The sequence below is a fragment of the Flavobacterium caseinilyticum genome (genome assembly GCF_004349085.1).
Lineage (GTDB): Bacteria > Bacteroidota > Bacteroidia > Flavobacteriales > Flavobacteriaceae > Flavobacterium > Flavobacterium caseinilyticum.
This window is the reverse complement of sequence record NZ_SMFM01000002.1, coordinates 458,404-573,746: the sequence shown is the minus strand read 5'-3', so window position 1 is coordinate 573,746 and position 115,343 is coordinate 458,404. Positions and strand designations below refer to the sequence as shown.

At 34.4% G+C, this 115,343-nt stretch carries 101 protein-coding genes and 2 pseudogenes (2 of these 103 only partly in view); 36 read left to right on the top strand and 67 right to left on the bottom strand.

Features of this window, described 5'->3' with window-relative positions; translation table 11 throughout:
- Window positions 1-1,555, top strand: partial view of a M1 family metallopeptidase gene (locus E0F89_RS07150; RefSeq protein WP_131909123.1) — the 3' portion only. It extends 713 nt beyond the left edge of the window; 1,555 of the gene's 2,268 nt are visible here — the last part of the coding sequence; its start codon lies off the left edge, out of view; the stop codon is at window positions 1,553-1,555.
- 85 nt (window positions 1,556-1,640) lie between these two features.
- Here the strand turns inward: E0F89_RS07150 and E0F89_RS07145 are convergent, their stop codons facing one another.
- Window positions 1,641-2,681, bottom strand: coding sequence for an agmatine deiminase family protein (locus tag E0F89_RS07145; RefSeq protein WP_131909122.1), 1,041 nt, complete (start codon window positions 2,679-2,681; stop codon window positions 1,641-1,643).
- Window positions 2,682-2,683: 2 nt separating this feature from the next.
- Window positions 2,684-3,571 (bottom strand): carbon-nitrogen hydrolase, encoded by an 888-nt coding sequence (locus E0F89_RS07140; protein ID WP_131909121.1) that lies wholly within the window; start codon window positions 3,569-3,571, stop codon window positions 2,684-2,686.
- Between the two features lie 296 nt (window positions 3,572-3,867).
- Here E0F89_RS07140 and E0F89_RS07135 point away from each other — a divergent pair, with 296 nt between their 5' ends.
- Both E0F89_RS07135 and dnaK read left to right on the top strand, forming a co-directional pair.
- Window positions 3,868-4,149, top strand: a complete 282-nt coding sequence (locus E0F89_RS07135; RefSeq protein ID WP_131909120.1) for a hypothetical protein — start codon at window positions 3,868-3,870, stop codon at window positions 4,147-4,149.
- Between the two features lie 1,320 nt (window positions 4,150-5,469).
- Window positions 5,470-7,356 carry a molecular chaperone DnaK gene (gene dnaK / locus E0F89_RS07130; protein ID WP_131909119.1) on the top strand — a complete coding sequence of 629 codons (1,887 nt, stop codon included), beginning with the start codon at window positions 5,470-5,472 and terminating at the stop codon, window positions 7,354-7,356.
- Window positions 7,357-7,443: 87 nt separating this feature from the next.
- Here dnaK and E0F89_RS07125 read toward each other — a convergent pair whose 3' ends face one another.
- On the bottom strand, window positions 7,444-8,343 hold the full coding sequence (locus E0F89_RS07125; RefSeq protein ID WP_131909118.1) for a Brp/Blh family beta-carotene 15,15'-dioxygenase: 900 nt from the start codon (window positions 8,341-8,343) through the stop codon (window positions 7,444-7,446).
- Between the two features lie 111 nt (window positions 8,344-8,454).
- Between E0F89_RS07125 and E0F89_RS07120 the strand changes: the two genes are divergently transcribed.
- From E0F89_RS07120 to E0F89_RS17535, 3 genes and pseudogenes are all read left to right on the top strand, one after another.
- Window positions 8,455-9,180 (top strand): bacteriorhodopsin-like, encoded by a 726-nt coding sequence (locus tag E0F89_RS07120; RefSeq protein WP_131909117.1) that lies wholly within the window; start codon window positions 8,455-8,457, stop codon window positions 9,178-9,180.
- A gap of 63 nt (window positions 9,181-9,243) precedes the next feature.
- Window positions 9,244-9,453, top strand: a pseudogene (locus E0F89_RS17540) (pentapeptide repeat-containing protein); the annotation flags it as partial.
- Window positions 9,374-9,580 (top strand): annotated as a pseudogene (locus E0F89_RS17535) (pentapeptide repeat-containing protein); the annotation flags it as partial. The pseudogenes E0F89_RS17540 and E0F89_RS17535, both read left to right, overlap by 80 nt.
- A gap of 65 nt (window positions 9,581-9,645) precedes the next feature.
- Here E0F89_RS17535 and E0F89_RS07110 read toward each other — a convergent pair.
- The gene (locus E0F89_RS07110) at window positions 9,646-12,186 is read right to left on the bottom strand and encodes a zinc-dependent metalloprotease (RefSeq protein WP_131909115.1); all 2,541 of its coding nucleotides are present in this window, start codon (window positions 12,184-12,186) and stop codon (window positions 9,646-9,648) included.
- A gap of 342 nt (window positions 12,187-12,528) precedes the next feature.
- On the opposite strand from E0F89_RS07110, the gene corA reads away from it, so the two are divergent.
- The 12 genes from corA to E0F89_RS07050 all read left to right on the top strand — a co-directional run bounded on the left by corA (window position 12,529) and on the right by E0F89_RS07050 (window position 33,826).
- Window positions 12,529-13,599 (top strand): magnesium/cobalt transporter CorA, encoded by a 1,071-nt coding sequence (gene corA / locus E0F89_RS07105; protein ID WP_131909114.1) that lies wholly within the window; start codon window positions 12,529-12,531, stop codon window positions 13,597-13,599.
- Window positions 13,600-13,653: 54 nt separating this feature from the next.
- On the top strand, window positions 13,654-15,747 hold the full coding sequence (pta, locus tag E0F89_RS07100) for a phosphate acetyltransferase (protein ID WP_131909113.1): 2,094 nt from the start codon (window positions 13,654-13,656) through the stop codon (window positions 15,745-15,747).
- Window position 15,748: 1 nt separating this feature from the next.
- On the top strand, window positions 15,749-16,948 hold the full coding sequence (locus tag E0F89_RS07095; RefSeq protein ID WP_131909112.1) for an acetate/propionate family kinase: 1,200 nt from the start codon (window positions 15,749-15,751) through the stop codon (window positions 16,946-16,948).
- Between the two features lie 97 nt (window positions 16,949-17,045).
- Window positions 17,046-19,790: a helix-turn-helix and ligand-binding sensor domain-containing protein gene (locus E0F89_RS07090; protein ID WP_131909111.1), complete on the top strand. Its 2,745-nt coding sequence runs from the start codon at window positions 17,046-17,048 to the stop codon at window positions 19,788-19,790.
- Between the two features lie 241 nt (window positions 19,791-20,031).
- Window positions 20,032-23,013: a SusC/RagA family TonB-linked outer membrane protein gene (locus E0F89_RS07085; RefSeq protein ID WP_131909110.1), complete on the top strand. Its 2,982-nt coding sequence runs from the start codon at window positions 20,032-20,034 to the stop codon at window positions 23,011-23,013.
- Between the two features lie 4 nt (window positions 23,014-23,017).
- Complete coding sequence (locus E0F89_RS07080) at window positions 23,018-24,487, top strand: RagB/SusD family nutrient uptake outer membrane protein (RefSeq protein ID WP_131909109.1); 1,470 nt, start codon at window positions 23,018-23,020, stop codon at window positions 24,485-24,487.
- An 86-nt stretch (window positions 24,488-24,573) separates the two neighbouring features.
- Complete coding sequence (locus E0F89_RS07075) at window positions 24,574-25,953, top strand: glucoamylase family protein (protein ID WP_131909108.1); 1,380 nt, start codon at window positions 24,574-24,576, stop codon at window positions 25,951-25,953.
- Between the two features lie 54 nt (window positions 25,954-26,007).
- Complete coding sequence (locus tag E0F89_RS07070; protein ID WP_131909107.1) at window positions 26,008-26,994, top strand: LamG domain-containing protein; 987 nt, start codon at window positions 26,008-26,010, stop codon at window positions 26,992-26,994.
- A 67-nt stretch (window positions 26,995-27,061) separates the two neighbouring features.
- A complete protein-coding gene (locus E0F89_RS07065; RefSeq protein WP_131909106.1) occupies window positions 27,062-27,775 on the top strand; it encodes a carboxylesterase family protein in 714 nt (237 codons plus the stop codon).
- Entirely contained in the window at window positions 27,765-30,065 is a 2,301-nt protein-coding gene (gene bglX, locus E0F89_RS07060; RefSeq protein WP_131909105.1) for a beta-glucosidase BglX, read from the top strand. Before E0F89_RS07065 ends, bglX begins: the two co-directional genes overlap by 11 nt.
- Window positions 30,066-30,208: 143 nt before the next feature.
- Window positions 30,209-32,305: a glycoside hydrolase family 97 protein gene (locus E0F89_RS07055; protein WP_131909104.1), complete on the top strand. Its 2,097-nt coding sequence runs from the start codon at window positions 30,209-30,211 to the stop codon at window positions 32,303-32,305.
- 141 nt (window positions 32,306-32,446) lie between these two features.
- Entirely contained in the window at window positions 32,447-33,826 is a 1,380-nt protein-coding gene (locus E0F89_RS07050) for a M28 family peptidase (RefSeq protein ID WP_131909103.1), read from the top strand.
- Between the two features lie 39 nt (window positions 33,827-33,865).
- On the opposite strand, the gene E0F89_RS07045 is transcribed toward E0F89_RS07050, so the two are convergent.
- The 3 genes from E0F89_RS07045 to E0F89_RS07035 form a co-directional block, all read right to left on the bottom strand.
- Window positions 33,866-34,957 (bottom strand): PAS domain-containing sensor histidine kinase, encoded by a 1,092-nt coding sequence (locus E0F89_RS07045; RefSeq protein ID WP_131909102.1) that lies wholly within the window; start codon window positions 34,955-34,957, stop codon window positions 33,866-33,868.
- Window positions 34,958-35,221: 264 nt separating this feature from the next.
- A complete protein-coding gene (gene kdsA / locus E0F89_RS07040; protein WP_131909101.1) occupies window positions 35,222-36,040 on the bottom strand; it encodes a 3-deoxy-8-phosphooctulonate synthase in 819 nt (272 codons plus the stop codon).
- 196 nt (window positions 36,041-36,236) lie between these two features.
- Entirely contained in the window at window positions 36,237-36,692 is a 456-nt protein-coding gene (locus tag E0F89_RS07035; RefSeq protein ID WP_131909100.1) for a 2-dehydro-3-deoxyphosphooctonate aldolase, read from the bottom strand.
- A gap of 195 nt (window positions 36,693-36,887) precedes the next feature.
- Here E0F89_RS07035 and E0F89_RS07030 point away from each other — a divergent pair, with 195 nt between their 5' ends.
- Window positions 36,888-37,448 carry a YeeE/YedE family protein gene (locus E0F89_RS07030; RefSeq protein WP_131909099.1) on the top strand — a complete coding sequence of 187 codons (561 nt, stop codon included), beginning with the start codon at window positions 36,888-36,890 and terminating at the stop codon, window positions 37,446-37,448.
- A gap of 43 nt (window positions 37,449-37,491) precedes the next feature.
- Window positions 37,492-37,908 (top strand): DUF6691 family protein, encoded by a 417-nt coding sequence (locus E0F89_RS07025; protein ID WP_131909098.1) that lies wholly within the window; start codon window positions 37,492-37,494, stop codon window positions 37,906-37,908.
- 44 nt (window positions 37,909-37,952) lie between these two features.
- On the opposite strand, the gene E0F89_RS07020 is transcribed toward E0F89_RS07025, so the two are convergent.
- The 3 genes from E0F89_RS07020 to prmA form a co-directional block, all read right to left on the bottom strand.
- Complete coding sequence (locus tag E0F89_RS07020; protein ID WP_131909097.1) at window positions 37,953-38,624, bottom strand: lysoplasmalogenase; 672 nt, start codon at window positions 38,622-38,624, stop codon at window positions 37,953-37,955.
- A gap of 210 nt (window positions 38,625-38,834) precedes the next feature.
- A complete protein-coding gene (locus E0F89_RS07015; protein ID WP_131909096.1) occupies window positions 38,835-39,110 on the bottom strand; it encodes an ATP-dependent Clp protease adaptor ClpS in 276 nt (91 codons plus the stop codon).
- Window positions 39,111-39,155: 45 nt separating this feature from the next.
- Window positions 39,156-40,016: a 50S ribosomal protein L11 methyltransferase gene (prmA, locus tag E0F89_RS07010; RefSeq protein ID WP_131909095.1), complete on the bottom strand. Its 861-nt coding sequence runs from the start codon at window positions 40,014-40,016 to the stop codon at window positions 39,156-39,158.
- 349 nt (window positions 40,017-40,365) lie between these two features.
- On the opposite strand from prmA, the gene E0F89_RS17530 reads away from it, so the two are divergent.
- Window positions 40,366-40,674 (top strand): hypothetical protein, encoded by a 309-nt coding sequence (locus tag E0F89_RS17530; RefSeq protein ID WP_131909094.1) that lies wholly within the window; start codon window positions 40,366-40,368, stop codon window positions 40,672-40,674.
- 54 nt (window positions 40,675-40,728) lie between these two features.
- Here E0F89_RS17530 and tpiA read toward each other — a convergent pair whose 3' ends face one another.
- The 5 genes from tpiA to E0F89_RS06980 form a co-directional block, all read right to left on the bottom strand.
- Complete coding sequence (tpiA, locus tag E0F89_RS07000) at window positions 40,729-41,481, bottom strand: triose-phosphate isomerase (RefSeq protein ID WP_131909093.1); 753 nt, start codon at window positions 41,479-41,481, stop codon at window positions 40,729-40,731.
- 86 nt (window positions 41,482-41,567) lie between these two features.
- The gene (locus E0F89_RS06995) at window positions 41,568-42,062 is read right to left on the bottom strand and encodes a TlpA family protein disulfide reductase (RefSeq protein WP_131909092.1); all 495 of its coding nucleotides are present in this window, start codon (window positions 42,060-42,062) and stop codon (window positions 41,568-41,570) included.
- A 175-nt stretch (window positions 42,063-42,237) separates the two neighbouring features.
- Window positions 42,238-43,314, bottom strand: coding sequence for an ABC transporter permease (locus tag E0F89_RS06990; protein WP_131909091.1), 1,077 nt, complete (start codon window positions 43,312-43,314; stop codon window positions 42,238-42,240).
- Between the two features lie 54 nt (window positions 43,315-43,368).
- Window positions 43,369-44,469: a BT_3928 family protein gene (locus E0F89_RS06985; protein ID WP_131909090.1), complete on the bottom strand. Its 1,101-nt coding sequence runs from the start codon at window positions 44,467-44,469 to the stop codon at window positions 43,369-43,371.
- Between the two features lie 19 nt (window positions 44,470-44,488).
- Entirely contained in the window at window positions 44,489-45,034 is a 546-nt protein-coding gene (locus E0F89_RS06980) for a DUF1599 domain-containing protein (RefSeq protein WP_131909362.1), read from the bottom strand.
- An 88-nt stretch (window positions 45,035-45,122) separates the two neighbouring features.
- Here E0F89_RS06980 and folP point away from each other — a divergent pair, with 88 nt between their 5' ends.
- Together folP and E0F89_RS06970 are read left to right on the top strand one after the other, a co-directional pair.
- Window positions 45,123-45,947: a dihydropteroate synthase gene (folP, locus tag E0F89_RS06975; RefSeq protein WP_131909089.1), complete on the top strand. Its 825-nt coding sequence runs from the start codon at window positions 45,123-45,125 to the stop codon at window positions 45,945-45,947.
- Window positions 45,948-45,949: 2 nt separating this feature from the next.
- On the top strand, window positions 45,950-46,582 hold the full coding sequence (locus E0F89_RS06970) for a hypothetical protein (protein ID WP_131909088.1): 633 nt from the start codon (window positions 45,950-45,952) through the stop codon (window positions 46,580-46,582).
- 42 nt (window positions 46,583-46,624) lie between these two features.
- Here the strand turns inward: E0F89_RS06970 and rlmH are convergent, their stop codons facing one another.
- From rlmH to E0F89_RS06950, 4 genes are all read right to left on the bottom strand, one after another.
- Window positions 46,625-47,098 carry a 23S rRNA (pseudouridine(1915)-N(3))-methyltransferase RlmH gene (gene rlmH / locus E0F89_RS06965; protein WP_131909087.1) on the bottom strand — a complete coding sequence of 158 codons (474 nt, stop codon included), beginning with the start codon at window positions 47,096-47,098 and terminating at the stop codon, window positions 46,625-46,627.
- A 379-nt stretch (window positions 47,099-47,477) separates the two neighbouring features.
- Window positions 47,478-48,569, bottom strand: coding sequence for an efflux RND transporter periplasmic adaptor subunit (locus tag E0F89_RS06960; RefSeq protein WP_131909086.1), 1,092 nt, complete (start codon window positions 48,567-48,569; stop codon window positions 47,478-47,480).
- Window positions 48,559-51,801 (bottom strand): efflux RND transporter permease subunit, encoded by a 3,243-nt coding sequence (locus tag E0F89_RS06955; protein WP_449404025.1) that lies wholly within the window; start codon window positions 51,799-51,801, stop codon window positions 48,559-48,561. Before E0F89_RS06955 ends, E0F89_RS06960 begins: the two co-directional genes overlap by 11 nt.
- 54 nt (window positions 51,802-51,855) lie before the next feature.
- A complete protein-coding gene (locus E0F89_RS06950; RefSeq protein ID WP_131909084.1) occupies window positions 51,856-53,241 on the bottom strand; it encodes a TolC family protein in 1,386 nt (461 codons plus the stop codon).
- 163 nt (window positions 53,242-53,404) lie between these two features.
- Here E0F89_RS06950 and E0F89_RS06945 point away from each other — a divergent pair, with 163 nt between their 5' ends.
- Both E0F89_RS06945 and E0F89_RS06940 read left to right on the top strand, forming a co-directional pair.
- On the top strand, window positions 53,405-54,436 hold the full coding sequence (locus E0F89_RS06945) for a sensor histidine kinase (RefSeq protein ID WP_131909083.1): 1,032 nt from the start codon (window positions 53,405-53,407) through the stop codon (window positions 54,434-54,436).
- Window positions 54,433-55,125: a LytR/AlgR family response regulator transcription factor gene (locus tag E0F89_RS06940; RefSeq protein ID WP_131909082.1), complete on the top strand. Its 693-nt coding sequence runs from the start codon at window positions 54,433-54,435 to the stop codon at window positions 55,123-55,125. Before E0F89_RS06945 ends, E0F89_RS06940 begins: the two co-directional genes overlap by 4 nt.
- Window positions 55,126-55,133: 8 nt before the next feature.
- Here E0F89_RS06940 and E0F89_RS06935 read toward each other — a convergent pair whose 3' ends face one another.
- The 22 genes from E0F89_RS06935 to E0F89_RS06830 form a co-directional block, all read right to left on the bottom strand.
- On the bottom strand, window positions 55,134-56,564 hold the full coding sequence (locus tag E0F89_RS06935) for an OprD family outer membrane porin (RefSeq protein WP_131909081.1): 1,431 nt from the start codon (window positions 56,562-56,564) through the stop codon (window positions 55,134-55,136).
- Window positions 56,565-56,702: 138 nt separating this feature from the next.
- Window positions 56,703-58,403 (bottom strand): bifunctional metallophosphatase/5'-nucleotidase, encoded by a 1,701-nt coding sequence (locus E0F89_RS06930; protein ID WP_131909080.1) that lies wholly within the window; start codon window positions 58,401-58,403, stop codon window positions 56,703-56,705.
- A gap of 31 nt (window positions 58,404-58,434) precedes the next feature.
- Window positions 58,435-59,715 (bottom strand): OmpP1/FadL family transporter, encoded by a 1,281-nt coding sequence (locus tag E0F89_RS06925; protein WP_131909079.1) that lies wholly within the window; start codon window positions 59,713-59,715, stop codon window positions 58,435-58,437.
- A 520-nt stretch (window positions 59,716-60,235) separates the two neighbouring features.
- Window positions 60,236-60,661: a DsrE family protein gene (locus E0F89_RS06920; protein WP_131909078.1), complete on the bottom strand. Its 426-nt coding sequence runs from the start codon at window positions 60,659-60,661 to the stop codon at window positions 60,236-60,238.
- A gap of 15 nt (window positions 60,662-60,676) precedes the next feature.
- Window positions 60,677-61,750 (bottom strand): c-type cytochrome, encoded by a 1,074-nt coding sequence (locus E0F89_RS06915; protein WP_131909077.1) that lies wholly within the window; start codon window positions 61,748-61,750, stop codon window positions 60,677-60,679.
- A 6-nt stretch (window positions 61,751-61,756) separates the two neighbouring features.
- Window positions 61,757-62,254: a DUF6691 family protein gene (locus tag E0F89_RS06910; RefSeq protein ID WP_131909076.1), complete on the bottom strand. Its 498-nt coding sequence runs from the start codon at window positions 62,252-62,254 to the stop codon at window positions 61,757-61,759.
- 12 nt (window positions 62,255-62,266) lie between these two features.
- Window positions 62,267-62,836 (bottom strand): YeeE/YedE family protein, encoded by a 570-nt coding sequence (locus tag E0F89_RS06905; protein ID WP_394345964.1) that lies wholly within the window; start codon window positions 62,834-62,836, stop codon window positions 62,267-62,269.
- A gap of 286 nt (window positions 62,837-63,122) precedes the next feature.
- The gene (locus tag E0F89_RS06900; RefSeq protein ID WP_131909075.1) at window positions 63,123-63,692 is read right to left on the bottom strand and encodes a TlpA family protein disulfide reductase; all 570 of its coding nucleotides are present in this window, start codon (window positions 63,690-63,692) and stop codon (window positions 63,123-63,125) included.
- Window positions 63,693-63,738: 46 nt separating this feature from the next.
- Window positions 63,739-64,968: an MFS transporter gene (locus E0F89_RS06895; protein WP_131909074.1), complete on the bottom strand. Its 1,230-nt coding sequence runs from the start codon at window positions 64,966-64,968 to the stop codon at window positions 63,739-63,741.
- A gap of 67 nt (window positions 64,969-65,035) precedes the next feature.
- On the bottom strand, window positions 65,036-65,344 hold the full coding sequence (locus tag E0F89_RS06890) for a DUF202 domain-containing protein (protein WP_131909073.1): 309 nt from the start codon (window positions 65,342-65,344) through the stop codon (window positions 65,036-65,038).
- 122 nt (window positions 65,345-65,466) lie between these two features.
- Window positions 65,467-65,661: a DUF6132 family protein gene (locus E0F89_RS06885; protein WP_131909072.1), complete on the bottom strand. Its 195-nt coding sequence runs from the start codon at window positions 65,659-65,661 to the stop codon at window positions 65,467-65,469.
- Between the two features lie 5 nt (window positions 65,662-65,666).
- Window positions 65,667-65,882, bottom strand: coding sequence for a hypothetical protein (locus E0F89_RS06880; RefSeq protein ID WP_131909071.1), 216 nt, complete (start codon window positions 65,880-65,882; stop codon window positions 65,667-65,669).
- An 83-nt stretch (window positions 65,883-65,965) separates the two neighbouring features.
- Complete coding sequence (locus E0F89_RS06875) at window positions 65,966-66,235, bottom strand: rhodanese-like domain-containing protein (RefSeq protein ID WP_317126085.1); 270 nt, start codon at window positions 66,233-66,235, stop codon at window positions 65,966-65,968.
- Between the two features lie 59 nt (window positions 66,236-66,294).
- Window positions 66,295-67,695: an MBL fold metallo-hydrolase gene (locus E0F89_RS06870; protein WP_131909069.1), complete on the bottom strand. Its 1,401-nt coding sequence runs from the start codon at window positions 67,693-67,695 to the stop codon at window positions 66,295-66,297.
- 86 nt (window positions 67,696-67,781) lie between these two features.
- Window positions 67,782-68,450 carry a carbonic anhydrase gene (locus E0F89_RS06865; RefSeq protein WP_131909068.1) on the bottom strand — a complete coding sequence of 223 codons (669 nt, stop codon included), beginning with the start codon at window positions 68,448-68,450 and terminating at the stop codon, window positions 67,782-67,784.
- A 135-nt stretch (window positions 68,451-68,585) separates the two neighbouring features.
- Window positions 68,586-70,001, bottom strand: coding sequence for an MBL fold metallo-hydrolase (locus tag E0F89_RS06860; protein WP_131909067.1), 1,416 nt, complete (start codon window positions 69,999-70,001; stop codon window positions 68,586-68,588).
- A gap of 227 nt (window positions 70,002-70,228) precedes the next feature.
- Window positions 70,229-70,873 carry a peroxiredoxin gene (locus E0F89_RS06855; RefSeq protein WP_131909066.1) on the bottom strand — a complete coding sequence of 215 codons (645 nt, stop codon included), beginning with the start codon at window positions 70,871-70,873 and terminating at the stop codon, window positions 70,229-70,231.
- 342 nt (window positions 70,874-71,215) lie between these two features.
- Window positions 71,216-71,599 carry a hypothetical protein gene (locus E0F89_RS06850; protein ID WP_131909065.1) on the bottom strand — a complete coding sequence of 128 codons (384 nt, stop codon included), beginning with the start codon at window positions 71,597-71,599 and terminating at the stop codon, window positions 71,216-71,218.
- A 615-nt stretch (window positions 71,600-72,214) separates the two neighbouring features.
- Complete coding sequence (locus tag E0F89_RS06845; protein ID WP_131909064.1) at window positions 72,215-73,489, bottom strand: NAD(P)/FAD-dependent oxidoreductase; 1,275 nt, start codon at window positions 73,487-73,489, stop codon at window positions 72,215-72,217.
- A gap of 82 nt (window positions 73,490-73,571) precedes the next feature.
- Window positions 73,572-74,369, bottom strand: coding sequence for a sulfite exporter TauE/SafE family protein (locus E0F89_RS06840; RefSeq protein ID WP_131909063.1), 798 nt, complete (start codon window positions 74,367-74,369; stop codon window positions 73,572-73,574).
- Window positions 74,370-75,226: 857 nt separating this feature from the next.
- The gene (locus E0F89_RS06835) at window positions 75,227-75,931 is read right to left on the bottom strand and encodes a LytR/AlgR family response regulator transcription factor (RefSeq protein WP_131909062.1); all 705 of its coding nucleotides are present in this window, start codon (window positions 75,929-75,931) and stop codon (window positions 75,227-75,229) included.
- Window positions 75,916-77,052 carry a sensor histidine kinase gene (locus tag E0F89_RS06830; protein WP_131909061.1) on the bottom strand — a complete coding sequence of 379 codons (1,137 nt, stop codon included), beginning with the start codon at window positions 77,050-77,052 and terminating at the stop codon, window positions 75,916-75,918. Before E0F89_RS06830 ends, E0F89_RS06835 begins: the two co-directional genes overlap by 16 nt.
- Window positions 77,053-77,266: 214 nt before the next feature.
- Here E0F89_RS06830 and E0F89_RS06825 point away from each other — a divergent pair, with 214 nt between their 5' ends.
- From E0F89_RS06825 to E0F89_RS06800, 6 genes are all read left to right on the top strand, one after another.
- On the top strand, window positions 77,267-78,520 hold the full coding sequence (locus E0F89_RS06825) for a S41 family peptidase (RefSeq protein ID WP_131909060.1): 1,254 nt from the start codon (window positions 77,267-77,269) through the stop codon (window positions 78,518-78,520).
- Between the two features lie 39 nt (window positions 78,521-78,559).
- Complete coding sequence (locus E0F89_RS06820) at window positions 78,560-79,453, top strand: PD40 domain-containing protein (RefSeq protein WP_099715199.1); 894 nt, start codon at window positions 78,560-78,562, stop codon at window positions 79,451-79,453.
- Window positions 79,454-80,230: 777 nt separating this feature from the next.
- Window positions 80,231-83,965 carry a YecA family protein gene (locus E0F89_RS06815; protein ID WP_131909059.1) on the top strand — a complete coding sequence of 1,245 codons (3,735 nt, stop codon included), beginning with the start codon at window positions 80,231-80,233 and terminating at the stop codon, window positions 83,963-83,965.
- A 54-nt stretch (window positions 83,966-84,019) separates the two neighbouring features.
- Window positions 84,020-84,373 carry a hypothetical protein gene (locus E0F89_RS06810; RefSeq protein ID WP_131909058.1) on the top strand — a complete coding sequence of 118 codons (354 nt, stop codon included), beginning with the start codon at window positions 84,020-84,022 and terminating at the stop codon, window positions 84,371-84,373.
- A 114-nt stretch (window positions 84,374-84,487) separates the two neighbouring features.
- Window positions 84,488-84,943, top strand: a complete 456-nt coding sequence (locus tag E0F89_RS06805; RefSeq protein WP_243699493.1) for a recombinase family protein — start codon at window positions 84,488-84,490, stop codon at window positions 84,941-84,943.
- Window positions 84,944-85,697: 754 nt separating this feature from the next.
- A complete protein-coding gene (locus E0F89_RS06800; protein WP_262709521.1) occupies window positions 85,698-85,925 on the top strand; it encodes a LytTR family DNA-binding domain-containing protein in 228 nt (75 codons plus the stop codon).
- Window positions 85,926-85,934: 9 nt separating this feature from the next.
- On the opposite strand, the gene E0F89_RS06795 is transcribed toward E0F89_RS06800, so the two are convergent.
- The 26 genes from E0F89_RS06795 to E0F89_RS06670 form a co-directional block, all read right to left on the bottom strand.
- The gene (locus tag E0F89_RS06795) at window positions 85,935-87,365 is read right to left on the bottom strand and encodes an OprD family outer membrane porin (protein ID WP_131909056.1); all 1,431 of its coding nucleotides are present in this window, start codon (window positions 87,363-87,365) and stop codon (window positions 85,935-85,937) included.
- A gap of 104 nt (window positions 87,366-87,469) precedes the next feature.
- Window positions 87,470-89,170: a bifunctional metallophosphatase/5'-nucleotidase gene (locus E0F89_RS06790; protein ID WP_131909055.1), complete on the bottom strand. Its 1,701-nt coding sequence runs from the start codon at window positions 89,168-89,170 to the stop codon at window positions 87,470-87,472.
- A 31-nt stretch (window positions 89,171-89,201) separates the two neighbouring features.
- Window positions 89,202-90,482 (bottom strand): OmpP1/FadL family transporter, encoded by a 1,281-nt coding sequence (locus E0F89_RS06785; protein WP_131909054.1) that lies wholly within the window; start codon window positions 90,480-90,482, stop codon window positions 89,202-89,204.
- Between the two features lie 522 nt (window positions 90,483-91,004).
- A complete protein-coding gene (locus E0F89_RS06780) occupies window positions 91,005-91,430 on the bottom strand; it encodes a DsrE family protein (RefSeq protein WP_131909053.1) in 426 nt (141 codons plus the stop codon).
- 5 nt (window positions 91,431-91,435) lie between these two features.
- A complete protein-coding gene (locus E0F89_RS06775) occupies window positions 91,436-92,533 on the bottom strand; it encodes a c-type cytochrome (protein ID WP_207915786.1) in 1,098 nt (365 codons plus the stop codon).
- A 7-nt stretch (window positions 92,534-92,540) separates the two neighbouring features.
- Window positions 92,541-93,038 (bottom strand): DUF6691 family protein, encoded by a 498-nt coding sequence (locus tag E0F89_RS06770; RefSeq protein WP_072944174.1) that lies wholly within the window; start codon window positions 93,036-93,038, stop codon window positions 92,541-92,543.
- Between the two features lie 11 nt (window positions 93,039-93,049).
- The gene (locus E0F89_RS06765) at window positions 93,050-93,619 is read right to left on the bottom strand and encodes a YeeE/YedE family protein (protein WP_394345963.1); all 570 of its coding nucleotides are present in this window, start codon (window positions 93,617-93,619) and stop codon (window positions 93,050-93,052) included.
- A 238-nt stretch (window positions 93,620-93,857) separates the two neighbouring features.
- Complete coding sequence (locus E0F89_RS06760) at window positions 93,858-94,073, bottom strand: hypothetical protein (RefSeq protein WP_072944172.1); 216 nt, start codon at window positions 94,071-94,073, stop codon at window positions 93,858-93,860.
- A 477-nt stretch (window positions 94,074-94,550) separates the two neighbouring features.
- Entirely contained in the window at window positions 94,551-95,159 is a 609-nt protein-coding gene (locus E0F89_RS06755) for a DUF2202 domain-containing protein (protein WP_131909052.1), read from the bottom strand.
- 252 nt (window positions 95,160-95,411) lie between these two features.
- The gene (locus tag E0F89_RS06750) at window positions 95,412-95,834 is read right to left on the bottom strand and encodes a c-type cytochrome (protein WP_131909051.1); all 423 of its coding nucleotides are present in this window, start codon (window positions 95,832-95,834) and stop codon (window positions 95,412-95,414) included.
- Window positions 95,835-95,860: 26 nt separating this feature from the next.
- Window positions 95,861-97,462: a hypothetical protein gene (locus E0F89_RS06745; RefSeq protein WP_131909050.1), complete on the bottom strand. Its 1,602-nt coding sequence runs from the start codon at window positions 97,460-97,462 to the stop codon at window positions 95,861-95,863.
- Entirely contained in the window at window positions 97,459-97,824 is a 366-nt protein-coding gene (locus tag E0F89_RS06740) for a hypothetical protein (protein WP_131909049.1), read from the bottom strand. The genes E0F89_RS06745 and E0F89_RS06740 overlap by 4 nt, the downstream gene beginning before the upstream one ends.
- A 464-nt stretch (window positions 97,825-98,288) precedes the next feature.
- The gene (locus E0F89_RS06735; RefSeq protein WP_131909048.1) at window positions 98,289-99,014 is read right to left on the bottom strand and encodes a heavy-metal-associated domain-containing protein; all 726 of its coding nucleotides are present in this window, start codon (window positions 99,012-99,014) and stop codon (window positions 98,289-98,291) included.
- A gap of 99 nt (window positions 99,015-99,113) precedes the next feature.
- Window positions 99,114-99,686 carry a TlpA family protein disulfide reductase gene (locus tag E0F89_RS06730; protein WP_131909047.1) on the bottom strand — a complete coding sequence of 191 codons (573 nt, stop codon included), beginning with the start codon at window positions 99,684-99,686 and terminating at the stop codon, window positions 99,114-99,116.
- Between the two features lie 188 nt (window positions 99,687-99,874).
- Complete coding sequence (locus E0F89_RS06725) at window positions 99,875-100,180, bottom strand: DUF202 domain-containing protein (RefSeq protein ID WP_131909046.1); 306 nt, start codon at window positions 100,178-100,180, stop codon at window positions 99,875-99,877.
- A complete protein-coding gene (locus E0F89_RS06720; RefSeq protein WP_131909045.1) occupies window positions 100,177-100,365 on the bottom strand; it encodes a YgaP family membrane protein in 189 nt (62 codons plus the stop codon). The genes E0F89_RS06725 and E0F89_RS06720 overlap by 4 nt, the downstream gene beginning before the upstream one ends.
- 452 nt (window positions 100,366-100,817) lie before the next feature.
- Window positions 100,818-101,123, bottom strand: coding sequence for a thioredoxin (gene trxA / locus E0F89_RS06715; RefSeq protein ID WP_131909044.1), 306 nt, complete (start codon window positions 101,121-101,123; stop codon window positions 100,818-100,820).
- Window positions 101,110-101,325, bottom strand: a complete 216-nt coding sequence (locus E0F89_RS06710) for a hypothetical protein (protein ID WP_072944145.1) — start codon at window positions 101,323-101,325, stop codon at window positions 101,110-101,112. The genes trxA and E0F89_RS06710 overlap by 14 nt, the downstream gene beginning before the upstream one ends.
- 9 nt (window positions 101,326-101,334) lie before the next feature.
- Window positions 101,335-101,790: a DinB family protein gene (locus E0F89_RS06705; RefSeq protein ID WP_131909043.1), complete on the bottom strand. Its 456-nt coding sequence runs from the start codon at window positions 101,788-101,790 to the stop codon at window positions 101,335-101,337.
- Window positions 101,791-101,950: 160 nt separating this feature from the next.
- Window positions 101,951-102,121 carry a rhodanese-like domain-containing protein gene (locus E0F89_RS06700; RefSeq protein WP_243699492.1) on the bottom strand — a complete coding sequence of 57 codons (171 nt, stop codon included), beginning with the start codon at window positions 102,119-102,121 and terminating at the stop codon, window positions 101,951-101,953.
- A gap of 132 nt (window positions 102,122-102,253) precedes the next feature.
- Complete coding sequence (locus tag E0F89_RS06695) at window positions 102,254-102,646, bottom strand: rhodanese-like domain-containing protein (protein ID WP_243699491.1); 393 nt, start codon at window positions 102,644-102,646, stop codon at window positions 102,254-102,256.
- A complete protein-coding gene (locus tag E0F89_RS06690) occupies window positions 102,606-104,015 on the bottom strand; it encodes an MBL fold metallo-hydrolase (RefSeq protein ID WP_131909042.1) in 1,410 nt (469 codons plus the stop codon). Before E0F89_RS06690 ends, E0F89_RS06695 begins: the two co-directional genes overlap by 41 nt.
- A gap of 31 nt (window positions 104,016-104,046) precedes the next feature.
- Window positions 104,047-105,438, bottom strand: a complete 1,392-nt coding sequence (locus tag E0F89_RS06685; RefSeq protein WP_131909041.1) for an MBL fold metallo-hydrolase — start codon at window positions 105,436-105,438, stop codon at window positions 104,047-104,049.
- Window positions 105,439-105,532: 94 nt separating this feature from the next.
- Complete coding sequence (locus E0F89_RS06680) at window positions 105,533-106,195, bottom strand: carbonic anhydrase (protein ID WP_131909040.1); 663 nt, start codon at window positions 106,193-106,195, stop codon at window positions 105,533-105,535.
- 126 nt (window positions 106,196-106,321) lie between these two features.
- Window positions 106,322-107,737, bottom strand: coding sequence for an MBL fold metallo-hydrolase (locus tag E0F89_RS06675; RefSeq protein WP_131909039.1), 1,416 nt, complete (start codon window positions 107,735-107,737; stop codon window positions 106,322-106,324).
- A 229-nt stretch (window positions 107,738-107,966) separates the two neighbouring features.
- A complete protein-coding gene (locus E0F89_RS06670; RefSeq protein ID WP_131909038.1) occupies window positions 107,967-108,611 on the bottom strand; it encodes a peroxiredoxin in 645 nt (214 codons plus the stop codon).
- Between the two features lie 361 nt (window positions 108,612-108,972).
- Between E0F89_RS06670 and E0F89_RS06665 the strand changes: the two genes are divergently transcribed.
- From E0F89_RS06665 to E0F89_RS06645, 5 genes are all read left to right on the top strand, one after another.
- On the top strand, window positions 108,973-109,716 hold the full coding sequence (locus E0F89_RS06665) for a substrate-binding domain-containing protein (protein ID WP_131909037.1): 744 nt from the start codon (window positions 108,973-108,975) through the stop codon (window positions 109,714-109,716).
- 640 nt (window positions 109,717-110,356) lie between these two features.
- Window positions 110,357-111,334, top strand: coding sequence for a c-type heme family protein (locus tag E0F89_RS06660; RefSeq protein WP_131909036.1), 978 nt, complete (start codon window positions 110,357-110,359; stop codon window positions 111,332-111,334).
- A 30-nt stretch (window positions 111,335-111,364) separates the two neighbouring features.
- Complete coding sequence (locus tag E0F89_RS06655) at window positions 111,365-112,945, top strand: NADP-dependent glyceraldehyde-3-phosphate dehydrogenase (RefSeq protein ID WP_131909035.1); 1,581 nt, start codon at window positions 111,365-111,367, stop codon at window positions 112,943-112,945.
- A 10-nt stretch (window positions 112,946-112,955) separates the two neighbouring features.
- Window positions 112,956-113,408, top strand: coding sequence for a methyltransferase family protein (locus E0F89_RS06650; RefSeq protein WP_131909034.1), 453 nt, complete (start codon window positions 112,956-112,958; stop codon window positions 113,406-113,408).
- A 416-nt stretch (window positions 113,409-113,824) separates the two neighbouring features.
- A protein-coding gene (locus tag E0F89_RS06645; RefSeq protein ID WP_165929994.1) for a TonB-dependent receptor crosses the window boundary here: on the top strand, window positions 113,825-115,343 show its 5' portion. Its footprint extends 722 nt past the window's final position; the window shows 1,519 of its 2,241 coding nt (coding positions 1-1,519); it begins with the start codon at window positions 113,825-113,827; its stop codon lies off the right edge, out of view.

Genomic DNA, 115,343 nt, shown 5'->3' with positions numbered 1-115,343 from the left:
ATACCTAGGAGCTTCGGAATTTTACTTAGAATATGGTGATTTTGATGTGAGTATAACAGCGCCATCCAATCATATTGTGGTTGCTTCAGGCGAATTACTAAATCCTACAGCGGTTTATTCTACTTTAGAACAAAGTAGATTGGCACAAGCAAAACAAAGTGATAAAACTGTTTTTATCCGTACCGCTGCCGAAGTTGAAAATTCATCTAAAATAGTTTCAGTAGCTACTAAAACATGGAATTATAAAATCAAAAATTCCCGTGATTTTTCTTGGTCATCATCAGCGGCATTTATTTTAGACGCAGCAAAAATCAATTTGCCAAGCGGAAAGAAATCATTGGCTGTTTCAGTTTATCCGGTGGAAAGTGCGGGAGATGCAGCTTGGGGACGTTCAACAGAATATACAAAAGCTTCTATTGAGCATTATTCAAAAAAGTGGTTAGAATATCCGTATCCAGCTGCTACAAATGTCGCAGGAAATGAAGGCGGAATGGAATATCCTGGAATTGTTTTCTGTAGCTGGGAGTCAAAAGGTGCGGATTTATGGGGCGTTACAGATCATGAATTTGGACATATCTGGTTTCCTATGATTGTTGGGTCAAACGAAAGATTGTTTGCTTGGATGGATGAAGGCTTTAATACTTTTATCAATTCATTGAGTTCTGTCGAATTTAATAATGGCGAATACAAAGAAAAGCCAGTTGATATGCATCAAAGAGCGGAAGTGTATACAAGTCCGAATCTTGAAACAATCATGAGTTCTCCGGATAACATGAAAGAAGCTAATATTGGTCTTTTGGCGTATTCAAAACCAAGTTCTGGATTAATTATTTTACGTGAACAAGTTCTCGGACCGGAACGTTTTGATTTGGCTTTGAAAACCTATATCGAGCGTTGGGCATACAAACATCCACAACCGGACGATTTCTTTAGAACAATTGAAAATGTTGCTGGTGAAGATTTGAGTTGGTTTTGGAGAGGTTGGTTCCAATACAATTGGCGTTTAGACCAAGGAATTAATTCGATAAAATACGTGAAAAACGACCCGAGACAAGGAGTTGTAATTTCTATTGAAAACTTCGAAAAAATGGCAATGCCAGTAAGTTTAGACATAAAAACGAAAAGCGGAAAAATAACGCGTGTTAAATTACCGGTTGAAGTTTGGCAAAGAAACAAAGCTTGGTCTTTCAAACACAATACGACTGAAGAAATTGAAAGTATTACATTAGACCCGGATTATGTTTTACCAGACAGTAATCCAGCAAATAACAGTTGGACTGCAGATAAAGGTTTGATTGAAAAAGATGTAATTCTGGATGGTTATTTAGGAACTTTTTCCACAAAAATGGCGCCACTAAAAATTACTTTTTCAGAGAAAAATGGTGCGCTAAATGTTTTGATAACCAATTATCCAAGTTTTACGGTGGAACCAACAGGAAAAAACAGTTTCGAGTCGAAACAAGCGGGACTTAAATTCCAATTTAATGACAATTTAGACGGATTTGACATGACAGTTCCCGAAGGACAAAAGATACCGTTTACGAGAGATAAATAGTATTTAGACATCTATTAAAAAGAAAAAGACTTGTAGATTTAAATCTGCAAGTCTTTTTTTATGTTCTAATAATTCTATTCTAAATCTACTCTGGAATTTGCTGACTTAAGCAATGCAACGTTCCAAAACCCCAAATAAAGTCAGTCGCGCTAATCCCGATGATTTCTCTATCAGGAAAACATTCTGCCAGGATGTTCAACGCTTTTCGGTCATTACTGTCATTAAAAGTTGGAACTAAAACACAATTGTTCAGAATCAAAAAATTAGCGTAACTCGCTGGCAATCGCAAGCCGTCAAATTCCAAACGTTTTGGCATTGGTAAAACCACAATTATAGGTGATTTTCCGTTTTCCAGTTTGGCGTTTTGCAAACGTTTTAAGTTGTCTTGCAATGGTTTGTAGTTATTATCCGTCGGATCTGTTTCTACAATTGTCACAATCGTATCTTCATTTACAAATCGGCATAAATCATCGATATGACCGTGCGTATCGTCACCTTCAATTCCGTTGCCTAACCAAATCACATTCGTAATTCCAAGGTATTCCTTGAAAACTGCTTCATAATCAGCATTAGTAAAATTTGGATTCCGAACCTGAATATCCGGATGCATCAAACATTCTTCCGAAGTCAATAAAGTTCCTCTTCCATTAGTATCAATCGCACCGCCTTCTACAATTACCGGTTTTCCTTTGTATATGACTTGAGTCACAGGAATATTTAAAAATTCACCTACTTTCGCAGGGACGAATTTGTCCAATTGAATGTTTTTATACTTTGCCCAACCATTAAAATTAAAGTTCAGAGCTTCTCTTTCGGTGCCGTTTTTTACGATTATCGGACCCGAATCACGCATCCAACTTCTATTGGTTTTATGAATGATATAGGAAACGTTAGTTATTTCAACATGAGCTGTTTCCAGCATTGTATTGACTTTTTCTTTTTGGTTTTCATCGGCAACCACTAAAAAAACAGTTTCGAAAGTGGCAACTTTTTTAATGAACTCTACAAAAGCCCATTGAACCGCTTCATATTTTCCTGGCCAGTCTTTTCCATTGTGCGGAAAGCACAGTAAAATCCCTTGTTGTTTTTCCCATTCGGCAGGAAATCTTCTATTATTTGTAGTCATAATTAGTCGATTGCTCTTTTTGTAATATCACCAAAAGCATCAATTCTTCTGTCTCTAAAAAATGGCCAGTTCTGACGCACATTTTCTTGTAGGTCTAAATCTACTTCGGCAATGAGGATTTCCTCTTTGTCGTGTGAGGCTTGCGCCAAAATTTCGCCTTGTGGTCCCGCAATAAACGAAGATCCCCAAAACTGAATTCCTGCCGTATCAGGCAAGTATTGCTCTAAACCAATTCTGTTTGCTGCTGCTACATATACGCCATTTGCAACTGCGTGACCTTTCATAACACTCATCCAAGCGCCATGTTGATTTTCGCCGTATTGCTCTTTTTCTTGTGGATGCCATCCAATTGCTGTTGGGTAAAACAGTACTTCAGCACCTTGTAAAGCTGTCAAACGAGCCGCTTCGGGATACCACTGATCCCAACAAATTAGAGTTCCTAATTTTCCTTTTTTGGTTGGAATAGTTTTGAAACCCAAATCACCTGGCGTGAAATAGAATTTTTCATAAAAATGAGGGTCGTCTGGAATGTGCATTTTACGATACAGTCCTGCTTCTGAACCATCTGTGTCAATGATGTAGGCGCTATTGTGGTAAATTCCAGCCATTCTTTTTTCGAAGAAAGGAACAATAATCACCACGCCTAACTCTTTTGCCAAAGCGCTAAAAGCAATAAACGAAGTACTGTACAATGGTTCTGCCAAAGCAAAATTATCTACATCTTCACTTTGACAAAAATAGTGACTGCTGTATAATTCCGGTAACGAAATCACTTCGGCACCAAGGTTTGCGGCATCACGAACCCAACTGATGCATTTTTTCAAGTTGTTTTCGGCAATATCATTAAGATTCAATTGTATAACCGCTATTTTATATTTTTTTTTTGGCATTACTAAAATTTTAGAATGCAAAAATAGTGAATTTTATAAAGAGTAGAAAATCGGGGTACTGTGTTTTTTAGATTATAAAATTATCTGTCGGTTTACTGTATTGGATTTTTTTTTTTCATAACGACTCCAAAGTTGGGAGAAGCGGTAGAGCAAGAGCAGTGAAAAAATTAATATAAAATTGGCAGTTACAAACTAAGGAGGTTTTATTTTTGTATATAGTATTATGGCTAATAAAATTGCTTAACTTTTGCGTTGCTAAACTACTATATTTTATAATTAATTAAATTTTTACAATTATGACAGACGAATTCAAAAGCATTGATAAAGAAGACATCGCTCTTCTTAAATTTCCAACGACAGATGTTCTTGACGATGTTGACGAAATAAAAACCAGAACAAGTGAAATCAATAGAGCGTTATCGCTGGGGAATTTAGAGCATTCTAAAATTAAAATTTTCTTTGAAGATATTGAATCCAAAATGGTAGTAGATACGACAGTTTGGGGCGTTACAGACAAAAATGTGATGTTAAAACAAGGTGTGATGATTCCAATTCACAGAATATATAAGTTGTTTTAGTTTTTAATTACCCTCTTTTTGTGCAAACTTTGGGTCACAATATTATATTGTAAATTAATTGTTGTTTTGTTTTTTAGTATTTATCAGCTGGATGCTCGCCCTAGATTGTGGAATATTTTTTTGATTTTCATTTTTTATAACGTTGATTTCTTTTAAATTTTCAGTAGGTAAGATTCTTGATGCTTTTTTTTTCTATATCACAAATGAAAATGTATTTTTCGGATTTCCCAATGTATTTGATATTATCAGTTGTTTGAATTATTTTATCATCATAGAAAATTACGTAGTTAATTTTGTCGTTGCTTTCAATTAAATTATAAGCATCAAATAAACCATCTTTAATTACATAATTAGTATTGCTACCATTAAAAAGAAAGGATAAGTAAAATTAAATTTAATTGTTGAACAAAAAACGTAAGCCAAGCACAGCAAAAAATTAATACAGAATGAAGTTATTGTTTCAATTTCACTATTTGAATTACTATGCACAAGGGTAAAGACTAGGCAAATAAAACAATTATGGCTAAAATAATAGTAATAATTTTTTTAAGGTTCTGCTACTCTATTTTTTGTGTTCCGACTCTATGATCATTCTCAAAATTTGAATCAACAAGATATAAAATTATTGCTATTCCAAAATACATTTAATAAGAAAGCATATCGTCGATAAATAATATAAGAAATTCTGAAAACTGTATAAAGTCAACGATTTGAATATTGAACATTTTATAGCAAATTACCAATTTAATAGAACTAAATAATATTAATATTATACTTCTGAAAGGTAATAATTTAATGATGAATTCTAATTTCTTCACAATCTTTTGTCAATTCAAACGCGCTCACTCGTTAATAATAGAATTAATATAGCTTAAACATACCACAATATTACTCATTTTTGCAAATAAGTAACTTTTAGTAGTTTTGCTAAGATATAATCAATATAATACAAATTATTAAATCAATTTCTTTGTTCGGAAATAGTTAAAAATATTTTAATTGGTTAAGAACTTTTTTTTATCAAAATTTTATTCTGAAAAAGGTCGTTACAGATAGGTCCGTTGGTAACGAGTATCCTTTTTTATAAATGAAATCCAACAGCATAAGTTTATATAAACATCCAGCGGATAGCGGGAGTAAGCTCCAGATTGCAATTCCGCCAGAATGACAAACCCTCTGAAATGTCATCTTGTCAGATTTTTTCACGCCAATTTTCAGGTAAACTGACAATTTAAGGAAGGGTTTTGCATTGGCACAAAGATTGACTTATCGACTTCGAGTCATTAAAACAAGTATACAATAAAATTAAATATATTAAAAATGGGTAAAATAATCGGAATTGATTTAGGTACGACCAACTCTTGTGTTTCTGTAATGGAAGGTAATGAAGCAGTTGTTATTCCTAACGCAGAAGGAAAAAGAACGACACCATCTATCATCGCTTTTGTTGAAGGTGGAGAAATTAAAGTAGGAGATCCTGCTAAGAGACAAGCGGTAACTAATCCAACTAAGACTATTGCTTCTATCAAACGTTTTATGGGTCATTCTTTTTCTGAAGTTTCGGCTGAAGCAAAAAGAGTTTCTTACAAAATCGTAAAAGGGGACAACAATACACCACGCGTGGATATTGATGGACGTTTATACTCAGCACAAGAATTGTCAGCTATGACACTTCAAAAAATGAAAAAAACTGCTGAAGACTATTTAGGTCAAACAGTTACTGAAGCAGTTATCACTGTTCCTGCTTACTTTAATGATGCACAACGTCAGGCTACAAAAGAAGCTGGTGAAATTGCAGGTCTTAAAGTAATGCGTATTATCAACGAACCAACAGCTGCAGCTTTGGCTTACGGTTTGGATAAAAAAGGTAAAGATCAAAAAATTGCTGTTTACGATTTAGGTGGAGGTACATTTGATATTTCTGTTCTTGAATTAGGAGACGGAGTTTTTGAAGTATTGTCTACAAACGGTGACACTCACTTAGGTGGAGATGATTTTGACCACGAAATTATTGACTGGTTGGCTGACGAATTCAAAACTGAAGAAGGTATTGATTTACGTCTTGATCCAATGTCATTGCAACGTTTGAAAGAAGCTGCTGAGAAAGCAAAAATTGAATTGTCTTCTTCTGCTGAAACTGAAATAAACTTGCCATACGTAACTGCTACAGCTTCAGGACCAAAACACTTGGTTAAAAAATTAACTAGAGCTAAATTTGAACAATTAACTGACTCTTTAGTAAAACGTTCTATGGCACCAGTTGCTAAAGCGTTGAAAGATGCAGGTTTATCTGTTTCTGATATTGACGAAGTTATTCTTGTAGGAGGTTCTACTCGTATGCCTAGAATTGCTGAAGAAGTTGAAAAATTCTTTGGTAAAAAAGCGTCTAAAGGAGTAAATCCTGATGAAGTTGTTGCTATTGGTGCAGCTATTCAAGGTGGAGTTCTTTCTGGAGATGTAAAAGATGTATTGTTGTTAGACGTTACACCTTTATCTTTAGGTATCGAAACTATGGGTGGTGTGATGACAACTCTTATTGAGTCTAATACAACTATTCCAACTAAAAAATCTCAAGTTTTTTCTACAGCGGCAGATTCTCAACCAACAGTTGAAATTCACGTACTGCAGGGAGCTAGAGCAATGGCTGCAGATAACAAAACGATCGGTCGTTTCCATTTAGATGGTATTCCACCAGCACCAAGAGGTGTTCCGCAAATTGAGGTAACTTTTGATATTGATGCCAATGGTATCATCAAAGTTTCTGCAACTGATAAAGGAACTGGTAAATCTCACGATATTCGTATCGAAGCTTCTTCTGGATTAACAGCTGAAGAAATCGAAAGAATGAAAAAAGATGCAGAAGCTAATGCTGATGCTGACAAAATTGCAAGAGAAAGAGCTGAAAAATTGAATGAAGCTGATGGAATGATCTTCCAGACTGAAACTCAATTGAAAGAATTAGGTTCTAAATTATCTGATGAAAATAAAGTTGCTGTAGAATACGCATTAACTGAATTGAGAATGGCACACCAATCTCAAGACATTCCTGCAATTCAAACGGCTCTTGACAACATCAACGCTGCTTGGAAAAAAGCAACTGAAGCGATGTATGCTCAAGGTGAACAAGGTCAAGGAGAAGCGCAACCTCAAGGGGATGCTGCTCAAGGAGACAATGTTGAAGACGTTGAATTCGAAGAAGTAAAATAATAATTTCCCGTAGAGATGCACTGCGGTGCATCTTTACTGTTGATTTAGAAAACCGTTCGCCTTTGGTGAACGGTTTTTTTATGCATTTTATTTATTAGTTTGTTTTTTACCACGAAACATTTCGGTTATGACTGCTGCATGAGGAAATGTTATAGCGGCTAAAAAAGAGAAAAACAAAGCATTAAAAAGCCTTTCTCCTCTACACAGATAATAGATAAATATAATTCCTACTATTGAAATGAACCAATAAACTGCTGCCGCTCTACAATATTCAATAAAATATTTCATCGAAAAAGAACCATTCAAAAATTTAATTTGGTCAATTATAGAAGGAATACTGTGCCACAAGATAAAATAAATAGCGAATCCCCATATCAGACTAGAGGATTTGAAAAGGATTGCAAAGAGGACTAAATAAAAGAATTCCAACAGCAATTTATTTCTGATTATTTCTGATTTCCAAAATAAATAGGCACTTAAGCTAATAAAGGTAACACTTGAAGCTTGTAGCAATAAACTAAAATAAGCAAGAGGAATACTGATATTTGCGATGTTCAAAATGATATTTTGTACTTCATCGGAGTGAAAATTAAACAGTAATAATAGAATAACCAATCCGTAAAAAAACTGTAACAATGCTAAGAGCCATTTTGGAAAATCATGCTGAATGTTTTGCCATTGCTGTTCTCCAAAATGATACGCACTCACTATAATAAATAAGAGGAGTGCTATTTGAGGTATTGTATAAAACAAGAGTATACCTGTTAAAACCACCAAGACATAATACCCAAGTACTTTTAGTCCTGAATTGGATTGTTGTGTGGTCTTGATATTTTCAATCAAAAGTAGATCATTTGCGCCATGTAAAATCCCAAACGTAAAAATAAGGAGGAAACCCAATATTATCTGAAGCTCTTCGGTAAGAAATGAGTCCATCCATAATCCGAAAAAGCTAGAGATGATTGCGATTTTTGAATAATTTCTCATAATTTTAAATATTGTTTAAAAATAGCAAAAAAATAGTAAACAAAAAATTTTTTTAATCGTTTAACTATTTGTAAATTTGATTGAACAAAAAACCATTAAAATTATTTATTTATGACAAACTTTATGTTTATTTCAGGATTAGTTGGGAAAATGTTGCCAACAGATTATGTCGGATTTACTTTCTTTGTAGGCTGTATGGCGATGATGGCAGCATCAGCTTTTTTCTTTTTATCCTTAAGCCAGTTTGATAAAAAGTGGCGTACCTCGGTATTGGTATCAGGATTAATCACTTTTATCGCTGCAGTACATTATTTTTACATGAGAGATTATTGGGCTACTTTCGGTGAGTCGCCAACTTTCTTTCGTTACGTTGACTGGGTATTAACTGTTCCGTTAATGTGTTTAGAATTTTATCTTATACTAAAGGTAGCAGGAGCAAAACAATCTTTACTATGGAAGATGATTATTTATTCAGTAATCATGTTAGTAACAGGTTACATTGGTGAAGTAATATCACCAGAAAATGCAGCTTTATGGGGATTCATTTCCGGATTAGCTTACTTTTTAATTGTATATGAAATTTGGTTAGGTGAAGCTGCGAAATTGGCTGCATCAGCAGGAGGAGAAGTACAAAAAGCGCATAAAATTTTATGCTGGTTCGTACTTGTTGGATGGTCCATTTATCCGTTAGGATATATGATGGGTACATCTGGATGGTACAACGGATTTATACCAGCAGGTAATATTGATGTGGCCTACAACATTGCAGATGCGATTAATAAAATCGGGTTTGGATTAGTAATCTACAGTTTAGCTGTAAAATCATCAAAGGATTAATTACTTTCTTTACATTTAAAATTTATTTTGTAGAAACCGAGCTAGCGATAGTTCGGTTTTTTTATGGAATTACAGGAAACAAAAATACCCGATCTGTTTTTGAAACAAATCGGGTATTTTAATTTTGTTATTATTGTTATTATTTTTTACGTAGAGACGCACTGCAGTGCGTCTCTACAACGCGCGTCTCTACAACGCGCGTCTCTACAACGCGCGTCTCTACAACGCGCGTCTCTACAACGCGCGTCTCTACAACGCGCGTCTCTACAACGCGCGTCTCTACAACGTGCGTCTCTACAATAAGGTAGGTTTCTGCAACGTTGGGTTTGTACAATGTGCGTTTAAAAAGATCTTAATAACCACAAAATACATTTGCACATTTCACACAATCGAACGATGAAATAATATGTCTTACACCACAAAAAAAAGGGAAAATGTTGTTGAACATTTTCCCTTTTTAAAATATTATTTAGGATCTAAAGCTGCACCAATTCTGGAAATCAAATCGAGTACATGATATTTACTCATTCGATCTGTCATTCTTGTAGAAGACATTTTTAAATCATTTTTTAAATTTAATAACTGTCCTCTGGCAATTGAAGGTAAATCAGTTTGCGCTAAATTAACTCTTCTCGAGGCAGAAGCACTTCTGACAGTAGTTGTTCCAGGTTTAAGTAACTCAATCATCTTATCTACATATAATTTTTGTATGTTTCTTCGGTACATGTCAATAGAGCTGTTACTTTTCAATTCTGAGAAAATTCCTTTATTCAAGTCACTCATTAATTCATCAACGGAGTAGTTATTTTTACTTGCTGCTGAAGTTTCCAAAAGACGCACTATTCTGTCGCCAGCCATAAGGCTTGTCAACGTTGCATCTTGCATTCCTTTGATAGATTCAACACCATTTTCCGGGTTGATTTTCGAAAGAACATCTTGGTTTAATAACCATTTTGGAGTGGTAAACAACTGAGTGTTCAGGAATGTTACGGCATCTTTTTGTATACTTTTAGGAACTACCTCATATTGATTTCCAGTCATGTCATACGTTTTTGGATTATCATAAATTCCACCAACATTTTTAGTAACATGTCCCATGTATCTTCTGAACTGGCCAGTAAGAGCACCGTAAAGGTTGTCAAGTTCGGCATAACTTTCACCATCTTCTTTAGACCATTCTAATAAATTTGGTAAAATTCTTTTCAGATTTTTGATACCATATTCAGATGCTCTCATCGCGTTGTCACCTATGTCTTCTGTCTGATATCGTGGATCATAAGGACTGGTTTCTGTTCCAAACCATAAACGACGGTTTTTGTACGCTTCTTTGGTCATTTCATTCAGGAAGGCTTTCTCTTCTGCTGCATTTTTGGTGTCTTCAAAATAAGAATATCCCCATTTGATAGCCCATTTGTCATAATCTCCAATTCTAGGAAATAAGTTCTTCACGCCGTCTTCTGGTTGTGCAACATAATTGAAACGCGCATAATCCATAATAGATGATGTATGACCATTCTTCTCTTGGAAATCTTTATCTCTTAATTTCTCAACTGGAGTTGCAGAGCTGGCGCCCATGTTATGACGTAATCCTAAGGTGTGACCTACTTCATGTGAGGAAACGAAACGAATTAATTCACCCATTAAATTGTCATCATATTTTTTAGATCTTGCCGCTGGGTCAACCGCAGAGGCTTGAATCAAATACCAGTTTCTTAAAAGACTCATGATATTGTGATACCATCCAATGTGGCTCTCCAAAATCTCTCCACTTCTTGGGTCATGAACATTAGGACCATAGGCATTTTGAATCTCAGCTGCGAAATATCGTAAAACTGAAAAACGCGCGTCTTCTAAACTCATTGTTGGATCATTTTCTGGCCAATACTCTCCACGAATTGCATTTTTCCATCCTGCATGTTCAAAAGCAATTTGCCAGTCGTCGATTCCTTGTTTGATGAATTTTTTCCACTTTTCTGGAGTAGCAGGGTCGATATAATAAACAATCGGCTTCAGCGGTTCAATCAGTTCTCCCTTTTTTTGTTTTTGAGCATCTTCAGCAGATTTTGGCTCTAAACGCCATCTTACTGCAAATATTTCTTTGTCTGATTTTTGAGAATCTTCTTCAAAAACACCGTACTGATTGGCGAAATAACCCACACGAGCATCAAATGTTCTTTTACGCATCGGTTTTTTTGGCAATAAAATCATCGATGTGTTCATTTCAACTGTGACCACTCCTGCATCTAAAGCTGAAGGTAAATCCACTCCAATTTTTGGCGTCGGCGTAGTGTTAATTCTTGGAGGTGTAGTCGCAAAGGTTTTAACACTTCTGATTTCTGTGTTTATCGGGTAACTGCTTACTTTGGAGATGAATGATCTGTCTTTTTGAAACGCTTGAATATTCAATAGTTGTTTCTTTATAGGATCTAATGAAAAAGTTTGCACATCACCATCAAAGGTTGATGATAAATCAAGTACATAACCGGTAATTTTTCCTGTTTCGTCCTTTTTATAGGCCAAAATATCATAATTTCCGATGATTGGATCTGAAGTTGAATTTTTTACGGCTTGAGCCATCGGTTTGTCTTCGTCTGGAGACATGATTACATAAGTGATTGATCGCAATAGGATATTTTTATTTGGTCCTTTTTCCCAACGAACAACTTGTCTGTTGATTTCCTCGCCACCAAAAATTCCTCCTCCGGCTGGAGTTTTAGAATAACGGGTTATTGTCATCATTTCACTTCCTAAAAGTGTTTCCGGAATTTCAAACAGGTACTTGTTGTCAATTTTGTGAACATCGATCAAACCTCTTTGTGTAACAGCGGTAGAATCGATTACCTTTTTGTAAGGTTTGGGTTCTTTTTTAGAATCAGGTGATTTGGCTTCAACTGCTGTAACGGGATTTTTACTAGATTTTTTCTTCTTTTTGCTTTGAGCAAATGTCCCTTGGCTGAGACAAATAAGCAAACAGCTAATCAATAAGGTTAATTGTTTTTGTAACATTTAATTTAAGGTGTTTTACGTTTATAATAGGTTATGCTAAGTAAGTAGTTTTTTTTCAAATTTGTTACCACTAAAATCTAAATCTGTTGATATATTTTCTACTCATAGCATTTAGGGATACAATTTTAAATAATTGATAATAATAAACAAACGTTCACTAATTGATTTTCTCTATACCGTAATATGATTTTTATCAGCTTAATAGTTCATGCTTCAGCATATCTTTGTTTAATTAGTATATCAAATCAGATTGTAAAATTTCTTTTTTAGTATTGTCAAAAGGAAAACAGAGTAATGTTTCTGATTTTTTTTCCGTAATATTACTTCATAAATGATTTCCGCATGAGAAAAATTAAATTTAAGAAAGGCAAAAAAAACCAGCCCTTTAATCTGGAGTATACCGGAATTCATAAAGAGCATCAATCAGAAATGCAGTTGTTTGTTTATGACGATTTGAGTGTAAAAGAATACGAAGATTTAAACGTTTGGGATATTGATAAATACATGAATCCTAAACAAAATAACTGGTTAAATTTACATGGTTTAAATAACATTGAATTAATAAAATCTCTTGGCGATTATTTCAAAATTGATAATTTTATTTTGGCCGATATCTTAAATACTACGAAGAGAACTAAAGTAGAAGAATTATCTGAAATTTTATTCTTTAATATAAAATCTCTGTTACCTATAGATGATTCAGATAATATAAAGGTAGAACAAATCAGTTTTCTAATCAAAGATGGCGTGCTTATTTCTTTTCAGGAAAAACGAAGCGACTTTTTTACACACATAAGGGAAAGGCTTAGGGTGCATTCCGGAATTGTGCGATCAAAAAAAGCAGATTATCTTTTGTACATTCTTCTCGATGCCATCATGGAAAATTTTTATATCACCTTAGAAAATGAAGAAGACAAAGTAGAGGAGCTGATAAATCTTTCCAAAGAAAGTACCGACCCAATAATTTTGGAAAAAATTGAAAAGCACAGAGATAATTTTCATTTTCTAAAACGTTCCATAATTCCGCTACGGGAATCTTTATACAATATTAAAAGTATAAAAGACGACAACGTTTTTAACGCAATCGAAACTGAAAATTTTACTTTTTTTTCGAGATTACATCAAAAGAGTTTAGAACTCTTAGAACAAATAGATTCTGATATGAGCGCATTGGAAAGTGCTTCTAACTTCTTTTTTTCGGCGCAAACCCATAAGATGAATGAGATCATGAAGACCCTGACAATCGTCTCGGCGATATTTATTCCGCTTACTTTTATCGTTGGAGTTTACGGAATGAATTTTGAAAATTTACCGGAACTGAAATACCAATATGGATATCAAACCGTTATGGGTTTTATGTTTTTAATTGTGATGGGAATGATTATATATTTTAAAAAACGCCGTTGGTTTTAAAACTTAAAAAGCAATACCTCCAAATTTTTTTGGAATTAAATAAAAAATAAAAAAATGAATAAGGCCATTTATATAGCGACAAGCGAGCACAACAGCGGCAAATCGATAATCACTTTAGGATTGATGAGCATGCTGATAGGCAAAACTGCCAAAGTAGGTTATTTTAGACCCATTGTTGAAGATGTAGAAGAAGGAGGATTCGACAATCATATCGAAACCGTGATTGGACATTTTGGTCTGGATATAGAATTTGAAGATGCCTATGCCATTACTAAAAGCAAACTAATCAAAAAGAAGAACAAAGGAAAAATAGGAGAGGTTCTGGATTTAATTATTGAAAAATACAAGAAATTAGAAGAGCGCTTCGATTTTGTTCTGGTGGAAGGAACCAGTTTTACAGGAGAAGGAACCGTTATCGAATTAGATATGAATGTTCTGATTGCCAAAAACCTTGGGATTCCAACCATAATTGTAGGATCCGGCGTAGGTAAAACATTGGAAGAACTGATAGATAGTTTGTATTTAGCATACGATTCATTCAAAGTTAAAGATGTCGAAGTTTTGGCTGTAATCGCCAATAAGGTCCAGCCTGAAAATATTGAATTAGTGACTAACGGTTTAAAGAAAAGTTTACCGAAAAGTGTGCTGATTAATTCTATTCCTTTGATTCATAACTTGAATAATCCAACAGTACAGGAAATTGTCAATGAATTAGATGCTAAAGTTTTATTTGGATCTGCTCACCTGAACAATCAAACCGGAAATTTTAGCGTGGGAGCCATGCAATTGCGTAATTATTTATTGCATTTGAAAGAAAATAGTTTGGTGATCACTCCCGGAGATAGAGCAGATATTATTCTAGGCGCATTACAAGCCAATGAATCCGTAAATTATCCTTCCATTTCTGGAATTGTTTTGACAGGTAACATTTTGCCTGAACTTAGTATTTTGAAATTGATAGAAGGACTTTCTACCATTGTTCCCATTATTGCGGTGGAGGAAGGAACCTACTATATTACAAATAAAATTGGTTCCATAAAATCCAAAATTTACGCTAACAACAAGCAGAAGATTGAGATTTCTATCAACACTTTCGAAAAATATGTCGACTTAGACAACTTGGCTGAAAAGCTGATTACTTTTGAAGCGGAAGGAATGACACCAAAAATGTTTCAGTACAATTTGGTAAAAAGAGCCAGACAGCACCGCAAACACATCGTGCTGCCGGAAGGAAATGACGACAGAATTATTATGGCCGCATCCCGTTTATTAGAAATGGATGTGGTTGATATTTCCATTATTGGCAATAAGAAACAAATAGAAAGTAAGGTTGCGGAATTGGGTTTATTTTTTGATTTTTCCAAAGTGCATATCATTAATCCAATCGAATCCGAGCATTATGACGATTATGTAAATACATACTATGAGCTGCGAAAAGCTAAAAATGTAACCATCGCCATGGCTAAAGATTTAATGGAAGATGTTTCGTATTTTGGAACTATGATGGTGTACAAAGACCATGCAGACGGAATGGTTTCCGGTGCGGCACACACAACGCAGCATACCATTTTACCGGCGTTACAGTTCATTAAAACAAAGCCTAATTCATCGGTGGTTTCCTCAATATTTTTCATGTGTTTAGAGGACCGAGTTTCTGTTTTTGGGGATTGTGCTATTAATCCAAATCCAACTGCGGAACAATTGGCAGAAATAGCAATTTCATCTGCGGACTCCAGTTTGGCTTTTGGAATTGAACCAAAAATCGCCATGCTTTCTTATTCTTCAGGTTCTTCAGGAAAAGGAGATGAAGTGGATAAAGTGCGAACAGCAACTGAAATAGTTAGAAAAAAACGTCCAGATTTAAAAATTGAAGGACCAATACAATATGATGCAGCAGTTGATATGGCAGTGGGGAAAAGTAAAATGCCAAATTCAGAAGTGGCAGGACAAGCTAGCGTTCTCATTTTCCCGGATTTAAATACAGGAAATAATACCTATAAAGCGGTTCAAAGAGAAACTGGCGCATTAGCAATTGGACCAATGTTACAAGGGTTGAATAAACCGGTAAATGATTTAAGCCGTGGTTGTACGGTAGATGATATTATAAATACAGTCGTGATTACGGCGATTCAAGCACAAGGATTGTAAAATGAAAATAGTAATTATAAACTCAGGAAGTTCCTCCATAAAATATCAATTAATTAATATGCCGGCAAATGAAGTTATTTGTTCAGGGATGATTGATAGAATAGGACTTGAAACTTCAAACTTTACATACGTGACGGATACGACTAAATTAGAAGAAACGTTGCCTATAGCGAATCATAAAATTGGTTTGGAAAAAATCGCTGCTTTATTGATGGATAAAAAATTGGGGGTGATCACAAGTACCGAAGAAGTAGAAGCTGTTGGGCATCGAGTGGTGCATGGCGGAAGCTCTTTTTCTAATACGGTAATCATTACGAGTGAAGTAAAAGACAAAATCAGGCAGCTGTTTGAATTAGCGCCTTTGCATAATCCAGCGAATTTAGAAGGAATAAACGTTGCCGAAGAAATTTTTAGTTCGGCACAACAAGTGGCTGTTTTTGATACGGCTTTTCATCAAACGATACCCGTTGTGGCACACAAATATGCGATTCCAAATTATCTTTTAACGGAAAATAAAATTCGCGTATATGGTTTTCACGGAACAAGCCACAAATATGTTTCGGAAAATGCGATTCATTACTTGAAGCAAAATTCTTTAAATAACGGTTCAAAAATTATTACAATACATTTAGGAAACGGCTGCAGTATGACTGCGATAAAAGATGGTAAAAGTATCGATCATACGCTGGGTTTTGGTCCAATGAACGGATTGATTATGGGAACCCGAAGCGGAGATATAGATCAATCCGTGATTTTTTATCTGGTCAACTCGTTAGGTTATTCGCTTGAAGCTGTAAACACAATGTTGCAAAAACAAAGCGGAATGCTGGGACTTACCGGTTACAGTGATTTAAGAGATATTGAAGCCAATGCGGAGAATGGCAATGCTGATTGTCAATTGGCTTTGGCAATGAATGCTTACCGAATTAAGAAATATATTGGTTCTTATTCTGCAGTTTTAAACGGATTAGATGCCATTGTTTTCACGGCTGGGATTGGAGAAAATTCTTCCTATATTCGAAAACTGGTGTGTGCCGATATGGATTATTTCGGAATAAAATTGGATGCATCGAAAAATGAAATTCGTTCGAAAGAAATACGAGAAATCAACACGGCTGATTCAAAAACTAAAATATTAGTTATTCCAACCAATGAAGAAATTGAAATAGCCAATCAGGTTTATGAATTACTGCTTAATTAGAGCGATAGCCAAATTTTAAAAGCTTCTTTAACAGGAAGCTTTTTTTATTCCCTTTATTTAAGAAATCTGTTTATATTTGAAGATAAAACACCGCATTTTGAAAGTAAGAATTACAATTATCCTCCTTCTCATTATTATTTCATCTCAACTGAATGCGCAAGAGTTGCTTCCTTTTGTTGAAAACTACAATAAATCAAATTATCAGGGTGACAACCAAGTTTGGAATGTTGCGCAGGGAAGTGATGAAGCGATGTATTTTGCCAATAATCATTACTTATTGCGTTACGATGGAGTAAAATGGGAAAAAAACATGTTGCCAAATAAAACGATTATCCGTTCTATTATGGTCGATGGTGACAAGATTTATTCCGGTTCGTACAAGGAATTTGGATATTGGTTTAGAAAGGCGGGGAAGATGCACTACACTTCCATTTCAAAAGGGAAAAATGTTTTTGATGAAAAGGAAAACGAGGAAATTTGGAAGATTTTCAAGTTCAATAATAAAATTCACTTTCAGTCATTCAATGAAATTTTTGTTTTAGAAAACAATAAAATTAAAAAAACGAAGCTTCCATTTCTTATTTCATACTGTTTTGTTGTCGGCAATGAGCTATTAATTGCTTCTGTAGAAAAAGGGATTTATAAAATGAATAATTCCAAAATTGAAAAAGTAAAAGGTTGGAACGTTTTAGAAAATAATGTTATTCATGCCATTGAAAAGTATCAAAATAAAACTTATATTTTTACTAAAAAAAATGGAATTTACATCGACGAAAATGGAATCCTGAGTCCGTGGAAAAACCCATTAAATGAACTTGTAAAAATGGCCAATATTAATGTGGCTAAATTTATAAAAAACAATCAGTTAGTAATTGGTACTGCGAATAAGGGTATTTATATTTTTGATATGAATTCCAGTTCCTTTAAAAACATTAACAGAAGTAATGTACTGATGAACAATTCAATTTTGAGTCTGGGTGTAGATAAAGAAAATGATTTGTGGTTGGGACTCGATAACGGAATTGCACATGTTGAGGTCAATTCGCCATTATCGATCTTCTATGATAATTCGGGAGTTTTAGGTTCTGTATATTCCGTAGCAGCGACAGAGAAAGGTTATTTAATGGCTTCCAATCATGGTGTCTTTACATTTGAGGGCAATCAATTTTCTATGATTCCTGATACCGAGGGTCAGGCATGGAACATCAGTAAGGTAAACAATAAGTTTATTATAGGTCATAATGAAGGTACTTTTCTTTATGAGAAAGGAATTTTTTCTAAGTTAAACAACATTAACGGAGGTTGGAATTTAGCGAAAAGTAACATTAATAACTCCTATTTGCAAGCTACCTACAGCGGCGTTATCATTTATAATGATGTCAATAATTTAAATCAAAATAGGTTGGTGCAAGGACTTTTGAAACCTATAAAATACGTGGCACAAAACAGAAAAAACGAAATTTGGGCTGCAGATAATTATCGTGGATTATATCGCATCAAATACAATGATTCTGATGAAAATACGGAAGTTGAAAACATTACTCAGCGCGGTAAAATTGCTAATGATTTTGGAGTAAAAATATTTGAATTCCGGAATGAGATTCTTTTCTTGATAAACAATTCCTGGTTTAATTATAATGCGATCAGCAATAACTTAGAAGAAAATGAATTTTTTAATTCCAATTTTAAGTTTGTTTCAGATATTGCAGCTATTGATGACAATCATTTCCTAGTTTTAAAAGAAGGGTTTTTATATCATATTTTTGCAAATGAAAATAAATTTGTATGGAATGTAATTCAGGAAAAATACTATAAAGGGAAGATAATTAATGATAATTTGAAAATTTTCAAAGACAAGGACAACTATTTGTTGAATTTGGATGATGGTTTTATTTCTCTTCAATTAAAATATGGTGGTACGCAAAATACTACTGTCAAAGTAGAAGCTTTTAATGCGGATCGGCTGGTTGAAAACAAATCGAAAATTAACTACAATTCTGAAATAAAAATAAATGTCATTTCAGGAAAATTTGGTGCTGCAAAACCTAACTTATTCTATAAAATAAACAATGGAAGCGCTTTTATTCCGATAAAACAGGGATTAATTATTTTAAATAACCTGAGCAGCGGTCAGCATAATGTCATTATTTATAAACACGACGGATTAAATTATAATCAAGTTTCCAATTTCGAATTCAACGTGGCGAAACCATGGTACATCTCGTTCTGGATGATTTTGTTATATCTTGTTCTTATAGGTGTCATATTATATTTGTATTATAAATGGAATAAAATGCAATATGTTCAGAAACTTGAATTACGGGACGAGGAATTAAAACATCAGAAGGAAATACTGGAAATGGAACTGAAAGCAGAAAATGAACTGAATATTCAAGAATATGAAAAGCACATTCTTGAACTTGAACTGCAAACAAAATCATCTGAAGTTGCTGGTAAATCTCTTTCAATTGCAAAGCAAAGCGAAATGATAGATAATATTCAGGGAATTTTAGATTCAGAAATGGATTTCAACAAATTAAAGAGTGAGATAAAAAAAGCGATAAAAATTAATGCGGTTAACAAGCATGAATGGGAAACATTCGAGACAAATTTGAATCAAATTCACAATGAGTTTATTATTAAGCTATCTAAAAAATTTCCCAACCTTACTTCAAAAGATATCAAACTCTGCATTTACTTAAAAATGAATCTTTCTTCAAAAGAAATTGCTCCATTGATGAATATTTCTTTTCGTGGAGTTGAACTACATCGTTATCGTTTACGTAAAAAGCTGAACTTAAATCAAGAGGAAAACCTTTCTAAATTTTTATTAACCTTATAAAAAGGAATTATATTTAGGGATAATTTAGTGAAACACCATTTTTATTGCGAAATTAGAGTACATCATTACTACATCATACACCTGCAGCCGAAGCTGCTCAAACCTTTCTTAACTACTATTAAACGCTGATTTATTGAAATGCTTTTGCGTTTTGATGTATTCATGTAGTATTTTCGTTTTGCTTACTATAACGTTGTAATTATTTACTTTGGCTGTAATAACTTAAACAAATTATTAACATATGAGAAATATTATTTTTAGCTTTTTAGCACTTATGCTGCTTCCAGCATATATGTCTGGTCAAGTAATCCAGGGAAAAGTATTAGATAAAGGAGGAATGGGTATTCCCGGAGCAAGTGTGATTGCAACTGAATCTAATACCTCAGCTGATACAGATTTCGATGGTAATTTTAATATCAATGCCAAAGTGGGCGAGATACTAAAAATAAGTATGGTCGGTTTTGATGCAATGTCTGTAACTGCAACTGCCGGCACAATGAGCATAACGTTAAATGAATCGCAAGATACTGAGTTGAGAGAGGTTGTTGTTATTGGGTACGGCTCAAGAAAAAAATCAGATAATACTGGTGCGATTTCACAACTTTCCTCTACGGATATCACTAAAACCAAGGTTTTGAATGCCACACAAGCGATTCAAGGAAAAGCAGCTGGTGTTCAGGTTATTGGTACTGATGTTCCTGGAAGTTCACCGTCATTAATCATTAGAGGTATAGGTACTTACGGTGCTGACAGAACGCCTTTGTATGTAGTGGATGGGATTCCTACAAAAAATATCAACAACTTAAATTCAAATGATATTGCCTCTTTTGATATACTAAAAGATGCGTCATCATTAGCAATTTATGGAAATCAGGCGGCTAACGGAGTTGTTATTATTACCACTAAAAAAGGTAAGGGAGATAAAGCTACAGTGGAGTACGATGGTTTTTATGGCGTTCGTACGCCGTTAAGAACAGTTAAAATGGCTGGTTCTAATCGTTTTGCGTATTATTCTGATGTTGCAGAACAAAACACGAGATTTTCAACTGATCAACGTTACAATACTAACTGGTTTGATGAAATTACAAGATTAGGGATGTATTCCTCTAATAACTTATCACTTTCCGGAGCTTCTGAAAAAGTCAATTATTTATTCAGTTTGAATTATTACGACGAAAAAGGAGTATTAGACGGATTGGATTTCAACCGTTTTACTTTCAGAAATAATAATGATTACAAGCTTTCTGATAAATTAAAAATTATGCAAACCTTTAGTGGTTCGATCTCAAAGTCTACACCAAAACCTTTGTCAGCTTTTACTTCTGCATACAAGCAGTCACCTTTAGTGCCGGTATTGTATGATAACGGACGTTGGGGAAGACCAATTATTGGCGCTGATGGACAAGCATCTACAACAGGACAATTGTTTAATAATGTTGGTAATCCAGTAGCTGATTTAAATTATTTTACAGAAGAACAAAATAATCTTTTGCTTCAGGGAAGTCTTGCACTTGAATACAAAATTTTTGATGAATTGAAATTTACATCGAGAGTTGGAGTGGAATACAATACATTCAAAAGGTTTTCTTACACACCTTCACGCGAATTATGGTTGGCAGCAGATCCATCAAGAGAAGTAGCTAATTATTCCGCCGCTGACCCAATAAATGAATTAGTTACGGGAAGAAGTGATTACTTCAACTGGAATTTTGATAATTTCTTGACTTATAATAAAACGTTTGCCGAGATTCATGATGTTGAACTAACCTTAGGGATGTCAGCTCAGGAATTTGGAAGCCGCGAAGAATTAGAAGTAAGAGGAAGAAATGTACCTGAAAACTCAAATTACTGGAGTTTGAATCAGTCAACTGCGCCCTCAAATAACCTTGTAACAAGACATTCTATTGGAAACCAAAGAAATTTAATTGGTTACTTTGCGAGATTCCAATATACTTTAATGGAAAAATACCTTTTTACGGGTACAATTCGTAGAGATGGTTCTTCACAATTTGGTGCAGATAATAAATGGGGTAATTTCCCGTCCTTTGGTTTAGGTTGGATTCTTTCAAAAGAAGACTTCTTAGCTGAAAACGAGACAATCAATTTCTTAAAACTACGCGGTGGCTGGGGAAGATTAGGAAATCAAAATGTTCCTATTAACCAACAAACATTTAGTTCTGGTGCGGGTTTAGGATATGATTTTGGTGGATCTCTTTATTCAGGAACTACTATCGGATCATTTATTGACCCTACTTTAGGTTGGGAAGTCACGGAGGAAACTTCTGTTGGTTTAGACTTTAGAGCGTTAGAAAATAAATTATCTGGATCTTTTGACTGGTATGATAAAAACACCTCTAATGTTGTTCTTAATGTTACTCCTCCACTTACTGTGGGTACAGGGGCAACTCCAGCTCATGCAGGGGAAATATCAAATACTGGATTCGAAGTTGCTTTGCGTTGGGATGACAACATCAATGATGATTTAAAATATTGGATTGGTGCGAATTATTCGAATAATAGAAATGAAGTATCAAATGTTTTTAATCCTTTGGCGATTAGACAAAATGGTGGTAGCATCAACAACGGACAGTTCACAAAACGATTAGAAGTAGGACAGCCGTTGGGAAGTTTTTATTTATTTGAAGTAGCTGGTTACGATGCGAATGGGAATTTTACTTATTTTGATAAAGATGGTGGAATAACTTCGAATCCGGTTGAAACAGACAGAAAATTCTTTGGATCTTCTTTGCCAACTTATTATTATGGTATGAATGTAGGTTTCGAATACAAAAACTTCGATTTTTCAGTTGATGCTTATGGCGTTGGCGGAAACAAAGTCTACAATGGTAAAAAAGCACAACGTTTTGGTAATGAAAATATAGAAGCAAGTATTGCTACTGATTTTTGGACATCAGCAAATACGAATGCAGGAAATCCAGCACCGTTTAATTCAGTGCCATTATCTTCAGATTACTATTTAGAATCTGGTGCTTTTCTTAGAGTAAATAACATTACTTTAGGATACACATTGCCTAAAATTACAACTTCAATTTCTGCAATTCGCATATATGCAAGTGCAATCAACCCATTCATATCTCAAAAATTCACTGGATATTCTCCTGAATTGAATAATGATGGAGATCCAATGGGACTACAAGGAATAGAGCTTGATGCTTATCCTACTTTAAGTTCATTTTTAATTGGTGCTAACGTAAAATTTTAACAAGATGAAAAAAATATTAATACCCATGACATTAGCGGCGGTTGCGCTACTTTCTACTAATTGTTCTAACGATTTTATAGAAGTGGCTCCAACAGAAAATATAGCCGAAGCAGATTTATTATCAATTTATAATAACAATGATGGTGCAAAAAGCTTTGTAACCGCTATTTACAGTAATGCGTTGAGTTTTAACGCAAGTTCTTTTGCATGGAACGGATTAACAAGTATGACCTCAGATGATGCTGATAAAGGTTCAGATCCCGGTGATACAGGCGCAGATAAAGACAAGCTTGACGCACTTACTATGGATGCAACTTCATTATCCGTTGAACAAGTTTTTGAAACAAATTATCAAGGAATTAGTAAGGCTAATATTGCGCTGAACTACCTTCCAAAATTAGACAAAGCTGATGCTGCTGTTGTATCAAGGTTAACAGGTGAAGCTAAATTTCTACGTGCTTTAATGTATTTTAATTTGGTAAGATGTTATGGTGGAGTTCCAATTGTGGATCGCGTTCCAGTACCATCTTCTGTTGAAGATACGGATATGACATTGATACGTAAATCGAAAGAGGATGTGTATAAATTCATCGAAACTGATTTATTAGCAGCTATCGGAGCACTTCCTGAAAAATCAGGGTATGCAAGTTCTGATTTAGGTAGAGCTACTAAAGGTGCTGCTCATGCTTTATTGGCCAAAGTGTATTTATATCAGCGTAATTGGCAAGGTGTAAAAGATCAAAGTGCTGCTGTTACAGGATATAATTTAGTGAATGATTATGCTACAATTTGGAGAGAAATTGGAGAAGATAGCGTTGAATCTATCTTTGAAATCCGCGGTTACGGCGGAAATCCTTCTCAAGGAATTGAAGGTTATATGGTTTCTCAGGGAGCCAGAGGAACAAGTGGTTGGGGTTGGGGTTTCAATACACCAACAGAAAGCTTAACCAATTCGTATGAAGCTGGTGATGTTAGAAAAGATGCTACGATTATTTTCGCAGGAGAGACCATGTGGGATGGAAGAGTAGTTTCTCCGCTGGTTGCTAATCCTAGATATAATGAAAAAGCGTATGTAAGTAATACCAAGGAAACGTTCAACGGCGATTGGGAAACTACAAAAAACATTCGTGTGTTGCGTTATGCCGAAGTGCTACTAATGCAAGCTGAAGCTGCAAATGAAAGCGGAACAGGTGATGTAACGGGGCCTTTGAACAAAGTTAGAAACAGAGCTGGATTAGCAAATACAACTGCTACAGGACAAGTTGCACTGAGAGCGGCAATTAGAGCTGAAAGAAGACATGAATTGGCTTTTGAACATGACAGATGGTTTGATATCGTGAGAACGGGTCAGGCAAAATCGGTTATGGCGGCGGATGGAAAAACTTTTGTGGAAGGAAAACATGAATTGTTTCCTATTCCTCAAAAATTTATAACGCAGTCAAACGGAAAATCCACGCAAAATCCAGGATATTAATTTAAAATAAATCCCAAACCTTTTCTCTTTCCTGATGTAATTGGGGAAGAGACAGAGGCGAGGAAAACCACATAAAAAATCTAAAAATGATTAAATTTTCAGCTTTATTTATGCTCCTTACATTTCTTGGATGTGACTCCTCCGGAAGCACAGATAAGGGTCCTTCAGTAACTACTCCTGTTGTTGTTCCTCCGGCTGTTAAACTAACGGACGAGGAATTATTAGAGGTAGTGCAAAAACAAACGTTTGCTTATTTTTGGGAGTATGCCGAGTCAAATTCCGGAATGGCAAGAGAACGTTATATCCCTCAGGATCCCACTTTTGACCAAAATATTGTCACTACAGGTGGTTCTGGTTTTGGTTTAATGGCGATCGTTTCGGCGATGTCTCGTGGTTACATTACAAAAACACAAGGCGCAGAACGTCTAAACAAAATCGCTAATTTTTTGAGTACTGCGGAGCGTTTTCATGGTGCGTGGCCTCATTGGATAAACGGAACTACAGGCCGCGTAATCCCTTTTGGTACAAAAGATAACGGTGGAGATTTAGTGGAAACTTCTTTTTTAGTGGCAGGAATGATAACCGTTAGAGAATACTTTAAAAACGGAACAACAGAAGAGAAAGCAGTAGCTCAAAAATTCGATGTGTTATGGAAAGGAGTGGACTGGCAATGGTACACAAATAACCAGAATAAATTATTCTGGCATTGGTCTCCTAATTACAATTGGGAAATGAATTTTCCTTTGGAAGGCTACAATGAATGTTTGATTACTTATGTTATGGCAGCAGCTTCTCCAACACATGCAATTGCTCCGGCGGCGTATCATGAAGGTTGGGCAAGAAGTGGTGGCATAGTGTCAGCTAAAACTAAATACAACCTCCCATTGATTTTAAAACACAATGGTGCCGAAGAATTTGGCGGACCTTTATTTTGGGCTCACTATTCTTATTTAGGTTTAGATCCAAATCAGTTGACTGATAAATATGCTAATTATTGGGATGTGAATTCCAATCATACTAAAATTAATTATTTATATGCCGTTGCCAATCCAAAAGGTTTCAAAGGATACGGTGCTAATTATTGGGGATTGACGGCTTCGTATTCCCGCAATGGCGATGGTTCAATAGGATATGATGCACATATGCCAAGCAATGACAAAGGCGTTATTTCGCCAACGGCAGCGATAAGTTCGATTGTGTATACTCCTGTAGAATCGAAAGCATTCATCCGAAATTTATATGAAAATTATAAAAATGAAACTTGGGGTGTGGCGGGATTTTATGATGCTCACAGTCAGCAGTACCAATGGACAGCACAACGCTATCTGGCAATAGACCAAGGACCGGAAATGGTTATGCTCGAAAATTATCGTACAGGTTTATTGTGGCAATTGTTTATGAATGCTCCTGAGGTAAAACAAGGTTTGATTAATCTTGGTTTTCATTCTGGTAAATATGGTTTTTAACCAAATTCGGTAAAAGGAATACCAAAATTATTAATAATTTAAAAAAAATAAAACATGAAAAATAGTATTAAAATATTTTGTCTGACTACTGCGCTTTCGATGCAGTTACTGACAAGCTGTTCCGATAATGTAGACAGCAACGAGCCATTGGATTTACCGCCAGTAGGTTCTTATAATACCTCAGATGAAGTAAATGCAGATAACCTTATTGCAAAATGGAGTTTTGATGGTAACATCGCAGATTCAAAAGGAGGTCTTACCGGCATAGGAAAAAACGTTGCCTATACTGATGGGATTAAAGGACAGGCTTTTCAAGGCTCAAATATGCAAGAGCGTTATGCAGTTTACAATAATGCAACAGCTGTGGGCGCGTTAAGCAGTTTCAGTTTCAGTTTTTGGATGAAATCTGGTCAAACCGTTCCTGATGGTGGTGCTCCGGGACAAGGAAAAGGGATTCAAGGAATATTTTCGTTGGTAAATCCAGCTGGTTTTTGGGGAGGTTTAAACTTATTTCTTGAAAACCCTGATAATGCCAGACCTAACACACTTCGTTTGAAAATGGGAATCGAAAACAAAAGAGTTGCTTGGGGTGGACAAGGACCAATTTTTAATATCGATGGCGCAATTGACACTTGGATCCATGTTATTTTGACCTATGATGCTGCGACATCGAGATATACCGTTTACAAAAATGGAGAAAAAGGCACTACCAGTATTTACGGTACGCCATATGGTCCTTTTACAGATTTAAACGGATCTTGTATCTTATATGGTGATAATCCGGGCGGACCTGACGGAAGCAACGCAAATCCTAACAACGCTCCATTATACGGTGCTTTGGTTTTTGCAACTCCAAATTTATCGCAAATAGTGATTGGATCCAATCAATTCAGTACTTCACCATCGTTAACAACTACACATGGAGACGAAGGCTGGGCAACAGATTATGCTGGATTGTTGGATGAAATGAGAATTTACAAATCAGCATTGAGTCCTAGCGAAGTAATTGCTCTTTATAAATTGGAAAAAACAAAAAGATAATAATTAATAAAATAAAAACAGATTGTTTGATCTAAAAAGCAATCTGTTTTTTTAAATTCATTATTTAATGAATAAAATGCTTCTTTTTCTTCTGCTGATTGCAACCCAATTTTCGTTTTCACAAAGTGAGGTAATTGGTGTCATAAAAACCGAAATAGTACAAAAACGCGAATTAGCGTACGCTTTACACATTCCAAAAAATACTAAAGAAAAAAAGCCGCTGATTCTTTTTCTTCATGGTTCCGGTGAAAAAGGAACGGATATTGAAAAAGTAAAAGCACATGGACCGTTCAAGTATTTGAAAAGTCATGAATTAGATGCTTATGTTTTGGCACCGCAATGCCCGGAAAATGAGTATTGGAATGAAGAAGTTCTCTATCGTCTGATTTTAAAAATACAGAAAGAGAACAATATTGACAGTAACAGAATTTATCTCACAGGTCTTAGTATGGGAGCTTGGGGTGCCTGGAATCTGGCCTTTGCACATCCTGAAACCTTTGCCGCTTTGGTGCCTATTGCAGGATTTGCAGACAGAGTTCCAATGATAGAAAACTGTAAAATCGCAGCTATTCCAACCCGAATTTTTCATGGTTTGCTGGATGATGTCGTAAATGTGGAGTATTCGATTGCGATGTATAAAAAATTAAAAACCTGTAATAGGAATGTTGCACTGACAATTTTTGATGATGCAAATCACGACAGTTGGTCAAGAGTATATGACAACCAAGACATTTATGATTGGATGTTCAAACAAATTAAAAACAGACAAAATGAAAATTAAACTTATTATACTCCTTATTGGATTTTCACTTTTTGGCTACAGCCAAAAAAAGACAACTAAAAAGGCAATTAAAATTAAACCTAAAACTGAATTTGTTGCAGAGTTACTTTCCAAAATGACTCTGGAAGAGAAAATAGGTCAGTTGAATTTACCTACTTCGGGTGATATTACCACTGGAGCTGCAAACAGTTCAAATGTGGCGAAAAATATAGAAGAAGGTAAGGTTGGTGGTTTATTTAACATCAAATCGGTTCAAAAAATAAAAGAAGTACAAAAAATCGCTGTCGAAAAAAGCCGATTGAAAATTCCATTACTTTTTGGAATGGACGTGATACACGGTTATGAGACAACTTTTCCTATTCCGCTTGGATTGTCCTGTACTTGGGACATGAAATTGATCGAACGTTCTGCACAAATTGCCGCTCAAGAAGCCAGTGCCGATGGAATTAACTGGACATTTTCACCTATGGTTGACGTTTCCCGTGATCCACGTTGGGGAAGAGTTTCTGAAGGTTCGGGTGAAGATCCGTTTTTGGGAAGCCAGATCGCAAAAGCAATGGTCAACGGATATCAACAAAATGATTTGTCAAAGAATAATACGCTTTTGTCGTGCGTTAAACATTTTGCTTTGTACGGCGCGCCAGATGCAGGGCGTGATTACAACACGGTCGATATGAGTAGAATAAAAATGTACAACGATTATTTTCCTCCTTACAAAGCCGCTATTGATGCCGGCGTTGGTTCGGTGATGGCGTCTTTCAATGAAGTCGATGGTATTCCTGCAACCGGAAATAAATGGTTAATGACTGATGTTTTAAGAAAACAGTGGGGTTTTGATGGTTTTGTAGTTACTGATTACACCGGAATAAACGAAATGGTAGATCATGGAATGGGCGATTTGCAGACCGTATCTGCTTTGGCACTAAATGCTGGAATTGAAATGGATATGGTGGGGGAAGGTTTCCTGACGACATTAAAGAAATCAGTGGAAGAAGGAAAAGTTAGCGTTGAACAAATAGATAATGCAGCTCGTCTTATTTTAAATGCCAAATATGATTTGGGATTATTCCACGATCCTTATAAGTATTGCGATGAAACAAGAGCCAAAACGGAAATTTTCACAAAAAGCCACAGAGCCGAAGCAAGAGCTATTTCAGCACAGTCATTAGTTTTGCTAAAAAACAATAATCAGTTGCTACCGTTGAAAAAATCAGGAACAGTTGCCGTTATTGGACCATTGGCTGATGCCACGGAAAATATGGCAGGTACTTGGAGCGTGGCTACAAATATGGATAAATCCATATCCTTAATAGCCGGTATCAGAGAAGTGGCCGGAACTGCTACAAAGGTGCTTTACGCAAAGGGAAGCAATCTGGATTATGATGCTGCTTTCGAAGAAAAAGCAACCATGTTTGGCAAAACCTTACACCGTGACAGCAGAACTTCCGAAGAATTATTGGCGGAAGCTTTGAAAATTGCGAATCAATCCGATGTGATTGTAGCAGCTTTAGGTGAATCAGCAGAAATGTCAGGAGAAAGCAGTAGCAGGACTAATTTAGAAATTCCACAAGCGCAAAAAGATTTATTAGAAGCATTACTGAAAACGGGAAAACCGGTTGTACTGGTTTTATTTACAGGCCGTCCTTTGGTGTTGGTTCAGGAAAATGCAACGGTGCCAGCAATATTGAATGCATGGTTTGCAGGAAGTGAGGCAGGAACTGCGATTGCTGACGTTTTGTTTGGAAATCAAAATCCTTCCGGTAAACTAACTGCAACGTTTCCTAGAAGTGTAGGCCAGGTGCCAATTTATTACAATCAAAAAAATACAGGAAGACCTCTAGTAAATAAAGAAGGTAAATTCGAAAAGTTTAGATCCAATTATATCGATGAAAGAAATGAACCTTTATATCCTTTTGGTTTTGGTTTGAGTTACACCACTTTTGGATATTCAAACGTGAAAATTTCATCCGATAAGATGAAAAGGACCGAAAAATTGATTGTTAGTGTTGACGTTACAAATACCGGAACTTTTGATGGAAAAGAAGTAGTTCAGCTGTATATTAGAGACTTAGTTGGTACAGTTACCAGACCGTTAAAAGAATTGAAAGGTTTTCAGAAGATTGCTCTTAAAAAAGGAGAAATGCAAACAGTAAAATTTGAAATTTCTGAAGAAGAACTCAAATTTTACAATTCAGAATTAATGTTTAATGCGGAGCTCGGAACTTTTCATGTTTTCGTTGGCACGGATTCCACGACTGAAAATAAAGTTAGTTTTGAGTTGATCAAATAGATTTGGTTTGTTTATTTATGATCGGCCCTTCAGTATTTGTACTGAAGGGTTTTTTTTAACAAAAAAACGGTATTTGTTAAAAGTCATACGGTGTAAAACAGCTATTTTATTTACTTTTATCAATTCTAAAAAATCATCCAAAAATGAAATGTTTATTTTCTCTTTTTCTACTCTTTCTTTTCAATTTTGGCAATGCCCAAAGCGTTCAATCGCCATCGGGTAAAATTGCCTTAAATTTCAAATTAGGAACAAATGGTCAACCTTTTTATTCCGTAAATTACAAAAACAAAGCGGTCGTTTTAGAAAGCGCCTTAGGTATTAAATTAAAAGAAAAACCAGCTTTAGACGCTAACTTTGAAATACTGAATTCAAAAACTTCAAGCTTCAACGAATCTTGGAAGCCAGTTTTAGGAGAACAAGCCAGTATTCTAAATCAGTATAACGAACTTAATGTTTCGCTTATCAATAAGGAAACTAAGGTGAAAATGAATATCATTTTTAGAGTTTTTGATGAAGGAGTAGCTTTCAGATATGATTTTCCAAAGCAAGCGGAATTAAATTATTTCATTATTTCGGATGAAGTGACTGAATTTAATTTGACAGAAAACAATAAAGTATTCTGGATTCCTGGTGATTTTGACAGCAACGAATACGAGTACAACGAAACGAAATTTTCTGAAATAGACAACTCTAAAATAAACATGAATAATGGAATTGGGGTAAAATCCATTCCGGGGAAATACACCGTTCAATCGCCATTAATGATGAAATCGCCAGCAGGTTTGTACCTCAATATTTTTGAAGCTGCAGTTGTCAACTATCCGGTGATGCATCTGAAGGCAGATGTAAACACTTTTAAACTTACAGCGCAATTGGTTCCAAATGCAATAGGTGACAAAGCTTATTTACAGACACCTTGTGTATCGCCTTGGAGAACAATCATGATAAGTGATGATGCCAGAGATATTGTGGCTTCCAAAATGATTCTGAACCTTAATGAACCTTCGCAATTGGAGGATACTTCCTGGATAAAACCGATGAAATATGTGGGGATTTGGTGGGAAATGCACGTGGGAAAATCGACATGGGATTATGCAGGTTCGCAAAATGCCACCAATTTTGCTAACGCGCCAAAAGCGTCAGGAAAACATGGAGCAACAACCGAAAATACGAAAAGATACATTGATTTTGCCGCCAAAAATGGTTTCGACGGCGTTTTAGTAGAAGGATGGAATGTAGGTTGGGAAGATTGGAATGGCAACTGGAAAGAAGAAGTTTTTGATTTTACGACACCTTATCCGGATTTCGATATTGCAGCGCTTTCGGCTTACGCCAAAGCAAAAAACGTGAAAATGATTATGCATCATGAAACATCGGGTTCTGTCAGTAATTATGAAAGACATTTGGATCGCGCATTTGATTTGATGAAAAAATACGAATATCCTGCTGTAAAATCAGGTTACGTGGGCAAAATCATTCCGCGTGGCGAGTTTCATGACGGACAATCTATGGTGAATCATTTCAATTTTGTGGTAAAACGCGCTGCGGATTACAAGATCATGATTAACTCTCACGAATCATCCAGACCAACCGGTTTTGGAAGAACGTATCCTAATTATATTGCTGCTGAAGCAGCTCGTGGAAATGAATTCAATGCTTGGAGTGTTGGAAATCCGCCTATGCATGAAACCATTTTGCCATTTACAAGACAATTGGGCGGACCAATGGATTATACGCCCGGTATATTTGAAATCAAGATGAGTTATTATGATAAAAATAAAACGGAGCAGGTTCATACTACTTTAGCCAAGCAACTGGCTTTGTACGTGACAATGTATTCTCCGCTGCAAATGGCAGCTGACTTACCGGAGAATTACGAAAAATATCCGGATGCTTTTCAGTTTATAAAAGATGTTGCTACAGATTGGGATGATAGCAAATATTTAGAAGCTGAACCCGGCGATTATATTACAGTTGCCAGAAAAACCAAAGGAAAGGAAACTTGGTTTCTTGGCGCAATCACCGATGAAAATGCAAGAAAATCACAATTAAAATTAGACTTTCTTACAAAAGGTAAAAAGTACAAGGCCATTATTTATGAAGATGCAAAAGATGCCGACTGGCAAAAAAATCCAATTGCTTACAAAATAAGAACTATCGTGGTAACAAGTAAGTCTAAAATCAATTTGAATTTAGCTCCGGGAGGAGGAACAGCAATTAGTTTTGAACCAATCCAATAATACACTTAAATCCTGCAAGAACTTAAAACTTGCAGGATTTTTTTTGAACTTAAATCAAATATTCGGTAAGAATTACGAAATTGCAACAGCAACCAAAACCAAAGTTCTAAATTAAATCACCAAAAAAGACCTGCATTTACTATGAAAAAATCAATTATTTTAACCGCAATTTTGTTAAGCGGAATTACTGCTTTTGCACAAACTAAAGACGAACAGACTCTGAAGGAAATTTATAAATCATCCTTGACAAATGGAAAAAGCTACCCTTGGTTGGAACACTTGTCCAATACAATTGGTTCGCGATTATCAGGTTCAACCGGAGCCGAAAAAGCGGTTTTATATACCAAAGCGCAATTGGAAACACTGGGACTAGATAAAGTATATCTTCAGGAAGTGATGGTGCCAAAATGGGTTAGGGGCGAGAAAGAAATCGCTTATCTGCGATTGGGAAAACAAAAAATCACTTTTCCAATATGCGCGCTTGGCGGCTCAGTTGCCACTCCAAAAAAAGGATTACAAGCAGCTGTACTGGAAGTAAACAGTTTAGAAGAATTAACCGCACTAGGGGAAGAAAAAGTAAAAGGCAAAATCATTTTTTTTAACAGACCCATGAATCCTGAATTTATTGAAACTTTCAAAGCGTATGGAAGTTGTGTAGATCAAAGATCCTCAGGAGCAAGAGAAGCCGGAAAACTGGGAGCATTAGCCGTAATTGTCAGATCGATGAATCTGCGACTGGATGATTTACCGCATACCGGTGCAACTAATTATGGAGAAATCGCCAAAGAACAACGAATTCCTGCTGCTGCGATAAGCACAAACGGTGCCGAACTTTTAAGCAAAAGTTTAAAAGAAAATCCAAATGCACCATTCTATTTTAAACAGTCCTGTGAAACATTTGATGATGTTTTATCCTATAATGTTGTTGGTGAAATGACCGGTTCTGAACATCCTGAACGAATAATGGTCGTTGGCGGGCATCTGGATTCCTGGGATTTAGGAGATGGTTCTCATGACGATGGCGCCGGCTGTGTGCAAAGTATGGAAGTATTGAATATCTTAAAAAACATTGGATATAAACCTAAAAACACGCTTCGAGTAGTTTTGTTTATGAACGAAGAAAACGGCGTTCGGGGCGGAAAAGAATATGAAACACAATCCAATAAAAACAATGAAAATCACATTTTTGCTTTAGAAAGTGATTCGGGAGGATTTTCTCCAAGAGGATTTTCAATCGAAGCTGATGAAGCAAATTTTAATAAAATCAGTAGTTGGGCAACATTATTCGAACCGTATTTAGTTCACAAATTTGTAAAAGGACATTCCGGCGTTGATATTGGGCCGTTACAATCAAATCATATTGTAAAGGTTGGTTTGCAACCTGATTCACAACGTTATTTTGATTATCATCATGCGGCAAATGACACTTTTGATGCTGTCAATAAAAGAGAGTTAGAACTCGGAGCGGCAGCTATGGCTTCATTACTTTATCTGATTGATCAGAATGGGATTGTAAAATAAAAACACTCTAATTTTAGAAGGTGCTAAAATCAGTTTTTTTCAATATCTGAAGGAAATGGTGAATTTAGCACCTTCATTTATTTTACTTTCAACAGCAATTCGGCCACCTAAACTGGTGATATGATTGTAAACTAAATACAATCCTATACCATTACTGTCGATATTACTATGAAATTTTTCATACAAACCAAAAATTTTATCTTTTACCTTATCCATATCAAAACCAAGTCCATTATCAGAAAAAATTAATTGGTTCACCCCATTTATTTTCCGTGATTGGATAGTTATCACTGGTGATTGATGTGGTTTTGCATATTTAATGGAATTAGTTAATAAATTCAAAAAAATGCTTTTAATATACGATTTATTAAAAGCGACAGTCTCAAAATCTGAAAAGTCAACATTAATAACTGCTTTTGAATCGCGTACCAACGAATTTATGGAGCTCAGTACCTCATTGAGAGACTCATTAAGATTTATTTCTTCGATTTGCGTATTGATACTCTGATTTTCAGAGAGTTCATCAATAGAATCGTTTAAAGTCTGTTTTAAATTTTCACTGGTTAATTTAAGAATTTCTATCAGTTCCAACGTTTCCGGATCATTGATTTTTGAAATATCAATAAGGCTGAAAACAGAAAGCATATTATTGATGGGAGACTTTAAATCATGGGATGTTTTGTGCGACAAAAGTGTAAGTTCCTTGTTAATTTGCGTTAGATTAGCAAGAAGTAAATTGCGTTCTTCTTCCACTCTTTTTTTATGCGTAATGTTCTTAGCAATGGCATACACTAATTTCTCTGACTCAATAGGCATCGAAGTCCAGGATAACCACACAATTTCCCCGCTTTTAGTCAAATAGCGGTTTTCAAAATTCAAAAGAGGCTTGTTTTTATATACTTCTTCTCTGGTTTCTATGGTAATTTTTAGGTCGGGTGCATACACAAAACTGCTGATGGGCCTTGCATATAATTCCTCTTCGGAATATCCTAATAATTTTGAAACAGCCGGATTTATCCTTTTAAAATACCCATCAAATCCTGCAATACAAATAAAATCTGCTGAGATATTAAAAAAATTATCAAAGTGATATTCCACTCCAGAATCAGGATTTATTTGTTTTATTGTCATTGCGTATAAAAATTATTTCTTTGGATTATGGGCATATATCAATATAATAAATGCTCTTAATTTACAAGAAAAACACATTTTCAAATTTAGATAATTTTTTTTATAATAGAAAGCTATTTATTAAGGAAATCCATTATTAAAATGTAACGAATAGCCATTGTTTAAGAAAAAAAGTGGTTTAAACAAATGGAGGCTGTCATGTCTGACAGCCTCTTAAGTGTTTCAATTCAAAATTAAAATTTTCATCACAAATTTGTAATAAATTTAAAACTGATTTATCGTTTTTCGTATCGCAACTAATTTGGTCATCAATCCTTCAAAATAATCTAAGTGAAGCATATTGGCACCGTCACTTTTTGCGTTAGCGGGATCAAAATGAGTTTCAATAAAAATGCCGTCCACGCCTACAGCAATTCCTGCTTTTGCAATGGTCTCAATCATATCAGGCCTTCCGCCAGTTACGCCAGCCGTTTGGTTGGGCTGTTGCAGCGAATGGGTTACATCCAGAACGGTAGTTGCATATTGTTGCATCGTAGGAATTCCTCGGAAATCCACAATCATGTCCTGGTAGCCAAACATTGTTCCTCTATCAGTGATCATCACGTTTTCATTGTTGCAATCCAGCACTTTTTGAACCGCATGTTTCATGCTTTCCGGACTCATGAATTGTCCCTTTTTCAGGTTGACTACTTTTCCTGTATTGGCTGCAGCCACAACTAAATCTGTTTGACGGACCAAGAAAGCAGGGATTTGCAAAATATCGACGTATTGAGCCGCCATGTCCGCATCTTCATTTGTGTGGATGTCAGTTACGGTAGGAACTTTAAAAGTTTCCGAAACTTTTCTCAGAATTTTAAGCGCTTTTTCATCTCCAATTCCGGAAAAACTGTCAATCCTGGAACGGTTGGCTTTCTTGAAAGAACCTTTGAAAACGAACGGAATCTGTAAATAATCAGTGATGCCCACTAATTTTTCGGCAATCCGTAGCGCCATTTCTTCATTTTCTATAGCGCAAGGACCAGCAAGCAGAAAGAAATTGCCACTGTCAGTATGTTTAATTTGTGGAATATGTTGTAAGTTCATAATAGATTTTTTGAAGGTATAAAGGTAGTTAGGATTTACGTTTAACGATTTATGAATTTTAAATAATTTTATGGAAATACTATTTTTAGGAGCTATTTCCTGCTGTACGATACAATCTCCCGAAAAAAATCGGGAGGATTTCCTCTTCCATCAGGGCTAGGGATCTGGGACATTAGAATATTTTTTTGTTCATAATTTATTCGTTTTGTTTCAGCGTTAGTCCGACTGGAACCATCAAAATTCCTTTTTCATAAATGTTCAGGTAGAGTATAACGGGGTTTTTTTGGCCTTGCCATTCTAATTTATAAACGTCTAAAAATCCGGCACCCAGTTCACTTCTTTTTGTTGGAAACGGACAACAGCTTTCCAATTTAGTATAGGTGATTTTTTCCCCTTTTGGTCCTGCCAATGCATTCAAAAACCGACCTTGATTGATAGTTTCGTTTTTAGTGCTGTTATAAAAAATATTGATTGGATACTCTTTATCGTAGCCATATTTTTTGTCTGTACTAAATTCTGTAATTACAAAAGTATTATTTGTGGACAATTTAAGATTGGGTGCCGCATCATCTGTATTTTTTAAAACAGACTGTGTACTAGAACAAGAAGCCATGCCGATTAACAACGTTATGCCAAGGATTAATTTTTTCATAATTGGGATAATTTTACAAGATAAAATTCAAGGTAAAATTACAGAAGCATATAATTTTAACACTACAAATATAAACAGAACTTTAGACCCTACTACCACTAACCAAATTAATTTGAGTCGGCTCATTTTATTGATTTTCTATTTCCATTAAAAATCTTATGAAATGCTTCTTATATTTGCACAAAAAAAAACAATATGGATATTATTTTTCAAACATGGTCGTGGTATGTTTCCGGATTTTTAATAGGAATAATTATGCTGGCGTTGATATATTTTGGAAAGTCCTTCGGGATGTCGTCAAATTTGCGTTCGCTATGTTCTATGGCTGGGTTAGGGAAGCGTGTAGCCTTTTTTGATTTTGATTGGAAAGCACAACGCTGGAATTTAGTTGTAGTTCTTGGAGCTATGCTGGGTGGTTTTGTTGCGGTTCATTTTATGAGCGATCCCTCGAATGTTAGTATTAATCCAAGTACTATTTATCAACTGGCACAACTAGGTATTGATGCTCCGGAAGGGAAATTAATTCCCGATGCTCTTTTTGCGGTGTCCATTTTAGAATCGCCAAAAAGTATTTTTATTTTGCTTATCGGTGGCATTTTAATTGGTTTTGGTTCTCGTTATGCTGGCGGCTGTACTTCGGGACATGCTATTTCTGGTTTAAGTAATTTACAAATTCCTTCTTTGAAAGCCGTTGTTGGATTTTTCATCGGTGGATTGATAATGGCACATTTCTTATTGCCATTAATTTTAAACTAGCAAATAAATACGCATTCGCATTTTAAATTTTAAAATTAAAAACATGAAAAATATATTAAAATATCTGGCAGTTGGCTTTATTTTCGGAATTGTATTGACTAAATCGGAGGCTGTTTCCTGGTATCGCATTTACGAAATGTTCCAATTTCAGTCGTTCCACATGTACGGAATTATTTCTGTAGCTGTCTTGACCGGAATTATTGGAATACAAATTATAAAAAGAAATAATATAAAAGACATTAAAGGAGAATCAATAGAAATTCCTGCTAAAGAAGAAGGATCGTCTCGATACTGGATTGGAGGATTATTTTTTGGTTTGGGTTGGGCTTTGGTAGGTTCTTGTCCGGGACCCATTTTTATCTTGCTTGGAGCAGGTTTCTGGACGGTATCGATAGTGCTTTTTGGAGCCTTATTGGGCACTTACCTTTATGGTGTACTAAAAAATAAATTACCTCATTAACATTAAATACAGTATTAAAAAAGTAGTATTTTCTTACGGAAGTACTACTTTTTTTCGTTTAATTTCAAAATGCCAGTCACTATAAAATACTGTGCCGCCAGGTATGTGGACATGATTAGCAGGGAGCTGTATTGCAATGGTGTGTAAAATTTATTAAATGCCAATATAGTATCCGAAAAAACAAAAAATAATGAGCCAATTAAAATGTAGCTGTTGGCTGGTTTTTGCCAGTTTAAAAAGCCTTTAAAAGCAAATAACCACATGATTGAAATTGTCATGGAATAGATAAAAACCGGTATCGTTAATTCATTTAGTGTTGGTAATAAAAGGAGCATCGTAATGGTTAAATAGCAGACAATAACTGTAACACCTACCCAAAAAATAATTTTACTTTTCTTTAAATATATTTTTAATTGCTTACTGAACAGTATAATATAAAAGATATGAGAAATAAGAAAGGCGATCAGTCCCGCTGTAAAATACCATTCTGCTTTATCAACAAACATCAGAAGAATATCTCCAATCCATGACAAGACTAACGCAGTAAGAAGGATTTTCTTGGTTGTAAATCGATGATGAAAATAAACGGCAAGAATCAAAAATGGCATCAGAAGCGGCTTAAAAAACCAAGCAATATCTTCTCTGCCCAAAACAATTAGCAGTAGATAAAGTAGACTGAATCCAATAAATGGAATTAATAGAGAAGTGCTTTTCATTTATTATTTTCGATTATACTATAATTACAGTACGTTTATAATTCATTTTTTTTTGATCATCATTTGGTACAAAAACTTAAGCGTGAGGTAACTAGAATGTATTATATCCTAAAATAAATAAACACTCTCCTTTATTCAAATATAAATAAAAGAGAGTGTTTTTTAAATTAATAATTGTAAAACTGTAGTAAAATGATTTTTTACCAATTGCTAAATTATCTCTGCATTTAATCCTGCTTCTAATAATTGTGAACATTGTGGTTTTAATTTGTCATAAGAACCGGTTTTTACAGTGCATTTTCCATTGTAATGAACGATTAATGAGCATTGTTCCGCTTGTTCAGGAGTGTGATTACAAACACGAATCAACGTGTCAATCACATGGTCAAAAGTATTTACATCGTCGTTGTAAACCACTATTTCATGATCTAGACTCGTAACTTCCTTGACGCTAACTTTTTCTCTTACTTTTTCTTTAGTACTCATTTTGTAGGTTTTTTGTACTTTCGTAATTAATAAAAAAATATCACACTAATTAGAATATTTCAAAGAAACCCAATTGTTTCTTTCAAATTTTTTAACATACTTCAATCCTTTCTCTGTGCAGGAACTATCGATAACAGCGATGTCCTGTTCATAGAAACCACTTAACAACAGTGTACCTTTTGGATTTAGGCAATCAACGTAATTTTGCATATCATTCAATAAAATATTTCTATTAATATTTGCGATAATTAAATCATATTTTTTTCCTTTTAGCAAAGCTGCGTCACCCTCGTAAACTGTAATTTGTGTGCAATTATTGCGTTCTGCATTTTCAATTGAGTTTAAGTAACACCAGTTATCGATATCAATGGCATCAATTGGTTTAGCGCCTTTCATCTCAGCAAGTATTGCTAAAATAGCTGTGCCACAACCCATGTCTAACGTTTTTAGTCCGTCAACATCCATTTCCAACAAATGTTGAATCATCATGTGAGTTGTCTCATGATGGCCCGTACCAAAACTCATTTTTGGTTCGATTACAATATCATATTCGGCAGCTGTTTTTGGATGAAATGGAGCACGCACATGACAGTTTCCATCAACATCTATCGCTTCAAAATTCTTTTCCCATTCTTCATTCCAGTTTACCTGGTCAATTTCTTCAAATGTATAGTCAATTTTAAATTCCTCCGACTGCAAAATATGAATGTCTTCTAAAATAGCTGTATCCCACAAATCCTTTTGGACAAAAGCGGAAACACCAGTTTCGGTTTCTGTAAAACTTTCGAATGCTCGTTCTCCTAATTCTGCAATTAATATTTCTGAGCCCAATTGCTTCGCCTGTTCGCTATCGCTAGAGTCTTTGGGTTCAATAGTAAAATGATATCCAATGTAAATGTTTGACATGTTTAATTTTTTACAAAGGTAGTAATCACTATTTAAATCACATTTGTAAATCACATTTTATTTTATATTTGCACAACTAACAGGCTACCTTACAATGAACAAAATCATTCGATTTTTCGTTTTTCTCTGCAGTATTGCGAGCTGTGTCCAAGTTACTATAAAACAGAGCAACCGGAAAACGACCTAAAATTATCAGCACTTCCTTACTATAGTTTTGGTAAAGGAATAGGAATAGCTTCTCCTGATAGTTTATACCAACTGAATATTCGTTTTCGAATGCAAACAGAGTAACTTATTCCCAAATGAAGGCGGAGAAGGGGTTTATGATTGACAAATCAGATGTTTGCGTATGCCATTAGACCGATATGTAGGTTTTTCAAAATTTTTATATGCAGTCCAATTGTCATTTGCCCCGGGCGATGTTAGCCAAATTAAAGAAGGAAAAAATATCAATATTATTCGTGATGCAGTCTTTTTTTATAGACCTAATAAAAATTGGAATATTAGTTTTGGACAAACAAAATTACCGGGAAATCGTCAGCGAGTGAATTCTTCAGGGGGATTTCAAAGCGAATTGACTTTTGATACTTTAAATTATTTTGAAGGGAGCACCGAAAACAATTGGTATTTGCGTTTTCAGGTAGAAATAGGAATTTAAAAAAAAAGCGATGAACTGAATCATCGCTTTTTTTTTGAAGTTTAAAAGAGAAATTTATAAAGCATTTACAATTGCTACAAAATCATCCGCTTTAAGCGCAGCACCACCAATAAGACCGCCGTCTACATCTGGTTTTGAGAAAATTTCTTTTGCATTATCTGGTTTCACGCTTCCGCCATAAAGTATAGATACGTTTTCAGCAATATCGCTTCCAAAAGCCTTGCGAACTGTTTCTCTAATGAATTCATGCATTTCCTGAGCTTGATCCGGAGAAGCTGTTTCTCCAGTCCCTATTGCCCAAACTGGCTCGTAAGCCAAAACAATATTTTCCCAATCCTTAGCCTCAATATGAAATAAACCATCTCTTAATTGATTTTCCACTACATTGAAATGATTTTTTGACTGGCGATCTTTTAATTCTTCTCCAAAGCAAAAAATAATTCTCATGTCATGTTCTAAAGCAGTATCTACTTTATTAGCAATCACAGCATCCGTTTCATGGAAAATTGCTCGACGCTCTGAGTGTCCAAGAATAACAATATCAACGCCAACACTTTTTAGCATATCCGCAGAGATTTCACCTGTAAAAGCGCCGCTTTCGGCCTGATGAACATTTTGCGCTGCAACATCGATAGTAGTAAACTCTAAATGATCAACGGCAGAAGCTAAGTTCACAAATGTTGGAGCTACAATTACCTGCACTTTTGTATCAGTTGGTATTTTTGCTATCAGTTCATTCAGTAAATCCTCTGTTTGCTCTGCATTTTTATGCATTTTCCAGTTTCCGGCAACAATCTTCTTTCTCATTTTTAATTAGTTATATTTTGTTGATAATTTTGATTTTATGAAATATAAATCAAGTAAGATCTAATTACGGTGTAGATTATAATCCTTTATTTTAAGTTTTCTAAAGTCTCGTTAATTTTATCAAAATCAGTTTCAATCGCTCGGTATAAAACAATCTTACCGGTTTTATCCACAATGATATATCTTGGAATCCAATCTACATTGACAGCTTTTGCAAAAACACCTTTCATTTGGTCGTTTGCCATGAAATGCTCGCCATTTAACTGGTGTTTTTCAATACCTTCTTTCCACTTATCCGCGGTTTTATCCATTGATATAAACAGGTAAGATACATCAGGATTTTTAAACTGTAATTCTTTGATTTTTGGCATCGCCTTTACACAATCTCCGCACCAGGAAGCCCAAACTTCAATCACAAGTGTTTTTCCTTCGTACTGTTTCAAAATATCCTGAAAAGCAACCTGACTTCCGTCAGTGGCTAAAAGTGTTTCTGCTAAAGCTTCTTTTGAGAATTCGGTGTTTTCCTCTTTCACACAGGAAAAGGCAGTGAAAGCAAGTAATAGTAAAAGTATTTTTTTCATTTTCTAGTTGATTTAAAACAAAGTTAAGCAAACAATCGGAATGCGTTATGAAGAAAAGCATTTTTTGAAAGTACAACTCGATAATGTTGCGATAATATCGTTGTAGTTAATAAATAAATTGAAATAATAGTCACATTGAGTTCGAAAATATATTTCGTGAAGCCCAAAAAAGCTATTAGCCCAATCTTATTTTTGGATCAAGATAAGCATAAACAAGATCTACAAGTATGTTAATGATTACAAAGGTGGTGGCAATAACAATTACAGATCCCATGATTACAGGCAGATCCAGATTGTTTAAAGCTTCCACAATTTCTTTACCCAAGCCGTTCCATCCAAAGATAAATTCAACAAAAACTGCGCCTGCAAGCATCGAGGCGAACCATCCCGAAATAGCGGTAACCACCGGATTTAAAGAATTTTTCAAAGCATGTTTTCTGATGATTTGAAGCTCGGATAAACCTTTGGCACGTGCTGTGCGAATGTAATCCTGACCAAAAGTTTCCAGTAATGAGTTTCGCATAAGCTGGATCACAACCGCAAGCGGACGAATTCCTAAAACTATTGCGGGCAAAATGATATTTTTCCACTGGATATAGCTGCCTTCACCAAAATCATCTACTTCGTACAAACTGCCCGTCATGTTGAGATGCGTGTATTGTTGCAGCACAAATCCGAATAACCAAGCAAATAATATTGCGCTAAAAAATGACGGAATACTCATTCCTAATGTACTGATTAAAGCGATTAGTCGGTCAATCCAAGTGTCTTTAAACAACGCAGATATTATTCCGAAAATAATTCCGAAAACAATAGCAATTACAATAGCAAAAAGTGCTAAAACAGCAGTACTTGGTAGCGTATGAGCTATTATTTCAGATACTTTTTTACCACTTTTCTGGAAACTTTCCCGTAGGTATGGAGTTTTTAAGACCAATTTATTTTCACCAATATTAAATAGCGGCGCAGCATTATATTTCCCTTCGCTCAAAAAAGTATAATCAGATTGGTCATTGCTATGGAAAGAAATAGGCGAAAGGTCATTGAGATAATATAAATATTGCGTTGAAATTGGTTTGTCAAAACCATATTTCTTTTTTACAAGGGCCAGTTGCTCTGAATTTTCGTTCTGATCGAGCATCATTCGAGCAGGATCTCCAGGCAAAACCGTAAACAAAAAGAATATCACTGTAATCACCCCAAAAAGAGTAAGAAGTGCATATCCGATTTTATTTAAAAAATATTTCAGCATATTTAGTATTTATATTAAAGCCTGGCAACTTTAAATGGTAAATTTTAAACTTTTCTATAACTTTAAATCTGCAAGATCATTATGATGAACTTTCTGCATTATAGTTCCTTTTTCAAGTACTACAATGCTTGGATTGGCTCTTTCAATTGTTTTTAAAGTAATCGCATCACAGAAATAAAAGTCAAATGTAAGCCCGAATTGATTTTTTGCCGCAACAATTTCTTCCGGAGATGATGCCGTCATTCCAATCACTTTATACCCCTTTGCTTTCGCTTCTAAGTGTAGTTTTTCCATTTTAGCAAGTCCGTCTTTGTCTGCGTTTACCAGATCATATGCTACAATCAGTATCACTTTTGAAGCTTCTAAAAATTCCTCTTTATAATCAGAACCGTCTTTTTCCATTGTAAAATCATGAATAGGAGGAACGTAACCTTCTGTAATGACTTTATCCTTTCGGTCAACAAATACAGCGCCTTCCGGAATGTTCATCAAATCTTTTTCAGTAAACTCTTTATCTACTCCGCCGACTTTGTAGATAAAAACCATTTCGACCACTGACTTTTTTGCTCCATCAGGAATTCGCATTCCTTTTTGAATATTATTTCCAACCTTGAATGGTCTGAAATCTATTAAAGGCAAATGGTTTAACACCAAAACTCCCATAAATGAAGATAAAACGATACTGGCGTAAATAACTATGTTTTGTACGTTATTGCTAAACAGCGGTTTCACCAGCTTTTGATTAAAAAATAATATAAGAATAAAAAACAACAGCACTATATCTTTGGTGAACGATTGCCAAGGCGTCAGTTTCAGCGCGTCGCCAAAACAACCACAGTCTTTTACCACATTGTAATACGCCGAATAAAAAGTTAAGAAAGTAAATAGTAGAATTAAAATTAGTAGAGTCCAAATAGTAAATTTTGTTTTGTAACCAATGAGCAGCATAATACCCAGAACTACTTCGAGAATCACTAAAAATAATGCTAATCCTAATGCAAACGGAATAAAAAACGGCATATTGAAAACAGGTTCACTAAAGTATTCAGCCAATTTATAGGAAAAACCAATTGGGTCATTTAGTTTGATTAAGCCGGATATTATGAATAGTATTCCAACAAAAATTCTAGAAAACTGAGTAATTATATTTTTCATATTTAACTATTGTTTGTTATTATTTATTTCCAAAACCCATTAGAATCAAAGCGAAAACCGAATAATTTATCATATCCTGATAGTTAGCATCAATTCCTTCAGAAACTAATGTTTTTCCTTTATTATCTTCAATTTGCTTGACACGAAGTAATTTTTGTAAAATCAAATCGGTTAGGGAACTCACGCGCATTTCACGCCAAGCTTCGCCATAATCATGATTTTTGTCTTCCATTAAATCTTTGGTCAATTTAATTTTCGCATCATATAATTCAGTGGCTTTCGCAACTTGCAAATCGGGTTGGTCTGCAACGCCTAATTCCAATTGAATCAAGGCCATGATAGAATAATTGATAATCCCGATGAATTCACCTGTTTCATCTTCGTCAATTTTACGGACTTCGTTTTCTTGTAAACTTCTAATTCTTTGAGCTTTTATGTAGATTTGATCTGTCAATGAAGGCAATCTCAAAATTCGCCAAGCACATCCGTAATCTTTCATTTTGTTGATAAACAGCGCACGACAAGTCGCAATCACCGTATCATATTCCTTTGAAGTATTCTTCATTATTGGTGTATATTTGTCTTGAAATTTTTTCAAAAATAAGATAATTTTTTTGAATGTAGAATTTTGAAGTCTTTAAAACTGTAAACGAATGACTATTAACTGCAAAGGAACACTTATAGACCTGTCAACTCCCAAAGTAATGGGTATTTTGAATGTGACTCCCAACTCATTTTTTGATGGCGGAAAGTATAAAAATGAAACTGAAATCCTTTCTCAAGTCGAAAAAATGCTGCTTGATGGCGCTACTTTTATCGATATCGGCGCTTATTCCAGTAAACCAAATGCAGAATTTGTCTCGGAGCAAGAAGAAATTTCGAGAATTATACCCGTTGTAGATTCAGTTTTAAAACATTTTCCAGAGACAATACTCTCGATTGACACTTTTAGAAGTCAAGTTGCTAGAGCTTCAATTGAAAGTGGCGCGGCCATTATCAACGATATTGCAGCCGGAAATCTGGACGACAAAATGATGGAGACAATTGCAAAATATAATGTTCCTTATATAATGATGCACATGCGAGGAAACCCGCAAACGATGCAATCACTCACGGATTATGCTGATATTGTAAAAGAAATGTTGTTCTATTTTTCGGAGAAAGTAGCTATGGCCAGACGTTTTGGAATTAATGATTTAATAATTGATCCTGGCTTTGGTTTTGCCAAAACAATAGCGCAAAATTACGAAGTCTTTCAAAAAATGGAATTGTTTAATATGCTGGAACTTCCGCTTCTTGTTGGGGTTTCCAGAAAATCGATGATTTATAAAGCGCTTGACGCTACAATGGAAAGTGCGTTAAACGGAACCACAGTTTTGAATACTTTGGCATTGACCAAAGGAGCAAAGATCCTGCGTGTTCACGATGTAAAAGAAGCTGTGGAATGTGTTACCTTATTCAATAAAATCAATTTATAAAGATGAAATATTTTACGCTGATTGTTTTCTTTACTTTATTTTCCTGTGGAAACAAAGAAGATCTTTTATTACCAAAAGGCAACATAACAATTGTAAAAGATATATCGGATCTCTCGCCTATTTATATATTTTTTAGAGCAAAAGGTAAAGATACCTTGGCAGAAGTAAACCGGAAAAACAGTATTATTTCGACAAATTGGATTCTCAATGTAGACAAACGATTGCCGTTGCGACTTGCCATTCCAGAAATCATGAAGTTGCAGCAAAAAAAGCGCGAAGACAAGGCGCACAAAAATGAAAAAGCTGAAAATTATTATTCTTACGCTGATACTATTGGAAAAAATCTGGCTTTTATTCCTTTTACCAATGTGTTTTACAAACTGGAAAAACCAAAGTCAGGAGTAGTGGTCTTTTTTTCCAAAAACAACGAAATTTTTGTAGATGCTATTGCGGTAAAACCAGAAGAGTTGCAAGCCTATTTAAATAAATTACCAAGTAATAAATCCATCCAATACATTTTTTGCTTTGATAAAAACTTGAATTTTGGAAGTTACATTCAGAATAAAATTTTTATAAATAGTTTAAAGTTGCCCTCGTCTGAATTTAATGTGAAATTTGAAGAATTTATTTATTAGAAACTAAAAATGAATACTTAAAATTGAACAATGTATTCTATTTTACTGGTGATGATACGGTTCGTTTCTCAAAATAGTAAATCCGCGATACAATTGTTCTATAAAAAATAAGCGAACCATTTGATGCGAAAAAGTCATTAGAGACAGCGATATTTTACCTTGTGCTTTGGCATAAACGGTATCCGAAAATCCATATGGACCACCAATTACAAAAACTAAAGTCTTCACCCCGGAGTTCATTTTCTTTTGTAACTCTTCTGAAAAACCTACGCTTGAGAAGTTTTTTCCGTTTTCGTCCAACAAAATGAGCTGGTCTGTCGGCGTAATTTTTGCCAAAATTAATTCGCCTTCTTTCTCTTTTTGTTGACTTTCGGATAAGTTTTTTACGTTTTTGATATCAGAAATAATATCTAAATCGAACTTGATATAAAAAGACAATCGTTTCGTGTAGTCGTCTATTAAAGATTGTAAAGCTTTGTTATCGGTTTTACCGATAGCAATCAATTTGATGTTCATTTTTGTTAAATTTCAGAGGCTGCAAATATAGAAAAATTCACAGTTTTAACGTTCATAATTTTAATTAGGAACTTTCATCATGCTGAATTCTCTTGTTTTTTCAGATATTGAAGATTTGAAAAGAGTATTGGTTTATAAGTAAAGGAGAAAGTTTTAGAAATTTTTTTTTGAGGTCGGGTTGTACTTCTGGTAACAATGCTCCAAAATTATCGAAGAAAGCTTTTTGGTAAAACGATAATTATACTCAACTCTTTTGTATTAACATCTTCTTAAATAATCGAGTTTTCTCGAGGCCGAAAAATATCATATTTAGTGTCTTTTATTTCTAAATAAAAGTGACCATCCGAAAAATTAATTTACGGACAGCCACTTTTGTTTACTACTTCACAGCCATACCGTCTTTCATTTCTTCTGAAGCGATTTTTACCAATATGGAATTTTCAGGAATATCCCCAAAAATTTCAACGCGGTTTTCCAGTTCGCGACCTTTCTGAACGGCTGTTCTTTTCATTTTATTATTCTCTACTATAAAAACATAGACACCATCACTGGCATTCACCACAGCTGATTTGGGTACCACATAATTGTTGTCTTTTGATTTTAAAGGCAAAAGCACTTCGGCAACCATTCCCGGCAACAGTTTCTTAGAGGTATTCAAAACATCTAGCTCTACACGTTCGGATCGAAGTTTACTGTCTAAAGCCCCGGACATACGGGCTATTTTTGCATGGAAAGTCTCGTTATTGATTGATTTTACATTAAAAATCAGTTCATCGCCAAGAGTCAGATAACCGGTGTACATCTCCGGAACATAGACCGACAATCGCAATTTACTCTGTTGCTGAAGCGTAAATAACGGGAATTCCGATCCTTTTCCGGAAGATCCAACAAAGGTCCCCGGATTTACATTCCTGGCTGAGATGACTCCGTCAAAAGGCGCGCGGATTACCAGATAGCTTTTCATAATCGTAATTTCTTTATAAGCGGCCTGGCTTGCCTGATACTGTGCATAATCGGAATTTTTTCGGGCTGCTGCATGTTCCAGATCATTTTTGGAAATCGTTCCTTCTATTTTACTGGTTTCAAAAAGCCTGTCGAAAGTACTTTTACTGGCGGTATAAATGGCTTTTTGCGAAAGTTGTCTGGATTGGGCTGCCGCTAATTGCGAACTGATTTCAGGCGCTTCTAAAATGAGAAGTACTTGTCCTTTCTTGACCTGCGAACCAATATCAACTTTGAGTTCTTTGACAAAACTGCTCACTTTGGCATAAATATCTACTTGTTGAAAACCGTTCAGTTCGGCCGGAATGCGGAGTTCGGTAGCTAATTTTTCTTTACTGATGGTAAAGGTTTCGATAGCCGGAGCGGTTTCTATAGCTGTAATTTCTTTCTTTTCTGAAGTATTGCAGGCAGTTAAAACAGTGGCTAAGACTAAAAACAGAAACGATTTTTTAAATAATTTATTTTTCATTTTGAGGGTGTAAAGATGAGATATAATGTTGGCTTTCCTTGTCTTCTGGATCTAAGGATAAAGAGTGCACCGGAGTTTTACCCATTGCCCAGGCGAAAATGAGCGGTAAAACAAGAAGTACTGTAAAGGTGGAAAATACCAATCCGCCAATCACAGCTCTTCCCAACGGGGAAATTTGGTCGCCGCCTTCTCCGTGTCCGATGGCCATTGGGAGCATTCCCGCGATCATCGCAATACTGGTCATAATGATGGGACGTAGCCTCAGTGAAGCGGCCTCGCGTGCCGATTGTAACGCATTGCCATTGTGTTTTCGAAGCTGTTCTGCATTGGTGATGATCAGAACGGCATTAGCAATAGAAACACCAACCGACATAATAATTCCCATGTACGATTGCAAATTCAAAGTCGAACCTGTAATCACCAGCAGCAATAAAGAGCCTAAAACAACGGCGGGAACCGTGGTTAAGATAACCAGCGAGATTTTAAAGGATTGGAAATTTGCAGCCAACATCAGGAAAATAACCAATATGGCAATCAACAAACCCGTCTGCAAACTTCTCATGGTTTCTTTTAAAACGGTGCTTAAACCAATTTGTTCTATGAATAATCCTCTGGGAAGTTCGCCAAGTGAATCAATGCTTTGCTGAACAGCTTTAGTAGCAGTTCCTAAATCAATATGATCCATATTTGCTGTGACAGAAATATAAGGCATGGCTCCAATATTGTCATTTTCTCCATAGGTAAATGAAGGGGTAATTATGGCCACATCGCTCAAAACCGGACGGGAAGCATTCTTCAGCAGCGGAATTTCTTTCAGATCATTTTCGCTTTTCATTTTATTTAAAGGAACCTGTACCTGAACGTTATAGGAAAACCCAGCTTTTTCATCTACCCAAATATTCTTTTCGGTATATTGTGAAGAAGATGTGGAAGCAATAAGGGAACGCGAAATGTCATTCATATCAATCCCTAATTGTGCGGCACGAGTTCTGTCAATAGTGATGTCAAGCGCTGGATATTTGATGGGCTGGGCAATCTGAATATCTCTCAAATAGTCAATTTTATTCAGTTTTGCGATGAGTTTATTGGCATAGGCTTCATTTCGCTTTTTATTTTTTCCGGCTATCCTGATTTCAATTGGAGTAGGGGAACCCTGGCTCAGCACTTTGTCCGTCAGTTCAATGGGTTCGAAGGAAATTTTGACATCGGGCAATATTTTTTTAATGCGCTGGCGGAATTCATCTTTGAAAACATCCATATCCACATGATAATCTTTCAATCCAATTTGGAAAACCGCCTCATGAGGTCCGGCGGTAAACAAATAGATGGGTGAAACGGAAAATATGGCGGGATGCTGACCTACATAAACGGAGGATATCGCAACGTGTTCTTTACCAATCATTTTTTCCAGTTCGTTGAGTACCATTATTGCTTTATCTTCAGTACTTTCCAAACGGGTTCCATCCGGCGCCCGCAGTCTCAATTGGAATTGACTCGAATTGACTTTAGGAAACACATCCTGTCCGATAGTGTTTAACAGCAGTAATACCAAACCCGCCGATAGGAAAAGATATACCAGTGTAACCGGTTTTTTATAGTTAAAAAGCCGATTGATGAATCGCATGTATCGGTTTCTGAATCGTTCAAAAAAGTTGATTTTGCCGTCATTGTTAAAATCAGCTCTTTGTACCAGGATTTTTTTCTGGTCAAAAGTGTCTTCTTCGGATGCTATACTTAGTCCGGATGCATTAAACTCCGCTTCGTCATCGGTAATATTCGACGGATGCGCTTTTTTTGGATGCGATTTCATCAGCCAATTGGCCATTACCGGAACAAAGGTTTGCGAAAGCAAAAAAGAGACAATCATCGAAAATCCGATCGCTAATGCCAATGGCAGAAATAAGGCACCGGGAATTCCGGTCATCGTAAATGCAGGTGCAAAAACGGCCAGAATACAAAGCAGAATCAACAACTTGGGCAAAGCTATTTCTTTACATCCATCCCAAATAGCCAAGGCCTTGGGTTTGCCCATGTCCAAATGCTGATGGATATTCTCGATAGTTACCGTACTTTCATCTACCAGGATTCCAATCGCAAGAGCCAGTCCGCTTAAGGACATCAGATTGATGGTTTGCCCGAATAGTTTTAAGAATAAGACACCCGAGATAATCGCAATGGGAATGGTGAGTATCACAATCAATGCTGCTCTTCTATCTCCCAGGAACAATAAAACCATCAGCCCTGTTAGAACAGCACCGATTATTCCTTCGATAATTAAACTTTTCAGGGAATTAATCACATGAACCGATTGGTCAAATTCATACGATAGTGTAACATCATCAGGTAATGTACTCTGGATTTTTGGGAGATGTGCTTTTAATTTTTGAACAACATCCCAAGTCGATGCGTCGCCGGCCTTTGCAATACTGATATAAACGGAGCGCTTTCCATTGACCAAAGCATATCCGGCAGTAATATCGGCTCCATCTTTCACCTGAGCCACATCGCCAAGATATAAATTCTGGACACCGCTTTTGAACAACGGTATTTTTTCAAAATCCTTGACGTCCTTAATGGTATTGTTTGTAGGGATAATGTAGTTGATATCCCCAATTCTGAGGTTTCCCGAAGGAGCCGTCTGGTTGTTCGTGCGGATGGCTTCCACAATTTGGTCTGCTGTCAGTTGATGCGAACGAAGCAAATCGGGATCCACATTAATTTCAATAGTTCTGGGGCTTCCGCCAAAAGGTGGTGGCGACAACAATCCCGGAATTGCCGTGAATGAAGCCCTTACATATACGTTAGCCAAATCCTGCAGTTCATTATTGGAACGGGTTTTACTGCTCAAAACCAATTGACCGATGGGCAACGAGGAAGCATCAAACCGAATGATAAACGGAGGCTGTGAACCCGGAGGAAATCTGGACTGGATTCTGTTGGACAGCGCACTGATTTCAGAAGCGGCCTGAGCCATATTAGTGCCTTCATAATAAGTCACTTTCATCAGTGTGAGTCCCTGAATATTCTTGGTCTCGATATCTTTTACACCATTGGCTAAAATCATTACATTGACATAATTTTTGGCGAAATAGGATTCCATCTGATTGGGCGTATAACCTGCAAAGGAGTGGGCCAAATAGATAACAGGAAGATTCATTTCGGGCAGAATGTCAACTTTGATATCACGGACGGCGCCAATTCCGAAAAAGAATAATCCGGCAACCAACACCATTATCGAGATGGGTTTGCGAAGGGCAAAACGTATTAAATTCATTGTTTTAAATAATTAAAATTCATTGATAAATAAGTCAAAATCTCCCGTGGCTGCCGCTTTCATCAAAAGTGATTGCCACACATTGGTATAAATAATATCGCGATCCGTTTCTGCGCGGTTCAATGTGTATAAAGTCTGTGTAACATCGAGGAGATTGGTCATTCCGTTTTTATACAAAGTGGTTTTTTGCAAATAGGCCTGTTGTGCTGCCTGAACCTGTTTTGGAGCTTCAACATAATTTTCCAAAGCATATTTTATTTTGGCATCAGCCGCATCCGACTGAATTTTTAATTGCTGGTCGATTACATTGTATTCTTCCTGTAAACCTTCGGAAATCAATTTCTGGGCACTGACTTTTTTACTCACCCGAGCAATAGTGGTCAGGTTCCAGGTAACGCCAACGCCGAATAGGTAATTTTGTCTTGAAGGATCAATGCCGTCTAAATAATTTTGGGAAAAAGAGTTCTGATTTACGGCATAATCGGAGTTAAATCCGGAAGCCCGGGCCTGGTATATTCCAAATAAACTGAAGGTGGGATAATATTCCTTTTTAAAAAGCCGAAGCTGTTGTTCGCTGAAATCTACCCTGCTTTTATGATATTCCAATATCGGATTCAAACTTTCATTTGAGGTTTCCTGCGCTAGTATTGCCTTTGGTATTGTCGTGACAAAAGTAGTGTCGAGCACAAAATCCTGAATGGAAACGCCCATCAGTGCGATTAGTTTGTTGTTTCGTTCTTTAACCTGGTCTTTCACCTGATTCAGTGTGATTTTGGATCGGGAAACTTCGGCGGAAGCTAGTGTAGAATCTACTCCGGCCAAGAGTCCGTTTTTTACTCTGACTGAAGCAATATTCTGAAAGACCATGGCGCGTTCCAGATTTTTTCTTTGGGAAATCAACAATCGCTGGTTCGCCAATAAGTTGAGGTAAGCGGCTGCGATTTTAATTTTATGCTGAAATTTTTCCTGATTCAGATCTTTTTCGTAACGCTGGGAATCCGCTTTGGACAGATTGATTTTTTGTTTCATTCTCCCAAAAGTGTAAAAGTCCCAATTGACATTGACCAGATATAAAGCACCGAAAGCCGCATTCCAATTTTGCTTTTCCAACGGAAGTCCCGAGGAAGCCACTCCGAGTCCTCCAAAACCATAGAGCGGTCCGTTTTGCCCGTTGACGGTTCCGTAATCCTGCTGTCCCGAGAGTGTGACATTGGGCAGATATTCTCTGCGAACCTGTTGAATTCTTTCTTTGGAGGCATCAATATAATTGCCTTTTGCTTTTATTGTTCCGTAATTGGCAATTCCGGTTTTCAAAGCTTCTTTTAACGGAAGCGTCTGTGAGAAACCCTGAGAAAAGAAAACCAGAAATAGAAAAAGGGTTAGTTTTTTTGTTTTCATTATTAAATTACGAATAAATTTGAATTGCAAAACTAGCCGGAGTACTTCTTTCTGGATGGTTATAAATGACGAACCCATTTTATAAATGATGAATTGAATTGGTCACCCAATCGGTGACAGTTCCATTTATATGTCGTTCCTTTGATACTTTAATTAAAGAGCAATGAAATGGAGATTTAAGCCGATTTTAGAAAATAAATGGGAACAGGAAACGGCTATTTTAGTTTTTTCTTTTATCCTTTTTACACTCAACGACTGGGTTTTTATACAAAGTTGGAAAGGTTTTAGTAACGGTTTGCTCTATTTTTTCGTACTGTATTTTCATGCACAGCTCAATCGTATTTTTCTGCTTCCGGTTTTATTAAAAAAACACCAACCGGTTTTATATATAATTCTTACCGTTGGGTTAATAGCATTTTTTACGGTCTTTTTATATCAAGTTTCAACCGAGTATATTTATAAAAATTGTTTTTTATACAAATCATCCCATCAAAAAACGTATCAGTTTCAGTTTGCTACCTTGTCCGGAACACTCGTTTGTATTTTGGGAACCATACAGATTTTAGAACATTACCGAGCGCAAAAAAAGGAAGCCAACAAAGTATTGTTGTCCAATCAGGTTCAGCTTAATGCTTTAAAGAATCAGTTTAATCCCCATTTTTTGTTTAATACGATGAATACCCTTTATGGAATAAGCCTTCAATATCCGGAACGCACTTCGGAAATGATAATGGAGGTTTCACAGTTGATGCGGTATCAGGTGGAGCAGGGGAATAAAGAATTTGTTTCTTTAGAAAATGAAATTGCATTTATTTCCAGTTATATACAATTGGAAAAAGAAAGAGTAGGTTACCGCTGCCGTATTGATTTTGATTATGAATGCGATCAGGAAAGAAAGTATGAAATTGCACCGATGGTTTTGATCACTTTTATTGAAAACGCTTTTAAACACGGAGCAGCTACGATCGAAAAGTGTTTTGTAACCATAAACATAAAGGTGATCAAAGGAAAATTGCATATGAAAGTAGCCAATTCAGTTCCTCAGCATAAAAAAGAAGTGGTTTCCACCAAAATTGGTCTGAAAAATACGACAGAAAGATTGGAAATTTTATATCCGAAAAAACACCAACTTGAAATCACACAAAACGAGCACGATTATACCGTTAATTTAGTAATTGAACTCCGCCAAACATGACCGTAAGAAAATGTATAATTGTAGATGATGAACCTGCCGCGCATTATGTGTTGGCGAACTATATCAGCCAAAACCCGCAATTGGAAGTGGTGCAGCAGTGTTACAACAGTATTGAAGCTTTAAATTATCTTCGGTCGAATCCAGTTGATCTGATGTTTTTGGATATTGAAATGCCTGAGATTAGCGGACTGGAGCTTTTACGAACGCTGACTGATCCGCCTAAAACAATTCTGACCACGGCTTATTCGGAATTTGCTTTGGAGAGTTATGAATTCGGAGTGTTTGATTACTTATTAAAACCCATTTATTATCCGCGTTTTTTAAAATCGATAGAACGCTTCTTATCCTCTTACACTGATGAAAAGACCGAAATAATGAACCCGATTATTTCAGTAAAAATTGATGGATTTATGCTTGATCTGAATGTAAACGATATTCTTTTTGCACAAAGTTGCGGTAATTATGTCAAAATATTTACCTTAAAAAAAGTTTATCTTGCTTCGATGACGACAAATGAACTGGAAAATGGCCTTTCTTCGGAACTTTTCATGCGAGTTCATAAATCCTATATAGTAGCCATTACTAAAATTAAAGATTGGGAACGGAATATGGTCATCATCAATAACGAGAAAATTCCGGTGGGCATTACTTATAGAAGGGCATTGACGGAGCGATTAAATTTAAAATAATCTACAGATCAAAAATTGAAATTGAGTATAAAATTGATATTACTCATATTCGTTTTATTGAAAATATAATTTTTATTCCCATAGGTTTCACCCACATTGAATTTGTGCACATACAATAATTGCGCATCAAAACCTTTTAACATTCCTTGAAATTGGTAGCGAACATCAGCATTAGTCTGCACATAAGAAGGTAATCCGTATTTATTCATGGCAACGTTTTTTACATCCGGCAAATCAAAATAACCGACCGCCAGATGAGATTTGAATGTTTTTTTAGGATTTGTGTATTGTATTTTGGTCATTACCGCATTTACATCTCCAAAACCTTCGTTTCGTTCTCTGGCCATAAAGGTGTAAAACGGATCTCGTCCCCATTCTCTTGGCATTAAATACCTTCCTTTGGCAGTTATTCGGTTGTAATTTAAGGTAATTTCTATTTTTTTATTTTGCCAGCCTAATCTTCCTCCAAAAGTTTGAGAATTACTATTTTTTTCAAAATAAGTTTTGCTTTGGTCCTCATTTCCGCCAAAATTCAATGCGTTTTGGTAAATCGTCTGAAAACCGAAAAGCAGTTTCGAGTTTGGATTTAAATCGTATTTATAGTCCATTTGGAATAATGCCGAATTGAATATATTCTCAGCATATTGGTTCCATAAAAGTGTTTTTAAATTTTTTATCGATTCATTTTGTATACCAACAAGATAAATTCCGTCACTGTCTAAATTCCCTGAATAATCAGATTTTGTTCCATCGGGATTTACGCCTGTTGGATAAATTCCTATAGATTCTCCAACCCTGAAATATTTCATAGTGCTTCTTGGCGAAATTCCGTAAAGAAAACCCACATTAATTTTAGTTTTTTTGAGTTCATTAAAATCAATCCAAATACCGTCGACTTCTGTAGGTCGCATTCTGCCGTCCTGCAAGTTTATGAAAGACGTATTCAGCAATTGTTTTCCAAGGGTTGCACTAGAGTTTTTGTAGTTGTATTTTAAATATAATTCCTCTAACCGGCTTAAATTGCCTTTACTTGATACATTTTGAAAATCAAAAAGTGCTACTTCATATCTATTGGATAAATTTGTAACCGGGTCTTTTTTAGAAAAATCAGAAGAGCCTATATCATAAATGTAATAGCCGCTGACACCAAATTGAAAATTATGATATTTAGCGGTTTCAAACTTTACGCCGCCACCAATTGCATTGCCATAATAATCGGATAAACCACTTTCATTGTTGGTACCCATGAAAAAATAGCGAAAATGACCACTGAAGTTTCCGTTTTTGAAAGCATTTAAAATCGATGTGGAATCAATTTTTTCATCATTTTTTTCTTTCCAAACAGTTGGCTTATCCGAAATTTCCTGATGTTGTGCTATTGTATTTAAAGAGAAAAGGGAAGCGATAATGATATAAATGATACTTAAAAACTTTTTCATTTTTGAACTTTTAGATTTGGTACAAAAATATTCACATCGTTATACATGGGAAGTAACTTTTATCACATTTGCTCAAAAAAACAAAGTCGAATGCTTTACACATTCGACTTTATAACTTTTGACTTTATGATTGAATTACTATCTGAAAGTATAATCAACGCCTGTAACCTGAGTTAACAGTGTTTCTGGAGCATCAAGAATTACCGCATTTTTTTGCGGTGTAGGCGTAACAGGAGAGTTTTGTTTTAAATATTCTTTCATTACAGAATGTAATGTTGCGTTGGTGTTTTTCGCATCCATAACGCCTTTCATTCTGCAAAGCATGTCCACAGGATCTCCGTCACGTTCACAGGCCATTATGGAATACATTTTTTCAAGATCTAATGGTATATTTTTTACCGTAATACTTTGAACTCTTTTATCCATTTCGGCAAAAGCATTAAATCGTACTTCCATTCCTTTAAATTTGACTACCCAGCCGCCAAAACGTTTTGAAGCGTCTTCGGCAAAGACATTATTTAATTCTTTTTCCAACCAGTTTTTCAGTTGTTTTCCGGTAACTTTTGCTGTTCTTACAGTGCTGTCAACGGGTAGCATATCAAAAATAAATCCGTTTGTGATTGGAATATTTCCGGTTTGATCCGGAGTTGTTTTTGGTGGGCAAAAACGAAATCCGTTAGAAAGATTAATGTCAATGTCAGGAAATTTCCAATGCAAAGCATTCAGAATCATCGTATCAATAGGGTTTTCCACCACAAAATAGCGGTATAAAGGAATTGTGCTGTACCCAATAACTTGATTGATTTGTTCCTCATAGACTGATTCTTTTTCTTTTAATAATTTTTCAATTTTAGCATCCGGTTTTATTTTAGGAGAATTAACTTCTATTAATTCGTAGCTGTCACTAACCACTTTTCCGTTTAAAACCGTCAAATCTAATTTTCCGATAAAAGAACCAAATGCTCCCGGTTCTACTACTTTTGAATATTTACAAACTATTGGTTTTCGGACTCTTTCGTGTGTGTCCCCTCCTAAAATATAATTGACACCCTCGCATTGTGGCATGTTTGCTAACGCTATTTGCTGCGATAAACCAAGATGTGCAATCATAATTACATAACTGCATTGTTCCTGATTTCTGAGGACATCCACATAATGAGCCAGATTTTCTTCAGGGTTGGTATAAATAATTCCTTTGCTGTAATTGGGACTTTGTCTCAACGGTACCAATGGATCCGTGTAGCCTAAAAAACCAATTTTTGCTCCGGCAATATGCCAAATGGTGTAAGGCTGAAAAATAAGTTCTCCTCGTTTTCCTTCGCCTAAATCATGGTACATATTGGTACAAATTTTTGGAGCATCCAGAGAACCCAAAAGGGTTTGCATTCTCTTTTTTCCGTAAATCACTTCCCAGTTTCCGGGTAAGTACAAATCGTAATCCAACGCATTTAATATGGGAATAAAAGCTTCACCAGTAGTTTCCACACTTAATTCACTGCCCTGAAACATATCGCCGGTGTCAATGATATAAGTGTTTGGGTTTTTCTTTTTTAATTGCTTCAGCAGCGTGGCCATGTAAGCATACCCGCCCGTTTTTCTAAAAACGGCTTTCCCATTTTCCCAGAATAATTCATCATGCGGATGAATCTGGCAATGCACATCGGTAGTTTGAAGAATAGAAATCGTTTGTGGTTTACTTCGGTCAACTGCGTCATCTACTTTCATTTCTTCTATTTCATTTGTATTTGCAAAAGCAGAAAGTGGCGAAATAATCGCCGCGCCTAGACTTAGTGTTCCAACTGATTTTAGGAAATTTCGTCGGTTGTTATCTGATTCCATTTTATTTATTTAAAATGATTATTATTTAAAACTATATCTTGTACGAAATGCCCAGCATTAGCATACTTGTGTCCATATCGTAAGAAACTTTACTATTAGGAACAGCACCTAATGGATTAGTTTGCCCAGCTAACATTGGGTTGTATAGAGGTCCTGAGGTACTGCCGTCACTTGTAGCATTATGGTAAACCGCATTCAACGTTAATTTTTTTGAAAATTCATATCCAAAACCAAATTGATAGGCATTTTGAATTACTGCAGTTGCAGAAGTTGAGAAAAACGCTAGCTCTGGTTTTATAGGATTGGTATTATAGGTATACCCTACTCTTAAAGGTAATTTTTTGATTCCTTTATATTGTGCTCCTAGCGATAATACTTGCATATTTTTCCAGCCAAATCCTTGTACAGCTCCTGTTGCAGTCCATCCGAATTCTTCAAAACCTTCTGTTTTAGAGTATTCAACTTGTCTAAAATCAAATGCTAAATCAAATTCACGGTTTGAATATCCAACTCCTAATGAATAAACTGCAGGGAAATTCATTTTAAAAGAGTTTTCGGAAGTGGAATTGTCTAAATAGGTGTTTTTAAATTCAAAATTAGAAAACTGTTGCTCTGTTTTGTAACTGGCTCCTAATTTAAACCCTTCTTTATTTTGATAAAAAATACCAAATTGACCTCCAAAACCTGTTGCCGTAGCATTATTAGTAGTCGGATAACCAGCCATTGTCGGGTTAGCGGTAGGATTTGGTTTTAATTCTAATGTTGCAATATTAAAGTTTGGGCTTACGCCGATAGAAACTGATTCAGATAGTTTATAGGCGTAGCTTAAACCAGTTTGAAGCATCATATAATTGGAAGTTAAATTTCCAAAACCGCCCATAGATTGAGGCATATTTATCGGGTTTGTCGTGCTTTCAGGAAAATCAACACCAAAACCGCTTACTCCAAACGCAAATGCTCCAAAGGTATGTTTACTATCTTTTTTTCCGTAAACAAAACCCAAGGAAGGCATTATTGAATTGCTTTTTACATCAGTAGACGTACCGCTCATAGGTCCATTAGGTGTTGGTACGGTTGATGATAGTTCTGGATTTGCCATAAATAAACCCATATTTAAGGAAATAGTACTGCCTTCAAATACGGATATTGCAGCGGGATTCCATTTTAAAGCACCGTTAATGTCAATTGGTTGCGCTGTTGAAGCACCGCCCATAGACATATTTACGGCTCCAACTCCCTGCATTAAATGTCCAGATTGTGCGAAAAGGCTGGTGCAGAATAAAATCGAAATAATAGCTAGTCTGTTTTTCATTGGTTTTTAGGGTTTATTGGAAATGGTTAATAGCTTTAGTTTTACTACTTATAATATTTTTGTTATTGGGACATAAACATTTTTTAATTCTATGCATTATTCGTAAAACTCGACATACTGCTTTTTTGATAATTGTTAATATTAAATTAGAGTAATTTTTATATTTTACTTTTTTGAAAAAAATGTATATGATACTTAAAGTCAAATGAACAAAATCTGATTCTTATTTGTAATTTTTTAATGACCAATTGAATTCACCCTTTATGAAGTGAGGTTTTATCTTGATCTTTAAGAAATCGATTTCGTAAATTGGTCATGATTTCTCCGTACTTTCAAATCGATAATAAAAAAAACGGCATGTCGAACTATTGTTAATTTTTTGAAAATGAAAAAATATCGCGTAAGGCTGTCCTGTAAATAAGTATATGAAAATGAAAGAAATGTAAACTTAGATTTTGATAACACTACTATAAAACAGACCGCTAAGCGATAACAAATTTTAGATTTCTAATTAGATATATTAAAATCCTCCTTTGATATAACTCCAGCCTTGTTCCTGTTTTTCAACAATTTCGGCAATTCCGGCAGTCACATATTCTGCTTCCGGAATGAATTGCTCTTTGGTTATTTTTCGGGTTGTCATTGTATTTTCGCAAACTACAAAACGAACTCCTTTAGCATGAAGCGCTTTAATTGTTGCGATATGCTTTGATTTTGAAGGCATTAAAAACTCTAGTCCCATGTTATAGACCACTACTTCGTACTTTGCTTTCGGCCAGTGTGCCGTTAAATTATTTAGCTGATTTGCAAATGCCTTCTGTTGAATAGTATCATTGGCATTGGTAAATTGGAATACTATTTTGTGTTTGCTTTGTCTTTTTTGAGCAAATGTGCCGATGGAAATCAAGCCAAAGAACAGAACAAATAAAATCGTTAGATTTTTCATAATTGATTTTTAAAATTACTTTTTTTCGTTTTTCTTTTTTTCGTCTTTTATTGGTTTGAAGGGCCCGAATTTATGTTGTACTTCAGTAAATTTATCAGAAAATGGACCGAAAGGATGATCCACCGGTTTTTTAGAAATATCCGGCCAGTCTAGACTTAAATCTTTTGAAGGTCTTTCCAAGTTTTCTACATATGCCGCGATATCCCAAGATTCTTCATCGGATAGTAGAGGGTTTTCATACGTGGCGCCCAGTGGCATATTGTATTTTATATAGCCTGCAAAACGACTGATTCTAAATAATCCCGCACCAGTATTATAGGAGTTTTTACCCCAAAGTGGCGGATACGTATATTCTTTTTTATCTGCAGCCAAAATTCCTTCACCATTCACCTGATGGCAACTCGCACATTTGGCATCATATAGTGCTTTCCCTTTTACAGGATCAGCAGCGCGATCTAGATATTCTAAATCATAGATCCCAGAGGCATACGCTTCTTTTCCTTTAGGGACATTACTGCCAATATATTCAATGTAAGCGATCATGGCTTTCATTTCTCTATCATCTTCTTGAAGCGGTTGACCGTTCAAGCTTCTTTCTATACAGTCATTGACTCTTTTATAAAGGTCTTCTACTTGCCCGCTTCTGGCTCTCATTTTTGGATACATCGAAAATACGGAACCATAATTGTTTCCCCAAGGTTTTGTACCGGCATCCAGATGGCAGTTGTTGCAATTCATTCCGTTTGAGATTTGTTTCACACTGCCATTTGGACCCAAATATTTAGCCGTATGCGCAATTAGATCTTTTCCGTATTCAACTTCTTGCTTTAAAGTTGAATCTTTAATCAGAGTGATGTCAGCAGGTTTCCAGAATTTTGCCATTTCATTTTGCAAAATCACTTTTTTCTCAGCATCGACATAAAGGGAATCGAGTTGCGCATCATTATTTTGAAACCATGAGGTGATTGGTGTATTAAAAAACAAAACGACGAACAAAACCGTTACCAAGACGATAATGGTTGTAAACAGATAAATCAGCCTTTTTACGAGTGATTTAAATTGGACAATATTTTGTTTTTCCGGATTCATAATGTATTAATGAGGCAGTTTATCTCTAAAATAACCATAAACCCACGTTCCCACAATTGCAAAAAACAAGGTAACAATCATCACTGTAGCACCAGTTCCAATTTGTGCAAATAATGGACCAGGACAAGCTCCTGTAACTGCCCAACCCAATCCAAAGATAAGTCCTCCATAGATTTGTCCTTTGTTGAAAGTTTTGTCATGGAATTCAATTTGTTCTCCATAAATGGTTTTAATATTGAATTTTTTAATCAGAAAAACGGATATTATACCAACCACGACGGCGCTTCCTATTACACCATACATGTGAAAAGATTGGAAACGGAACATTTCCTGAATGCGATACCAACTGATAATTTCGGCTTTGATGAAAACAATACCAAACAAAACACCAATAACTAAGTATTTTAAGTTGTGGTACCATTTGTGTTCCAATTGGCTTTCATTGATACAAGAAGTATCTAAAGAACGTGTTTCGAAATCTGTATTTTGATCTTTAATGTTCATAATTTGTAATTTTTAAAGTGATAGAATAAATGGTAAAATAACATTTGCCATAATCAATCCGCCAATGAAGAAACAACAGGTCGCTATAAGCGATGGCATTTGTAAATTGGACAAACCGGAAATAGCGTGACCACTGGTGCAACCTCCCGCATAACGAGAACCAAAACCGATAAAAAAGCCACCAATAACCATCATAAAAAAGCCTTTGAGTGTAAATAAACTTTCCCAAGAGAACAATTGTTCCGGTAGCATTCCATAAATTTCGGTTATGCCGTACCCAGCCAATTCAGTTTTTAGATTTCCATCAATAATGATTGGATTTGGATTTGACAAAAAGCTGTACGCGATCACACCACCCAATAAAATACCGAAAACGAAAAACATATTCCAGATTTCTTTTTTCCAATCGTATTTGAAAAACTTTATGTTTGCCGGTAAGCACATGGCACAAGTGTGACGTAACGAGGCACTAATGCCAAATGATTTATTTCCAATGATTAATAAAGCCGGAACAGTAAGTCCAACTAAAGGGCCCGCAATATACCACGGCCAAGGTTCTCTGATTAATTCTAAAATTCCCATAATTATTTTTTTATTACAGCAAAGGTTATATTAATAGATGAGTAGTTATGTTACTTTTGTCACACAAGGAAAAAATATTTATAAAACATGATAAATATCTTGTTTTTTAGATTTTTAATTTTGTAAATAGTAATAAAAGGTACGATTTTAAAATAAAAAAAGTATCCGATTTCTCAGATACTTTTTTAATATTTTAATTGAAATAGAAAAACTATTCAGTTTTTGATTATTTATTTAAATAATTAATACTAATCCTTTTAGATAATTTTTTGCTTACTAATTCTGATTATTTTCTTAATAATTCGTTTAGCTTTTCTCGGAAAGAATCACTATTCCAATTTGCTGTTCCAATTTTGGCTACAATTATATTTCCCTGTTGATCAATAATATACGTAGCCGGAATTGTTGAAGATTCCATTTCCAATGGAGGACTGGTTACTGATTGATAGACAGGAAGCGTCAGATTTTCTTTAATCATAAATGCATTTGCTTTTTCGAATGAATCCGTTGTAACAAACAAAAAGACGATTTTGTCCTGATAATCAGCATATAATTTTTGAATGCTTGGCATTTCGGCAATGCAGGGCGGGCACCAGGTGGCCCAAAAATTAATGAATACTATTTTTCCTTTGTATGCTTCCAATGACACAGTCTTTCCGGTGGCATCTTTTAATTGCCATTGATAAGTGGAAAGCATTTTCTGGTCTGTTACTGCAATAGTTTTAGGCGAAAATGAAATTAATCTATTGAGTTGTACTTTTACAAAAGTGCCCACAGGACTAAACAGAAGCAGAGCAATCAACACGATAAAAATAATATTTTGAATAGTGGATTTTTTTGGTTTTTCTGAGTTCATATTTTAATTTTTACTTTCTAAGATGATATCTTTTTCTGATTCTATTTTAAAGATTATTGTTTAACAAAGTGTCTTTCGGCATTCGGATTTCAATAATTAGGGACGATGCAATGGTGATAACTCCGATCAATATTATGGCATAATTTACACCGAATAAATCGGCTGTAATTCCTGAAATAATCGCACCTATCGCATATCCTAAATCCCGCCAAAGTCGGAATGTACCAATACTTTCGGCTCTTTGATGTGGATTTGTCGCTTGCGCAATAGCCGATAAAAAAGTAGGATAGACTAACGCCGTTCCCAAACCCAAAAATGCTGAAATGGCGGCCAACTGATAGAATGCTTCAGCAAAAGGAATAAAAAGTATCGCTATTCCCTGCAGTAACATTCCCCAAAACAGCATCTTTTTTTTCGAATAAACATCAGACATTTTTCCGGTTATCAATTGTCCAAAACCCCAAACAGTAGGGTAAATAGAGGTGATAATTCCAATGTTCTGAGAGTCATAGTTCAAAGAAAGCAACACTATCGGCAACAGACCCCAAATCATGCCATCATTTAGGTTATTGACTAATCCTGCTTGCGTTACGGCGCTTAATGTTTTGTTTTTGAAAGTGGTTTCGAGAAATATATTTTCTAATTTTTCGGTTGTATTGGTCGTGTTTTCTTGATGTACAAATACTCGGGTGTCTTTCACAAAAAACAAAGTCAATAAGAAACCAATTATCGAAATCCCGATTCCCAAGTAAAAAGGGTAGGGCGTAATACCATATTTTTGGGCGATATAGCCTGATAGAAAAGCAACTAATCCAACGGCAAAATAACCGGCAAACTCATTGAGTCCCATAGCAAGTCCGCGATCTTTTTCGCCAACCAAATCAATTTTCATCACCACCGTACTGCTCCAAGTAAGTCCTTGACTGATTCCCAGCAGGATATTGGCAAAAATGACCCAGTTCCACGATTCCGCATAAATCAAAATAAAAGGAATAGGTATGGCCAGAATCCATCCGAACAAAAGCAGATTTTTTCTCCCGAAACGGTTTGCCAGTTTACCTGTAAAATAATTGGTAATGGCTTTTGTAATTCCAAAAGCAATGATGAACGATAGAATAGCCGTTTTAGAAGCAATGCCAAATTCTATTTCGGCAAACTTTGGAATAATCGTTCGTTCCATTCCTATCATTCCGCCAACAAAAGCATTGACAATAACCAAAATAGTAAACTGTTTCCAATTTTCTTTTAATCCAAGTTTAGTTGTATTTGTTTTCAATTGAGGTATTTATATCGATTTAAAATTTCCGTTTGGAAAAAAGATTGGGACCAAAAAAGAGTCACGATTATAATTTGTAATATTCTAATTGGTAGTCGCCGATGTGTTTTTTATTTTCTGCAATGGATTTTTTGTGCTTAAAATAGTTTAAAGTTCCAAAAACAAAAATGATAAATGAAGTAACAAAAAGTGCTATCTCAATCAGTAAACTATTTTCAATCATCAAGAGATTTCTCAAACTCAAACCTGCGATCAAAAAATACATTGACGTTCTCAAAAAGGAAAGAAAAGTAGATTGATTAGCCAAAGTAGTTCGTTGCAATGCTAATTTTTCTCTTAAAATTAAGTCTTTGTTTGCCGGTTTTATGTCTTCCATATTATTTTTTCTTATTGATTTTAAAGGTAATTATAACTGTCTTTGATGGATATAAAAGAAAAATTTAATACAATTTTTTCCAATGACTTTCAAATTTACCTATTTTAAATCAATTTAAAATTTTAATTTTTTTTAGGTGATTTTGCAAACATATTAAAAATCAAGCCTCCCATTAACCCACCATATAAAGTGCTATTTAGAGGTTTGGATGTTATGGCACAAGTACCGGAATCGCAACCGATGTTCAGATAATACAAATAGCCGGCAATTGCTCCGAGAATCACACCAACAACTGTTATGATGATTGCTTTTTTCATTAATATTAATTTTCCTTGCTGATTTTATTTCCTGATTTCGGAATAGCGCAACCATTTGAACCGCAAAAACTAGTATTTAATAGTGCCATTCCGGTAAATAAAATTCCGGGAAGCAGGAACAAATAATTTTTAGTATAAACAGCTTGAATCATCACAATAAGCCCTAAAACCATACGGATAACTCTGATGTAATTCCAATTGGTGTAAATATTATTTATCATATCTTGATATTTAAATAATTGTGCAGTTTAAAACAAAAAAACGGTTTTGTTTTAAACTGCACAGATTATAAATTTTCTGAAGTTTATTTACGTATCGCTTCTTTTACGTCTTGCCAAGTGCCGCCATTGGTAACGTTTTTGAAACCATTTTGTTCCAAAATCATTTTGGCTTGACCGCTGCGATTCCCACTTCGGCAGAAAACAATAATGTGCTTTTTTCCTTTGAATTTTTCCAAGTGGCTCGCCACTTGATCCAGCGGAATATTGGTTGATCCTTTTACGTTACCTTCAGCAAATTCTGCCGGTGTGCGAACATCTACAAGGAACGCGCCTTCTTTTATTATTTTTTCCATTTGTGTGTTATCTTTTTTTGAAAACATATTTTTAAAAATTCCAAACATAATTGCGTTTTTTAGTATTCAATAGCATTATTTTGACTCATCCACTCATTCATTCCAGGAGAATAGTTCAGTACATTTTTATAACCATTTCGTGCTAATAAGGAGTAGGCAATTGCCGCTCTGTCACCGCCTTGGCAATGGATTAATACTTTTTTATCTTTACTTATTTTGTCAAGGTTATTCACTAAAGTACCTACAAATACATTGTCAGCTCCTTTGATGTGACCTGCATTATATTCTGCAACACCACGAAGATCAACTACCTGAACATCTTTTTCTTGCTGTAAAGTTTTAAATTCTTCTATATTGATCTGATTCACTTTTTCTAAAGAACCGCCATTTTCTTCCCATATTTTAGTAGAAGGAATGTACCCGTGAATGTTGTCTAACCCTATTCTCATTAGTTTTCGGGTCAGATCATCCAATTGAGATTCATCGGCAAGTAATATAAAAGGTTCTTCATACGTAAGAAACCATCCTGCCCAAGTGGCAAAAGAATTGTTCCCCTGAATGTTAATACTTCCTGGAATAAATCCTTTAGAAAATTCAGTTTTATCGCGCGCATCAATTAATTTGATTCCTTTTTCTAAAGCTGCTGTTAATTCGTTGTAATCCAATTGTTTCAATTTAGGAACAGCAGTAAGCAACGGACGATCAACTTTATTTAGTTTTTTCATCATTGCAAAATACTTTGGTGGTTCCGGTTGGTCTTCCAATAAATATTTTACAAATCCAGCTTCATCATTTTTATGCTGAAAAGCCCAGTTTCTTATTTTTTCATAACCTACAGTCGTGCTTGGAACAGCTCCTAACGCTTTTCCACAAGCAGAACCTGCTCCGTGGCCTGGCCAAACTTGAATGTATTCAGGTAATGCATCGAATTTATTAATGGATTGATACATTTGTTTGGCACCTGCATCTTGAGTTCCTTTCATTCCTGCTGCTTTTTCTAACAAATCAGGTCTTCCTACATCACCAACAAATACGAAGTCACCGGTGAACAGCATTACCGGTTCGTCGCTTGCGGGAGTATCCGTTAATAAAAAACTGATGCTTTCCGGAGTATGTCCCGGTGTGTGAACCACTTCTATTTTTAAGTTCCCTACTTTTAGAACATCACCATCTTTTATGTCAACATGAGGGAATTCATATTTCCAATCGGGTCCGCCTTCAGCTGAAAGGTACATTTCTGCTCCCGTCAATGCGGCTAATTCTCTAGATCCAGCAAGGAAATCAGCATGAATGTGTGTTTCTAAAATATGAGTAATTTTCATATTGTTTTGTTTGGCAATTTCAAGGTAGGTATCAACATCCCTTTTAGGATCGATAACTGCGGCTACTCCTGCTTTTTGACAGCCAATAAAATAACTTGCCTGAGCAAGACTCTTGTCGTAAATGTGTTGAAAATACATATCGTTTATTTTTTTAAGTTTCTAATTTATTTGACAAAATTAATGCACGAATTCTTTAAATTTGGTGACTAATGTTACATAGCAGTTTATAACTGAATTATTTTGCCTGTATGCACGTCATAGCGCATGGAAATAATTTTAGTTTTATGCTCTTTTACAATTGAATTTTCTTGAATAAGCCTGTTTGAGTGTTCAATATTAGCATTTATGCAACCTAATAAATTGTCTTGTTTTGGAGTTTGCTTTTCGGCTTCCTGTTCCTCTTTTTCTTCTGCGATAGTTTCTACAATGTCATCAATGTGATTCAGGTGCTTTTTGTAATCATTATTTTTATCACTAATGTACGCTTTAATTGCGCCACATTCTGTGTGTCCCAAAATAACAATTAATTTAACATCCAGATGCTCAACTGCATATTCAATGCTTCCCATATCAATATCAGAAATTAGGTTTCCAGCATTTCTGATTACAAATAAATCGCCAATGCCTTGGTCAAATAGAATTTCAGGCGAAACTCTGCTGTCTGAACAAGTGACCACAACTGCGAAAGGATGTTGTGCATTTTGATTATCCAAAACTGACTTTTTATTTTGATGGGGATGAAGTGTTTTTTCTTCTAAAAAGCGCTGATTGCCGGAAACTAATTTTTCTAACGGAGTCTGGTTTTTATTTTCTTCCAATTTTTTTGTTTCAGTTTTATCACATCCGGTTGCGAAGAAAAGCATTAAGAAGGAAACTAAAATTATTTTTTTCATTGTACTTTATTTATTAATTTTAGTCAAAGGTACCTACAGCGCTGATCTTGGATAGTGACTCTTATCACTTTGAATCAAAAAAAAGAGAGAGAACCTTTTCAGATTCTCTCTCTCTATTTAGAACAAAAGCTTGTATTATAACAATGTTGTCGGACATACATAATCTGTTTTTGGAAGACTGGTTTCTTTTATTTCTGTAAAACCGCCAATAACATCCACAAAATTATTCCACCCACGCATTTTTAGAATTGATGCTGCGAGCATACTGCGATAACCGCCGGCGCAATGCACAATGAATGGTTTTTCTTTTGGAAATTCAGCCAAGTGACTGTTGATTTCGTTTAACGGAATATTTATTGCTCCTACCAAATGTTCCGATAAATATTCGCTTTTCTTTCTGACATCAAAAACGGGAATTGCCTCATTTTTTAGTTTTTCTTCCAGTTCTGTTGGAGTAATTCGGGTGAGTGTATCGACTTCTTTACCCGCTTTTTCCCAAGATTCAAAACCATCTTTTAAGTATCCAATCGTACTGTCATAGCCTATTCGAGAAAGACGAACCATACTTTCTTCTTCTTTTCCGGGCTCGGTGACTAATAGTATTTCTTGTTGTATATCGGGGATCATTTCTCCAACCCACATAGCAAAATTTCCATCTAAACCAATGTTTATGCTGTTTGGGATAAATCCTTCTGCAAATTCGGATGCTAGGCGCGTATCCAAAATTAAGGCACGAGTTTCATTGGCAATCAATTCAAATTCTTCCGGATTTAAAGGTGTGTTGGCTTTTTTAAGCACTGTATCTAAACTTTCATACCCATTGATGTTCATCAAAACGTTGGCAGGAAAATATCCCGGAGGAGCTGTTAGTCCTGTTAATACCGCAGTCACAAATTCATCTTCGGTCATCTTTGGATTTAATGCGTAATTCGTTTTCTTTTGATTTCCCAATGTATCGGTAGTTTCTTTACTCATCATTTTCCCGCAAGCTGAACCTGCTCCGTGATTGGGATATACGATTAAATCATCAGACAAAGGCATGATTTTGTTGCGTAAAGATTGGTAAAGATGTCTGGCCAATTTGTCTTCGGTCAAATCAGCCACAACGTGTTGCGCTAAATCTGGTCGTCCTACATCCCCAATAAACAAGGTGTCACCAGTTATAATTCCGTGTTCTTTTCCGTTTTCGTCTATCAACAGAAAAGTAGTACTTTCCATGGTGTGTCCTGGTGTATGAATCACCTTCACTTTGTAGTTTCCAATTTCAAAAATTTGTCCGTCTTCGGCAGTAATAATTTCATAAGCCGGTTTTGCTGTTGGACCGTAGACAATTTTGGCATTTGTTTTATTGGCTAAGTCTAAATGTCCCGAAACGAAATCAGCATGGAAATGGGTAAGAAAAACATACTTAATTTTAGCATTGTCTTTAGATGCCCTGTCGATATAAGGTTGTACTTCGCGCAATGGATCAAAAATGGCAGCTTCTCCGTTACTTTCTAAATAATAGGCTGCGTGAGCAATACATCCGGTATAAATTTGTTCGATTTTCATAATAATGTGTTTTAAATTAATAGTACGTTTATGTAAATTATTTCGAGACAAATTTATAGGTCACATGTGTAATCTAATGTGACAATTATCATGGTAAAACAACTTTTTTATCAGTAAATATAGTATGTGACAAAAGTCACACAGACAAATTAAATATCAGTTCTTTTGTTTTTGATATACAAAAAGACCATCACAAGGATGGTCTAAATCGAAAACATAATAATCTTTTACAGTGATTTTTTAGCTAAATACCAATCCACCATTTCTAAATCACTATTCTTTCTTTCTGTTAAAGCTTCCACTGTTTTTGGAGCCGGAATAATTACTTTATCACCCGGTTGCCAATCAAGAGGTATTGCTACTTTATGCTCATCGGAAGTTTGTAAAGCCAGCAAAACGCGTTTGATCTCTGCCATATTCCTACCAACATTAAGGGGATAATACATGATTAAACGAACTTTTCCTTCCGGATCAATTATGAAAACAGCTCGTACGGCGGCGGTTTCACTTTCTCCGGGTTGTAACATCCCATACAATTTTGCCACCTCCATGCTAATATCTGCCACTATAGGAAATTCAAATAAAACACCTGTTTTTTCTTGAACTGCATTTACCCATGCAATGTGTGAATGTATACTATCGATGCTCAAACCCATCAGTTTGGTGTTGTGTTCTGCGAAAAAGTTTTTTTCTATTGCGAAACCACTCAATTCTGTTGTGCAGACAGGTGTAAAATCGGCAGGATGCGAAAAAAACACTACCCAGCTTCCTCTATTATACTCTGAAAATTGTAATTTTCCTGTGGTTGTCACCGCTTCAAAATCCGGTGCCATATCACCAATTCTTGGCATTGAATACACTTTGTTTTCCATGATATTATAAATTTAGTCGTTCAAATTTAATTGTGTTTCAGAAACTGCTACATGATATTTATTACTTTTCAGAGAAGAAAAATTTATGTTTATAAATCAAGAAATAATTACATTTTTAATGGATTTTATATTCCTTCTTAATATCGATTTTTCAAACAGGCATTATTCTTCCCTATACCATATTTTGAAACTAATAAATCTACTACCGTTGTTCCTGTGAGTACATTAAATATCGATGTTTTTTTCAAGTGCAGCTTGATAGCGCTACTTAAAATGCGAAATCCATTTTAAATGTGTTATTTCATATCAGAAAAAAGGTGTTTAGAAAGATAGTTTAACGCATTACATCCATTTGGACAGAAAATGAATCAGTTCTTCTCTTAACTCTTTGAATAATTTTTCAAAAATGACGATACTTTCCCGGTGTTTTTTATGATCTGTAAAATTCTCGTGTTCAATATCTCCAATATTTTTTCGCATTGTTGCTTCAAGATATGATTCGTGACTTTTGATATCATGATTTAAGATATCAATCTGTTCTTTTTGAATGATTAGCTGATTACGAAAATGATCACATAAGGAATGGAGCTCCGTTGAAGTATTTTTTTCGGCCACTTCATTTATTCGTTTCGCCATTATTACAAGTTCATCTTTGTAAAACAGAAGTTTGTTTAACCACGTTTTATGTTCTTCGTGCAACTGATCTATTGTTTTTTTAGTTTCCATTTTACTTATTGTTAAGTTAATTTAATTGCAGTTATTAATTATTTTAAATGTTTGCTAGCAGTTACTCAAAAAATAGAATTTTTAACAAAACAAAAATTCATGATATATGGGAATTTGGATTAAGAAATAATTGTCTTAAAACCAATTGAATAGATTAAGTTAATCCTGTTTTTAAACTACTAATTTAGGAATATTCTATAAATAATAAAAAATATAATATGTTTATTTTCAATTGATTATAAAATAAATAATCAAATATGAATTTCGAAACAGGATCGATTTTTAGTACTTTTATAATTTTTTATATGAAAATAGATGGTTTTATCTTGGTAAATGCGTGTTGTTTTATCTGTTTTGGTACAAACAATATTTTTTTTAAAGTAATACTATCAGTTATATCAATAATTCTTTTGCTGGCTTTTGCAAAATCATGGTTGGAAGTCATGGCAAGTTCAGTACTACTGTTTTGGGTAATTGTGAGTCCCTATTCATTCTATAAATTTCAATCATTTATCATCTCCGCTAGGTGTTATGATGCCGCATTTGTTAAAATAAAAAAATCCCTTTCAGTTTGACATGAAAGGGATAACAAATTAAAAATCTAGGTATTAATGGTTAGGCAGTTCCTTTTAGGATTTTATTCCAATACAGCCATGGCAGAATCTTCGTTTTAAGAATCCACATGGCCCAATTTGGTTTTGCCTGATTTATCGGAAAAGTCATTTTTGGTGTATTTGTATAATCAAATTCAGCCAGCATCAGTTTTCCGTATTGTGTAGGAATAGGGCAGGCGCTGTATCCTTCATATTGGGCTGTAACGGTCTTTTTATCCATAACTGCCAAAAGGTTTTCAACCACAACCGGGGCTTGTTTTCGTATTGCCGCACCTGTTTTACTACAAGGCGCATTGATACAATCACCTAATGCAAATACATTAGAAAAACGGCTGTGCTGCAGTGTGTTTTTGTCTACTTCAACATATCCTTGTACATTCTGCGGATCTCTCAAAGGGCTGTTTTTTATAAAATCGGGTGCTGATTGCGGAGGAACTACGTGGCATAGATCAAACTTCAAAGTTACTTTTTTAAGTTCTTCCTGCGCGCTATCTTTTGTAATTTCGAAACTGCCTGCATTTTCAGATGACAGTTTTTGATTTAGATTTTCATCAATTTCTTTGGTTTCAAATTCTACCGTTTTGTTTTCACCATCTACTGCTGTAACATTAGCACCATAATGAACATGAATATTATATCTGGAAATTAATTCTTTTAATGTTTCCGCATATTCTTTGACACCAAATATTACGCTTGCTCCGGAAATATAATGAACATCACACTTGTCTAAAATCCCTTTTTTGCGCCAATAATCGCATGCTAAATACATGATTTTGTGTGGTGCTCCGCCGCATTTAATAGGCGTTGACGGGTTTGTGAAAACAGCTGTGCCACCCTTGAAATTTTCAATCATTTCCCATGTATAAGGCGCATACTGAAAAGAGTAGTTACTACTGATGTTATTTTTCCCTAATGTTTCTGTAAGTCCTTTTATTTTACTCCAATCCAATTGAATTCCCGGGCAGACCACTAAGTAATCATAAGTAAATTCATCACCTGTAAGGCATTTTACTTTGTTTTCAGCTGGCATAAACTCGGACACCGTTTCTTTGATCCAAGTAGTATTTTTTGGGATAACATCTTTTTCATTTCGAATGGTTTTATTGACATCAAAAATACCGGCGCCAACAAGTGTCCATGCGGGTTGATAATAATGTTTTTCCGAAGGATCAATGATTCCAATCGTTAAATTACTTTTTTTACGAAGTAATTGCGAGGCTACAGAAAGTCCTGCATTTCCCCCACCTATGACAAGTATTTGATAATGGTTTGGCATTTTTTAGATTTTTAGGATAATAAAAACAACCAATAATACGGCGTATTCTATTCTTTTCTAGTGACTTATGTCACATAAGGATTTATTTCAGAAAAAGTTCCTTAGTTATGATATACATTCCCATTACTAAAACAAACCATCCAAAGGCTGGTTTCAATTTATTACCATCAATTTTTTTAGACAGCGCCGTACCTATGAAAATCCCAACAATTGCAAATGCTGAAATTGTAAATAGGAATTGCCAATCGATAACATTTTCTCCACCTTCTCCAAAAAAACCAATTAAGGATTTGGCAGCAATAATTACTAAAGACGTTCCGACAGCTTCTTTCATGGGTAATTTACTCAAAATAACCAAAGCAGGAATAATTAGGAATCCACCTCCAGCTCCCACAAGTCCGGTGATTACTCCCACAAGCGCTCCTTCTAAAAGTATAAGCGGGTAATTAAATTTTTGTTCGTGTGGTTCTTCAGCAACAATTATTTTATCTTTTTTAATCATGCTGTAAGAAGCAATAATCATTATTACCGCAAAAAGCAACATTAAGAAAAGATCTTTAGTCAGAATGAAATTACCCATCGAAAATATTTCTTTAGGAATAGCAGGTACTATTAAAGCCCTTGTTGCAAAAACAGCAACAATGGATGGAATTCCAAAAACAATGGCAGTTTTGACGTTTACCAGCCCTTTTTTAAAATAGCCTACAGTTCCGACCGCACTGGTTAAACCAACAATAAATAATGAATAGGCTGTTGCAATCACGGGTTCTATTGCAAATAGATAAACCAATACAGGTACTGTAAGTATGCTTCCGCCACCTCCAATTAGTCCTAATGCAACGCCAATAAGTATTGACGCAAAATAACCGATATATTCCATAATTGTAAATTTTATGATGCAAATATTGTCAGTTTAAATTTTAGCTACAGTAACATTTATCACACTGCGGATTTTTTTTTGAAATTACAATGCTGATAACTGCTGCGACAATCGCCATCTTTTAGCATTCGGATACATAAATTAAAATGTGTTTTTGTTTTATATGGTGTTTAAAAAATGGTTTAAGGCGAATATACTTTACAAACAGTTATACCAGTGGCGGGTCAAAAGTAATATTAATGAATAAAATATTTGAAATCAGTAAAAAGAATATTTTTTTTCTTTTCCAACGGTCAAATTTGTTTTAGTACTTTCTTAATTGTAATAATTAAGAAAATATAAATGCCGGGTTAATACCAATCGCTGAAAAATTTAAAGCACATCTGTTCTTCAAGAATAATAAAAGGAAATATTATATCGAATTCTTTTGACACCAATCGAACGATATGAGTTGGGTATAAATTTATATATTTGTTATAGAAAAATAATTCGGCATGTTATGGTGGCCATATAATTCCATAAAAAAAACGGTAACTGCTTTTTAAATAGCTGTTTACCGTTTTTGTTGTGTGACCCCTACAGGACAAATTTCAAATCATTTTATGCAGGATTTAAAGATATTGGCTTATTATATGTAGGGTCTGTCTTTGATTGGCTCCCAAAATTTGGTTTTGATGTCCTGTTGGGGATTGATAGTAAAATGTACGTAAGAGTTGTCAAGTTATACAATACTAAAATTAATTAGTTAATCAATAAGATAAATTTAAATGTGTTATTAAATTCAAAATTAAGATCTAAAAGTCAAATAGGATATATTTAAATTAATAATTAACTGAAGATGATTTTTAAGAGTGAAATTAAAAAAGCATTATGATATTTTCTTTATAGGTTTGTCCTATTGGTACTTTATATCCACCTATTAGTATCCTGTTGCCTTCAATCTGTTTGATTTTATTTTTAGCAACTATAAAAGATTTATGGGTTCTTATAAAATCAAATTTTGGAAGCAACTGTTCCAAATCAGAAATTTTTTGAGGACTAACAATCATTTCATTCTTTACATATACTTTGGTATAATGTCCATAAGCTTCTATAAACAATAAATCTTCAAAATGAATTTGATAGTGTTTTTTATCACCTCTTAAAAAAAAGCTATTTATATTTGGTTCTGTTTCGTTTGGTGGCAATGCAACACTACTTTTTTTATTTTGAGCACTATCAAATGTCTTGTTAATGGCTTTTAGAAATCGGTCAAAGCTAAAGGGTTTCAATAAATAATCCGAAACATTAAGTTCATAACCTTCAAGAGCAAATTCTTTGTAGGCTGTGGTTACAATTATTTTGGGTGAATTGGGTAGGGTTTTTAAAAAATCAAAACCAGATAGTTTAGGCATGTTAATATCCAAAAACAGCAAATCGACAGTGTCCTCATTCAAAAATTGTAAGGCTTCAAAGGCGTTATAGCAATTTCCTTTCTTTTCTAAATAGGGTAAATTTTCGCAATAGTTTTCAATAATGCGATGGGCAATAGGTTCATCATCAATAATTAAATAGCGAAACATATCATTTCTATTTTAAGTTCTAATTTGTAAATAGAATCTTTAACATCTATTTTGATTTTATGTTTATCAGGATATAATAATTTCAATCGCTGTTTTAGATTCTGTATTCCAATCCCGGCAGTTTGGAAAGTTTCTTTTGCTTCGAAGTTATTTTCAATATCAAAATAAAGTATGCCAGCATCAATTTTTATATTGATATGAATATAAGCATCTTCGGTTATGCTTTCTACGCCATGTTTAAATGCGTTTTCCAACGGAATAATAAACAGTAAAGGCGCAATTTGATAATCAATTTCGCGACTGTGATTAAATACAATATCGACTCTTTTCTGATATCGTATTTTATGCAATTCAATATAGTTTGTTAAGTATTCTATTTCATTTTTTAAAGGTACAACATCTTCTTTTCCCATATAAATAGTATAACGCATTATGTCGGATAATTTTAAAATAACATTTGGTGCATCATCAGATTTTTCAATTACTAAACCATATAAATTATTTAAAGTATTGAAAAAAAAATGGGGATTGATCTGGCTTTTCAACAACGATAATTCTGCTTTTGTTTTTTTTGATTCTATTGTTTTCATCCATTTCCATTGCTGATAAAACCACGTTAAAAGCAGCACAAAAAAAGGAGCTGTCAAAATGATTTTTATTTCTTTTTCCTGCTGAAAGTATCTATTTATATCATTAATATATACTCTTAGATAGTAGAAATAACCCAATACCAAGCCATAATAACTCATTACAATCAAGGCGTACTTTTTGAAATAATAAGGAGTTATGATGGCGAAAAAGGATAGTACAACACAAACTAATCCAATAAAGGTTATGGGATTGTCAATTATTTTGGAATTCAGATCATTTATAATGATTACAAAAAAAACAAAAAGCAGAACAAGCAACTTTAGAGAAATGGTTTTATGCTTTTTTAAAAACGAAAAATAATGAATGGGTAAGGAGACTAGAAACCAGCTAAAAATAAAACTTAGGATATTCGCTATTGTTCCAGAATTGTCAATGTAAATAATATTAAAATACAGTAGCACAACTACTGCAATCCTTTGGATTAGAAATCCATACAAAAAGGCTTTGTACTTTTTAAAAAATTCAATCATGAGTCAAAATTAACAAAAAATGACTTTTTCCCAGTACAATCTGCACCAAATCACTTAAAAGAAGCACAAACGCTGCTTTTTTAGGCTTAAACCGGATTTGAACACAAATTATATTGTATGTGAATATATTTTACTAGTTGATGATAAATATTTTAGCCCGTTTTAGTTTACTGATATGTTTGCTGAAAATTATATATAGTAAAACGAAAACATTATGAAAACCTATCTTAAAACAATGCTGCTGATTTTATTTGTAACCGTGCAAAATACGACAGCACAAGACACTAATCGATTACTGAATACAAAGGAGAAAAATGAAGTTGTATTGGCAATTAAAACTCATCTTGAAGTAGCTTATATCGATTTGGAATTATCCAAAAAAATGATAATGCAATTGGATAAAAATTTAAAATCTGATACATATAATAAAATTACAAGTCCTGTTGAATTCGCTAAAACTGTAACAGAGGATTTGCAAAGTATTAGTAAAGATTTGCACCTAAAAGTTCGATTTGAACCAGAGCGTATTGCTCGGGAAAAACTTGCTGTTTCGGAAGAAAAGCGATTAGAAATGGAGAAAAGAACAGCTATGCAAATGACCGAAATAAATTACGGATTTACAGAGGTGAAAATAATGGAAGGAAACATTGGTTATTTAAATTTAAGTCAGTTTGCAGATATAAAATATGCTGAAGAAACAGCAACAGCTACAATGAATTTTTTAAGTAGTACCAATGCAATCATTATCGATCTACGCTCAAATGGAGGTGGTGTTCCCAGTATGATGCAGTTGTTATCGAGTTATTTTTTTGATGAAAAACCTGTTTTATTAAGTGATTTTTATGAGCGAGCAACAAATACAAAAACACAACTGTACACATTTGAAAATGTAAAGGGAAAACGAAGTACAAACAAGCCTCTTTATATTTTAACCAGTAAACATACTTTTTCGGCGGCAGAAGCATTTACTTATACTTTAAAGCATTTAGATAAAGCTATTGTAGTTGGTGAAATTACAGGCGGAGGTGCGAACCGAACCAAACGAATTAATTTGAATGATGAGTTTACAATTTCGATGCCATACATCCAAGCCATTCATCCAGTAACAAAAACCAATTGGGAAGGAAAAGGTGTGCATCCAGACATTAAAACGAATGAAAAAACAGCTTTGGTAAATGCTTATGTAGATGCCATTAACAAAACTGCTAAGGGCAATAAGAATATTCTTTTAAATAAAATTGGCTATGCTCTTTTAAAAGAAAAATCAGTTGATAATGCTATTGTTGTATTCGAAGAAAATGCAAGATTGTTTCCAGATGATGCAAATACTTGGGATAGTTTAGGTGAAGCCTATTTTATAAACAATGATAAAGAAAACGCACTAAAATCATTCAAAAAAGCTTTAGCATTAAATCCTAATTCAGAATCAGCAAAAGCAATGATCCAGAAACTAGTAAACATTAAATAAAAAAGAAGCTAGTTGGCGGTAATTAAAACTAATTGGACAATGAAAAAAAACATAATTAAACTTTTAGCACTGGCATTTGTAATATTCTCAAATGCTTGCAATACCAAGAAACCAGAAACAAAAAAGAATAATTCTTCGATAGAGGAAAATCTATACTTTGGGTATAAGCCACCAGGACTAAATCCTGAAGTTTTTGTTCCTAAAAAGAGTACTTCTGAAGATTGGAAACTAGGGAACGAGGACTCTTTGAATATGGAAGAGTTTTACTTCACTTACTCAGGTAATGACCCTTTTCAGCCTGCCGTTGTTGTTTATCGGCAAGAAGAAAATTATTATAGAGCTAGTAAATATACTTTTCATCCCAGTGGTACTGAAAATAGCAACATCTTATACTCAAGGCATAACTATATTGAACGTACAGATTTTGGTTGGTCAAAGCTAAAAAGCCTAGGTCCAATGTTTGACAGCAAAGATTTGGGCATTATGGTGTTGTCAATATCCGCCAATGGCACTATTGTTTTTGATGATTATAAAACTGATGACGGAATCCGTATATCAAGGATTAAAGACGGTAAACAGGAAGAACCAAAACCACTCGGCAAGGAGATTAACTCAGGGAAATTGGTCGCCCACCCCTTTATTGCGCCTGATGAATCCTACTTAATATGGGATAGCGAGCGAGAAGAAGGATATGGTAAGTCCGATAATTATATCAGTTTTCGACAGCAAGATGGTTCATGGGGTTCAGCTATTAATATGGGAGATAAGATAAATTCAGAATTAGTAGAAAATGGTGCGAGGTTAACACCTGACGGAAAATATTTTCTTTTTAGAAGGTCAGAAGAAAAAGTAAAAGAGGATGGAAGTACATATTGGGAGACTAAAGATTATTGGGTTGACGCTAAAATCATTGAACAGTTAAGACCTCAATAATGATTTCATATAAAATATAACCATCGCCAACAGCACCTACCCAAAAGTGGCGGTTCAGTGGTTAAATCTAGCTTTATGCATCTATCAAATTTTTCTGGACTTGGGTAGTTAATCGCCAGGACATTTCAAAAAAAAATTAAGCATCGATTCTTTGAGTAAATTAATGCAAAGGCGTTTTAGAATTGTAGTTCTTTACGTTGTATCTTACCTGAACCTCAAATACAATTTAATTTATTCACAGGTGAAAACTTAATTTATGTAAAGAAATTAACAATATTGAATTTGCTTAATTTAAAGTACATTTAATAATGGATTTTCTGTGTCTCAATATCATTTGTCAGTATGACGGGAAAGAATGCAGGCGATAATATATTCCGCCAATTAGGAATTGTTTAAGAGCTTCAAGATGTATTAATGAAAAACGAAAACAAATATATTGATTAATACTTTTTTTACAAAAAAAAGGCGCCAATTGTCTTCAATTGGCGCCTTTTGGCTGTGGTGACCCCAACGGGACAAATTTCAAATCATTTTATGCAGGATTTAATGAGATTGGCTTATTATATGTAGGGGCTGTCTTTGAATGGCACGAACAATTTGGTTTGGATGTCTTGTTGGGGATCGAAGAAAAATGAAGCGTCAAAAAAACAAATCCTTCTCTCTTTTTATTAAAACCAACTTAGCTTTTTGTGGCATAAGGTAGGAACTCAATTCAGGTCTTTTTACATATTGCTGCCTCAGGAACTCTTAGTATCTTGCCACTTTATTCTACATGATATGGCGCTAAAAATTGGAAGAAATGATCTTTGTCCCTGTGGATCCGGGAAAAAAAATAAAAAATGTCACAATATTGACAGACTGCCGGATAATCCCGGCACTCAAAAAACGCTTTCAAAAATGGAAACATACGTAAAGGAATACGACTCACATGTTGTTATGAATGAGATCATAGGTTTGCAGCTTATGGCTGAAAATCACGGAAAAAATATACGTATTGAAGAAATAGCAGTACTGGCAGCTAAAAGTCTTAGCAATGGCAAGCCGGGAGATAAAGCAGTACTTAGAGAAATATTGCAGCGGGAATATACGGCGGATTCAATGGAAGATCCTCCAGAGAATCTATTTACCGAAAACGTCGTGTTTTTTCATGGGAACCATATTGCATTTCCAGGGATTGCCGCACATACTGCTGACATTTTTCTTAGTTTCAGCCAGGTAGTTTTTAACTCGGGAACTGTGTTTCCGAAAGAATTCACCGACGAAGTATATCAGGGAATTGGCCTAATTCTGGAACTGGGAGACCAGCTGGCCCGCATGGCTGGTCTAAGGGGTAATATGGAAAGTATCGGATCAAAAGGGAGAATGAAAGTTTGTGATCTTCAGGCAGACTTTTCCATCTCTGAGCTGGAATTGGAGGAACTATGTCAAAAGATCCATGTTAATTCCAAAATCATAAATCAATTTATTCTGGACCCAGATGTCGCTTTAGATGTGGATGATTCTTCAATGATGCCGTTACTTTTTTATCCTATAACCTATTATCACGGACGTTATTATTTTGTCCTTGTATCAAATCAGCTTAATGCCCTAAATGAATTTATACTTAGAACAGCGTTAAAATTTGGATGTCAGGAAGTTTTTTTAAAGGCGTATCGCGAAGAGCTTTGGGGACATATCCGGGTAGCATGTGCAGAGATGAAATGGAGAGAAACAGATATTAAACTCGACCCTTTCCCTGATGCCAATTCTCCCAATGAAGCAATTTATTCTTTCGATCATAACAGACTTGCGTATGTGACTCTTGATACTCCACTGAGCATACCTGACGTTTCGGTTAGTATAGGTTCTGAAATGCATCCGCCCAAAATGGACAATAGGCTGAGGAATGTAGCAAATACAATATTAGATGATCAAAATAGGCAGGACTGCCAGCTGCTTGTACTTCAGCTTACAGATTCCTGCGGGCGCACCAGAATGGGACGATTTATGAAACCCAGAGATAGGGAATTTAGGCTGCCGTTTAATGTTCATGATTTTTTAAATCTATCGAAGGGAGAAGACTGGGAAAAGCACAGCTTATGGAAGTTTGCAAAAGCACTGGCAAAATTTAACAGCAAAACACAAACGATGGGCGATGCCGTAGAACTGTACAGCCTCTATAAACAAAAAAGTTCAGGATTTTATTTTTCGGATGACATAATGCCAGATTTTCTTGCGGTGGTTCCTGGTGAGGGAAGCGATCTTATCAGAGGATCCAAAATAAAACAGAATTATCATGCTTCTTCTTTCCTGAATGATGGAATGCTGGGATTTTTACCTGTGGTTTCCTGTGGGGATTTTGCTCCGATTTATAAGCCAATCAGGCATATAGGATATTTTATTGAGTCATTGGAAAGTTTCCGTTCCCCTATCTGGATGACAAGCTATCAGGTAAAAGATCATGGTATGGCAGGAATTGTGCGCCTTTATACCAATGCATTATCATTCTGGCTTGACCAAATGAAGCCGGCTTTAGAAGCGGTTTTAAATCCGCATTTGAAGCTTCCCGTTGAAATAAGGCTTGAGCTTGATCCGGTAATATTTACTGGCATGACTTCCCAGGAGCTTTCAGAAATTCCAAAAGAAGAATATGGAGTAGCCTTCACAGATAATGTACTTACCATTAGCATTCCGGGATCTTCGATTTGGTCTTTTACAGGGGCAAATAATGAAGGCGAGCGGGAACTTATGCGACATACATTGAAGAGTTTCCGTTTGTTGGGAGTTACGCTGGAAGATAAAACTATCGAGGAAATCTTGAATAAGTTTATGCCTTTGGGCCAGGCTAAGATGATGCTTTTTTTTGACAGTCAGGAAGATCTTATGATTGACAGGAGATGGCTTATGGAGCCTTTGCTCTTATCGGATGCTGAAAAGGAAATGCTGATGGACCAGCTGCCGATATGGATAATGGAGCATATGGTCATACCGGAGCAAATTACGACTCGTGATGATAAAAAACAGCTTTTCAATACCGGTACTAATGTTCTTCTTGAAAAACTGAAAGAGGAAATTTCAAGATATGAAAATGCTGCATTGCTCGTGTTACTGCTGAACCTTCATGAGTCTATTGTGCAAAAGAGGGAGTATGAAAAAACAATAATCCCAGCCCAGCTGATTTGTTTTGGAAATAAGGAGGGCAAGCTGGAGGAAATACGGGAGAATGGACGAATGCAGGTTCGGACATCGGTATCTCTTCGCAATTTAATAGAGTTCCTTGCCGCACAGCCTGTAAAAGGAACACTTATTCCTTCGCTGGACGACGTGGACAGGCTACTTGCGCTTATGCATGAGATAACCTCTTTTGGTATGATGAGTGATGCTGTCTATTTTAATATGGATGATCCAGAAGTGGGTATACTGCCATCGGGAAGAATTGGATTTATTTCAGATCTTTTTTCTGAAAAGATGGAACCTTTCAGTTTGGCAAATGCCAGAGCAGATATTGACAGTAAACTGGAAGATTTTGCAGGGCGGTTTTCTATCTACCAGCCTGCAGATGCGGGAGAAATACCCCCAGAGGTTCAGGAATACATCAACAGGCATGACGCAGCATTCCTTGCTGACTGGTCAGTAAGCTGGAGCAACCTGAATAAAATTTCGTATTATGCATCAAACTTTTGTATTGAAGAAGAAGCATCCGTAATTACGATGCGTGAATCGGATTTTATAGAACGCCTTGTAAACGAGGCGGCTATGCCTGAAGACCAGGTCTGTGCAGGTATCGAAAAATTAGTGCTTTCTCCTCGTGATTCTTTTTTAAAAGCTCCTGATGGCTATTCAAACAATGAAGTATTTCCATGGAAATATAACAGGGAGTTCAGCCTGACCAGAAGGTTTCTTGTACGGCATTCTAATGACGCTGGAGACAGCATGCTTTCTTGGGGTTTTAGAAGCGCTACCGCTGCTAGACACCAGATGGATTACTTAATGCGCGGTGCAAGACTGACCAACGGAGGGGAGGAAATCAAAAAACTGATTGGCGGTTATGCCGATCAAAGAGGGACTGATTTCAGAAATGTAGTCCATGACTGGGCGGCGCAACAAGAAGGTTTTGAGGTTATTGGGTATGAAGTCCCGATAATGCCGGGTGGGACACTTAATGCGGACAAGTCTTACGGAGATGTGGACGTACTCGCGTTTCACAGACCTTCAGCGACAGTTTTTAGCCTGGAGTGCAAGAATACAAGTCAGGCAAAAAATATTCATGAAATGAAAACGGAAATGGATCGTTATCTCGGAAGGGACGGCAAAAAAGGGATGGTGCATAAACATCTGGAACGTGATACGTGGCTTAATGCAAACTTAGGACAGGTGCAGAAGCTTCTGAAGTTTGACGATGCGCTGACGGTAAAATCGTTTATGATCTCCTCTCAGGTAGTGCCTACGCCGTATATCCGGGCAGGAGAACTGCCAATGCCTATCGTGGCTTTTCCGGATTTGAAGAGAGAAGGTGTAGGACTGTTATTTTAATTAGGACGGGGGAACTAAAGAATCAGATCGATTTTATCCTCAGGCATTGTGCAAGTGGCGGGGGCGGCAAGAAAAATCAATGAGGAGGCAAAAATATATGATAAAAAACTGCAGGAGATCAAGTATGAAAAGAGGGAGTTTCCTCACTGCATAGTACTGGTATCCGAACTTTTTGGATTTGGGGACTGGAAGAAGATAATAGTGGAAATATGCAGCGCCATGGTAGAGAACAGAATTTATCTCAATGTGATGGATCTTTCTGAATTCATGCAGTATGTAGGCCACGCAAGGGGCAGCGCAGACCGCTTCAATCTGATGCTCATCGAGCGTGTGGAGGCGTTTGTAAAGCATGAGACCATCAATATGAAGCTTAATTTCACTTATGAGCAAGACAAATTTGAAACGTAGCGAATTCCAAAATGCGGTTTATCATTGCCGTTTCTGAAGTTAACATAAAAATTATCTTATGTTTTTTGGTTTTACAGCATCAAATCCAGCTGAAATAACAAATACATTAATAATATGAACTCAGCCTATTTATATGTTCGTGTAAGTACGGACGAACAAAAAAGAAAAGGTTACTCCTTGCCAGAGCAGGAGGACAGACTATTGAAGTATTGTAAATATTACGATATCGAAGTCAAAGGCATTTATCGCGAAGATTTCTCAGCGAAGAATTTCAATAGACCAGAATGGAACCAATTATTCTCAGAAATCAAAAAGAAATCATCAGGAGAAGATAAAAATATACTATCTATCAAATGGGATCGATTTAGTCGTAATATTGAATTTGCGTACGAAATGATTGGAAAGCTTCGGAAATATAAAACAACAGCAAAGGCTATTGATCAGCCAATTGATTTCTCTGTGCCGGAAAGTACTGTTATGCTCGCTGTATATTTAGCAGTTCCAGAGCAGGATTCGAACCAACAAGCTGGAACCCGCGCCTATACTGCATTTTTACTACTTATAAACTAATGTGCCACGATTTTGCCACAAAACTCAACATGACAATTTTTAAGTTATTTTTTAATTAAATTATTGAATTAACTTGTTTAAAATGAATGATGTAATTCATGTTTTAAAAATCAAAGTTAAGTAATTTTATGACAATCCAAAAAGTTTATTTAATATTTTGCCAGTTTAACGCTAGTTTAATATTTTTTACCAATAGTATCCTAAACGTTTTCTAGAATCAATTGTAATAATTTGAAATACAGCAAAATACATTGATTTTTGTACAAGGTGGTTGGTTTTTTAATCACTTGATTTTGTGCCAATTAACCCTATTTTTCGATTAATTGCTTTTTGATGGAAATGCGTATCGAACCCCAAGAATAAATGTGATTGTAAATTGTATTTACTTTTTTAGCAGTGATTTAATGAACGAAAAAAAAGAACAAATGAGTCATTTTTTCATTTGTCCTGACAAGTAGCCCATCCGAAGAAATATCGAACTTTTTTATACAAAATCTGGAGCGATTATTAAGCATTCTTATAAACAGCACTACTATTTTAAAAGAAACATTTTGTAGTTGAAATATTAACTCTTCGTCAAAAAACGGAAACTCTTCAAGAATTCAACTTTTACCTATTCCAGAAGAATCAATTCTAAAATACTCCAATCACCCACATGGATAAATGAAGACAGATTATTAATCATATTATAATACTTTATTTGGCACGAATGTCAAAGGGTATGTAGTTGGTACGCAAGTATCATGGGCTGTAATTGTGTAAAATTTTCACCTTAAAAAAATTGTATCTTGCCTCAATGACCACTAATGAACTGGAAAATAGTCTTTCTTCGGAACTTTTCATGCGGGTTCATAAATCCTATATAGTAGCCATTGCTAAAATTAAAGATTGGGAGCGGAATACGGTCATCATCAATAACGAGAAAATTCCGGTGGGCATTACCTATAGAAGGGCATTGACGGAACGGTTAAATTTAAAATAGGCAATAGGATTAAAAATTGAAATTGAGTATAAAATTGATATTACTCATATTTGTTTTATTGAAAACATAATTTTTGTTAGCATAGGTTTCTCCCACATTGAACTTGTGCACATACAATAATTGTGCATCAAAACCTTTTAACATTCCCTGAAATTGGTAGCGAACATCAGCATTGGTTTGAACATAAGAAGGCAATCCGTATTTATTTAATGCAACGTTTCTCACATCCGGCAAATCAAAATAACCCACAGCCAGATGCGATTTGAATGTCTTTTTTGGATTCGTATATTGTATTTTAGTCATTACCGCATGTACATCTCCAAAACCTTCATTTCGTTCTCTGGCCATAAAGGTGTAAAACGGGTCTCGTCCCCATTCTCGGGGCATTAAATACCTGCCTTTGGCCGTTATTCGGTTGTAATTTAAAGTAATTTCTATTTTTTTATTTTGCCAGCCTAATCTTCCTCCAAAAGTTTGAGAATTACCGTTTTTTTCAAAATAGGTTTTGCTTGGATCTTCATTTCCACCAAAATTTAGTGCGTTTTGGTATATCGTCTGAAATCCGAAAAGCAGTTTTGAATTTGGATTTAAATCGTATTTATAATCCATTTGGAATAGTGCCGAATTGAATAAATTCTCAGCATACTGATTCCATAAAAGTGTCTTTAAATTCTTTATCGATTCATTTTGTATGCCAACAATATAAATTCCATCACTGTCTAGATTTCCGGCATAATCGGATTTTGTTCCATCAGGATTCACGCCTGTTGGATAAATTCCAATGGATTCTCCAACTCTAAAATATTTCATGGTGCTTCGTGGCGAAATTCCGTATAGGTAACCCACATTAATTTTAGTTTTTTTGAGTTCATTAAAATCAATCCAAATTCCATCCACTTCTGTAGGCCGCATTCTGCCATCCTGCAGGTTTATAAAAGAGGTGTTCAGCAGTTGTTTTCCAATAGTTACATTAGAATTTTTGTAGTTGTACTTTAAATATAATTCTTCTAACCGGCTTAAATTGCCTTTACTTGATGCATTTTGAAAATCAAAAAGCGCTACTTCGTATCTATTGGATAAATTTGTTACCGGGTCTTTTTTAGAAAAATCAGAGGAACCGATATCATAAATGTAATAGCCGCTGACACCAAATTGAAAATTATGAAATTTAGCGGTTTCAAACTTTACGCCGCCACCAAGAGCATTGGCATAATAATCAGATAAGCCACTTTCATTGTTGGTACCCATAAAAAAATAGCGAAAATGGCCGCTGAAGTTTCCGTTTTTGAAAGCATTTAAAATTGATGTGGAATCAATTTTTTCATTACTTTTTTCTTTCCAAACGGTTGGCTTGTCGGAAATTTCCTGATGTTGTGCCGAGGAATGGATACTTATTAAAAGTAAAAAAGTTGAAATTATTATAGAGAAAAAAGATTTCATTTGTAAGTCTTTAATTTTTGACAAAAATAAACCCAACGGTAATAAATGTAGGTAACATTTATCACAGTTGGGCAAATTATATAAGAAATTAAATGCTCAGAATGCTATCTAAATGTATAATCAACACCAGTAACCTGAGTTAATAGGGTTTCTGGAGCATCAAGAATGATAGCATTTTTTTGAGGTGTAGGCGTAACGGGAGAGTTTTGTTTTAAATAGTCTTTCATCACCGAATGTAAAGTTGCATTGGTGTTTTTGGCATCCATAACGCCTTTCATTCTGCAAAGCATGTCCACAGGATCGCCATCACGTTCACAAGCCATAATGGAATACATTTTTTCAGGATTTATCGGCGTATTTTTGACCGTAATACTTTGAACTCTTTTCCCCATTTCGGCAAAAGCATTAAATCGTACTTCCATTCCTTTGAATTTTACCACCCAGCCACCAAAACGTTTTGAAGCGTCCTCGGCAAAAACATTATTTAATTCTTTTTCCAGCCAGTTTTTCAATTGTTTTCCGGTAACTTTTGCTGTTCTAACCGTGCTGTCAACGGGTAACATATCAAAAATAAATCCGTTTGTGATCGGAATATTTCCGGTTTGATCAGGAGTTGTTTTTGGCGGACAAAAGCGGAATCCGTTTGAAAGATTAATGTCAATTTCAGGGAATTTCCAGTTTAAGGCGTTCAGAATCATTGTGTCAATAGGATTTTCTACCACAAAATAACGATACAAAGGAATCGTGCTGTATCCAATAACCTGATTGATTTGTTCCTGATAAACGGATTCTTTTTCTTTTAATAATTTTTCAATTTTAGCATCCGGTTTTATTTTTGGTGAATTTACTTCTATTAATTCATAGCTGTCACTAACGACTTTTCCGTTTAAAACGGTCAAATCTAATTTTCCAATAAATGAACCGAACGCTCCTGGTTCTACCACTTTGGAATATTTACAAACTATTGGTTTGCGGACTCTCTCGTGCGTATCACCTCCTAAAATGTAATTGACACCCTCACATTCGGGGTGGTTTGCTAATGCTATTTGTTGCGATAAACCAAGGTGTGCGATCATAATTACATAGCTGCATTGTTCCTGATTTCTAAGTACATCCACGTAATGAGCCAAATTTTCTTCGGGATTGGTATAGATGATTCCTTTGCTGTAATTTGGACTCTGTCGCAACGGAACCAAAGGATCGGTGTAGCCTAAAAAACCAATTTTTGCTCCGGCTATATTCCAAATCGTATAGGGTTGAAAAATAAGTTCGCCTCGTTTTCCGTCGCCTAAATCGTGGTACATATTCGTACAGATTTTTGGTGCATCCAGAGAACCTAAAAGGGTTTGCATTCTCTTTTTTCCATAAATTACTTCCCAGTTTCCGGGTAAGTACAAATCGTAATCTAATGCATTTAGAATAGGAACAAAAGCTTCACCGGTAGTTTCTACACTTAATTCGCTGCCCTGAAACATATCACCAGTATCGATGATATAGGTATTTGGGTTTTTCTTTTTTAACTTTTTAAGCATCGTTGCCATATAAGCATAACCTCCCGTTTTTCTAAAAACGGCTTTCCCATTTTCCCAGAATAACTCATCATGCGGATGAATCTGACAATGGACATCGGTAGTTTGAAGAATAGAAATCGTTTGAGGTTTGTTTTGGTCGATTGCTGTATCCAGTTTTGTTTCTTCCGTTAGATTTGTATTTGCAATAGCAGAAAGGGGCGAAATAATCGCAGCTCCCAGACTTAGTGTTCCTACTGATTTCAGGAAATTTCTTCGGTTGTTATTTGATTCCATTTTATTTATTTAAAATGATTATTATTTAAAACTATATTTTGTATGAAATGCCCAGCATTAGCATACTTGTATCCATTTTATAAGAAACTTTACTACTAGGAACTGTCCCTAATGGATCAGTTTGCCCAGCTAACATTGGATTGTATATAGGTCCTCCGGTACTACCGTCACTGGTAGCATTATGATAAACCGCATTTAAAGTTAATTTTTCAGAAAATTCATATCCAAAACCAAATTGACAAGCATTTTGAATTACTGCAGTTGCAGAAGCGGAGAAAAATGCTAATTCCGGTTTAATAGGATTGGTGTTGTAGGTATAACCTACTCTTAGAGGTAATTTTTTGATTCCTTTATATTGTGCTCCTAAAGATAATACTTGCATATCTTTCCATCCAAAACCTTTTACAGCACCTGTTGCAGACCATCCATATTCTTCAAAACCTTCTGTTTTGGAGTATTCTACTTGTCTGAAATCAAACGCTAAATCTACTTTACTGTTTGAATATCCAACCCCTAATGAATAAACCGCAGGGAAATTCATTTTAAAAGAGTTTTCCGAACGGGAATTGTCTAAATAGGTGTTTTCAAATTCAAAATTAGAGAACTGTTGTTCTGTTTTGTAACTGGCTCCTAATTTAAAACCTTCTTCATTTTGGTAAAAAATACCGATTTGTCCTCCAAAACCTGTTGCCATAGCATTATTAGTAGTCGGATAACCAGCCATTTTCGGGTTAGCGGTAGGATTTGGTTTTAATTCTAATGTAGCAATATTGAAGTTTGGGCTAACGCCAATAGAAACCGATTTAGACAGTTTATAGGCGTAACTTAAACCAGTTTGAAGCATTACATAATTGGAAGTTAAATTTCCAAAACCGCCCATTGATTGAGGCATATTTATTGGGTTTGTCGTGCTTTCAGGAAAATCAACACCGAAACCACTTACTCCAAATGCGAATGCTCCAAAGGTATGTTTACTATCTTTTTTTCCATATACAAAACCCAAGGAAGGCAAAATTGAATTACTTTTTACATCAGTAGAGGTACCGCTCATTGGTCCATTAGGTGTAGGAACGGTCGATAATATTTCCGGATTTGCCATAAGCAAACCTACATTTAAAGAGATAGTTCTTCCTTCGAATACAGATATTGCTGCGGGATTCCATTTTAAAGCACCGCTAATATCAATTGGTTGGGCCGTTGAAGCACCACCCATAGACATATTCACGGCTCCAACTCCCTGCATTAAATGTCCGGATTGTGCAAAAAGATTTGTAATTAAGAAAATCGAAATAATGGTTAGTCTGTTTTTCATAGGTTGTTATGGTTTATTTGGGGTGGTTAATAGGTTTAGTGTTTTTAATTATGATATTTATTAAAATTGGTTATAAACATATTTTTCGTTCCATTTTATTAAGCAGATCACTCGAAATAATATTTTTTTAATAATTATTTGTATCAAATTAGAAGTAGTTTCTATATTTATTTTTTATTTAAAAAAATTAGATACTTAATTCTCAAATTAACAACATCTTATGTGAATTTATACAGTTTTAATGACCAATTGAATTCATCCTTACATGGAAAATATTTTTTATTTTAATATTTAAGAAATCGATTTCGTAATTTTTCCACGATTACTCCATATATTTTCAAAATGATATTGAAAACAAAAAGTATATCGAACGATTTATAATTGATTGGAAATGAAAAAATGTCGCGTAGCAGTTGTCATGTAAATTAGTATACCGATAAAACAAAACATAAACTTTGATTACGCTGATATACCTGACACTGCTAAGCGACATTTAATTTGTAGATGTCTAATGGGAATTAATTAAAATCCTCCTATGATATAACTCCAACCTTGTTCTTGTTTTTCAACAATTTCGGCAATTCCGGCGGGTACATATTCTACTTCTGGGATCAATTGCTCTTTGGTTATTTTTCGATTTTTCATGGTGTTTTCGCAAACTACAAAACGGACTCCTTTTGCATAAAGCGCTTTAATTGCTGCTATATGCTTTGATTTTGTAGCCATAACAAATTCTAATCCCATGTTGTAAACCACGACTTCATATTTTGCTTTAGGCCAATGGTCCGTTAAATTTTTTAGTTGGTTAGCAAATGCTTTTTGTTGTAAAGTATCGATAGCATTTGTAAACTGAAAAACTATTTTATGATTGTTCGGTTTTTTTTGGGCAAACGCACTAACTGTAAATAATCCAATAAGAATGAGAGTTGTTAGTTTTAAATTTTTCATTTGTTTTATGTTTTAGATTTCAATTTTCCCTCAGCTTCTTCCATTTTCTTTTTTTTCATTTTTATGGGTTTAAATGGCCCATATTTATGTTGTGTTTCGGTGTATTTATCGGAATAAGGCCCAAATGGATGATCTACTGGTTTTTTGGAAATATTGGGCCAATCCTGACTTAAATCTTTCGATGGTCTGTCCAGACTCTCCACATATGCCGCAATATCCCAGGATTCTTCATCTGATAATTGAGGGTTTTCGTACGTTGCACCCAGCGGCATATTGTATTTTATGTACCCTGCGAACCGACTAATTCTAAACAATCCCGCACCGCTATTGTAGGATTTTTTGCCCCAAAGTGGCGGGTAGGTGTATTCTTTTTTATCCGCTGCCAGGATCCCTTCACCATTCATTTGATGGCAACTGGCACATTTGGCATTATACAATGCTTTGCCTTTAAGAGGATCAGCAGCGCGATCTAAATATTCCAAATCATAGATTCCAGCCGCATTTGCTTCTTTGCCTTTTGGAACATTGCTGCCAATGTATTCAATATATGCAATCATTGCTTTCATTTCTTTATCGTCTTCTTTGAGAGGCTGACCGTTTAAGCTTCTTTCCATACAATCGTTCACTCTTTTGTATAAGTTTTCCACTTGCCCGCTTCTGGCTCTCATTTTTGGATACATCGAATAAACGGAACCATAATTGTTTCCCCAAGGTTTTGTGCCGGCATCCAGATGGCAATTATTGCAATTCATCCCGTTGTTGATTTGTTTCACACTGCCATTTGGACCCAAATATTTAGCAGTATGCGCAATTAAATCTTTGCCATATTCTACTTCTTGTTTTAAAGTGGCATCTGTAATCAAATTGAGATCAGCTGGCTTCCAGAATTTTGCCGTTTCATTTTGCACCATCACTTTTTTCTTTGCATCGATATAAAGAGAATCGAGGTTTGAATCACTATTTTGAAACCAAGAAGTGTTGGATGAATTGAAAAACACTAGCAAGAACAACCCCATGACTAAGAAAATAATAGTCATAAAGAGATAAATCAGTCTTTTTACAAGCGATTTAAATTGTAAGATATTTTGTTTTTCTGGAATCATAAATGTATTAATGAGGCAGTTTATCTCTAAAATATCCATAAACCCAAGTTCCTACTATTGCAAAAAATAGGGTTACAATCATCACGGTTGCACCCGTTCCAATTTGTGCAAACAAAGGTCCAGGACAAGCTCCGGTTACTGCCCAGCCCAATCCAAAGATGAGTCCACCATAAATCTGACCTTTGTTAAAGGTTTTGTCGTGGAACTCAATTTTTTCTCCATAAATGGTTTTAATATTGAATTTTTTTATCAGGAAAACGGAAATTATTCCCACCACAACGGCGCTTCCAATTACTCCGTACATGTGGAAAGATTGGAAACGAAACATTTCCTGAATGCGATACCAACTGATAATTTCTGCTTTTATGAAAACAATACCGAATAAAATACCAATGACTAAGTATTTTAAATTGTGGTACCATTTGTGTTCCAATTGACTCTCGTTTATACAAACCGTATCTAAGGAACGCGTTTCGAAATCTGTATTTTGATCTTTAATGTTCATAATTTAATTTTTTAAAGTGAAAGTATAAATGGTAAAATAAGATTCGCCATAATCAATCCGCCAATGAAGAAGCAACACGTTGCAATCAGTGACGGCAATTGTAAATTAGACAAACCGGAAATTGCATGACCACTAGTACAACCTCCCGCATAACGAGATCCGAAACCGATAAAAAAGCCACCAACGACCATCATAAAAAATCCTTTGAGTGTAAACAAACTTTCCCAAGAGAATAATTGTTCTGGCAACATTCCATAAATTTCAGTTATGCCGTAGCCTGCCAATTCAGTTTGTAGATTTCCATCAATGATAATCGGATTAGGATTTGACAAAAAGCTATACGCAATTACACCACCCAATAAAATACCGAAAACGAAAAACATATTCCAGATTTCTTTTTTCCAATCGTATTTAAAAAACTTAATGTTTGCCGGTAAGCACATGGCGCAAGTATGACGCAATGATGCACTAATACCAAATGCTTTGTTGCCAATGATTAACAAAGCCGGAACTGTGAGTCCAACTAATGGGCCTGCAATGTACCAAGGCCAAGGTTCTCTGATTAATTCTAAAATTTCCATATGTTTTTTTTATTCTTGTAAAATTCACTTTTAAAAAAGATAATTTGTGTAACTTATGTCACACAAGAAAAAAAAAATTGTAAAAAATGACATATATAAGAGAAATTATCCTATTTCATTTTTACTTAAATAGTTATTAATCTTGATGTATTAATGTAAATAAGTGTTTTATTGAAATGGTGTCAAATAAAAAAGTGCTTGATTTCTCAAACACTTTTTAACAAATTAAAACTAGAATTTATGATTTTTTTTCGGCTTTTTTAGATGAACAACATCCATCTTTTTTACCTTTACCTTGCTCTTTTGTATCACTACCACAAGACTTCTTTTCTTCAGTAGAACATGATTTTTCTGTTCTTACTTTTTTCTTTTGTTTAGGTTCTTGCTCTTGAGCATTTATATTCATTGTAAATAATACTGTTGCTATTACTAATGATGAAACTATTTTTTTCATTTTATTATGTTTTATTTATTGAATTTGTAAAATTTTATTTTTTGTAAGTAAGAGTTAATCTCCGGAGGCTGCCAAATAGTATTAATGTAATTTGAAATTAGTTCTTTTTCGAAAAATAATTTTTGTTCACTTACAACCTCAAAATTATAGTTTTTTTTAAATATAAATTCTATTTGATTGATTATGAATTGCCCTATGTTAAAATTTAAAATACATCTCTCTTTTTGACAGCCATATGGCATACTGTTATTTTCAGCATTATTCTTTTGACAAGCCGATTCAGATTTTAGAGCATAATGCATTTTCACAAGTCTAACAGTTGGCAACACTGTCAGCATTATGATATAAAAGCACAATGTAGTTATCAAAAATTTCATCGTTATAAAAAGTTATAAAATATTTTTTTGTACTATTTTTTGAAATGATTTAAAATTTATATCGTCTTGTCTTCGGGTTTAAGCAGCTTTTCTATTCTGATTAATTATTTCCGCAGCCACCACTTGGAGTATTTATGATACTATTATATTCTTCTAAAGAAATAAATTGTGGTTCATAGCTTACCTCATTATTGCTCAGTTCAGTTGTAAAAGAACGAATGTGATTTTTTGAGCCACAGGTTAGATTATTATATACAGTTAATAAATCTGATTTTGAAGTATTTATTATAAAGTCATCAATATCATTTATATCTAAATCTTCAATAGTTGCACCAACTTTTAATGCTTCAATCAATGAAATATTAGATTGTGAAATCAAATTATTATACAAAACTTGCAAATCCTGATTTACAAAAATCCCCATTTGAACAGAGGAAGGATCTGGAATTCCATATTTATTTAATAATGATAAAACACTATTCATGTGTGTTTGTTCACTTTGAGAAATGCTATTAAAAATAGCCAATTTGTATTTATTGTAGGAATAAATATAAACATCACGAGCTAGTTTCTCTTCCTCTCTTAAAAATTTAAGATCATTTATTTCATTTTGTGTCAATGTAACTTCAGTATCGGTGTTAACATTGTCATTCGTACAGTTGCTAAACAGTAATCCTGTTATAAAAGCAACAAATATTTTCATTTTCATAATTATATTTTTTGGATTAATATGAAGTAAATTTATTAAAAGAACTCTTTTTTAAATGTAACAATAGTCACTTATAGAATTTAAAAAAGAGTCTTAAGTAAATATTAATTTTAATCACTTTTGATTAGCAGCAAACCTATTGTAAAATAATTAGGAGAGGAAGAGAACTTTCTTTTCCTTTTTTGCATTTAAAAGACTTAACTGTGCCATGATTAAATGGAAAAATAATATTTAAAGATGCTTGATAGTTTTTTATAAAGTCTTAAGAAAATTGATTAAGTCGATTTTATCTGTTTCTTTCATTACATACACCACGCCAGTATTTGCATGAGTATCATCGCTCTTGGTTTCGCTATCAATAAAGCGTTTAATCAAATCATCATTATAAACGGGAGTATAAATGGAAGTGTTTGTCAAGTCATAGTAGGTAATTGAGCCTGTTTGTTTGTCTCCGCCACCTCTAAATTTACCTTTACCGTTATCTCCATGACAATTTGCACATCCATGTACTTTTTTTATTTCAGATTGCGAAATATCTTGTAAAACAGCACCATGTATATTTACTCCTGTTCTAAAAATTGTTTCTCCATTAGTAGCGTACGTTTCATTATCATTTGAACAAGAGGTAAAACCTATAAGTGTAAATAAGACTATTATATATTTGAAATTTTTCATTTTTGTGTTTTTTTATTAAAGAGGAATTAATTTACTAGTACTTTCTGTGAAACATAAAATTTGTGATCGAAAATAAATGTAAGTAGTACCATTTGCGTATTTGCATTTTCTAAACTAAAGTTCATGGTATTATTCCCAATTTTTACTCCTTCAATTTCACCGTCATCCAATATTTTTCCGTCTAGCGATGAAATGAAATAATCTAAAGTGGCTAGGTAAGGTAGATTAAATTGAATTTTAACGATTTTATTAGCGGTAGGATTTGGTGAAACAGTAAAAGTAAAGGGGTTTTTTCCGTCGATTGTAACCACGCTCAAGTTCGTATTCTTAATTAGCTTAACTTCATAAATAGTGGGGTCAGCAGAAGTAACAGTAGTTTCATTATCCGTAAAAGCGCTAATAGTCGGACTTTGAATTCCCCCATAGATATGACCAATTATAAATTCATCATCCGATATTTCACTCAACTTAATTACCTCATTTTCATAGTGTGGCAGATTGGTGTTTGGAATAAATTCTGCGCCTGCACCTTTAAGATTAGGCATTTCTATCGGTAGATTGTGTTCTGTTAAAGTACCATCTGCAAGTCGGGTAACTCTACTGATTGTTTTTACAAATGGGACATTATTATCTTGGATTAAAGTTGTTCCATTATAATAATATTGGCTAATTCCTCCAAAAAAAACAGTATGCATTTGGTTTTCTGTTTGGTCGTATAAACCTACTTTTCCGGAGTGATAGTTGCTTAAATATTGGTTAAATTGTGTTTGTGGAAAATAGCCGCTGCTTTTAATGTCTACAGGATAGAGAAAAGGTAAATCAGCATTGATTTGAAAAACCCCTGAAGAAATAGTGTAGCCTTCTTCTCCGTTTGGAAAGACTTGAGGAACTAAGTTATAATCTCTTCGATGCAAGTTAACAGCATCAGTAACCGTTGAATAATTATCATAACTTAATTGTATTCCAGAATTGTCAATGGTAAATTTTTGAATTTGACTTAAATAGGATTGTACAAAAGAACCTCCATTATTTGGGTTATATCTACCTGTAAAAACCTGTCCACCTACTAAATAAAAATCAGGGCCGATTTTACCTAATTGCCCACCAGTATTCTGAAAAATAGGATCAGAAATTTGTTTAAAATAGGGTGTAATTGGAGTTCCTGCAATTACTGCTGTAATTAGGTTAGGAACATCGACTGAAGTTAGTTTGTCAAATGTAATATGATCATCTGCAGTTGCTGAAAAAGCATAACCTCCAATAATATACAATGTATTTCTATCTTGGTGAAAATTCATATTGGTAGACTGTAATTGTTCTGCAATTCCAGCTGTTAGTGAATTTAAAGAAGCTGACCACAATTGTTTTGTATTTACATCAATCACATAAATATCGGTATTGTTTTGTGTTTGAGGAAATGCATTGAAAGGTTGTCTGGCATGAATGCCATCTTTTCGTCCTCCAATTACAAGCCATTTACCATTATGTTGTGCAAAAACATAAGAATGTAATCCAGGTAGATTAGCTATAGCAATGGGGGTAAGTTGCACATCATAAGAAAACGAATTTTGTGCTACTGTTGCTTTGAAGGAAAGCAGCAGTATGATTATAAAAATGTATTTTTTCATTTTAATTGCGTTTTTAAATTATCCGTATTTTGAACATAGTTCAAATTAGTTTTTTCGATGTTGACTTGTTTGGTTTGAGTTTGAGTTTTTGAAACCTGAATTGATTTTTTATTAAAATTTTCAGAATAATCTTGTATACTAATTCTGGTACTATCTTGAACAATCGGATTCTCGTTTTGACAATCGTGACACTTTGCGCAACTCACCATTGCTTGTGAAAAATAGGATTTGTGCTTTTTTAAATCAAAATTTTTGTTTGTGTTTTTTATGATACTCTTATAATTTTGACTGTTGTCTATAAGTTGAAAGCTTGAAAAAGCGAATAAGGCTATCATGCTTGTAATTATTATTTTAGTTTTCATTTAGGTATATATTATAGTATTGCCTCATAACTAGCAAACTGTTATGGGCTTTGTTCCTTTTTATTTAGAGGGGTATTAAACTAAAGAAATAATCTTTGGCGGTTGCCAAATGGAGTTGAAATATTGGGAGATAAAAATCTTTTCGTAATTGGATTTCTCTTTTTTAATCGTTTCAAATAAAGGTGTAACTGAAATAAATGGTATGAATTGCTCCCTAATGCATTGTGTGGGACTAAAGTTTAAATTCATTATAAAATTTCCCTTTTCACAACTTGATTGGGAATTATCAACTGTATTAGTTGTAGAACATGCGGATTGATTTCTTTCAATAAATTGCATCTTTAATACTCTAACAGATGGGAGTGCAGTTAGAGTAGTTAAATAAAAACATAATATATACGCAAAATATTTCATGGTATAAATTTATTGTTCTAAACAATTAAATCAATTTTTTTTATAAAAAATCAACTAAAAATCATAAAGAGTGCCATTAAAATCATAACTAGATCTTCAATAATAGTTACGGTACTCATAGGCAAATTAAATACGGAACCCAAACAAGCACATTTTATTTTTCGTTTATTTAGATTACTTTCTATAACACCTATTATGCTAATAGTTAATACAATTAAAGTAATGGTATTGATTAATTTTGGGTTGTAGTTGATGAGATAGGCGAGTCCTAAACCCAATTCAATAAATGGGTAAATAAATCCATAAACAGGAATTTTCTTAGCCAAAATATCATACATAGCATAACTACTGGCAAAACCTTTCAAGTTTAATAATTTGAAAAATGAAAAAACAATAAAAAAACCAGCCATAAAACTATTCATAAATGACATCCATTTTATAGTTTCATTTTGATATGAAGTGATAAGTGAAATTCCACTGATAAATGCTACAATGAGCAGTAATGGAAAATAAGTAGCTAACCAAGATTTTTTAATTTCAGGGTTTTCAATTAGTGGAACTATAGTTTCTTTCTTTAAAATTGTAAATTTTGGTTTCTGAGCTAAGGCTCTTACTAATTCATCCAATTTTATTTCATTATTGGCGTGTATCGTTGCTGTTTCAGTTTCTAAAATTACAATTGCTTGTGAAACCCCTTCCACTTTGGAAAGTATTTCCTCGACAGTAGTTCTGCATCCATTGCAAGTCATTCCATTTATAGTAAATTCTGTAGTCATTCTTGTTTTATAATTCATTCAATTCCTCCGAAAAGTTAATTTACATTGAAATTCAATCATTCTGTTTTATTAGTTTAATGTTTTTTTACTTGTTAATTTTTAATTTTTTTTCAGCAAACTATCTAATTTTTTTCTAAACGAATCACTATTCCAATCAGCAGCACCAATTTTTGCTAAAACTAAATTGTTTTGTTTATCAATAAGATAAGTAGCGGGTATCGTTGACGAGTCCATTTCTGAAGGAGGGTCTGATAAAGATTGATATACCGGAAGGTCTAAACTTTCTTTGATTAAAAAAGTATTTGCTTTTTCGAAGGAATCAGTCGTGACGAATAAAAAAACAATTTTATCTTGGTAGTCAGCATATAACTTCTGCATGCTTGGCATTTCGGCAATACATGGAGGACACCAAGTGGCCCAGAAATTAATGAATACTATTTTTCCTTTATATGCTTCTAATAACACAATCTTTCCGGTGGCGTCTTTTAATTTCCATTGGTAATTTGAAAGTTTTTTTTGATCAGTTTCAGTAATCGTTGAAGGCGAAAAAGCAAATATACGATTTAGTTGTACTTTTATTATGGTGCCAAGAGGACTGAATAGTAGTAGCGCTAAAAATGCTATTAAAGCAATATTTTGAAGTGTTGATTTTTTTTGTACTTTCCCGTTCATTTCTTTCTTTATAAATTGCTGAATCTTTATTGAGTATCTTTTTATTAATTATTTCTTATTTTTTAACCCAAATATTATAGACTTACTGCCAACTAATGTTTTTAGTATTTCTTGAGTAAAAAAGGGAACATTTTTTTTAATTATTATTTTTATAAATATTTATAAGGTTAAAAAAAAATGGGATAGAATTACTTATAATATTCTAGATGGTAATCTCCAATATGTTTTTTATTTTCTGAAATTGATATTTTATGTTTGAAATAGTTGATTGTTCCAAATACAAAAATCACAAAAGAAGTGATAAAAAGTAAAATCTCTATAATTAGACTATTTTCAATTTTCAATAAATTTCTCAAACTCAAACCTGCTATCAAGAAGTACATTGATGTTCTTAAAAATGCCAAGAAAGTAGATTGATTAGCTAAAATAGTTCGTTGTAATGCTAACCTTTCCCTTAAGATTAAATCTTTATTAAGTGCGTTATCGGTTTTCATTTTTTTCGTGTATTTATTCCAAATGGCAAATACAAAGGGCAAAAACTGGCAAACGATGTTAGAATGAAAATACCCGAAAAAGCTCCAAGTACAATTGCTAATGTGCCATTAATTAAGCCGGTAAAGTATAGTACTCCAACAAGAATAGCACATGCAGAACGAATGATTTTATCAACAGTACCCATATTTTTTTCATAGTAATCTATTTCATATTTATAAAAGTAGTTCGTAAAAATAAAAATCTATGTAACAAAAGTCACATCGTGTCAAATTATAATATTTTTGTAGTTATATTATGGAGTGATCTCTAATAGAATACTATTAAAAAAAGTAAAATAATTATAAACTACTAGTACAAATAGTCCTATAACTACAGCAAAAATTATTCCTTTGGGATTTTTTTTATTTTTTCCATAATTTTTTTAACCGACACTATTTTTAGTTTTTCGTATTTTTAAAATTTCACAGTTATATTTCACAATAGATATTTTTTTAATCCAGTATTTTAAGTTGAATTAACAGTTTTTGTGTAGTGATTAAGTTGCAGGAATACAGTCTATATCTAGGTAGAATACATATTTGAAATAATTTTGATTACTATTTCAATTTCAGTAATGATAACTGCTATTTATATTATTTAATTACTTTTTTCTAAAATGACATTTATTATTTCGTCAGTTGACAAAACACCGGATTGTCTCCACAATTGCTTTCCATTTTGAAATAGTAGTAATGTAGGGACGCCACGAACTTTATATTTTGCTGCTATTTTAACATTTTTATCAACATCTATTTTGATTACAGTAACGCGTTTTCCCAGACGGTCTTTTACTTGTTGTAAAACAGGAGTTAGCATTTGGCAAGGACCACACCAGGTGGCAAAGAAATCAACTAGAACTGGGTTTTCTGAATGAATAGTATCTTTAAAATTACTCTTTTCCATAGCCCTGTTTTTTTGATTTTGGAATAGCACAACCATTGCTGCCACAACATCCTGTGTTGAAAAGGGCCATGCCTGTAAATAAAACACCCGGGATGACGAATAAATAATTTTTGGTAAATATAGCTTGTGAGATTACTATTATACCCAGAATCAGTCGAATGGCTCTAATGAAACTCCAATTTGTGAACATTGTATTTAGCATACTTTTGAATTAAATAAATTTTTTGATATTTATCATAAAACCAAGGTGAATTGCCTCATGATAATTGTTGAAACTTATCGCTTCTTCTATTGAAGCCAAATGAAAACCTATTGATGTCACATACTCCTTAAAGTTTAGAAATCTTCCGCTCTCATAATCGTCTCTTGTTTGTTGAATATGAGATAGTAATAGACTTTTTATTTCATCTACTTCTTCTTGTGTTGCTGGTTTTGTAGGGAATGTTCCAATTTTATATTTGTTGTGAAATTCTTTTGAAATTGTTACAGGTAAACCGGATAATCTGTAAACTAAACCTTGTTGAGTAGCTATAATATGTCCAATGTTCCAGATAAGATTATTTGTGAAACCAGTGGGGGTTTTATTGAGTTGTTCTAATGAAAATTGTTCTAAAAATTCGATATGTAGTTTTCTGTTAGTTTCCCAAATTTTGAATGTTGATTTCATACACTTTTGTATTTAATAAAAATAGTCCAATTTAAAAAACAGGCATTAATCTGTTTCAAACTGAACTATTTTCGCGTGGTATTTGTTATTTATTTGTTTATAATTGCATTTACATCTTGCCAGGTAACACCATTGGTAATATTAGTAACACCATTTTGCTCTAAAATTGCTTTAGCTTGAGTACTACGATTACCAGTTCTACAGAAAACAACGATGTTTTTTTACCTTTAAACTTTGGTAATTGATTTTGTATTTGATCCAAAGGAATATTAACTGCACCTTTTACAGTGCCTTGAGCAAATTCATCAGGCGTTCGAACGTCTATTAACAAAGGTCTTTTTTTAATACTCTCTTTAGTTCAGTTGTTTTTGCTTTTTGGGATAGGGTTTGAGTTAATACATTTGGAGTATTTTGTGCAGCTATAAAATTGCTTATAAAAATAATATTCCTTTATTTAATAAATTCATCCTTTATTTATTAGGTTGTTAACATCTTGCCAAGTGCCACCATTGGTAATATTATTGAAGCCTTTTTGCTCTAAAATAGTTTTAGCTTGAGCACTACGGTTTCCACTTCTACAAAAAACAATGATATATTTTTTTCCTTTAAATCGGTCAATTTTATTTGCTACTTGATCTAAAGGAATATTTATGGAACCTTTTACATTCCCTTCAGCAAACTCTGCTGGTGTACGGACATCTACAAGTAAGGCACCCTCTTTAATTAAGTTTTCCATTTGAGAGTTATCTGATTTTGAAAATATATTTTTTAGTATTCTGAACATAATTATTGCAAGGATTGTTTTTTTATTATTTTTAAACTTTGCTTTGGCAAACGAAATCGGTTTTAGGAACATTTGTTTTAGATATGGCTCCAAAACCACCCTCAATTTCAGAAAAATTCCTGTACCCTCTTGCTTGTAATATTGACGCAGCCATCATACTACGGTATCCACCGGCACAATGCATGTAGAAATGTTCTTTTGGGTTAATATCTTTTATCCACTCGTTTATAGATGCTAATGGACGACTGTAAGCTTCATTGACGTGTTCTGCTTCGTATTCACTTTTTTTGCGTACATCTATGACTTTACTTTCTCCAATTTTCACTTCGTTTTCAAATTTTTCTGCAGTTATTCTGTTGATGCTATCAACTTCATAACCTGATTGTTTCCATGCTTGAAATCCATATTTTAAGTGGCCAAGTAAGTTGTCAAAACCTACACGGCTTAAACGTGTAACTGTTTCTTCTTCAAATCCTATTTCAGTAACTAAGACAATCGGTTGTTTTACATCAGCAATTAAAGAACCTACCCAAGGAGCAAAATCACCATTAATACCGATGTTTATCGATTGTGGTACATATCCTTTTGCAAAATCACTATTATCTCTAGTGTCTAAAATTAAAGCTCCGGTTTTTTCAACTACACCTTCAAATTCTATTGCATTAATACCTCTCATACCATTATTGAATACTTCTTCAAAACTTTCAATTCCCGTTTTATTCATAGCTACATTCATACCAAAGTAGGCAGGGGGAGGTAACAAACCTTCAGTAACTTCTTGTACAAATTCGGTTTCCGTCATATTAGCGCGTAAAGCATAATTGGTAGCTTTTTGTTCGCCAATGGTTGAAATAGTTTCTTTACTCATGTTTTTTCCACAGGCAGAACCGGCACCGTGAGCTGGATATACAATTACATCATCAGCTAACGTCATTACTTTGTCTCTTAATGAATGGAATAATACTGCAGCCAATTCTTCTTGCGTCATATGTGCCACTTTTTGAGCTAAATCAGGACGGCCTACATCACCAATAAATAAAGTATCCCCAGAGAAAATAGCATGGTCTTTTCCGTTTTCATCGATCACTAAGTAGGTCGTACTCTCCATAGTGTGACCGGGAGTGTGCAATACTTTTATTTTGATAGTACCAATTGTAAATTCCTCATTGTCTTTGGCCGAAATGAATTCAAATTCTGGCTTTGCATTGGGACCATATACAATTTTTGCACCTGTTTTTTTACTCAAATCTAAATGTCCCGAAACAAAATCAGCATGAAAATGGGTTTCAAAAATATACTTTAAATTTACTCCGTCTTTTTCTAACCTTTCCATATAAGGTTCTGTTTCACGTAGTGGATCTATAATTGCTGCTTCGCCATTTGAGGTCACGTAATACGCTCCTTGTGCTAAACATCCTGTATATATTTGTTCTATTTTCATCTTATTTCTAATTTGAATGTACTGCTATTAATTATGCTATTACCGGATTGCCTTCATTCACCCATTCATTCATTCCTGGGGAATAATTTAAAACATTCGTATACCCATTTTTTATTAATAGGGAATAACCAATTGAAGCTCTATCACCGCCTTGGCAATGGATTACAACTTTTTTGTCTTTGCTTATTTTATCTAAATTATTCACCATAGTCCCTACAAAAACATTGTCTGCTCCTTCTATATGACCGGCATTAAATTCAGCAGCGCCACGAAGGTCTACGATCTGAACATTTGGATCCCCTTTTAATGCTTTTAGTTCTTCAAGAGAAATGAAATGGGATTGATCCAAATTCCCGGTATAAGTCTCGGTAGAAGGGATGTAGCCATAAATGTTATCAAGGCCAATTCGCATTAATTTTCTGGTGAGATCATCTAATTGGGACTCAGGAGCAAGTATCATAAAAGGTTCCTCATAAGTTAGAAACCATCCTGCCCAAGTGGCAAAAGAATTATTGCCTTGAATATTGATGCTTCCCGGTATAAATCCTTTTGAAAATTCAGTTTTATCTCTGGCGTCAATCAATTTGATTCCTTTTGCTAATGCTTCTGTTAATTCTATTTGATTTAACTTTCTTAATTTAGGAACCGCTGTCAAAAGTGGACGATCAACTTTATTTAAGTGTTTCATCATTGCAAAATATTTTGGTGGTTCAGGCTGATCCGTCAATAAATATTTTACAAAACCTTTTTCATCATGCTTATATTGAAATGCCCAATTTCTTACTTTTTCATATCCCACTGTTGTGCTTGGAACTGATCCTAAAGATTTGCCACATGCAGATCCCGCACCGTGTCCAGGCCATACTTGAATGAAGTCGGGAAGTGTATTAAATTTTTGGACAGATTGGTACATTTGTAAAGCACCAGCATCTGCTGTACCAACAACTCCAGCAGCTTTTTCTAGCAAATCGGGTCTTCCAATATCACCAACAAATACAAAATCCCCTGTGAAAAGCATTACTGGCTCATCGCTGGCAGGAGTATCTGTAAGAAGGAAACTGATACTTTCAGGAGTATGTCCCGGTGTATGTACGACTTCTAAAATAAGATTTCCAAGTTTTATTTTTTGACCATCTTTTAATCCAATATGAGGGAATTCATATTCCCAACCTTCTCCACCTTCATCTGAAAGATACATATCTGCTCCAGTTAAAGCGGCTAATTCTCTTGATCCTGCAAGAAAATCTGCATGAATGTGTGTTTCAAGAATATGAGTAATTTTCATATTATTTTGCTTTGCAATTTCGAGATAGGTATCTACATCTCTTTTTGCATCAATTACGGCTGCTACTCCTGCTTTTTGACAACCAATAAAATAACTGGCTTGTGCTAAACTTTTATCGTAAACGTGTTGAAAAAACATATCTTTTATTTTTAGATTAATTACTAATTAGAAACCAAAATTACGTATTGCATTTATTAAAAACTGTGACATATGTTACACAAGCTTTTTATAACTATAATTGTACTATTTTACCAGTATGAACATCGTAGCGCATGGATACAATTTTTGGATGCTTCTCTTTTACAATAGGATTTTGTGTGATTAAATTTGTTGAATGTGCAATGTTAGCATTTATTGAGCCTAATAAATTTTGGTCTTTCGGCATTTTTTTTTCTTCTTCTTGTTCTTCTTTTTCCTGAGCAAGAGTCTCTACAATATCATCAATGTGACTTAAATGTTTTTTATATAAATTATCTTTATCAGCAATATAGGCTTTAATGGCACCACATTCTGTATGACCCAAAACAACAATTAATTTTACATCAAGATGTTCTACTGCATACTCAATACTTCCCATGTCAATATCTGAAATTAAGTTTCCTGCATTTCTAATGACAAACAAATCACCTAATCCTTGGTCAAATAATACTTCAGGAGAAACTCTACTGTCAGAACAAGTAAGCACTACAGCAAAAGGATGTTGTTCATTTTGGTTTTTTAGCACTGTTTTTTTGTCTTGATGCGGATGAATAGATTTTTCGTTTATAAAACGTTGATTTCCTGAAATTAGTTGCTCTATTGGTTTTTGATTTTCAGCAATCGGGTTTGCTATTTCTTCTTTCTTGCAACCTATTGTGATACTTAAAATTGCAATTGCTAGGATTGTTTTTCTCATTTTACTTTCTAATATTTCTTCAAAAGTAGCTTGTGAATTTTGTATTTATTGTAACTTATATCACATAGCAAAAAAAGAGATTGCCTTTTTTAGACAATCTCTTTTTAATAAAAAACAATGAATTATTTACAACAGTGTTGTTGGACAAACATAATCTGATTTTAAAAGATTGGTGTTTTTGATTTCGGCAAAGCCACCAATAACATCAACAAAATTATCCCAACCCCTTTGTTTCAAAATTGATGCAGCAATCATACTACGATATCCACCGGCACAATGCAAAATGAATTTTTTCTCTTTTGGAAATTCTGCCAAGTGATTGTTGATTTCGTTTAGTGGAACATTAATTGCCCCAATAAGATGTTCGGATAAAAATTCGCTTTTCTTTCTGACATCAAAAATAAGTGTTTCATCAAAATCAATAGCTTCCTCCAGTTGTTTTGCTGTAATTCTGTTTACTATATCCAATTCAAAACCTTCCTTTTTCCAGGCATTAATTCCTCCATTTAAATAGCCAATAGTATGATCATATCCTATACGGGAGAGACGTATCATACTTTCTTCTTCCTTGCCAATTTCAGTGACTAATAAGATTTCTTGTTTAATATCAGCAATCATTTCGCCCACCCACATCGCAAAACTTCCATCTAAACCAATGTTAATACTGTTCGGAATAAATCCTTTAGCAAATTCAGATGCGTCACGTGTATCCAGTACTAAAGCTCTAGTTTCGTTTGCCGCTACTTCAAATTCGGTTGGATTTAATGGTGTTTTAGCTTTTTTAAGTATAGCATCTAAACTGTCATAACCATTAATATTCATTAACACATTGGCAGGAAAATAGCTTGGAGGATTCGTTAATCCGGTTAAAACAGCAGTAACAAATTCATCTTCGGTCATTTTTGGATTTAATGCATAATTTGTTTTCTTTTGGTTGCCCAAAGTATCAGTAGTTTCTTTACTCATCATTTTCCCGCAAGCCGAACCCGCACCGTGATTTGGATATACGATTAAATCATCTGACAAAGGCATAATTTTAGTTCGCAAAGAATTATATAAATGACGTGCTAATTTGTCTTGTGTTAAATCAGCAATAACATGTTGTGCTAAATCTGGACGACCAACATCGCCAATAAATAGTGTGTCTCCAGTAATAAGTCCGTGTTCTTTTCCGTTTTCATCAATCAATAGAAAAGTAGTGCTTTCCATGGTGTGTCCTGGAGTATGGATCACTTTTACTTTATAGTTTCCAATTTCAAAAATTTGTCCATCTTCGGCAGAAATAATTTCATAAGCTGGTTTTGCTGTTGGTCCATAGACAATTTTCGCATTAGTTTTGTTTGCTAAATCCAAATGCCCTGAAACGAAATCAGCGTGAAAATGAGTAAGAAACACATATTTAATTTTGGCATTGTCTTTAAATGCTCTATCAATATACGGTTGTACTTCTCGTAAAGGATCAAAAATTGCGGCTTCACCATTATTTTCAATATAATAAGCTGCGTGAGCAATACATCCTGTGTAAATTTGTTCGATTTTCATAATCAAGTTTTTTGAATTAATGGTGCTTTTAGATTTATAAGATTAGGGCAAATTTATAGGACACTTTTAGTATTCAAACTGATAATTATCATGAAAAAATAACTATTATATCAGTAAATATGGTATGTGACAAAAATCACAGAGAAAAATTAAGCAGTATATTTTTATTTAATATGTACAAAAAAGACCATCACAAGGATGGTCTTAGTAGAAAAATTATTAGAATTCTTTATAGCGATTTTTTGGCTAAATACCAGTCAACCATTTCTAAATCACTTTTCTTTCTTTCGGCTAAAGCTTCAACAGTTTTAGGAGCCGGAATAATTACTTTATCTCCCGGTTGCCAATCTAGAGGCATGGCTACTTTATGCTCATCAGAGGTTTGTAAAGCTAATAGAGAGCGTTTAATCTCTGCCATATTTCTACCAACATTTAATGGGTAGTACATGATTAAACGTACTTTTCCTTCGGGATCCATGATGAAAACGGCTCTAACGGCTGCAGTTTCACTTTCTCCTGGTTGTAGCATTCCATATAATTTTGAAACCTCCATACTAATATCGGCAACTATCGGGAATTCAAATAAAACGCCTGTTTTTTCATGAACTGCATTTACCCAAGCAATGTGCGAGTGGATACTGTCAATACTCAAACCCATCAGTTTGGTATTATGCGCTGCAAAAAAATCTTTTTCTAAAGCAAAACCACTCATTTCTGTTGTACAAACTGGTGTAAAATCTGCAGGATGCGAAAAAAAAACAACCCAACTACCTTTATTGTATTCTGAAAATTTTAATTTTCCCGTTGTTGTTACCGCTTCAAAATCGGGAGCCATGTCACCAATTCTTGGCATTAAAAATACTTTGTCTTCCATGATGTTATTATTTTTGATTATTAATTTACTGATGCAAAGATAATTTAGATAAATGTTACTAAAGGTGACATTAGTCACATTAAATAGAAAAAAAATATTATATTTTTTTTTATAATAGATTTTATTTATATGTTGATTTTTTAAATTTATTGTAAGTTTTTAAATGAGAATTAGAAATGCATTAGTAATCTGCTCTATACTATTTAAAAATAATATTCAATCAATAATAAATTGTATTAAGTAATTTAGGGTTTAAAAAATAAAATTCTACATTTGGTTGTTTATAGTGAGTTTGGTTTTGAATCTACTGTAATTTGATTTAGAATTTAAAAAAAAAATAGAAATATAAAAATATTGTAATATGAAAGTCAGGTATTTTATTGTAGTTATATTGATTGGTTTTTCTAGTATACTAAGAGCTCAAACGGATACATTGTATGTTTATGGCCCCGGCGGTCCAGCAGCTGCAATAGAGGAATGTGCAAAAATATTTTCAAATAAAACTTCTATTCCTGTAAAAGTAAAAGCAGGTCCCGAAGTGGAATGGATTCAAAGAGCTAAACAAAATGCTGATCTAATTTTTGGAGGATCAGAGTATATGCTTACACAATTTACTATGCAGCATGAAGGTTTAATTGATACCGCTACACGAACGGAATTATATAAAAGAGGCGCAGCAATTTTAGTACGTCCAAATAATCCTAAAAATATTACTTCCTTAAAAGACTTGACTAAAGAAGGTATTCGAATTTTAGATGTGAATGGTGCAGGGCAATTAGGTATGTGGGAAGATTTAGCTGGCAGGCAAAATCTAATAGGAGGAATTCAAAAAAATATTTACAAATCTTTCCCTAATACAGCAATGGCTATTAAAGCATGGAAAGAAGATAATACTTACGATGCATTTATTAGTTATGCATCATGGTATTTTAGATTAAAAGATGTCTCGACGTTAGTTAAGATTCCTGTCAGAAATACGGTTTATAGAGGCACTCCTATTGCAATAACTACTCTTACTATACAAAAGGCAGAGGCACAGTTATTTATTGAGTTTATGCTTTCAAATGAAGGGCATACTATATTTAAAAAATGGGGATGGGAATAATTAGCTAGAATAATAAAATAATTGAGGACTATTTTTCTTCTATTGTAAAAATAATAAAATGACGTCTGATAATTAGATCCACGTACTTTTGATATTATTTCATACAGAAAAAATTATTTTGTAAAACGGCAAATAATATGTCTCAGAACATTGGAGAACCTTTTGGTTTTTTGTCTATTGGTAATGACGCTTTGCATCTTAGTAATTAGAAGGGAACAAGTTTTATAAATCACAACTTATCTTTTGGATCAGATTACTACTAATAACATGATGTTTTTTATCTTTATTTCTGTAAAAAATTAAAAGACGTAAAAAAGAAAAAAACTAGTGACAATAGTCTTTTTTATTTTCTTTTTATGAGTCTTATTGTTATACTTATTCCGTTTTATTTACAAAATAAAAATAAGCAATATTAAATAATTTGACCTATACTATTTGATAGTAATCATACTTCATATTAACTAACCAAACGTTGTATTATGTATTTTCTAAAGTTTGAAAATAATACTAATCTTAATCCCCCAAGAAAATTGTAGTCTATAAATTTTCTGTTTTTCATGAAAAAGTTATATTCTATGTGACTAAAGTTACAATATACGATGGTAATTCTATATAGGTTTACACATATTATATAATCTATATGAAACCATTACTACTATTACTCCTACCATTAATACTAATTTCGTGCAATAAAAAAAACGAGAATTATAGAACTTTAACAAACAAAGTTGTTGAAATTAATGATAATTATTCAGGAAAAAAATTATTAGAAACTCATTGTTATGATTGTCATAGCGTACAGATGCCTGAAAGTGAAGGTAGAATTGCACCACCAATGATTGCAATAAAGGCACATTATTTAGCTAATGAAATTTCTAAAGATGATTTTGTTTCACAAATTATTTCATTTACAACGCATCCATCTGTGACTAATGCAAAACTAAATAGTGCTGTGAAACGATTTGGAGTTATGCCAGCACAACAATTTCCTGAAGGAGTAGTTGAGGAAATTGCCGAATATATGTATGATTATCAAATTGAAGAACCAATTTGGTTTAAAGATCATTGGAAGGAAAAAGGTTTTGGAGATTTCGTACAAACTGGAAAAAAAGCCGTTAGCATTAAAAAGCAAAAATCTTATGAAGAAATTGGCTTAGGGTATGCTTTATCTACTCAGAAAATTTTAGGAAAAAACTTGATGGGTGCTATTAATAAAAAAGGACCTATCAATGCCCTAGAATTTTGTACCATAAAAGCTATACCATTGACAGATAGTATGGCAATAGTACATAATGCAGCCATAAAAAGAGTTTCCGACAAATACAGAAATCCAAATAATAAAGCCAATAGCGAAGAGCTTCTCATTATCAAAAAATATAAAATACAGGTAGCTATAAATCAAGAAGCTAAACCCACTATTATTGAAAAAGGAAATAAAGTACAATTTTATTATCCAATAACCACAAATACAATGTGTTTGCAATGTCACGGAACTCCAGAAAATATTAATCCAGAAGTTAGAGTAAAAACATTAAAATTATATCCAAAAGATTTAGCTATAGGATATTCTGAAAACCAAGTTAGAGGTATTTGGAGTATCACTTTTGATAAAAAATAGATATAAGATATTAACTTTAAAATTGCAACTATGAAAACTATACCAACTGAGTTTGAAATTACCACGCCGCTTATTCAAAATACTTATTTAGTCGATGGCGAACTGAAAAAATGGACAGGCGAAACATCAGATGTTTATTCGACCATTTCTTCAACAGCGGATTATGCACCTACATTTTTAGGAACAATTCCTTTTATGAATGAAGTACAAGCTATTGAAGCCATTGATGCTGCTGACAAAGCCTATGCTAATGGACAAGGGATTTGGCCAACAATGAAAGTGGCAGACAGAATAAAATGTATGGAAGATTTTGTTATTCAAATGAAAGCAACACGAAGTGAAGTCGTAAAACTTTTAATGTGGGAAATAGGAAAATCATTATCTGATAGCGAAAAGGAATTTGATAGAACTGTTGAGTATATTTATGACACAATTGCAAGCTATAAGGAATTAAATAGCCGTGGCGCAAAGTTTTCAAAAGTACAAGGTATTAATGCAATGATTAGAAGAAGTTCGTTAGGAGTTGTTTTATGTCTTGGTCCTTATAATTATCCATTAAACGAAACCTTTACACTACTTATACCAGCATTAATAATGGGAAATCCTGTTATTTTTAAACCTGCAAAACATGGAGTTTTATTGTTGTCACCATTATTAACTGCTTTTCAAAGTAGTTTCCCTAAAGGAGTCATCAATATTTTGTATGGTCGTGGTCGTGAAGTAGCTTCGCCAATAATGAAATCAGGAAGAGTTTCTGTTTTGGCATTAATTGGTAATAGTAAATCGGCAATTGCCTTACAAGATTTACATCCCAACAAAAATAAATTACGTCTTATTTTAGGATTAGAAGCTAAAAATCCAGCTATTATTTTGGCGGATGCAAATTTAGATTTAGCACTTTCTGAATGCATTGCTGGTTCGTTGTCGTTCAATGGACAACGATGTACCGCTTTAAAAATATTATATGTTCACGAAGACGTAGCCGAAGAATTCAACAAACGTTTTGCTCAAAAAGTAGATGAATTAAGCTTTGGAAATCCTTGGGAGAAAGGAGTATTTTTAACACCATTACCAGAAAAAGAAAAACCGGCCTATATTCAAGAGCTAATTGAAGATGCAACTAACAAAGGAGCAAAAATCATTAATAAAAAAGGTGGAGAAACAACTGATAATTTTATATTCCCGGCGGTATTGTATCCAATTAATAAACAAATGCGATTATATGAAGAAGAACAATTTGGACCAGTAGTTCCAATTATGACCTTCAAAAATATCCAAGAACCATTGGATGATATGGCGGCTTCTGATTATGGTCAACAAGTAAGTTTGTTTGGTAAAGACATCAAAACTATCGCTCCGCTAATTGATACCTTGGTAAATTTAGTTTGTCGTGTTAACTTGAATAGTTCTTGCCAACGTGGTCCCGATGTTTTTCCGTTTACCGGTCGAAAGAATTCAGCAGTAGGAACATTGAGTATTCACGATGCTTTACGGGCTTTTTCAATAAGAACTTTTGTAGCATCGAAAGACAACGAATACAACAACGAAATTTTACAAGAATTGCTTAATAGCAAACAATCAAATTTTATAAATACTGATTATATTTTATAATATTTATAGAATGAAAATAAACCCTAAAGACATTTTATTTGTTAGTATTCAATTGCTGCTTTTTGTATTTTATACACTAGTAGTCGATGGTTCTTTGGGGTTTTCTTTTATTGTTCAAAAAGGGGGACTTTTCATTTCGGGTTTAGGAACCCTAATTTTAATATTTGCACTATTGCAAATAAATAAAAATTTATCACCTTTTCCAACACCAAGAGATAGGGCCATTTTAATTCAAAACGGATTGTATAAACTGGTTAGACATCCCATTTATACTGGAATAATTTTTATGTTAATAGGATATAGTGTTTATCAAAATTCCATTTATAAATTGTGTATTTCAGTATTGTTAATGCTGCTTTTTCATATTAAAACTAACTATGAAGAACAACAATTAATAAAAAAATTCCCTGAATACGTTGAATATAAACACAAAACTGGGAAGTTTTTTGTAAGATTGTTTTAATGAAAAATAATATCAAAAACATATCTGTATTTTTATTATTGTTTATTTTTTTAACCCCAATTTCGGTTAAAATTATTGATGATCTTTATCACGACCATTCATTAAATCATAAGTATTCTGAGGAAACCCGATTTCATTCCTTTAAAGAAAAATGTCCTGTTGAACATTTTGTATTATCTGTATTTACAACATTTGGTTTTTTATACGAGATTAATTCATCTGAAACAAAATATTATTTTAATGAAAATTATCTTGTAATCTCTCTTACAAATAGCCTCAAATTTTCATTTCTTTCACGAGGACCGCCAAATATGGTATAATTATTTTAAATCCAAAAAAGTATACTGTTGATTGTCTATATGACTTTGGACATTAATGCTTTGTACTCATTTATCAAAAAATTATATCAAAAAAAAATGAAAAATATCATTATATGTTTCTTTGTGTTGTTTCTTTTCGTAAAAGCAAATGCTCAAAACACAACCATCTATGGAGAAGTTATTGATTTTGAAAGTGCTAGAATTCCTGGTGCAACTATTTATTTACCAGAGCTAAACAAAACCGAAACTAGCGATGAAAGAGGAAAATTCTCTTTCCAAAACCTACCAAAAGGTTTTGTCAAAATACAAATTTCCCATCCCCAATATATATCTAAATTATTTACAATAAATCTTAAAAATGCTGAAAACATTATTAAATTAAAACTCGAAGAAGCTCTAATGGAACTTGATGAAGTTGTTATTTCTGGTGGATATATTTCATCACAACATCAAAATGCAATAAAAATTGACTTGTTAAAAAATAAAGATATTGCCTCATCTGGAACACCTAATTTTATGGAAAGTTTGACTAAAATTCCAGGCGTAGATATGATTTCTAAAGGTCAAGGAATTTCTAAACCAGTAATTAGAGGTTTGTCTATGAATAACATTCTAGTTCTAAATAACGGTTTCAGGATGGAAAATTATCAATATAGCGAAAACCATCCATTGGGTCTTGACGAAAATGGTGTAGATAGAGTTGAGGTTATCAAAGGTCCGTCGTCATTACTTTATGGGTCTGATGCAATAGGAGGTGTGCTTAATTTTATTAAAGAAAAACCAGCGGCAGCAGGAACAATTTCAGGAGATTATCGTGGACAATATTTTTCAAACACTAGAGGTTATAGCAATAGTTTGGGAATGAAAGGAGCATCAAATTCATTTTTTGGAGGTTTTAGAGTAAATAATAAACAGCACGAGGATTATTTACAGGCTAATAAAACATTTGTTCCCAATTCTCGTTTTAACGAAACAAGTGTAAAAGTAAACCTTGGTACAACTGGTAAATTAGGAACTTTTAAAGTTTTTTATGATTATTTCAAACAAGATCTAGGGTTAGTTTTAGCACCAGTAATTCCGCTTATTACTTCTCAAGGAGATAATGTTGGTATTTATTCTCAAGATTTGAAACATCAAATAGCGGCAACTGAAAATAATTTATTTTTCAATAAAATAAAAGTCTCTTTAAATGGGTCTTACCAGCTGGCAGACCGAATAGGATATACAGATAATGATATTCCAAAAGCAGAAATGCAGCTTAAAACCATCACTTATGAGAGTAAAGCAACTTATGCTTTTTCTGACAAAACAAATTTTATTTTAGGAGTTCAGGGTTTAAATCAAACTAATAGAAATTTAGAAAATAGATTGCAAAAATTTTTGCAAGATGCTAATTCAAATAACATTGGTTTTTTAAGTTTGTTTCAAACAGAAATTTCTAATAAATATAGTATTCAAGGAGGTTTCCGTTATGATATAAATAAATTTGACGCATTCGAATTGGGAGTTCCAACAACACCAGTAACCTACAAAAGTGCCAAATCGAATACGTTTTCTGATTATAGTGCATCGTTGGGTTCAACTTACAAAATTAACAACAAGTTTATGGTTAGAG

Excerpts from the sequence above, each read along its gene's own strand:
- E0F89_RS07145 (WP_131909122.1), bottom strand. The coding sequence starts at position 2,681 with ATGACTACAAATAATAGAAGATTTCCTGCCGAATGGGAAAAACAACAA.
- E0F89_RS07140 (WP_131909121.1), bottom strand. The coding sequence starts at position 3,571 with ATGCCAAAAAAAAAATATAAAATAGCGGTTATACAATTGAATCTTAAT.
- E0F89_RS07135 (WP_131909120.1), top strand. The coding sequence starts at position 3,868 with ATGACAGACGAATTCAAAAGCATTGATAAAGAAGACATCGCTCTTCTT.
- dnaK (WP_131909119.1), top strand. The coding sequence starts at position 5,470 with ATGGGTAAAATAATCGGAATTGATTTAGGTACGACCAACTCTTGTGTT.
- E0F89_RS07125 (WP_131909118.1), bottom strand. The coding sequence starts at position 8,343 with ATGAGAAATTATTCAAAAATCGCAATCATCTCTAGCTTTTTCGGATTA.
- E0F89_RS07120 (WP_131909117.1), top strand. The coding sequence starts at position 8,455 with ATGACAAACTTTATGTTTATTTCAGGATTAGTTGGGAAAATGTTGCCA.
- E0F89_RS07110 (WP_131909115.1), bottom strand. The coding sequence starts at position 12,186 with ATGTTACAAAAACAATTAACCTTATTGATTAGCTGTTTGCTTATTTGT.
- corA (WP_131909114.1), top strand. The coding sequence starts at position 12,529 with ATGAGAAAAATTAAATTTAAGAAAGGCAAAAAAAACCAGCCCTTTAAT.
- pta (WP_131909113.1), top strand. The coding sequence starts at position 13,654 with ATGAATAAGGCCATTTATATAGCGACAAGCGAGCACAACAGCGGCAAA.
- E0F89_RS07095 (WP_131909112.1), top strand. The coding sequence starts at position 15,749 with ATGAAAATAGTAATTATAAACTCAGGAAGTTCCTCCATAAAATATCAA.
- E0F89_RS07085 (WP_131909110.1), top strand. The coding sequence starts at position 20,032 with ATGAGAAATATTATTTTTAGCTTTTTAGCACTTATGCTGCTTCCAGCA.
- E0F89_RS07080 (WP_131909109.1), top strand. The coding sequence starts at position 23,018 with ATGAAAAAAATATTAATACCCATGACATTAGCGGCGGTTGCGCTACTT.
- E0F89_RS07075 (WP_131909108.1), top strand. The coding sequence starts at position 24,574 with ATGATTAAATTTTCAGCTTTATTTATGCTCCTTACATTTCTTGGATGT.
- E0F89_RS07070 (WP_131909107.1), top strand. The coding sequence starts at position 26,008 with ATGAAAAATAGTATTAAAATATTTTGTCTGACTACTGCGCTTTCGATG.
- E0F89_RS07065 (WP_131909106.1), top strand. The coding sequence starts at position 27,062 with ATGAATAAAATGCTTCTTTTTCTTCTGCTGATTGCAACCCAATTTTCG.
- bglX (WP_131909105.1), top strand. The coding sequence starts at position 27,765 with ATGAAAATTAAACTTATTATACTCCTTATTGGATTTTCACTTTTTGGC.
- E0F89_RS07055 (WP_131909104.1), top strand. The coding sequence starts at position 30,209 with ATGAAATGTTTATTTTCTCTTTTTCTACTCTTTCTTTTCAATTTTGGC.
- E0F89_RS07050 (WP_131909103.1), top strand. The coding sequence starts at position 32,447 with ATGAAAAAATCAATTATTTTAACCGCAATTTTGTTAAGCGGAATTACT.
- E0F89_RS07045 (WP_131909102.1), bottom strand. The coding sequence starts at position 34,957 with ATGACAATAAAACAAATAAATCCTGATTCTGGAGTGGAATATCACTTT.
- kdsA (WP_131909101.1), bottom strand. The coding sequence starts at position 36,040 with ATGAACTTACAACATATTCCACAAATTAAACATACTGACAGTGGCAAT.
- E0F89_RS07035 (WP_131909100.1), bottom strand. The coding sequence starts at position 36,692 with ATGAAAAAATTAATCCTTGGCATAACGTTGTTAATCGGCATGGCTTCT.
- E0F89_RS07030 (WP_131909099.1), top strand. The coding sequence starts at position 36,888 with ATGGATATTATTTTTCAAACATGGTCGTGGTATGTTTCCGGATTTTTA.
- E0F89_RS07025 (WP_131909098.1), top strand. The coding sequence starts at position 37,492 with ATGAAAAATATATTAAAATATCTGGCAGTTGGCTTTATTTTCGGAATT.
- E0F89_RS07020 (WP_131909097.1), bottom strand. The coding sequence starts at position 38,624 with ATGAAAAGCACTTCTCTATTAATTCCATTTATTGGATTCAGTCTACTT.
- E0F89_RS07015 (WP_131909096.1), bottom strand. The coding sequence starts at position 39,110 with ATGAGTACTAAAGAAAAAGTAAGAGAAAAAGTTAGCGTCAAGGAAGTT.
- prmA (WP_131909095.1), bottom strand. The coding sequence starts at position 40,016 with ATGTCAAACATTTACATTGGATATCATTTTACTATTGAACCCAAAGAC.
- E0F89_RS17530 (WP_131909094.1), top strand. The coding sequence starts at position 40,366 with ATGCCATTAGACCGATATGTAGGTTTTTCAAAATTTTTATATGCAGTC.
- tpiA (WP_131909093.1), bottom strand. The coding sequence starts at position 41,481 with ATGAGAAAGAAGATTGTTGCCGGAAACTGGAAAATGCATAAAAATGCA.
- E0F89_RS06995 (WP_131909092.1), bottom strand. The coding sequence starts at position 42,062 with ATGAAAAAAATACTTTTACTATTACTTGCTTTCACTGCCTTTTCCTGT.
- E0F89_RS06990 (WP_131909091.1), bottom strand. The coding sequence starts at position 43,314 with ATGCTGAAATATTTTTTAAATAAAATCGGATATGCACTTCTTACTCTT.
- E0F89_RS06985 (WP_131909090.1), bottom strand. The coding sequence starts at position 44,469 with ATGAAAAATATAATTACTCAGTTTTCTAGAATTTTTGTTGGAATACTA.
- E0F89_RS06980 (WP_131909362.1), bottom strand. The coding sequence starts at position 45,034 with ATGAAGAATACTTCAAAGGAATATGATACGGTGATTGCGACTTGTCGT.
- folP (WP_131909089.1), top strand. The coding sequence starts at position 45,123 with ATGACTATTAACTGCAAAGGAACACTTATAGACCTGTCAACTCCCAAA.
- E0F89_RS06970 (WP_131909088.1), top strand. The coding sequence starts at position 45,950 with ATGAAATATTTTACGCTGATTGTTTTCTTTACTTTATTTTCCTGTGGA.
- rlmH (WP_131909087.1), bottom strand. The coding sequence starts at position 47,098 with ATGAACATCAAATTGATTGCTATCGGTAAAACCGATAACAAAGCTTTA.
- E0F89_RS06960 (WP_131909086.1), bottom strand. The coding sequence starts at position 48,569 with ATGAAAAATAAATTATTTAAAAAATCGTTTCTGTTTTTAGTCTTAGCC.
- E0F89_RS06955 (WP_449404025.1), bottom strand. The coding sequence starts at position 51,801 with ATGGTGTTGGTTGCCGGATTATTCTTTTTCGGAATTGGCGCCGTCCGT.
- E0F89_RS06950 (WP_131909084.1), bottom strand. The coding sequence starts at position 53,241 with ATGAAAACAAAAAAACTAACCCTTTTTCTATTTCTGGTTTTCTTTTCT.
- E0F89_RS06945 (WP_131909083.1), top strand. The coding sequence starts at position 53,405 with ATGAAATGGAGATTTAAGCCGATTTTAGAAAATAAATGGGAACAGGAA.
- E0F89_RS06940 (WP_131909082.1), top strand. The coding sequence starts at position 54,433 with ATGACCGTAAGAAAATGTATAATTGTAGATGATGAACCTGCCGCGCAT.
- E0F89_RS06935 (WP_131909081.1), bottom strand. The coding sequence starts at position 56,564 with ATGAAAAAGTTTTTAAGTATCATTTATATCATTATCGCTTCCCTTTTC.
- E0F89_RS06930 (WP_131909080.1), bottom strand. The coding sequence starts at position 58,403 with ATGGAATCAGATAACAACCGACGAAATTTCCTAAAATCAGTTGGAACA.
- E0F89_RS06925 (WP_131909079.1), bottom strand. The coding sequence starts at position 59,715 with ATGAAAAACAGACTAGCTATTATTTCGATTTTATTCTGCACCAGCCTT.
- E0F89_RS06920 (WP_131909078.1), bottom strand. The coding sequence starts at position 60,661 with ATGAAAAATCTAACGATTTTATTTGTTCTGTTCTTTGGCTTGATTTCC.
- E0F89_RS06915 (WP_131909077.1), bottom strand. The coding sequence starts at position 61,750 with ATGAATCCGGAAAAACAAAATATTGTCCAATTTAAATCACTCGTAAAA.
- E0F89_RS06910 (WP_131909076.1), bottom strand. The coding sequence starts at position 62,254 with ATGAACATTAAAGATCAAAATACAGATTTCGAAACACGTTCTTTAGAT.
- E0F89_RS06905 (WP_394345964.1), bottom strand. The coding sequence starts at position 62,836 with ATGGGAATTTTAGAATTAATCAGAGAACCTTGGCCGTGGTATATTGCG.
- E0F89_RS06900 (WP_131909075.1), bottom strand. The coding sequence starts at position 63,692 with ATGAACTCAGAAAAACCAAAAAAATCCACTATTCAAAATATTATTTTT.
- E0F89_RS06890 (WP_131909073.1), bottom strand. The coding sequence starts at position 65,344 with ATGGAAGACATAAAACCGGCAAACAAAGACTTAATTTTAAGAGAAAAA.
- E0F89_RS06885 (WP_131909072.1), bottom strand. The coding sequence starts at position 65,661 with ATGAAAAAAGCAATCATCATAACAGTTGTTGGTGTGATTCTCGGAGCA.
- E0F89_RS06880 (WP_131909071.1), bottom strand. The coding sequence starts at position 65,882 with ATGATAAATAATATTTACACCAATTGGAATTACATCAGAGTTATCCGT.
- E0F89_RS06875 (WP_317126085.1), bottom strand. The coding sequence starts at position 66,235 with ATGGAAAAAATAATAAAAGAAGGCGCGTTCCTTGTAGATGTTCGCACA.
- E0F89_RS06870 (WP_131909069.1), bottom strand. The coding sequence starts at position 67,695 with ATGTATTTTCAACACATTTACGACAAGAGTCTTGCTCAGGCAAGTTAT.
- E0F89_RS06865 (WP_131909068.1), bottom strand. The coding sequence starts at position 68,450 with ATGAAAAAAATAATTTTAGTTTCCTTCTTAATGCTTTTCTTCGCAACC.
- E0F89_RS06860 (WP_131909067.1), bottom strand. The coding sequence starts at position 70,001 with ATGAAAATCGAACAAATTTATACCGGATGTATTGCTCACGCAGCCTAT.
- E0F89_RS06855 (WP_131909066.1), bottom strand. The coding sequence starts at position 70,873 with ATGGAAAACAAAGTGTATTCAATGCCAAGAATTGGTGATATGGCACCG.
- E0F89_RS06850 (WP_131909065.1), bottom strand. The coding sequence starts at position 71,599 with ATGGAAACTAAAAAAACAATAGATCAGTTGCACGAAGAACATAAAACG.
- E0F89_RS06845 (WP_131909064.1), bottom strand. The coding sequence starts at position 73,489 with ATGCCAAACCATTATCAAATACTTGTCATAGGTGGGGGAAATGCAGGA.
- E0F89_RS06840 (WP_131909063.1), bottom strand. The coding sequence starts at position 74,369 with ATGGAATATATCGGTTATTTTGCGTCAATACTTATTGGCGTTGCATTA.
- E0F89_RS06835 (WP_131909062.1), bottom strand. The coding sequence starts at position 75,931 with ATGTTTCGCTATTTAATTATTGATGATGAACCTATTGCCCATCGCATT.
- E0F89_RS06830 (WP_131909061.1), bottom strand. The coding sequence starts at position 77,052 with ATGATTGAATTTTTTAAAAAGTACAAAGCCTTTTTGTATGGATTTCTA.
- E0F89_RS06825 (WP_131909060.1), top strand. The coding sequence starts at position 77,267 with ATGAAAACCTATCTTAAAACAATGCTGCTGATTTTATTTGTAACCGTG.
- E0F89_RS06820 (WP_099715199.1), top strand. The coding sequence starts at position 78,560 with ATGAAAAAAAACATAATTAAACTTTTAGCACTGGCATTTGTAATATTC.
- E0F89_RS06815 (WP_131909059.1), top strand. The coding sequence starts at position 80,231 with ATGGCGCTAAAAATTGGAAGAAATGATCTTTGTCCCTGTGGATCCGGG.
- E0F89_RS06805 (WP_243699493.1), top strand. The coding sequence starts at position 84,488 with ATGAACTCAGCCTATTTATATGTTCGTGTAAGTACGGACGAACAAAAA.
- E0F89_RS06795 (WP_131909056.1), bottom strand. The coding sequence starts at position 87,365 with ATGAAATCTTTTTTCTCTATAATAATTTCAACTTTTTTACTTTTAATA.
- E0F89_RS06790 (WP_131909055.1), bottom strand. The coding sequence starts at position 89,170 with ATGGAATCAAATAACAACCGAAGAAATTTCCTGAAATCAGTAGGAACA.
- E0F89_RS06785 (WP_131909054.1), bottom strand. The coding sequence starts at position 90,482 with ATGAAAAACAGACTAACCATTATTTCGATTTTCTTAATTACAAATCTT.
- E0F89_RS06780 (WP_131909053.1), bottom strand. The coding sequence starts at position 91,430 with ATGAAAAATTTAAAACTAACAACTCTCATTCTTATTGGATTATTTACA.
- E0F89_RS06775 (WP_207915786.1), bottom strand. The coding sequence starts at position 92,533 with ATGATTCCAGAAAAACAAAATATCTTACAATTTAAATCGCTTGTAAAA.
- E0F89_RS06770 (WP_072944174.1), bottom strand. The coding sequence starts at position 93,038 with ATGAACATTAAAGATCAAAATACAGATTTCGAAACGCGTTCCTTAGAT.
- E0F89_RS06765 (WP_394345963.1), bottom strand. The coding sequence starts at position 93,619 with ATGGAAATTTTAGAATTAATCAGAGAACCTTGGCCTTGGTACATTGCA.
- E0F89_RS06760 (WP_072944172.1), bottom strand. The coding sequence starts at position 94,073 with ATGAAAAAAATAGTTTCATCATTAGTAATAGCAACAGTATTATTTACA.
- E0F89_RS06755 (WP_131909052.1), bottom strand. The coding sequence starts at position 95,159 with ATGAAAATGAAAATATTTGTTGCTTTTATAACAGGATTACTGTTTAGC.
- E0F89_RS06750 (WP_131909051.1), bottom strand. The coding sequence starts at position 95,834 with ATGAAAAATTTCAAATATATAATAGTCTTATTTACACTTATAGGTTTT.
- E0F89_RS06745 (WP_131909050.1), bottom strand. The coding sequence starts at position 97,462 with ATGAAAAAATACATTTTTATAATCATACTGCTGCTTTCCTTCAAAGCA.
- E0F89_RS06740 (WP_131909049.1), bottom strand. The coding sequence starts at position 97,824 with ATGAAAACTAAAATAATAATTACAAGCATGATAGCCTTATTCGCTTTT.
- E0F89_RS06735 (WP_131909048.1), bottom strand. The coding sequence starts at position 99,014 with ATGACTACAGAATTTACTATAAATGGAATGACTTGCAATGGATGCAGA.
- E0F89_RS06730 (WP_131909047.1), bottom strand. The coding sequence starts at position 99,686 with ATGAACGGGAAAGTACAAAAAAAATCAACACTTCAAAATATTGCTTTA.
- E0F89_RS06725 (WP_131909046.1), bottom strand. The coding sequence starts at position 100,180 with ATGAAAACCGATAACGCACTTAATAAAGATTTAATCTTAAGGGAAAGG.
- E0F89_RS06720 (WP_131909045.1), bottom strand. The coding sequence starts at position 100,365 with ATGGGTACTGTTGATAAAATCATTCGTTCTGCATGTGCTATTCTTGTT.
- trxA (WP_131909044.1), bottom strand. The coding sequence starts at position 101,123 with ATGGAAAAGAGTAATTTTAAAGATACTATTCATTCAGAAAACCCAGTT.
- E0F89_RS06710 (WP_072944145.1), bottom strand. The coding sequence starts at position 101,325 with ATGCTAAATACAATGTTCACAAATTGGAGTTTCATTAGAGCCATTCGA.
- E0F89_RS06705 (WP_131909043.1), bottom strand. The coding sequence starts at position 101,790 with ATGAAATCAACATTCAAAATTTGGGAAACTAACAGAAAACTACATATC.
- E0F89_RS06695 (WP_243699491.1), bottom strand. The coding sequence starts at position 102,646 with ATGTTCCTAAAACCGATTTCGTTTGCCAAAGCAAAGTTTAAAAATAAT.
- E0F89_RS06690 (WP_131909042.1), bottom strand. The coding sequence starts at position 104,015 with ATGAAAATAGAACAAATATATACAGGATGTTTAGCACAAGGAGCGTAT.
- E0F89_RS06685 (WP_131909041.1), bottom strand. The coding sequence starts at position 105,438 with ATGTTTTTTCAACACGTTTACGATAAAAGTTTAGCACAAGCCAGTTAT.
- E0F89_RS06680 (WP_131909040.1), bottom strand. The coding sequence starts at position 106,195 with ATGAGAAAAACAATCCTAGCAATTGCAATTTTAAGTATCACAATAGGT.
- E0F89_RS06675 (WP_131909039.1), bottom strand. The coding sequence starts at position 107,737 with ATGAAAATCGAACAAATTTACACAGGATGTATTGCTCACGCAGCTTAT.
- E0F89_RS06670 (WP_131909038.1), bottom strand. The coding sequence starts at position 108,611 with ATGGAAGACAAAGTATTTTTAATGCCAAGAATTGGTGACATGGCTCCC.
- E0F89_RS06665 (WP_131909037.1), top strand. The coding sequence starts at position 108,973 with ATGAAAGTCAGGTATTTTATTGTAGTTATATTGATTGGTTTTTCTAGT.
- E0F89_RS06660 (WP_131909036.1), top strand. The coding sequence starts at position 110,357 with ATGAAACCATTACTACTATTACTCCTACCATTAATACTAATTTCGTGC.
- E0F89_RS06655 (WP_131909035.1), top strand. The coding sequence starts at position 111,365 with ATGAAAACTATACCAACTGAGTTTGAAATTACCACGCCGCTTATTCAA.
- E0F89_RS06650 (WP_131909034.1), top strand. The coding sequence starts at position 112,956 with ATGAAAATAAACCCTAAAGACATTTTATTTGTTAGTATTCAATTGCTG.